Raw genomic sequence first — 115,343 nt, 5'->3', positions numbered from 1 at the left:
TGACACACAGCGATGGGGTGGTCCTCACTCGACGCACCGCCGAGTGGCCGCGTCCCGGCGGGCGCACGACGGCGCCCGACGGAATCGCGTCATGCACGAGCGTCATGCACGAGCCGCTCCTCGTCCGCGGAGCGCCGTGCGGCAGGATGGGGCCATGAGCGTAGTCAAGATCAACGTACTGACCGTCCCGGCCGAGCAGCGGGAGACACTGGAGAAGCGCTTCGCTTCCCGTGCCCATGCCGTGGAGAACTCCGACGGGTTCGAATGGTTCGAACTCCTCCGCCCCGTCGAAGGCACCGACAGCTACCTCGTCTACACGCGGTGGCGTGACGAGGAGTCCTTCCAGGCCTGGATGGAGGGCCCCATGAAGGCGGCCCATCAGGGCGGTGACGCGGGGAGTGGTGAGCGCCCCAAGCCGGCGGCGAGCGGGTCCACGCTGTGGTCGTTCGAGGTCGTGCAGCAGGCGGCGCCGACCGGCGCGTGACTGGACGCCGGGCAGCCGTCCGCGGGCGGCTGCCCGGCTACGGCCGTAAGGTCCCCACCGGTCCCGGCTGACCAGCCGGTTCGCCTGCTTCTCGGCGGCAGTCAGCGGCTTGTTCCGCGACGCCTGCGCTACCGCGCACCTCGATCGGCCGTGTCGCGGGAGACGGTCAGCGGGAGGTGAGGGGTGTTTCGGACTCAACGCGGGTGAGTTTTTCGGGGTTGCGGACGTAGTAGAGGCCGGTGGCGCGGGCGTTCTCCACGCTGAAGGCCAGCACGCCGTCGATCACGCCGTCCAGACGCAGGATGAGTCCGGGGTTGCCGTTGACCGTCGTGGGCTCACTGGTGAGGGTGCCGCCGGCCTTGTCGACACTGCCGGCCATGTAACGGATCACCTTGTCGGCGCCGACGACCGGCCGCAGGGCCGCCAGCCTGAGGCCGCCGCCGTCGCTGACAAAAACAACGTCCGGGGCGAGTACGTCGAGCAACCCCTGCAAGTCCCCCGTAACGAGCGCGCGCTGGAACGAATTCAACGCTTCCCGGGCTTCTTCCGGGGAAGCCGGTGTGCGCGGCCGGCGGGCGTCGACGTGTTGGCGGGCGCGGTAGGCGATCTGGCGTGCGGCGGAGGGACTCTTGTCGATGGCGGCCGCGATGTCGTCGTAGCCGATGTCGAAGACCTCGTGCAGCACGAAGACGGCGCGTTCGGTCGGTGAGAGGGTTTCGAGGATGAACATGAGTGCCAGCGACAGGTTCTCGGACAGTTCGACGTCCTCGGCCACGTCCGGCGCGGTGAGCAGGGGCTCGGGCAGCCAGGGGCCGACGTAGGCCTCCTTGCGCCGTTTGAGGGTGCGCAGCCGGTTGAGTGCTTGCCGGGTCGTGATCCGTACCAGGTAGGCGCGCTGGTCCCGCACCTGTGCCAGGTCGACCTTGACCCACCGCAGCCAGGCCTCCTGGAGGACGTCCTCGGCGTCCGCCGCCGATCCGAGCATCTCGTAGGCGACGGTGAACAGCAGGTCGCGGTGGGCGACGAAGGCCTCCGTCGCGGGGTCGGTGACGTGGTCGTTCATGTCGTGCGCTTCGCTCTCTCATGGTCGGCCCCGTGGGCCGGAAGCAGGCCGTGGAACATGTACCCGGTCTGATGACGGGGTCGTCGGCAGCAGCCTCCCCACTGATCAGGCCACGCGGGGTGGGCGGGCTGGTGGGAATGGCGCCCCGGCGCCCGGCCACGGCCTACGAGGCCGCGGCGTGTGCTTTGCGGCGTCAGGTGTTGGACGGCGTCGTGCGGTGTTGCGGCTGAGGCGATTCCAGGTGGTCGGTGCTGTCGCCGTGGGACGCGCGGGAACTGGCCTTGCGTGCCCCGGACACCAACTTGTTGAGGGTGAACCGGCAGGCGATCTCCTTGACGCCGGCACCGGGGCGCCCGCTGATGCGTAGCGCGTTCACCCTGTCGTTCGGGTAGGAGAACTGGGTGACGCCCTCGTTCCGACCGAGGCTGAGGCACTGCCCGGCGAAGAACATCCGGACGGGAGCGGGTGTTTTCCCCGCGATCCGGCGCAGGATCGTGGCGGCGGACTCGGGCATGCAGGGAGGGGCCGAGCACATTGCCGCAGACCAGGGTGACCTTGCGGCCCGCCTCCGCCAGCTCGGCGGCGGTCTCCAGGCCGGTCGGGCCGGCCCCGACCACGGTCACCGGAGCCGAGGCGGGCGTCGCATCCAGCGCCGACCGCAGTCGTTCCGCCCCCTCGAGGTCCGACACCCAATGAGCGAACTCCGCCGCTCCGGGCACGTCGGGGTCGGAGGCGCCGCTGCCCACCGCGTAGACGAGGTAGTCGTAGGAGACCGTGCCACCGCCCGCCAGCGACACCCGGCGCTCGGCAGCGTCGATCCGGGTCGCGGTGTCGACCACCAGCCGGACGTTCCCGCCCAGAACCTCACCGAAGCCCACGACCGCGTCATCGGAGCCGGTCACGAGCTGATGCAGGCGGATCCGCTCGACGAAATCGGGACGCGGATTGACCACGGTCACCGACACGCCATCGCGCCGAGCCAGGCTGTTGGCCGCCGTCACACCACCGTAGCCGCCGCCGACGACGACCACCTCGACGATCCCGTTCATCATGTCTCCCTCGCGTTGTGGACTCGGCATGGAGACACCAGCCGCGCACCCCGGATAACAGCCCACGGATGAGACGTAGCGCACATCGGACGCGGCGGAAACGCCACCCCTTCCGCCGCGAGTGGCGTAACGCGGCCCTGACGAGGTCGGGCAGGAGCCGGGCAGTCTCGCGGTAGCGGGCAAGTGGGGCCCAGCCCGCCGTATTCGGCCTGACACGGCTCGGTGGCGGCCGCGCCGGCCGTTCAGACCGGCGACGCAGGTGGGCGCAGGCTCGGTCGGCCCACTGCTTGCCGGCGACCTTGGCCGAAGCCGGCCGGGAAGTGACCGTGCTGAAACGTCGGTCGGACACGGAAGCGAAGACCAGCCGGGCGTTGATGGTGCGCGCCCGGACACTGGAACAACTGGACATTCGCCGGGTGGCAGAGCATCTCCGGACGACGGGTGGACGGCTGACGAGCATGGAGCTGATTCCTCTTGAAGTTGCTGGTCATGGGGCTGGTATGGGTTGGGTATGGGCTGCTGGTGCTGGTCTCCCGGGAGGGGAGCGGCAGTTCCCGTACACCTGGTCGGCGTCGATCCGCGGTGTGTGGCGCCCGTCGGCGGTGAGGGTTCCGCTGACGCGGACCCCGCGCCGGACGGCGAAGTCGATGGCGAGCAGGCCGACTTCCGGTCCGACAGGCATGCCCTGGACCGGATCGTCTTGCTGCGGGGCAGCGCGGGCGGCGAGGGTGGTGCCGCCGTCCAGCCGGGGAGGCAGGAGCACTCCTACGGGCCGGGGTACCCGCTCGGCGTGTCAGACACCGCCGTCTCAATCGGTGTGGGTTCGCTCGTAGTGGCGGGCGACCCGTGCGCGGTTGCCGCAGATGTTGCTGGTGCACCACTTGCGCCGCTTGTTCTCGGCGAGGAAGAGCATCGAACAGGCCGGGTTGGCACAGCGGCGCAGGAGCTGGAGCCGTTCACTGTCGGCGAGGAGCCCGACGGCCTCCGCGGCGATGGCGGCCAACGCGGCATTCCCGCCGTGTTCGGTGTGCCAGCGCCTCTCGCCTCGGGGGCCGTCGGCCGTCACGACCAGACGAGGACTCACGGGAGCCGCCGCGGCGGCGGCGTTGATGTCGTCCACCGAAGTGGGCCGCGCGGCGCGACCCTCGAGATGACTGTCCAGGACGTCGCGGATCGCCGCACGCAGCCGACGTACGGCCGCGGCGTCGGGTACGGGCCCTGGCGGCAGGCTTCCGGACTGCAGAGACCACCAGGTCGCGGAGGCCTCCCGGCTGCCGATGAGGTCTGTAGCCGGTTCGGTCACCGTCATCAGCGTGTCGGCCAGGTCCAGCGCGACGAGCGGCTCACCACCCATGGGGAACCCGGCCGACTGCAGCTCATCGATACCGACTCGAATGCTCACGACATCAGAGTACCCATTAGTCAGATGAATGGGTACCGGGAGTCGATCGGGCGAAGTGTCGATCGAGAAGTAAGGGGTTGACATGACACCGCATGCCCTTGTGAGAGTCTTCTAATGCTTCTACGCTCAATCTATCCATTAGCCGCAGGGGGGCATCGCGAGGAAGTCGAGATCACACCGCATCCACCAGGCACCCACAGAGGCGCCCGCGTTCAAAGAGGGGAACCGGCCATGGGACTGTCATGGCAGCAAGGACCGCTCTCCTCCACAGCACTCGGAAGGTTCCTCACCCCTGAGCCACCGCTGGAGCGACTGCTCTTCGCGGAGCGGCTCCGACGCCGGATGAGGGTGAGGTTCGGCGGGGAATGGATCGCGGACAGCGAGGACGTCGTCCTGCTGCACGAACCGGGGCGCTACCCCGTCGCCTACTTCCCGCTCTCGGCATTGCGTTCCGACGTTCTCGATGCGAGCCGGCGCACCACCCAGCACCGCGAGCTCGGCGAGACGTCTTGGTTCGCGGTGGACGTCAGGGGCCGTCGCACCGAACGTGCGGCGTGGCAGTTCACGGGGCTGCCCCCGTACGCCGGCGAGCTGGAGGGGCGTGTCGCCTTCGCCTGGAGGGCCATGGACGCCTTCTACGAGGAGGACGAACGGATCCTCGGGCACGCGGCGGACGCCTATCACCGCATCGACATCCGCGACACGTCCCGCACCCTGGAGGTGCGCTCGGGGGACAGGGTGATCGCGCGGACCATCCGGCCGCTGGTGCTCTACGAGTCCGGGTTCGCGCCGCGGTGGTACGTGCCGCGCGAGGACATCCAGGAGAAGGAACTGACGCCGGTGGAGGGTCAGACGTTCTGCCCCTACAAGGGGCTGGCCAGCTACTACGACATCGGCGAGGCCAAGAAGGCGGCATGGTCGTACCGCGAGGCCTACACCGAGGTCGGGCGCGTCGACGACATGGTCTGCTTCGAGCCCGACAAGGTCGAGGTCTACCTCGACGGTGAGCGGCTGCACCTCGAACCGGGACAGCAGGTGGTGCCTCACGGCGTCGACCGCGGCCTCGGAACCGACGAGGTCCTCTCCCGCTGAAGCGGCTTTGCGCGGTGAGACCGTGCCCTTGACCGGCATCAGCCTGGCGACGAGCCTCGCGGCGAGGGTCGCCCCTCACCGTGAGGCGTGATGTATCGACGGGGCGGACAGGCTCATTCCTCGCGTTCGTACTCCGCCCGGGCACGTTCGGCATCGAGATCTTCCTGTGCGGCGCGGTAGATGTCACCGGCCAGCTTCCGGGCCGCCTGAGGATCGGAAGTCGAGGAGACCGTCCGGATCCGGTCAGCCCATTTCTCCATGTTCTGCGGGATTTCGGGATTCTTACTCACACTACTTTTGTACCTTTTTATAGGCTTCTTCGCCTCCCGCACCGCACCAGGAGGATGAGATGGCGACCCTGCGCTCACTCAACGTGGGACGACCGAAGGACGTGCCCTGGCGCGGCAGGACGGTACACACGGGAGCGTGGAAACATCCCGTCGACGGCCCCCTGATGGTGCGCCGTCTCAACGTCGACGGAGACGGCCAGGGCGACCTTCAGGGGCACGGCGGGGAGCAGCGGGCAGTCCTCGTCTATCAGACGCAGTCCTACGCGTACTGGCGCAAGGTTCTCGAGCGCGACGATCTGGAGTTCGGCCCGTTCGGGGAGAACTTCACCCTCGACGGACTGGCGGACGACGAGGTGTGCATCGGCGACCGCTACCGCATCGGCGAAGCCGAGTTCGAGGTCACCCAGCCGCGCGTGACCTGTTACCGCGTCGGCATGCGGCTGAACGAACCGCGCATGGCTTCCCTGCTGGTCGCCCATCGCCGCCCCGGCTTCTACCTCCGCGTCATCACCGAGGGCCGGGTCCGGGCGGGAGACCGGATCACACGGACCCGCACCGGCAGAGGGTCGCTGACCGTCGCCGACACCGATGCCCTGCTCTACCTTCCGGACCCCGATCCGGCCAGACTGCGTGCCGCCCTGGCGATCGAGGCGCTCAGCCCCGGATGGCAGCAGTCCTTCCAGGAGATGAGCGGGCGGCTCGACCAGCCGCCCGGCCCCGCTCCCGCCGCGCCGGGCTGGACGGGCTCCAGACAGCTGCGCGTGACCCATGTCGTGCCCGAGACCCCCACGGTGCCCTCGTTCCACCTGCGGGCCGCGGACTCACAGGAGCTGCCCCTGGCCGCGCCCGGCCAGTACCTGACCGTACGGATCCCCGGAGACGGCCGACCCGGACTGGTGCGTTCCTATTCGCTGTCCTCCGCGCCCGATACCGCCGAGTACCGGATCAGCGTCAAACGCGAAGACCACGGCACGGCCAGCACCTGGCTCCATACGCATCTGCACCGAGGCGACGTCATCGAAGCAGCCGCCCCTCGCGGGACGTTCGTACTCGCCGATGAACACACACCCGTGGCGCTGTTCTCGGCCGGCATCGGCGTCACTCCCGTCCTGGCGATGCTGTACCGACTGGCCCTCGACCACAGCTCCCGCGCCGTGTGGTGGGTGCACACCGCACGGGACCCCGGCCAACAGCCCTTCGCGGAAGAGGCCCGGCAACTCCTCGCCCGCCTGCCCCAAGCCCGCGCCCTCATCTACTACACCGCCCCGGACCTCGAGATCGCCGAGGGGCCGGGCATCACACACGGACGCATGACCAGCGAAGGCATCCGAGAGCTGGGCATTCCCGCCGATGCGCACGCCTATCTATGTGGCCCCGAGGGCTTCATGTCGGCGGTGACGTCCGGGCTCCAGCTAACAGGGCTGAACGGTTCGAACATCCACACTGAAGTCTTCGGAGCGCTGGCAGCCATCAACCCCGGCATCACCCACACAGGTTCCGGACATCCTCACCAGCCGCCCGGCCCACGGGGCACCGGGCCCTCGGTCACCTTCACCCGCAGCGGCCTGTCAACCGGCTGGTCCGACCGGTACGCGACCCTTCTGGAGCTGGCGGAGGCATGCGATGTCCCCACGCGCTGGTCCTGCCGTACGGGGGTGTGCCACACCTGCGCCACTCCCCTGCTCACCGGTCAGGTCGAGTACACGACGCAGCCCCTGGAGGATCCCGCCCCGGGTGAAGCGCTGCCGTGCTGCAGCATCCCCACCACCGATGTCCTTCTGGATCTGTGAGGCACCCTCCTGAAGGTTCACCCAGCATCCGTGGACCCAACCCGACGCCCGAGAACGAAGCCCCCTCCGCGGGGCCCTGACCCTCGAACTCACCCGCTGGCAGTACCTCAACGGGGTCGCGGACGCGAGCCTCGTCAGCCCCGACACCTGGACCATCGACCAGGCGCTGCTCGACCGCCCCGGCAACGACGCCATCCAGCTCACGCTGTTCCGGAACTATCCGGCCAACGTCGCCCTCTACCCCCAACTGCAGCAGTAGTTCCGCGACAGCCAGGTACCGCTGTTGGCCGTGTGGGGCGCCAACGACGAGATCTTCGGCCCCGCCGGAGCCCGCGCGTTCCAGCGCGATCTGCCCGACGCCGAGATCCACCTCATCGAGTCCGGACGCTTCGCCCTGGAGAGCCACCTGGAGGAGATCGCCGGGTACATCCGCGACTTCCTCGCCCGCGTCACCGCCTGACACACGGCCTGCGTGTCGCCGACGCCGGTAAGAGCCCCTTCGTACCGAATACGGATCGATCGCCGAGGCGACCGCCGTGGGCCAAGTCGCCGCGCTTGAGCAGGCGTCGAGGTGACAGCCCCTCGCGAGGGTGGAGCCGAGACCCCTCGCAGGTTGCGGTTGTGCCACTTCGGCAACCCCCTTCACAGCAGCCGCACATGCCGTGCGAGGATGCGGCTCCCGGTATTCGAGTACCGGCGTAGAGGGGAACATCATTGAGATCAAGGAAACTGAGCCGTAAGCGGCGACGGGCGAGCATAGTCACGGCGGCCGCCGCCTCGGTCGTCGCCGGCGCGGCGCTGCTGCCCAACTGGACCGCGGGCGCGTCGAGTGTCGCCGATCCCGCCGTGGACGCGTCGACCAAAGCCACCTTCCAACGGCTGGCGGACGCGGTCTTCACCGACCGTACGGACGCCCTGGTCGACAGTGGCAAGGCCAAGCGGAACACCACTCTGTCGTCGCGGTTCTCCGGCGACGTGCGGGTGTCCTCCACGCTGTCGCGCGAAGAGAACTCCGCGCTGTCACAGCTGCGGGGCCGCAAGTCCCGCCTGGAGTCGCTCGGCGAGAGGTACAGCTCGGCCAACACGAGCGTCTCGCTGGACCGTACGCGGCTGAAAGGTCGTCACGCCACGGTCGACGTCACCGAGACCACGACGTTGACGTACGAGAAGGTCAAGGGCAACGAGCCGAAGACCACGGGCTTCCAGGCGCACCACGAGCTGACGTTCAAGGCCGACCGCACGGGCGACTGGCAACTGACCGGCGTCCGCGACACCGACGACGGCGTGGCGGTCAACCAGGTCGCCGCGACGACGTTCGCCGCGGCACCGAAAACCGCCGCCGACGACGCCCCGCCCACGGCGACCCGCTCCGTCACCACATTGCCGGCGCCGGCCAAGCCGAAGAACTTCTCGGCCTCCGGCTACGACTACAAGGCCATGGCGGCGTACGCGGCCAAGTACTGGAACAACTACAACCCGGCTTACCCGGACTTCAACGGGCATGGTGCCGGGGGCGACTGCACCAACTTCGTCAGCCAGTCCCTGAAAGCAGGCGGCTGGAAGCACGTCCCCGGCTACACGAACGACTTCCACAAGTGGTTCGGCACCTCCGACATCCAGTCGGACTCGTTCGTCGGCGTCAACGAGTTCTCGTGGTTCGCCCTGTCCTCCAAGCGGGTCACCAGCCTCGCCAACGTCTACCAGTTGGACGTGGGCGACGTGCTGCAAATGGACTTCAACAAGGACGGGTCCAAGGACCACAGCATGATCGTCACCTACCGCAGCCCGCAGGGCGTGCCGTACGTGACGTACCACTCCACCAACACCTACAACAGGTCGGTGGCGAGCATCATCGCGTCGTACCCGAACGCGGCGTACTACGCCTACCGCACCTGAGCGGTCCCCTCAGGGGGCGGGAGCCGGTCCCAGTGTCCGGCTCCCGTTCCTTTCGGGGCCCCCGTGACCCCGTAGGACACGATCCAGGACCGTGTCCTACGGGGTCAGAGACGCACCACCTCACTCATTCGGGACGGTGGCTTTCGGCTACGCTCGATCGCTCACGGGAACAATGCGATCCCGACGAGGATCAGCAGGATGATGCCGGCGACGAGCGCGACAGTCGCCCACGTCCCCCGACGCTTCAGCGGCGTCGCGGGCCCTCCTCCACGGGGCCGGTCCTCCGGCAGTGCAGCACCGGCCGGGCGCCCGCTCGCGTAGAACTCTTCGTCGGTCGGATAGACGTTGCGCGGATCATTGAGAGCGCGCGGATCGATCTCGTGTGGACTGGTCATGAGCACTCCTTACGCGGCGCTCATCAGGACCGGAGTTCCCGGCGGACGCCGGGCCTGCGCCAGGAGGCGGTGACTCGCCACCTACCCGACGCGCAGCCCTTCAGGAAGACGCCGTACAGGTAATCCGCCCTGCTCACCGCGCACTATCTGATCGTATACCCGCATTGCGCCGTCCATCAGATCCAGCGGGGATGGGACCGTGCCGTACACGTCCCCCGCGGGCACACCGCGTTCGATGAACCCGTCGAGATCATCGACGTTCGACCCGCCGCAATGCCACGGCACTCCCGGGTAGCTGCCCACATCAACCGTCCGACATCTGGCACCACCATTGCGAGAATACCACTCCAACCTACGAGAATTGCATTCTCGACCCCGGTGTGGGGGCGTCACTTCGTCACGGAGAACCGTGCCGGCCTCGTCTCGGCGGTGTCGATCCGGACCTCACCGCAGCAAGCACCGACCAGTTCGGCACCCTCGTCGACACGACGCACATTGAATCCGTCATCGCACCAGGCGGTCTCCGCGTCCATGAACTGCCCGACCTCCTGCGAACCGTTCAGGACAAGCTCACCGGATTCCTGGCCCTTGCCGGGCAGTGACTCTCCCAGCACGCTCCCTCTCTCGCCACTCCCCTGACCGCGAAGCTCAACGCGGACCTGTCCATCGGCGCACCGCGTCGACTACCTACTGGTCGCGGGCGATAGGGAGCGCCACCAGGTGACCCGAGCCCGGTCCGCTGTTCGCGGAGCCGGTACAACTCAGTGGCGGGAACAGGTCGTTCCCCTCCGACCACTTGGCGCTGACCGCGCGTATCTCCCATGCGTCAGGGGTGGGCAAGGCCCATGCGGCGGACACGGTCCTTCTCCTCCTGGTACCGGTCGAACGCGTCGCGGGCGTCGGAGACGAACGTCGTGTCGTGCATCGCAGCGCGCAGTTCAGCCGGGGTGAGCCAGGTGTGCCAGGCGATCTCCGAGGCATCCGGTACAACCGGCTGATCGATGACCACCTCGTGCAGACCGAGCCAGTACGGGCTGATCGCGCCCCTGCACAGGTACTTCAGGAGGAACCGCGCCGGTGCGTCGACCCCCAGTTCTTCGGCGAGTTCGCGAGAGGCGGCTGCCGGGTAGGACTCGCCCACGCCCACCCCACCTCCGACCAGCCAGTTGTACTGGCCGGGGAAGCGGGAAACACGGTCGGGGCGCCGGTGAACAAGGATCCGACCGTCAGGATCGCGACAGACTGTGGTGGCAACCCGGTGCAGCCACCTTCGGCGGATGGCCTCACCTCGATCCACCACCCCCAATACATGATCCTGCTCGTCCACTCGCTCCACCAGCTCTCCCATGGCGGTCACGCTGTCAGACGCCGATCGCCCCGTCGATACGCTCACGGAGAAGATCGGCGTCTGGTTCCGCCGACGACGAGAAACGCGGTGACGCGTCTTGAGCGGCGAGGGCCTGCCTGAACCATCGGCGTTCCACGTCGGCGAGACGCCGTAGGAGTCCGAGCAGCGAGAGCGTGGAGGGCTCGATGGAACGCCGGGCCAAATCCCCTTCCAGACCGGCGCACTTCAGTTCCAGCGTCGCCCGCCGTGCCGTGCGAAATCCGACGAGCATGCTGTCTCTCCTTCAGGCCTTGTCGGTGACAGTGGGACCGCGGTGAGGGTCGCTCTACGCGCCGGACGTCGCCGTCACCAGCTCTCTACATCCGGTATCTCGTCGCTGGGAGGGAGCACGCGTTACTCCGTGCGAGTGGTGCAACCTCCGGCAGCGTCGTAGCGTCGATAGAGGAGCCGACCGCCGCGAGGGGGCGGACCAGGCGCCGGGGCCCGTGGGTCGAAAGAGATTGCGACTGGGAGCCGACATGCCAAGACACACCATGAGGACTGCAGTCACGTTCTGTGCCGCCGTGTCACTCGCGGCAATCTCCGGAACAGCCTCCTCCGCCCCGGCCACGTCACCACTGTCCGCGCACCCCGTGGAGCGCAAGACCTGGCAGCCCGTGATCGTCGACTGCTTCTGGCGCCAGCAGATGCGCCCCACCGATTTCATCCTCGCGTGCGGTGACGGCAACAGCCGCCTCACCTCGCTCCACTGGTCACATTGGGGCACGGACTCCGCTGTGGCCACGGGCATCAACGAGGTGAACGACTGCAAGCCGTACTGCGCCGCGGGCAAATTCCACTCGTACGCGGTGACCGTGCTGCTCGACGACCCACAGCCCTGGAAGAAGCACCCTGACTTGCCGCACTACACCCAGATGAGCCTCATCTACGCCGACAACACGCCGGACGGATTCGCGCAAAAGGTCGACCTGCCACTGTGGAACTGAGCTCCGCGGCAAGAAGGCGGCATGCGAGCGGCATCAATCGCGGCCGACGGATTCCCGCGCGATGCGCTCCAGTCGGCTTCGGTGTTTCTCCCACCATGACGGATCGCCCGACGGCATGCCGTCGTTCCCTTCCCACATCCCGACGGCCCCGTCGATGGACTCCCGGAGAATGTCGGCGTGGCCCGCGTGCCGGTGGGTGTCGGCTATCACGCGCACCAGGACGTGGTGCAGCGTCACCTCTCTGCGGTCCTCGGGCCACCACGCCACGCGCCCGATCGCGTCGAGCGCCAGGGTCTCGATGGTGGTGTCCGAGTGCTTCCACGCCTGGCGATAGAGTCCGACGATCCGTTCGCGCGACTCGTCCGCGTCGGCCCACATGTCCGCGTTGAGCTCGGCGTCCGCCGCGAACCAGAGCGGCGGCTCGTCGAAGAACGGCCGCCCGAAGGTGTCGCCGAAGTACCCCAGTTCCACTCCGGCGACATGCTTGACCAGCCCCAACAGATTCGTTCCGGTCGGCGTCAGCGGACGGCGGATGTCGTACTCCGAAAGCCCGTCGAGCTTCCACAGCAGGGCGTCGCGGGCGGCCTGCAGATAGCGGAGAAGATCCGCCTTCTCTTTCGATTCGTTCATGTCCGGCAGTCTCCCAGCCACCACTGACAGTCCGGGCACGCAAAGGCCTGCCTGACGCACGAGCTCCCGTGGGTTCCCTCGAGTTCCGCTCAGGCGGCGGCATCTGCTCCTACCGCGCGCTCCATGCACACCAACTGCTCTCGCTCGTCCCACGACTCGGTCACGGTGAAACCGAGCCGTTCGTAGAGGGCGATGGCACCCGATCGCCACTTCCACACCGACAGCCGTACCGTGCTGACTCCGCTTTCCCCGGCATGTGCGAGAGCTGCACCGAGCAGATCGGACGCGATGCCGCGGCCCCGGAACGCGGGGTCCGTCCAGAGCCTCTTGATCTCCGACCGCCCGCCGACGGGAGCGGTCACCACGAGGCAGCCCACCGCCGTGTCCCCGCTCAGCGCCACCAGTACGACACCGTCGCCGAACGCGGCCCGCGGGCCCAGTATTTCCGCGCGGTAGCGCTCAGGCAGCCCACTCACATCGCTGACGGCCTCGCCCTTCTCGGCCTCGGTCCGCAGATGGTAGGCCGCCAACAACTCGGCCAGCCCCTCCTCGACGAAAGCTCCCTGACCTGGCCGGCGGACGACGACAGTGTCCCGTTGATCAGTCATGACGACAGCATCACACGACCACGGTCAGCCACCCCACGGTCCGTTGGTGCCCTGCACATCCTTCAGGCGCCCGCGCCGGCCGCGATGTCCAACGCCGCGATGTAGCCGAAGGTCATCGCCGGGCCGATCGTCGAACCCGCGCCCGCGTAGCTGTGGCCCATGACTGCCGCGCTGGCGTTTCCGGCGGCGTACAGACCGGGGATGACGGATCCGTCCGGCCGCAGTACGCGCGCCCTGGCATCCGTGCGCAGGCCGCCCTTCGTGCCCAGGTCACCCGGGACGATCTTGAAAGCGTAGAAGGGGGCGAGCCACAGAGGCGCGAGGCAGGAGTTGGGGAGGATCGCGGGGTCGGTGTAGTAGTGGTCGTAGGCGCTGTCGCCGCGGTGGAAGTCGCTGTCGTTGCCGTTCTGGGCAAGGGTGTTGAAACGGTTGACGGTGGTGCGGAGCGCGGCCGCAGGCATGCCGATCTGCCCGGCGAGGGCGTCGAGGGTCCATGCCTTGTGGGCGGCGCCGGACGTGTACCACGCGTCGGGGAAGGTGAAGGTCGGCAGCACGTCCTTGAAGAGGTAGCGGTTGCGGTAGTTCTGGTCGACGATCAGCCAGGCCGGGATGTCGGGCGCGTTGGTGTCACGGTCGTACATGATGTGCACGACGTCGCTGTAGGGGGCCGCTTCGTTGACGAAGCGCGCGCCGGCGGCGTTGACGAGGAGCCCGCCGGGCAGGGTGCGTTCGGCGAGGCAGAAGTACGGCTGGTCGGGCAGCGGGATCGCCGGGCCCCACCATGCGTCGTCCATCAGGTCGAGCGCCGCGCCGGCCCGCTGCCCCGCCTGGATACCATCGCCGGTGTTTTCCTTGGCGCCGACCGTCCACTCGGTGCCGATGGGCTGTCGCTGGTACTGGTCGCGCATGGCCGCGTTGTGCTCGAAGCCGCCGGATCCGACGATCACCCCGTGCCGAGCTCTGATCAGGCCCGGGGTGCCGTTTCTGGTGACCACGGCTCCCGTGGCGGTGCCGTTCTCCACATACAGGTCGGACAGCGGGGTGTTCAGCCACACCGGAACCTGGGCCGCGAGCAGCCCGGCGCGCAGGCCGGCCGCCAGCGACTGCCCCATGGTGAGGGGCTTCTGGCCGAGGAGGGCCGCCTGGGTGCCGCGGGCCAGGCAGCTGGTGGCGACGGCCGCTCCCTTCACGCTGACCGCGGCGAGCGTGAGCCACTTGTAGTCGGAGCTGAAGACGACCATGCCGGTCGGGACGGTCATGTACGACGGGTTCAGGTGGGCGAGTTCGGCACCGAGGATGTTTCCGTCGAGCTGGTCGGGTTCGATGGAGCGGCCGCCGGGCAGCCCGCCGGGAAACTCGGGGTAGTAGTCGCTGTACCCCTCCATCCAGCGGAAACGGAGCGGGCTGTTCGCCATGACGAAGGAGATCATGGCGGGGCCGTGGCCGAGAAAGGCCTGTTGGCGTGCGGTGGAGACGTCGGGTCCGACGACCGCCGCGAGGTAGGTGGCGGCCTTGGCGGGGGTGTCCGGCACCCCCGCGGCAAGGATCACCGGGTTGTTCGGGATCCAGATGCCCGCGCCGGAGCGCGCCGCCGAGCCCCCGAACGTGGGCGCCTTCTCGACGACGACGCAGCTCAGTCCCTGTTTCGCGGCCGTCAGCGCGGCGGTCATCCCTGCCGCTCCGGAGCCGATCACCACGACGTCGTACGTGCCGAGCAGAGGCAGGCCGGCCGCGTCGGCGCCGCCTGGCAGGCCGGCAGCGAGCGCGAGCCCGGTTCCTGTCGCCACGCCGAGCACCTGGCGACGCGACAGGCCGGGTCCCGAGGTGGAAGCGGTCGAGTACGCAGAGGCGGCTTCGGTATGTCTCGCAGGGTCCGCGCTTGTGGACATGGCAGGGCGCTCCAGCCGGGCGAAGGAATGGGCGAGCGTGCTGTGCCCCGGGAAGCACGGGCCTGCGGCGTCCCGGTTCTGATGCGGAGTCAGGAATGTCGCGCGGTGGTCTTGTGAAGTCAAGGGGTAAGCCGGGAGGCGGGCGCGGCACGTTGTCCGTGGTCGCCAGCCATACTGGGGGCGGCGGGGAAGGAGAGGGCAGATGGATCTGTGATTCCACAACATGCGGAAGACGACCGGCACGGCGCATACGACCGTGACCGGTACAACGCGTACGACCAGCACGACACATACGACGTACTGGTGGTCGGCGGCAGTGGCGTGGACACCGTCGTCCGCGTCGATGCCCTGCCGGTCCCGTTCGCGGACTCCGTCCACGTCGGCCCGATCGAGGAGTGGCCCGGTCACACCGGGGGGAACGTCGCACTCGGCGCCCGTGCACTCGGCCTCAAGGCCGGGTTGCTCGACTGCATCGGTGACGACTGGATCGGCGCGCAGGTGCGCGAGCGGATGGCCAAGGGCGGTGTGGAGTTCGTCCCGCTGATCTCCGCCGCGGGAACGCGGCGCGCGGTCAACCTGGTGGACGCGTCAGGCCGGCGGATGTCCTTCTACGACGGACGCGACCCGGCGGATCTGCGGATGCCCCGGGACTTCTACCTGCCGCGGCTGCGGCGCGCCCGCCACGTCCACCTCTCCATCATGAATTTCGGGCGTTTCCTCTACGACGACATCGAGGACCTCGGCGTCCCCGTCTCCACCGATCTGCACGACTGGGACGGCCTCGCGGACCACCACCGGGAGTTCGCTCTCCGCTCCGACCTCGTCTTCTTCAGCGCGGCGTGCGCGGGCAAGGACACGCCCGCGCTGATGCGGGAGATCCTCCGCGCCGGGCGGGCCCGTACGGTGGTCGCCACGGCCGGCGCGGACGGCTCCTACGTCCTCACCAGGGACGGCGGCCCCGATCCCCAGCACATTCCGGCCGTCGTCCCGTCTGCGCCGGTGGTGGACTCCAACGGCGCGGGCGACGCCTACGTCTGTGGCTTCCTGTACGGCAGGCTCACCGGCCGGGACGTACACGAGTGCGCCCGGCTCGGGGCGGTCGCGGGCGCCCACGCCTGTACGGCACCGGGCTCGACCGCCCTCATCTCCCGGGAAGCGCTCCTGAGCCACCCGTGACCGGAAGCTGTCCCTGCTCGATGTCAGTGGCGGTTGCCATGATGGGTGGTGGAACGGAGAGCGCTTGATCAGGGGGGGCAGGAATGCGGGGGGACCGATCCTTATGTGAAGCATGGCGTCCGGTGAAGCGCGGCGTCCGGTGACACGGCGGCGATCGCTCGTCAGGCGGCGCGCCCGGCGGCCGAGCAGGCGCCAACAGCAGGCGGAAGCAAGGCTGTTGGCGTTGGTGGTGGCATCGGTCGCGGCCGTCGCGCTGGTGGTGGCGGTGATCCGATGGCTCGCGGACCACTGGTGGGTGGTCGTCGTCGCGGCGGTGCTCGTCGGACTCGCGGGCGCCGGTTGGCTGCGCCTGCGCCGGGACCGTGCGCACTGGCGAGAGGTGCAGGCGCGCGGGCTGCGGTATGCGATCGCGCAGTTGGACGCCTTGCAGCACCAGGAGTTCGAGCAGGCGATACGGGAGCTGATGCGCCGGGACGGCTGCCCGGACGCCGCCCGGGTCGGTGGGCGCGGTGATCTCGGCGCGGACGTGAAGGCGACGGATCCGTTCGGGCGGCGTTGGGTGATCCAGTGCAAACACCGTCGCGACGGGGAGCGCGGGTCCGCCGTGGGCACGCCGGACCTCCAGGTGCTCAACGGTACCGCCCGTCCCGTGCACCTGGCCGACGTGGCGGTCATGGTGACCAACGGGCGGATCACCGCCCCTGCCCGGGACTTCGCCGAGCAGCAGCGTCTGCAGCTCGTGGACCGCCGGTTGCTCGCCTGCTGGGCCGCCGGATCGCAGCCGCTGTGGGAGCTGCTGCGGGCGTTGCCGCCGCCCCGCGGACCGTCCGCTCCGGCCTGACCGGGACGGTCGCGACCCACCGCGCGACCGCCTCGCAAGACCACCTCACGCGACCGCCCCATGCGACCGCGCGGGGAACTCGTCGCCGACCGGATCCCGAGCACGGGAGGTCCTTGAACCGACCGTAACCTCATCGGTAGACGAACTGCTGCCCGAATCCGGCACAGTCGTGGTTGGTCTGGGCTAGATTCGTGAATCCTCGGCACCGCAGCCCCTCGGTGGGGCCATGTCGAGGAGAATTGTGGAGCGGCGATGCACGCGTTCGAAAATCCTTCACCGGCTGCGACAGTGATGCAGGGTGGACTCGCCGACAGTCTCTTCGAAACGGCTCGCCGCGAGCCGGACCTGCCACAGATCGCACGCCGCCTCGACGACGACCCCGGCACCTGGACGACGGTGACCGCGGCCGAGCTGTGGGATGAAGTGGTCGACCTGGCCCGGGGGTTGGTCGTGTCCGGCCTGCGCCCGGGGAACCGGGTGGCGGTCATGGCGCGTACGCGCTACGAGTGGACCGTACTCAGCTACGCGCTGTGGGCGGTGGGCGCCGAGGTCGTGCCCATCTACCCGGCCTCGTCGCACGAGCAGGTCGCCTGGATCCTCCAGGACGCGGGCTGTGTCGCCGTGGTCGTCGAGGACGAGCAGGGCATCATGACGGTCGGCTCGGCGTGCGCGTCACTCCCGTCGCTGCGCCACGTCTGGCAGTTGGACGCCGGAGCTCTGGCAGGGCTGGTCGAGCGGGGCCGGGCGATCTCGACGACGACGGTGGACTCGCTGCGCCGCATCGTGCTGCCCGACTCGACGGCGGTCATCGCCTACACCTCCGGTACGACGGGCCATCCCAAGGGCTGCGCCCTCACCCATCGCAACCTCGCGAGCCCCTGCGACACCCTTCTCGCGGGCTGGAGACACACGATCGCTCCCCCTGGTGAGCAGCCCGCCATCCTCGCCTTCCTGCCCTTCTCGCACGTGTACGGCATCATGGTTCAGGGGCTCTGTCTGCGAGGCCGCATCCTGCTGGGACACCAGCCCGATCTCAGCGAGGAGACGCTCTGCGCGGCGCTGCTCTCCTTCCGCCCCACCTACCTCTACGCCGTGCCGTTCGTCTTCGAGAGGATCTACAAGAACTTCCTGCGCACAGCGCAACAGGCCGGCCGTGGAGCCCTGTTCGAGCGTGCCGTCCAGACGGCGAAGGACTTCGCGGCGGCCACCGAACGCCAGCGGCTGGGCACCGGCCCCGGCCCCGGCTTCGACCTGCGCCTGCAGCACACCCTCTACGAGAAGACCGTCTACCGGAAGCTGCGAGCCTCCCTGGGGGGACGAGTGTGCGGCGCGGTGTCGGGCGGCTCCCCGCTCAACCGGGAACTCGCCCTCTTCTACGCGGGCATCGGGATCTTCGTCCACGACGGGTACGGGCTCACCGAGACAGCCGGCGGCGTCACGGCCCACCCGGCGGGGCGCGAGAAGTTCGGAACGGTCGGCCGCGCCCTGCCCGGTACGGAGATCCAGGTGGCCGAGGACGGGGAGATCCTGGTGTGGGGGCCCTCGGTATTCCAGGGCTACGTCAACGACCCCCCGTCCACGTACGCCGCGTTCCGGGACGGCTGGCTGGCCACGGGCGACATCGGCCACCTCGACGCCGAGGGCTATCTGGCCATCACCGGCCGCAAGAAGGACATCATCATCACAAGCGGTGGCAAGAGCGTGGCTCCCGCGGTCCTCGAAGAGCGGCTGCGCGTCCACCCCTTGATCCATCAGGCGGTCGTCGTGGGCGACAACCGGCCGTGTGTGGGCGCCCTCATCACCCTTGATCCCGACTTCCTCGCGCACTGGCGCGTGACCTGGTCCAAGGGGGACCCGTCGGCACGGGACGCGCGGGAGGAGAACGAGCTGCGGGAGGAGGTCAGACGCGCCGTCGCGGCGGCCAACAGCACCGTGTCCCGCTCGGAGTCCATCCGGGTGTTCCGTGTTGTCCCCGAACCCTTCGACCAGACCAACGGCCTGCTGACCCCGTCGATGAAGCTGCGCCGGGACGCCATCTCCCGGCGTTTCGCCGCCGAGATCGACGCGATGTACCAGACCTCGTCAAGAGTCCCGCGAGAGCACACGCCGAGCGAGCCGTCGATCTGGGACGATTCCGACAACGTATTCCGGTGAGGAAACTCCACATCGGCCACTTCCCGGGGTCGGGAAGTGGCCGAGTCATCAGCCTGGTCGGCGACGACGGCACCGCGCTGCTAGTGCAGGACTTCGTCTGGGACACCGGCACGCAGGTGCACGCGACCTACACCGTCGACCCCGGATACCTGGACAGCTGGAGCCTGACTTTCTGACCCCGGTGACCTCTCTGCGCCTCTTCCACTTCTTCCGCGGCGCGGGACATAGGTGCGTCCCGCGAGCGATCGCAGGGGCGTGACACGGATTCCGGCCCCCGGCATCCTGGTGGTGTTCATGTGACCACAGTGCTCCCAGGACGCCGGGGTAACCAGATCCCTCCTGTGAGGGGGAACGCGCATCCTGGTACCGCCACCACCACCCTGCGCAGGTCAGCGGTCCTCCTCCGCGTCAACCGGAGGGTTGGTGGCGGGCAGCCTCAGGGTGAAGACCGTTCCGGCGCCGAGTTCACTCGTCACCGCGACGGTACCGCCGTGGGCGGCCACGAGCTGGCGGACGATGGACAGGCCGAGCCCGCTGCCTCCAGTGCGCCGGCTACGGGACTTCTCGGCCCGCCAGAACCGGTCGAAGACGCTGGGGAGGTCCTGTTCGGCGATACCGCTGCCGGTGTCCGCCACTTCGAGTGCGACCTGCCCGTCGTCCTGCCGTCGCACGGAGAGCGTGATGGTGCCGTCGGCCGGGGTGTGCCGTATCGCGTTGGAGACCAGATTGCCGAGCGCCTGCCGCATCCGCACCGGGTCCGCGTCGAGCCACGGCGCCCCCTCCCCCGCGAACGAGGGCGCCGCGTCGACCGCCCTGCGCAGCTTGATGCCCACCGCCTCCGCCCCCACCCGGTGTGCCGCGGCGACCTGTTCGAGCAGCTCGTCGGCGCGGACGGCCTCGCGGTGCAAGGTGAGGGTGCCCGCGTCGGCCGCCGCGAGGTCCTGAAGGTCGTCGATGACCCGCTGGAGGAGCACCGCCTCCTCGTGCAGGGAGGCGAGCAGTTCCGGGTCGGGGTCGACGATGCCGTCACGGGTCACCTCCAGCCAGCCTCGGATATTGGTCAGCGGAGTACGCAGTTCATGCGCGATGTCGCTGACCATCGCCTTGCGCTGGGCCTCCATGCGTTCACGGCGCTCGGCCAGCTCGTTGAACGCCAGCGCCAGGATGCCCGTCTCGTCCCGGGTGGTCACGGGAACCCGTACGTGCTGCTCCGGCGGCTGCTGCGCGGCCAGCGTCAGTGCGCGCAGCGGTCGTACGAGCCTGGTGGCGACCAGCGCGGTCACGGCGACCGTAAGGGCGAGGACGAGGCCGGCGACTCCAACGATCTTGGCCTTGTTGCTGTTCGACATGTCGAAGTGCGGGACGGCGCTGTCCCCCGTGCCCAGGAACAGCTCGGCGACGGGAGCGACATCGGGGTCGAGCTGCTCGCGACGCGCGTCGGTGAGGCACTCGTCGCTCTTCGTCCCGGTCGCCGTAGGCAGCCCATGGGCCGTCCCTTCCCCCAGGTCGAACTGCGGCTGCGGAGTCAGGATCGAGAAGTGGAGGTAGACGGCCTGGGACGAGGGCCGGGCCACGTGCTTGCGCCGGAGGCACTCCTGGACGATGCGGGTCAGCTCGTCCTGGGCAGTCTGCTCGGTGGGCATGAGGATGTTGACCTGTCCGTCCTCGCACTCGGAGACCGCTTGGTCGTCCCTGACGGTTTTGCCCGTGTCCGTCAGAAGGGGTCGGCCGCTCGGCATCCAGCTGAGTGTGGTCTCGAAATGGTTGCGTCGGTAGCACGCCTGCCGTTTCTTCGCCAGCACGTCGAGGCGTGCGTGCTCCTTGGGCGTCAGCCGATACGGTCCCACCGCACGCGGGTCGATTCCGCTGAGCTGAGCCCCGGGTTCCGAGTCGGTGTCCGTGTGCAGGGGGTCGACGGTGGCGGCGGCCCCGGGCGGCAGCGCGGTGTGGGACTTCGCGGAGTCGGCGATCGGCTTACGGTCCGGCGTCGTCAGCGCGATCCGTCGCCCCATGGTGGCCGACAGCCGGCGCACGGTGTCCTGGACGCCCGACCAGCTCGGGTGGGTGGCGGCGTATCCGCTGAGCTGCCGGAGGATGTCCGTGTCGTCGGCGAGGGCCTGCCCCTGTTCCTCCTGGATGGCGCGGGTCGTCGTCTGCACCGCGAGCCACGCCGTCGCCGCGACCGAGCAGAGGGCGATGAGCACCGAGGTGATGATCAGCCGTACGAGCAGCCTCTTGCGCAGCGGTATGCCGGAGCTCATCCGCGCTCACCGCTGAGCTTGTACCCGACGCCGAACACCGTCAGCAGCCGCGTAGGCCTGCGGGGATCCGCCTCGATCTTCTTGCGCAGGTTCATGATGTGCACGTCGATGGCCCGTTCGGTGGAGGCCCGGTCGATCCCCCGGGTGTGCTGGAGCAACTGCCGCCGGGAGAACACCCGCTCGGGTTCCGCGGTCATGGCGCGCAGGATCTCGTACTCGCCCGGCGTGCACTCCACGCGTGAGCCGTCGCAGCGCACCTCGTGCCGGACGGGATCGACGGTGATGCCGGCGGCGCGGATGACCTGTTCCTGTCCGGTGGCCGGGCGTCCGCTGCGCCGTAGGACCGTACGGATCCGGGCCATCAGTTCGCGCGGGCTGTAGGGCTTGGTCATGTAGTCGTCCGCGCCGAGTTCCAGGCCAAGCAGGACGTCGTCCTCGGTGGAGCGGGCGGTGAGCATGAGGACGGGGATGTCGTCGTCCCGGCGCAGCACCCGGCACACCCCGAACCCGTCGATCACGGGCAGCATCAGGTCGAGGACGACGAGGTCGGGCTTGTGCCGCCGTACCTCGTCGAGCGCGGCCCCTCCGTCATGGACCACGGTCGCGGTGTGTCCCTCCTGCAGCAGTGAGCGGCGTATCAGCTCCGCCTGCTTCTCGTCGTCTTCCGCGACCAGCACATATGCGCACACGCGGCCGATAGTAAGCGTCTGCGCTCGGGAAACAGGGAGGCGAGAGAGGCTTCCCACAGCCTGACAACTTTCTGATATCCGCCTGCGAAGCTCACGCATGCCACCTGACGCGACCGTTGTCCGAGGTGTGCACGGATCTTGACGCTCTCCCATCCGGGGCCGTAGCTTCCCGGAGGATTTAAACGATTCAAAAGCGTGGGCCCGAAGGGGTCCTGTTTGTGCTGCCCTCCGAGAGAGTGGACGAGATCCATGAGCAACGACACCCCGGACCGCCGTTCGGGACTCCCCCGCCGCACTCTCCTCTCGGTCGCCGTGGCCACGGCGGCGGTCGGCACACTCGACTGGAGCCTGCCCGCACCCGCGGGGGCCGCGACCGCGGCGGGGCTGCCGTTCGCGGCGCCCGGACGCGCGGTGCGGCCGAAGTTCCGCTGGTGGTGGCCGGACGGCCTGGTACAGCCCGACGAGATCAGACGGGAGATCGACCAGATCGCCGACGCCGGTTTCGGCGGGGCCGAGATAGCCGCGGTCCATCACAGCGTCACGGACCCCGCGGTTCTGGACACCGCGCGGCACGGCTGGGGCAGCGCGGCGTGGGTGACGGGAGTGGAGGCCGCTCTCGATCAGGCGGCCCGGCGCGGCCTCACCGTCGATCTGACGATCGGTCCGAGCTGGCCCGCGGCAGTCCCCGGCATCACGCCGGACAGCGAGGCGGCGGTCAAGGAACTCGCCTACGGAACGATCACGTTGACGGCGGGATCCACCTACTCCGGAGCCGTGCCGCCCCCGGTCCACGCCGCCGCGTCCGGTGTGACCCGGCAGCGGCTGCTCCTGGTCCAGGCCGCCCGGGTGAACACCGCGAACTCCACCCGCAAGGAGACGGGGCTCGACCTCGACTCGGTGATCGACCTCACCGACGCCGCCACCGACGGTGCCCTCACCTGGACCGTGCCCGACGACGGCAGCTGGGTGATCGTCTCCTACTGGGTACGCGGTTCCGGGCAGACCCCGGAGGGCGGCCCGCACACCGCCCCGGCCGCGTACGTGGTCGACCACTTCAGCGCGGCCGGCACGCGCGCGGTGACCGACTACTGGGAGGCGCACCTCCTCTCTCCCACCGTCCGGCGCCTGCTCAAGGTCTGCGGCGGGGCGCTCTTCGAGGACTCCATCGAGCTGGAGACCGACGGGCTCCAGTGGACGTCCGGCCTCCCCGACGCGTTCCTCGCCCACACCGGCCGCTCCCTGCTGCCGCTGCTGCCCGCCGTGATCCTGAACCACGGCAGCCAGGTCTTCGCATTCGAAGCCGCCATCACCCGGCAGATCCGGCACGACTTCTGGGAGACGGTGTCCGTCCTCTTCAACCGGCACCACGTGACGGCCCTACGCACCTGGGCCCACTCCCTCGGCCTCGAACTGCGATCCCAGCCCTACGGTCTGCAGACCGACGCGATCGCCTCGGCCGCACTCCTGGACATCCCCGAGGGCGAATCCCTCGGCTTCAAGAACCTCGACGACTACCGCTGTCTGGCGGGCGGCCGTGACATGGCCGGGCATACGGTGCTGTCCTGCGAGGCGGGCGCCTACGCCGGCGGGGCGTACAACACCACCTGGCAGAAGTTCCTGCGCACCATGGGCGGCGCCTATGCGGCGGGGGTCAACCAGACGGTCGTCCACGGCTTCTCCTACGCCGAGTTGCCGGGCGTGAACTGGCCCGGATACGCCGCCTTCACCCCGTACAAGGGGACCGTCGGCTACGGCGAGTCCTGGGGGCCGAGGCATCCGACCTGGCGGCACGTCGAGGATGTGTCGGGGTATCTGGGCCGGGTCCACCAGGTGTTGCGGACCGGCCGTCCGCGCGTCGACGTCGCGGTGTTCCGGCAGACGGGGTACACCGCCACCGGCATCGGCGCCTCCTGGTTCACCGCGACGGGCGTCCCCCTGGGCTGGACCCACCAGTTCCTCAGCGGGCCGCTGCTCGACCTGCCCGCCGCCACCGTGCGCCACGGGCGCCTCGCACCCGAAGGCCCGGCGTACAAGGCCCTGTTCGTCGAGGGCGACTTCTTCTACGGCTCCACGGTCACCCTGGCCCTGTCCGACGCCCGCGCCCTGCTGCGCCTCGCCCGCGCCGGACTGCCCGTCGTGCTGCTCGGCGCCTGGGACGCCGTCGTGCCGTCCGGCGTCCCCGACAGCGGCGAGAGCGACGAACTGCGTTCTGTCGTGGCTGAGTTGCTGGCCCTGCCGCTGGTCCGCCAGATCGCCGACAAGTCGGCCGTCCCCTCCGCTCTCGCCGACCTCGGGGTGGTGCCGGACGTCCGCTACGCGTCCTCCTCCACCCTGCTCAACGCCCACCGTGTGGCCGACGGCGTCGACTACTACTACCTGTGCAACGGCAAGCACGCCGAGACCGTCAAACCGCCGGTGGCCGCGATCGACCACGAGATTACCCTGCGCCGCACGACGGCGAGCGCCGTGCCCTATCTCCTCGACCCGTGGACCGGAAAGGCCGAGCGCCTCGCCTGCTACACCGAGGACGGCGACACCGTCACCGCTCGCGTCACCCTCCAGCCCGCCGAGCCCCTGATCCTGGCCCTCGGCCGCCCCGGCCTCTTCGGCGACCGCACCGGCAGCCGTCCGCACGCCGTCGACAGCGAGGCGGACGAGGTGCGCTTCACCGACGCGGGACTCGCCGTCCGGGCGGCCACGGCAGGCACGTACAGCACCGTCCTCTCCTCCGGCCGCACCGTGCGGACGACACTCAAGAGCGTCCTCGCGCCGATGGATCTCACCTCCTGGCAGCTGCGCGTGCAGGACTGGCGGCCGGGCGTCACGGCCTACCGCACCACCGTCGTCGACCACGACCTCACCCTCGACGCACTGCTGCCCTGGTCGCAGATCACCGAGCTCGCGGACGTCTCCGGAATCGGCCTCTACCGCACTACTGTCACCCTCGACAACGACTGGACTGGTGGCCACGGCGCCCGCCTGGAAATGGGCACCGTGACCGACACCTGCCGGGTCACCGTGAACGGCCACCGCCTCGACCCGGTCGACCAGATCCATCCGGTGGTGGACCTGGGCGGCCTGCTCCGGCGCGGGGTCAACGTCATCGAGGTCGAGGTCGCCACGCCGCTCTCCAACCGGCTGCGGGTCAGCGACCCCGCGGTCTACGGCGGTACGGCACGGCAGGCGTACGGGTTGCTCGGCCCGGTACGGCTGCTGCCGTACGGCGAGGCACGGCTCGACTGACGGACCGCGGCCCCGTCACTCGGGGCCGTCCTCCGCGTCAGTCCCGGTCGGCCGAGGGTTGGCCGACTCGGCCGCCTGTGTGCGCGGACTGGACGTAACCCTCGGGTGGCGGGGGAAGTTCCGCCACGCACTGCGCCGAACATGCGTTGACCAGCAGGGGCAGAACGTCCGTGGCCACCCGCAGCGAGATCCAGACCGGGTGGAGCCCGCCGAGCTCGACCGCTCGGTCACAGACGCTGCATGAGGAGAAGGAGATGACCGTCGTGCCCCAGCGGCCTGGGTCCAGGTCGCTGGTATCGAGTCCGGCGACCGAACTCTCGGCGGACCGAATCCGCCTCAGCAACCCCATCAGGGGGTGACGTAGTCGCCCCAGCCGAAAGTGGCGACGTAAGCCCGTCGAACGGCTTCCCCGCCGCGTCCGCCCCTGATGTGGACGACGGTCAGAACGAGGACGAACCAAGATGTGAGACAGGCTGCGATTACCAAAGTGCCGCGGGGCCCTGACAGGCTGGCGATGACCACCAGGACAATGATCGTCACGACCAGTCCGATGTGGCTAGCGTCGACATCCGTGCTGGACCTGCTGCCGCTCATCATGAGAGTCTCCCGCCGAAGATCACATCGTTGCGCGTCCCAGCAGACTACGGGGCTTCGTGGTGAGTAAATCGATCGCGCCCCGTGAGGTGGGCCGTTAACTTCCGCCTGAGCGCAGTGAGATACGCGACGCGACCACGAAGGGAACCTGGTATGGAGACTGAGAACACCCGGACCGACCGTTTGGGCTTACTGCTCGACCAGTTCGACCATGCCAGGGAAATGGCCCAGGTGCGACTGACCGGGCTCAGCGACGAGGAGTACCGATGGGAGCCTGTGCCCGGTTCCTGGTCGATCCGGCGGCGGGGCGAGGCGGTGACGCCCAGGGCGTTCGGGCCGGGCGAGTGGGTGCTCGACCTGGGCGCGGCGGACATCCCGGCGAGCGAGTACGCCGAGGTTGCCCGGCAGGCGGCTGACGGCATGACCGTCGCCGAGATCGCCGATGACTGGAGCGTGAGTGTCGAGCGGGTCGAGCAGGTCCTCGCCCACACCGGTACGCCGGAGCCTGACAAAACGCCGGTCACCACCATCGCCTGGCGGCTGGGCCACCTGCACTTCCACTTCGCGGGCCCATGGGAGTGGACCTTCGGCGAACGTCGGCAGGAGCCGAAACTGCTGGTCGACTTCACCCCCTCCGCCGCCTTGGCACTCGAGCGATTCTGGGCGGTGATCGACCGCTGGCGTGACAGCGTCGCCGCCGTCACCGACGAGCAGCTCGACACGGTCGGCTTCTCGCAGTACCCGTACGGCTCCGACCCCGACGACCCCTTCATCACCGTGCTGTCGGGGGCCAACCTCGAATTCATCCACCACATGGCCGAGATCGCGTTGCTCCGCGACCTGTGGCAGGCCCGCTTCACCAGTGGTGGGTAGGCCCGGACGCCGCGAGGGTGTTCCACGGCGGTTCCGATCCACTCGCCGGTGAGCGGTTCATAACCTGCGGCGTGAGTCTGCCGGTTGAGAGGTCAGTGCAGTGAAGAGCCCCTGGTAGATGGGTATTCAACCCGGAATTCCGTCGCCGCGAGCGCGGCACCCGATGACTCGGGCCGACCACCGGCCGCCAGGCCCTGTTCGCCGTGGCCCACCTACGCCGCGACCACACCTACGCGCTCAGCTCGCCGCCGGGTTCGACATCGGGTCACCACCGCCTGCCAATACATCATCAGCGAGGCCATCGACGTTCTCGCGGCCCTGGCGCCGACCTGCCAGGACGCGTCCGAGCGACCCGCGCGAAAGGGCGGGCCGGTGCCAGGTCATGGAGTACCCGCACCCCACCGGCCTGAGGATCTTCTCCCGGCCGGCCGGGTGCGGCTCTCGAACAGCGCCGCGCCTGAAAAGCCCGGAAACCACAGGCACACACAGAGTTCTGGAGACGCTGATCAGACGCTCGTAGGTGCCGTTGTCCGGCATGGGGACTCCTCGATGTCGGCGGTGCGGTGGGTGCGTTCGATGTTCTGTCCCCAGTACGTCCCGGTGACCATGAGCGCCGCCCCGAGGCCGGCAAGGACGGTGAACCCTTCGCCGCCCAGGCAGACGCCGACCACGACCGCCCAGACCGGTTCGGTGCCCAGCAGCAGACTGGCCCGGCTGGCAGAGCTGTTCTGCACCGCCCAGGTCTGCGCGAGGAAGGCGAACACGCTGCAGAACAGGGCGAGATACACGAGCTGGCCCCAGAGCGCGGCATCGACCCGGGTCAGCGTCGGCAGGGCACCCGCGGCGGGCACGACGAACAGCGCCGAGCCGACACCCGTCTGGACGGTCGTCAGCTGCAACGGCCGCACGACGCGCCCCTTCGTGAGCCGCCCCACGAGCGCGACATGCGCCGCGCGCACCACCGCCGCGGCGAGCATCAGCACGTCGCCGATTCGGGGAGTGTGGAAGCCGCTGCCGGACATGAGCAGCGCGACGGCCGCCAGGCACACACCCGTGGCGGCGAAGAAGCGCGGGGGCAGCCGTCCGCCGTCCGTCGTGCGGTCCAGCAGCGGGGTGAGCACGATCGTGAGGCTGATGATCAGGCCGGCGTTGGCCGCGCTGGTGTGCGCGACACCGTAGGTTTCCAGAACCAGCACAGCGGCCTGAGTGACCCCCAGCAAAGCCCCGACACGAACTTCGTCCGGCGTGTACCGCCCCTCCCGACGTCGGGTGGCGACGAGAGCGAGGCAGGCGATCGCGGAGATCGCGTACCGCGCGAACAGCACCACCAGAACCGGCAGGGCATGGGTGGCTGTCTTCGCGGCCAGATAGCTGGAGCCCCAGACGACGGCGACAAGGAGAAGCACTGCATCAGTGCGGCGGGTGGAGAACACGCCCCTACGCTGCACTGTTCCCACTCTGAAGCCAAGAACGATGTTCTTCACCGACCCTGAAGCATCACTACACTGAGCAGGTGAATGAACGGCAGTTGCAGATCTTGCGGGAACTCGGCGAGTCGGGAAGCGTCACCGCCACCGCCGAGGCGCTGCTGATGACGCCCTCGGCGATCTCCCAACAGCTACGGCTGCTGCAACGCTCGATCCCCGTTCCCCTGACCGAACGTGACGGCCGGCGGCTGGTACTCACCGATGCCGGGCAAGCCCTGGCCCGCGCCGCGATCGAGGTGGAGACCGCGATGGCCACGGCGCGGCACGCGATCGACGCATTCGTCGACCAGCCGGACGCGGGTGTATCGGTCGCGGCCTTCCACAGCGCGGCCTCCACGTTCTTCCCGCTCCTGCTGCTCGGCGGGGCCGGACCTGGACGTCCACGGCTCTCGCTCGCCGACGAGGACGTCCCGCAGGACCACTTTCCGCGACTGACCCGGGACTACGACCTCGTACTCGCCCACCACCTCGGCCAGGCGCCGCCCTGGCCGGACACGGTCACCGCCGCCACACTGCTGCGTGAACCGCTGGACATCGCCCTGCCGGTCGACCACCCCCTGACCGCCAAACGACGTCTGACCCCGCGAGACGTCGCGGACCAACCCTGGATCACCGTTCACGACGGGTTCCCGCTGATGGCCACCATCGACGCCATCGCGAGCGCCGCGAACCGGCGGCTCGACATCGTCCATCGCATCAACGAATTCGCGGTGGTCGCCGAAGCCGTCGCCGCCGGAGCCGGCCTGGCCCTGATGCCCCGCTGGACCACGCGTCCACACCCCGCACTGGTCCTCAGACCTCTCAGCGGCGTGCACACCCGACGCCACATCGATGTGCTCCATCGCCCCGAACGTGCCGCACGAAGAGCGGTACGAACGGTCCTCACCGAACTGCACCGTGCGGCCGCGACGATCCAGCGCCGGGACAGCAGCGCGCCTCGGACGTGAACGCGACGCGTGCGACGACGGGCACGCCGTCCTGGGTGGCGAAGCAGGTGACCGGATCGGTCAGGATTCGAGAAGCGCCGGTCAGAACGCCGCCGCTAGCGTGACGGCCACGGACATCGCGGTCCGGGCCCCGGCACGGGAAAACCAGACGTTACCCTCGGGGCTGGTCGGATCCAGCCAGGCGACGCCGACGGAGACCGTGCGGGCGGCCCCACCGAACAGATGGAGACACGATGAGCATGGCCACGAGGACGGACACGCAGTCGCCTGCGCCGCATGCTGCCGACAGCCACGATCTGATCCGCGTGCACGGCGCGCGCGAGAACAATCTCAAGGACGTCAGCATCGAGATCCCGAAGCGTCGGCTGACGGTGTTCACCGGTGTCTCCGGCTCGGGCAAGAGCTCGCTGGTGTTCAACACGATCGCCGCGGAGTCGCAGCGGCTGATCAACGAGACGTACAGCGCCTTCGTGCAGGGCTTCATGCCGACGCTGGCGCGGCCGGAGGTCGACGTCCTCGACGGGCTGACCACCGTGATCACCGTCGACCAGCAGCGGCTGGGCGCGGACCCCCGCTCCACGGTCGGCACCGCCACCGACGCCAACGCGATGCTGCGCATCCTCTTCAGCCGGCTCGGGAAGCCGCACATCGGCTCGCCCAAGGCGTTCTCCTTCAACGTCGCCTCGATCAGCGGGGCGGGTGCGGTCACCATGGAACGCGGCGGGCAGAAGGTGAAGGAGCGCCGCAGCTTCAGCATCACCGGCGGCATGTGTCCGCGCTGCGAAGGCCGCGGCACGGTCACCGATCTCGACCTCACCCAGCTCTACGACGACTCCAAGTCGCTCTCCGAAGGTGCGATCACCATCCCCGGCTACACGGGGGGCGGCTGGAACTCCCGGCTCTACAGCGAGTCGGGCTTCTTCGACGCGGACAAGCCGATCCGCAAGTTCACCAAGAAGGAGTTGCAGGACTTCCTCCACCGCGAGCCGACCAGGATGAAGATCGCGGGCATCAACATGACCTACGAGGGTCTGATCCCGCGGATCCAGAAGTCGATGCTCGCCAAGGACCGGGAGGGCATGCAGCCGCACATCCGGGAGTTCGTGGACCGGGCGGTCACCTTCACCACCTGCCCCGAGTGCGACGGCACCCGGCTCAACGAGGGGGCCCGGTCGTCGAAGATCAAGCGGATCAGCATCGCCGACGCCTGCGCGATGCAGATCAGCGACCTGGCCGAGTGGATCCGCGGTCTCGACGAGCCGTCGGTGGCGCCGCTGCTCACCGCGTTGCAGCAGACCCTCGACTCGTTCGTGGAGATCGGCCTCGGCTACCTCTCGCTCGACCGCCCGGCGGGCACACTGTCCGGCGGCGAGGCGCAGCGCGTCAAGATGATCCGCCACCTCGGCTCCTCGCTCACCGACGTAACCTACGTCTTCGACGAGCCCACCATCGGCCTGCACCCGCATGACATCCAGCGGATGAACGACCTGCTGCTGCGGCTGCGGGACAAGGGCAACACGGTGCTCGTCGTGGAGCACAAGCCGGAGACGATCGCGATCGCCGACCATGTCGTCGACCTCGGTCCCGGCGCCGGTACGGCGGGCGGCACCGTCTGCTTCGAGGGCACCGTCGAGGGGCTGCGGACCGGCGGCACCATCACCGGCCGCCACTTCGACGACCGGGCCGCCGTCAAAGAGACGGTGCGCAAGCCCACCGGCACCCTGGAGATCCGCGGTGCGTCGACGCACAACCTGCGGGGCGTCGACGTCGACATCCCGCTCGGGGTGCTCGCGGTCGTGACCGGCGTCGCCGGCTCCGGCAAGAGCTCGCTCGTGCACGGATCGATCCCGGCCGGCGAGGGCGTGGTGTCGGTCGACCAGGGTGCGATCCGTGGCTCCAGGCGGAGCAACCCGGCGACGTACACCGGACTGCTCGACCCGATCCGCAAGGCGTTCGCCAAGGCCAACGGCGTGAAGCCGGCGTTGTTCAGTGCCAACTCCGAGGGCGCCTGCCCCACCTGCAACGGCGCCGGCGTCATCTACACCGACCTGGCGATGATGGCCGGGGTCGCCACCACCTGTGAGGAGTGCGAGGGGAAGCGGTTCCAGGCTTCGGTCCTCGACTACCACCTCGGCGGCCGCGACATCAGTGAGGTGCTCGCGATGTCGGTGACCGAGGCCGAGGAGTTCTTCGGCGCTGGTGAGGCGCACACGCCGGCCGCTCACCGCGTCCTCACCCGACTCGCCGACGTCGGTCTCGGCTACCTCAGCCTCGGCCAGCCGCTCACCACACTGTCCGGCGGCGAGCGGCAGCGGCTCAAGCTGGCCACCCACATGGCGGAGAAAGGCGGGGGCCGATCCGTCTTCGTACTCGACGAGCCGACCGCCGGACTCCACCTCGCCGACGTCGAGCAGCTGCTCGACCTGCTCGACCGGCTCGTCGACGCGGGCAAGTCGGTCATCGTCGTGGAGCACCACCAGGCGGTCATGGCCCACGCCGACTGGATCATCGACCTCGGCCCCGGGGCCGGCCACGACGGCGGCCGGATCGTCTTCAAGGGCACCCCCGCCGACCTCGTCGCCGCCCGCTCCACCCTCACCGGCGAGCACCTCGCGACCTACGTCGGTACCTGAGTCCCCACTCGGCCGGATGAGGACCCCCGTGCGGGCTCCCGCGCCCCCGACCGACGGCGGCACTACCTTGGTCACCGTAAAGGTGCAATCACATGACGGCCGACCCCCTGGTGACGCGATGTGTTGGAGTGCGACGGCCGACCTGGCCGCCGGTGTCGGGATCGCCGCGGTCGGGGTGGCCTGCGTGGCGCGGGTGCGGCGATCCCGCGATCTGCCGCTGGCCGCGCTGCCGTTGGTCCTCGGGGCGCATCAGATCGTGGAGTCCGCGGTCTGGGACTCCGGCGGGGGTACGGGCCCCGCCACCGTCGCCTGGGCCGTCATCGCGCTGCCGCTGCTCGCGGTGTGGGTCCCGGCCGGTGCGATGTGCGCGGCGCCCCCGCACGCGCTGCGCAGGCTGACGGTCCCCCTGGCGGTCGGCGTCGCGACCGCCGCCGCACTCGCGTACGCCCTCGTGACTTGCCCCGTGCGGGCTGAGGTCCGCGGCCACACCCTCGGCTACGTCGTGCATCTGAACGATCCTGAACTGCTCGTCGCCGGCTATCTCCTGGCCACCGTCGGCTCCCTCCTGCTCTCCGGCGACCGTGGACTTGTCCTGCTCGGTGTGCTGATGGGCGCGGGCGCGCTGATCTGCTGGGTGCTGTGGGAGCTCGAGTTCGTGTCGACCTGGTGCGCGTTCGCCGCGGTGTGTTCGGTGGCGCTGCTCGTCTGGGTGCGTCGGCACCCGGTCGGGCCGAGCGCGGGGCGCTGAGGGCTCAAGGAACTTCACGTGGTCGACGACGCATCCGTCTCCGCGACCGCCCGGATTGTCAGGGGTGGGCGCGGAGACGGATGCCGCCGTAGAGCTAGGATCCGGCCCCGTCGGTCACGTCGGACACCGTCCACCGCTGGTTGGAGCCGGAGTTCGGTGTCCATATCGTGACGGCGGACCCGTCGGCGGTGGCCTGACCGCCCACCTCCAGGAGCCTCCCGGTCGCGGCGTTGACGAGGGTCCAGGTGCCGTCACCTGTCGTCGACATGATCCACTGCGTCGCCTCGTCACGAGGACCGGTGTCCGCCTCCAGGACCGGGGCGCCGTCGCGCACGGCCAGCCGCTTGCCCTCCACCGGGTTGGTGAACACGTACCGCTGCCGGTTGCCGGTGTGGCCGCTGATCTGTCGCAGCCGCCACCGCTGGCCGGTGACCGTGGCCGCGTCCGTACTCGCCGTCTTGATGACGAGCTTGCTGCCGTCGTCCGCGACGGTGAGCGCCTTGCCGCTCTGGACGCCGGTCAGGGAGTAGGTGTGCCCCTTCTTCAGCAGAGCGGCGTCCTTGGCCACGCCCGACACGCCCTTGACGACGAAGGAGGTCACGGACTGGGCGGGCACGGTGAAGGTGGCCTGCCGGCCGGTGACCGCGACGGAGGTCTGGCGTGCCAACTTGCCGTCGGCGCTGGTCACCACGGGAGTCACCGTCGCGCCTCGCGCGATGTGGCCGAACTTGGACAGGTCGATGGTGACCGTTCGCGGGCTGGTGGTGCTGTTGACGTGGACGATGGTCGCCCCGTTGCCGCTCTTGGAGACCGCGGCCGCGCTGGACGTGTCGTCGGTCTTGATCAGCCGGTCGCCCGGCTTGATGTAGTGGGTGAAGTTGCGGGCGGTGTCGAACTTCGTGTTCGTGTAGATGGGGCAGGTCGCGAGGGTGTCCGCGGACGTGCAGCTGAACGGGATCTGGACGCTGCCCCAGTTGCCGCCCTTGGCGGACTCGCCGCCGGGCTTCATGTTGTCGTAGTCCTCGACCGGCTGCCAGAACACCCAGGCCTTGGGCTCGAGTTCGCGCAGGTCGTTGACCATCTGCTGGGCCAGGCCCAGGCCCGGCCGCATGTCCGTGAAGCTCTGGCCGTCGCCCCAGTCGCCCTCGACCTCGCTCATCCACAGCGGCTTGTCCGCCGCCTTGGCCAGGTCGCGCACGCTGGTACGGCCACCCGTTCCGTAGGTGTGGACGTTCAACTGACCGACCAGGTCACGCACGTCCTGGGGGTACGTGTTCCAGTTCTGTGTGAAGAGGCTGGGGTTGGTCTCGTCCATCGCGGAGATCTTCGTGCCGGTCTTCGCCTTCTTGAGGGCGGGGGCCAGCGCGCGGATCACCTGCTGCTGGAGCTCGGGGCCGATGTGCGCGCCCTCCTGGCGGCCGCCGACCGGCTGCCCGTCCGCTCCCAGACGCGTACCCCAGTAGTTCGTGTTCGGCTCGTTGAACGGGTCGAGGGTGTCGACCTTGATGCCACTCGCCTTCTCCAGCCGCTTGGTCGCGCCCGCCAGGTAGGCGGCGAAGTCGTCGACGGAGTCGGCCTTGAGCTGGTCGGCGGAGGAGTTGAAGCCGCCGGAGACATAGCCGCTGGTGGTCATGAACCAGGGCGGCGAGTTGCTGAACGTCTCCCAGTGGGTGATGTCCTTCTTGATCCGGTCCACCCACCAGCGCTGTGTGGCGTCTGCGTTCGGGTTCCAGTCGGCCGCGTCGTCGGCGCTCCACCAGTCGGTGTCCGTACGGGTGGTGCCGTCCGGGGCCTTCCACCAACCCTCGACCGCGCCGCCGGCCCGGAGGTAGTTCTTGACGTCGGGGGCGTTGCCGCCGCCGATGTTGTAGCGGGCGATGTTCAGATTGAGGCCGTCGTCGCCGAAGAGGAGTTTGGCGAGCTTTTCGCGGATCGGCGCCGGGTAGTCGCCGGTGGCGTTGGCGAACCAGACAAGGCTGGTGCCCCAGCCCTCGAAGCTCTGCTCCTTGTACGAGGGATCCGGCCGGACGGTCACGGACGCGGCTGCCGACGGCGCGGTCTCCGCGCTCGTCGGCGGGGCGGTGACCAGGGCTGCCCCGGTGGCCAACGCGGTGCCTGCGATGGTTCCCAGAAGCCGTCTTGTGCGAGTACGGCGTGCCAACGTGTGCTCCCAACTCGTAGGTGGTCGCTGCGATGGACCGGCGTGCCCCCGGGTGGGGACACGCCGGCTCAACCCTCGAACGGGGGCCGTGCTCGCTGTTCGAGGGCCGTCAGAGGGCGGGCTGCCGCAGTACGGCGACATCCCGGGGCGAGAGGACGACGGTGCCGTCGTCGTCCGTACGGCCGACCAGCAGGTCTCCGGTGAGTCCGGTCAGCGGCACCGTCTCGTCGGTCCGGTTGACCAGGAACAGATAGCGGCTGTCCGCGCTCCGGCGCACGATCAGCTCGACGCTTCCCCGCGCGTCGTCCGGCAGCTCACTGTGCACACCGGCCGGGTCGAGCAGCTTCGGCAGCAGGGCGGTGAGACCGTCCGCGCCGAGCCGGGTGGAGACGTACGCGGCCGAGCCCTGGCCCGTCGGGCGCCGGGTGACGGCGGGGCGGTCGGCGTACGTGCCGCCACGGTAGTGGGCCAGCACCTCCACCGCAGGGTCGGTGACGCTGATCCGATCGGTCCACAGGGTGCCGGTGGCCGCACCGTCCACGCTGTCCAGGTCGACGTCGACCGTCTCGGCGTCGAGCAGCGGGCCGAACTCCTCGATGCGGATGCCGAGCAGCTCGCGCAGGGCGCCCGGGTAGCCGCCGAGCCAGATGTGGTCGTTCTCGTCGACGACGCCGGAGAAGTACGTGGTGACCAGGTGGCCGCCGTTCTCGGCGTACCGGGTGAGCTCCTTGGCCAGTGGGGCCGGCATGACGTGCAGGACCGGCGTGATCAGGACCTGGTAGCGGTCGAGTTCGGTCTGCGTGGTGACGACGTCGGCCCGGATGCCGAGGGCGAGCAGCGCGGAGTACCAGTCCAGCGCCTCCTGCCGGTAGCTGAGCTGGGCGGTGGGGTGGGAGTCCTGCTCGCTCGCCCACCACGAGTCCCAGTCGAAGACGATTCCGACCTGGGCCGGCTCACGCTCGGTCCCGGCGACCGGAGCGAGGGTCTTGAGGGTCTGTCCGAGGCCGGTCACCGCGCGAAAGACCTCGCTGTCGGCTCCGGCGTGCGGCACCATCGCCGAGTGGTACTTCTCGGCGCCGGCCGCCGACTGGCGCCACTGGAAGAAGCACACCGCGTCGGCGCCGTGGGCGACGTGCACCAGCGAGTCACGGGCGAGGTCGCCCGGCCGCTTGGCCACGTTGATCGGCTGCCAGTTCACGGCGCTGGTGGAGTGCTCCATCAGGAACCAGGGACGGCCACCGGCGATGCCGCTGACGAGGTTGGCGGAGAAGGACAGCTCGTCGCGGTCCTGCGGACCGGGCACCACGTAGTGGTCGTTGGAGACGAAGTCGATCTCGGCGGCCCAGTCCGCGTAGTTCATTCCCTTGGTGTTGCCCATCACCATGAAGTTGGTGGTGACCGGAACATCGGGCGTGAGCTCGCGCAGCACGTCCCGCTCCGCGCGCAGATGGTCCTTCAGCACGTCGGAGGAGAAGCGCTTGAAGTCCAGCTGCTGGGTGGGGTTCGGGTGGGAGGCGGCCAGCCGGGGCGGCAGGATCTGCTCCCAGTCGCTGTAGCGCTGGGACCAGAACGCCGTGCCCCAGGCGTGGTTGAGGGCGTCGAGGGTGGTGTAGCGGGCGCGCAGCCAGTCGCGGAAGGCGCGGGCGGCGTCGTCGGAGTAGTCGTAGACGTTGTGGCAGCCGAGCTCGTTGGAGACGTGCCAGGCGACCAGCGCGGGATGGTTCGCGTAGCGCTCGGCCATCTTCCGCACCAGGCGCAGCGCGTGCTCGCGAAAGACGGGCGAGGTGGGACGCCAGTGCTGGCGCGCCCCGGGCCACAGCGTCTCGCCGGAGGCGGTGACCGGAAGGATCTCCGGGTGGGCGGTGCTGAGCCAGGGCGGCGGGGAGGCGGTGGCGGTGGCCAGGTCGACCCCGATGCCTCCCGCGTGCAGCAGGTCCATGACCTCGTCGAGCCAGCCGAAGTCCCACTCGTTCTCGGCGGGCTGGATGCGGGCCCAGGAGAAGATCGCCACGGAGACGATGTTGACGCCCGCCTCCTGCATGAGCCGTATGTCCTCCTCCCACACCTCTCGCGTCCACTGCTCCGGGTTGTAGTCGGCGCCGTACGCGAGGCGGGGGGTGGCGTCACCGTCCGGCCCGTGCCGCAACTGGGACAGGAGGGTGGAGATCATGGTGGTCCTTCCGGTTACTGCACGGGGTGGCGCGAGGTACGTGGTTGCTTCCGGGCGGCCGCCGCCGAGCGCCTGCTGCTCAGCGGCGGCTCCCGAGGAGATGCCAGTTACTTCGAGACGGTGAAGCCCTGCTCGTTGCCGTACTTGACGGAGGCTTCCTGCCAGGACTTCAGGCCGTCGGCCAGCTTGGTCCCGGAGATGTAGGCCTTGCCGACGGTGTCGTTGAAGATCGAGTTGGCGTACTGCTGGAAGGGCAGGTACGACCAGTCGCTGGCGACGTTGGCGGCGGAGTCGGCGAAGATCTTGTTGGCTTCCTGGCCGCCGAAGTAGTCGAACTTGGTGTTCTGGAACTCGGTGGACTGGAGCTCCGCCTTGGTCGCCGGGAAGGCGCCCTGCTTGATGCGGGTCTGCACGCCGTCGCCGGAGTTGGCGTACTCGGCGAACGCGTAGGCGAGTTCCTTGTTCTTGCCCAGCGCGGGCAGGGCGAGGGAGCTGCCGCCGTTCTCCGCGCTCGCCTTGTCGCCCTTGGTCCACTGCGGCATCGGGGCCGCTCGCCAGTCACCGGAGGCGTTCGGCACGCCGGAGACGAAGTTGGCGGGCATCCAGGCGCCGGTGGTCAGGGTGGCGATGGTGCCGTCGCCGAGGCCCTTGTACCAGTCGTCGGTCCAGCCGTTGATGGGCGCGAGGAGCTTCTCGTCGATGAGCTTCTGCCAGGTGTCGGTGTACTTCTTGGCGCCCGCGTCCTCGAAGTTGACCGTCACCTTGGTGCCGTCGACCTTGTAGGGGTGCGAACCGGCCTGCCACAGCATGCTGGTGGTGAAGCCCGCGTCGCCGGCGTCGTTGGCGATGTACGCCTTGGGGTCGGCCTTGTGCAGCTTGCGGGCCGCGTCGACGTACTCGTCCCAGGTGGTCGGGACGGCGATCTTGTACTTGTCGAAGACCTTCTTGTTGTAGAACATCGCCATGGGGCCGGAGTCCATCGGCAGGCCGTAGACCTTGTCACCGTCGCTCACGGCGTTCCACGGACCCGGGGTGTACTTGGAGGCGAGCTTGTCGGCGCCGTAGGGGGCCAGGTCGCTGAGGCCCTTGGTGAGGGCGTACTGACTCAGCGCGAAGTACTCGACCTGCGCGACGTCGGGGACGCCCTTACCGGCCGCGATGGCGTTCGACAGAGCGGTGTAGTGCTTGTCACCGGACCGGTCGCTGACGAGGTTGATCTTGACCTTGGGGTACTTCTTCTGGAAGTCGGCGGCGACCGACTTCAGCGTGGGCTCCCAGGCCCAGACCGTGACCGAGCCGCCCTTCTTGAGGGCCGCCTGGATGTCCGTGGCGGACACCGCCTTCTGGCCGGAGCTGTCGTCGTCGGAGCCTCCGCAGGCGGTCGCCCCCAGGGCGAGGACGGAGAGGAGGGTCAAGCCGCGCAGCAGGCGGCCGGAGGTTCTGCGCATGGAGGTGCTTCCACTTCTTCGTGGGTGGGACTTCTTCATGGGTGGAACAGAGTGAGGGTGAAAGAGGTGAGGCTGCGGGGGGTGGGGGCCTGAGGTCGGGCTATTCCTTGACGCTTCCGGCGGCGAGCCCGGACTGCCAGTACTTCTGCAGCAGCAGGAACGCGGCGATCAGCGGCACGATGGTGAGCAGCGAACCGGTGATCACCAGGTTGAAGATCACGTCGCCGCCGATCGTCTGGGCCTGGGAGTTCCAGGCGTCCAGGCCCAGGGTCAGGGGGTACCACTTCGGATCCTTGAGCATGATCAGCGGCAGGAAGTAGTTGTTCCAGGTCGCGACCGTCGTGAACAGCAGCACGGTCACGGTGCCCGGGGCGAGCAGCGGCAGGGCCACCTGGAAGAAGGTGCGGATCTCGCCCGCTCCGTCGATGCGGGCGGCCTCCATCAGTTCGGTGGGGATGGCCTCGGAGGCGAAGACCCACATCAGATACAGACCGAAGGGCGACACGAGTGAGGGGATGATCACCGCCCACGGTGTGTCGGTCAGCCCCATCTTGCTGAACATCAGGAAGGTGGGTACCGCCAGGGCGGTACCGGGGACGGCCACGGCACCGATGACCACGGCGAAGACCGCGCGCTTTCCGGGGAACTTGAACTTCGCCAGCGCGTAGCCGCCCAGGATCGCCAGAAGGGTGGCGCCGCCGGCGCCGAGCACGACGTACAGCAGGGTGTTCAGCAGCCAGCGGACGAAGATGCCGTCGTGGTACGTGAACGTGTCGTGGATGTTGCTCCAGAGGGCGAACTTGTGGCTGAACCACAGTCCGGACGAGTTGGCGAGCCCTTCCTGGGTCTTGGTGGCGCTGATGACCAGCCACAGCAGGGGCACCACCGTGTAGACCAGGATCAAGCCGGTGAGCACGGTCAGCAGAATGCTGCGTTTGGGGCGCCTGGACGCGTTCTTGCGGGGGGTGCGCAGTCGGGGCCTGCCCTTGGAGCCGCCGCCGGCCTGGGGGGGTGCGGAGTGGGACCCGGTGGTGACGGGGCTGCTCGTGCTGCTCATTGGGTCACGCTCCCTTGCGCATGCCGCGGAGCTGCACGACATAGGCGATGACCATGGTGATCAGCCCCATGATGATGGCGACCGCCGCGGAGTAGTTGTGCTGCTGCCCGTTGAAGGACAGTGAGTACGTGTAGAAGTTCGGGGTGTAGTCCGTCGTGATGGCGTTGCGCGCCAGCGGGCGCAGGATGCTCGGCTCGTTGAACAGCTGGAAGCTGCCGATGATCGAGAAGATCGTCGCGATGACCAGGGCGCCGCGGATCGCGGGGAGCTTGATGGCCGTGATGACGCGGAACTGCCCGGCGCCGTCGATCTCCGCGGCCTCGTACAGCGAGGCCGGGATGACCCGCAGCGCGGAGTAGAAGATCAGCATGTTGTAGCCGACGAACTCCCAGGTGACGATGTTGCCGATCGACGCCAGGACCAGGTTCGCGGAGAGCGGGTCGGGCAGGGTGATGTCGAAGGCGCTGTTGATGTCGCCCACCAGGCCGAACCGGGTGCCGTACATGAAGCCCCACATCAGGGTGGCGACCACGGCGGGCACCGCGTACGGCAGGAAGATCGAGATCCGGAAGAAGTCCCGGCCGTACAGGCGGCCGCTGTCCAGAGCGAGTGCCACGAACAGGGCGATGCCGAGCATGATCGGCACCTGGATCACCAGGAACAGCGAGACCCGGCTCAGCGAGGACCAGAACTGGTCGTCCTTCAGTGCCTGCGTGTAGTTGTCCAGGCCGACGAAGGTGTTGCCGCCGATCAGCTGGTCGCGGAAGAGACTCAGATAGATCGAGTAGACGATGGGGGCCAGGAAGACAAGGGCAAAGACGGCCGCGAAGGGGCCGATGAACCCCCATCCCGTCCACGAACGGCGGTCCCGCTTCGCCGAAGGCCGGGCCGGCGGGCGCTTCGCAGCCACCGGCGGTTGTAGCGTCGTCATGTCGTTCCTCGCTCGTCCATCTCGGAACCGGCGTCTCAGCCGTCGCGATGTTTACGTAAACATGCCGTCCCTCTTCGCGTCCAGGGCTGTTATGTTTACGTAAACATCTGATGGCGGCATGTCTACACTGCGCCAATGTCGGTGGTCAAGGGTCGTCTGACGAAACTGCGACCCGGGTAACAAAGGAGACGGGTGGACACTGCGGACAGTGCCTCGACGGGGACGGAACGGTCCCGTGGGCGCAAGGGAAAACGGGCGGTGCGTCGCACGCAGACCGCGTCCATGGCGGATGTCGCACGCCTGGCCGGGGTGTCCTCGCAGACGGTCTCCCGTGTGTCCAATGGTTACGCGGGTGTGAACGAGGAGACCCGCGGGCAGGTGCTGGCGGCGATGAAGGAGCTGGGCTACCGGCCCAACAGCGCGGCCCGTGCTCTGAAGCGCGGCGAGTTCCGCACCATCGGCGTCATCACCTTCAACCTCTCCACCACGGGCAACATGCGCACCCTGGAGGCGATCGCCACCTCCGCGGCACAGGAGGGCTACGCCGTCACGCTGCTGCCGGTCGCCGTGCCCACCCAGGACGAGGTGCGCGGAGCCTTCTCCCGGCTCGGGGAACTCGCCGTCGACGCGGTCATCGCCATCATGGAGGTGCATCTGCTCGACGCGGCGACCATCTCCCTGCCCCCGCACGTCCAGGTCGTCGTCGCCGACTCGGACGCGGGCGACCGCTACGCCGTGGTCGACACCGACCAGGCCGGGGGAGCGCGGGCCGCCGTACGTCACCTCCTGGACCTCGGCCATGGCACGGTCTGGCATCTGGCCGGACCCGAGGAGTCCTTCGCGGCACAGCGCCGCACCGACGCCTGGCACGCCGCCCTCACCGAGGCGGGCCGCGTCCCGCCGCCCCTCGTGCGCGGCGACTGGTCGGCGGAGTCCGGCTACCGTGCGGGCCTGCGGCTCGCCGACGAGCGCGACTGTACGGCCGTGTTCGCCGCCAACGACCAGATGGCACTGGGGCTTCTGCGAGCCCTGCACGAACGCGGCCGGAAGATCCCCGACGACGTCAGCGTCATCGGCTTCGACGACGTCCCCGAGGCCGGCTCCTTCCTGCCGCCGCTGACCACGGTCCGCCAGGACTTCGACGAGGTGGGACGCCTGTGCGTCGAGGGCGTCCTGCGACGAATGCGCCACGGCGGACCGGAACACGGCACCACGCTCGTCCCCACGAAGCTGGTGGTGCGGGGGAGCACCGCTCCGCCGTCCGGGGATGCGTGAGGTTCCTCGCCGCGCCGCTGTGGCTGTCGGCGGCGCCGAAAAGGGACTGCAGTCTTCTGCCGGTGGGACGGAACAGATCGGTGGGGACAGAACAGATCGGCGGACCGCTCGGCGGGTGAGACCGCCATCGAGCGTGTGAGGGAGGCCTGGGCCGGCGCTGCGTGGCAGGTCGAATGGTGCTTCGGAAACAGTGAGGAGGCCGAGGGGTGATCCGTGGCCCGGCACCCATCTCGGCCGCCGCGCCACCCCGCGAGCGCGTCCGGCGGCCGTGACTCAGGCAGCCGACTGCCTGATCACGGCCCGGCGGGACTCTTCCCCCAGACGAAGACCTCGGTGCTCGGAAGGCGTTCGGAGAACCGGCCCGACGGGGACACCTCCCGCAGCAGACGACGCAGATCCGACTCGAAGGCGTCACGGCGCGCGCCGAACAGGTGCGGAGCCGAGAACGACATCGAGAACACCCCCGCGACGACGTCATCGTATGTGCGCTCGAGCGCCTGCCCGCCGGGAACGACACGACGCTGAGGGCCGGACAGTCCCGCTCGCGTGAACACCGCCGCCTCGCCGCCGGGCGTGCCCTGCGGCAGCACCCCGCGCCCGGCTCGTCGTACCGGTCCGAGGTAGTGCCTGACCAGCTCGTCCATCGCCGCACCGGGCACTGCCGGATACGGGAGACCGTCGACGGATCGACGCTCCGTCTTCAGGTCCGCGATGTGCACGAGCGCCCCGCCCGGCAGGAGCATGTCCCTGATGGTCGCCGCGACCAGGTCGCGATCCATCCAGTGGAAGGACTGACCGAAGGTCGCCACGGTGAACGTCCCCAGACCCGCGGGCAGCTCCTCGGCCCGGATCCGTACCCACCGCGATTTTCCGGTCACCCCCGCCTCGACGGCTCCGCGCGCGGCTTCGGAGATCATCCCGCTGTCCGGGTCCACACCGACGATCTCACCGAACAGGTGCGCCAGGCTCAGTGCCAGGGTGCCCGGTCCGCATCCCACGTCGATCAGGCGCCCCTGACCGTCCAGTTGCAGAACCTCGGCGAGCGCGTCCGCGAGGCCGGGGGCGTACGGGAGTCTTCCCCGCTGGTAGTAGGGGGCTGTTCCCGAGAACAACGTGTCGTCCCACTCCCAGCCGACGACCACCGCCATCCGCCACCCTTCACAGAAACCCAGGATTGCCCGACGACGGTCGCCGCACCCGGTCAAGATAGCGAACGCCCGGACTGCCGGAGGACCAGTCGCGTGCTCAGGACCGCGTGGTCGTCGCCGGTCACCGCCATCGCCCCCACCCCCACCATCAGATCTGGATGGTCGGGGCGGCGGGTGTCGACCGCGTGGGGGACGCGGTCGACACCCGGCACGAAGCTGCCGGCGTCACCAGTCGGTGGGCATCATGGCGGCGGGGTAGCGGCTGCCGGCCGAGCCGTGGGGGAGGATCTCGACGATGTGTCGCAGGTCGGCCGACGTGAGGTCGACCTCGGCGGCGCCCGCGTTCTCCTCCACCCGGGTCGCGCTGCGGGTGCCGGGGATCGGGACGATGTCCTCGCCCTGGGCGAGCAGCCAGGCGAGGGCGAGCTGGGCGACGGTGATGCCCTTCGCGGCGGCCAGGTCCTTCAGCTGCTGGATGGCGCGCAGGTTGTACGCGAAGTTCTCGCCCTGGAAGCGTTCGTCCCAGCGGCGCATGTCGTCCTCGGCGTACTCGGCGCCGGGCTTGACGGCGTTGGTGAGGAAGCCGCGGCCGAGCGGGGAGTAGGGCACGAAGCCGATGCCCAGCTCCCGTACCACAGGCAGGATCTTCTCCTCCACGTCGCGCTCGAAGATCGAGTACTCCGTCTGCAGGACCGAGCCCGGGGTGACGGCGTGGGCACGCCGGATGGTGTCCTCGCCCGCCTCGCTCAGCCCGAAGTACTTCACCTTGCCCTGCGCGATGAGCTCACCGACGGTTCCGGCGACCTCCTCGATCGGCACGTCCGGGTCGACACGGTGCTGGTAGAGGACATCGATCCGGTCGGTCTGGAGCAGCCGGAGGCTGTTCTCGGTGACCTTGCGGATGTTGTCGGGGCGGCTGTTGAGGCCGGAGCCGATGGGTTCCGAGCCGGCGCTCTCGCCTGTCAGCCTCGGACCAGTTTGGCGACGCCCTCACCCGCCTGCTCGGCCGCGGCGTACAGATCTCGGATCTCCTCCAGCCGACTGACCAGTACCTCCAGGTATCCCTGCGGGACGTCATGGTTTGGGAAGGTGCCGGCTATCGCGTTCGCCTGGTCGGCGACTGCCCGTTCCAAGTCGACGGAGGACAGGAAACGCACCGCGATCGGCACTTCGTCCGGCGGGAGGTAGAAACACGCGGTGCCGAGGTCGTCGTCGCCCAGCAGATCCCCCATCGTGATGGGGAGCGCGCTCACTTCCGCGGGGCCCTCCGCAAGCAGGATGCCCTCAAGGGTTTCCCAGTCCCGGCCGGGAGAACATTCCGCCTTCGCGTCGTCACCGGCCCGGGAGAACCGAGAAACGACCCATCCGAAACCTCTCTCCGCGTCTTTCGGAGGCATCCTTCGCAGTGTCATATCCATGACTGTCCCCTCCAATGAGCCCCGTGTCCGTGGTCCTCAACGGGAGTAGGCACTGTGTCAGTTCCCGTCCTCAGTCAAGGAACAGGCACCGCGGCGGCCAGGACGAGCAACGTCAGAACTGCGCGGCGGACGCGGCGGGTGACAGGGAGCCGGAACCGGGCGCGCCCGGACGGCGGGGCGGCGAGCCGCAGATCGGACAGGTCGACGGAGTCGGTCCGGGCTCGCAGGGCGTCGCGCAGCCGTTGTTGGAGGGGATCAGCACATTCATAACTCAGGGAGCCTGCTCGACAGCACCGCGACCGCGTACGAACTCATCGACCACGAACCGGAAGGCACTACCGAGGCGGTCAGCGCACTGCGCGGGCACCCGGTGTCCAAAGCCGCGAAGTGCCTCATACTGATGGTCAAGATCGACCGGCGGGTCACTCGCTACGTGCTCGCGGTCGTCCCCGGGGACCGGCGTGTGGACCTCAATGCCCTCCGCACGCTGTTCGCGGCCCGCTACGTCGGATTCTGAACGAGAAACCCCGCCTCCGGATTTTCGGAGGCGGGGCCATGTGGAGCGCCGGGCAGGCCTTGCACCTGCATTTCCCCGCAGGAAGCGGGGCGTCTTTCCTTGGACCACCAACGCACGTCGTACCGCCACGAGTTCCGGCAGAACGCTTGAGATCATCATAGCGCAGCCGTGGCGGCCGACGCGCCGCGAGGCCCTGGCGACGCTGAACGGACGTTCGGCTGACGTACGGTGACGGCGAGTGGTCTGCGGTCGACGTCGTAGGGGTGGGGAATGACCGAATTCCAGGACGAGTCGGTGCGTGCGCTGCCCGCCGCTTTGCGGGAGCACTCGGCTCGGCTGGGAGGCAAGACCGCCTACGCGGACGACCGTCGCGCCGTCACCTACCGGGAGTTGGAGGAGCGCACCGGCCGGCTGGCGGGACATCTCGCCCGGCTCGGGGTGCGGCGCGGGGAGCGGGTCGCGATCCATCTGGGCAACCGGGTGGAACTCGTGGAGACCTGCCTCGGGGTGCTGCGGGCCGGAGCGGTCGGCGTGCTGCTGAACCCCGGTGCGTCGGACGAGGAACTGGGGCATTTCCTCGACGACAGCGGCGCCGTCCTGGTGATCACCGAGGAGACACTCGCCACCCAGGTCGCCCGACTTGCGGCTGAGCGAACCGAGTTACGGACAGCCGTGGTCGGCCCGGGCGACCTGCCCGTCGGCGCGCTCGTCTTCGAGGACCTGGCCGGGACGGATCCCGGCGTGGCGCCCCGGGACGACCTCAGTCTCGACGATCCGGCGTGGATTCTCTACACCTCGGGCACGACCGGGGACAGCAAGGGCGTGGTCTCCACACAGCGTGCCGCCCTGTGGTCGGTGGCGGCGGCCTATGTGCGGGCGCACGAACTGCGGGAGGAGGACCACCTGTTGTGGCCCCTGCCCATGTTCCACGCCTACGCCCACTCGCTGTGCCTGCTGGGAGTGATCTCGGTCGGTGCGAGCGCGCGCCTCCTCGCTCCGGGTGCGAACGTCGCCGAGGCACTGGCCGCCGAACCCTTCACCGTGCTGGGCGGGGTGCCCGCCACCTACCGCCTCCTGCTGGAGTCGCTGCGGGAGACGGCGGCCCCCGTCTCTTCGGCGCTGCGCCTGTGTGTCACCGCGGGCGCGCCCTGTCCCCCTGAACTGAAGGCGGAGGTCGGCCGCGTCCTGGCCGCTCCCCTGCTCGACGGCTACGGTTCCACGGAGACCTGGAAGATCGCGGTCCAACGGCTCGACGGCCCCCGTGACGATGCCTCCAGCGGTCCCCCTCTGCCGGGGCTCGTGGTGCGCCTGACCGATCCGTCCACCGGTACCGAGGTCGCCGACGGGGCCGAAGGGGAGATCTGGCTCCGTAGCCCCGGAGTGATGACCGGGTATCACAACCGTCCCGAAGCCACCGCCAAGATGTTCACCGACGGCTGGTACCGCACCGGGGACCTGGGCCGGCTCGGCACGAACGGCCATCTCCATGTCACCGGCCGGGTCAAGGAACTCATCATCCGGGGCGGGGAGAACATCAACCCGTCCGAGGTCGAGCAGGTGCTGCTGGCCCGTCCCGACATCGCCGACGCCGCTGTCGTAGGCCGGCGGCACGACGTGCTGGGCGAGGTACCGGTCGCCTTCGTCGTCCCGGGACCGGACGGGGTCGACACTGCGCGGGCGCTCGCCGACTGCCGGGAGCGGCTGTCCGGGTTCAAGGTGCCGGACGAGATCTACCCGGCCGCTGCCATCCCCCGTACCCCGTCTGGCAAGATCGTCCGGTCCGCGCTCGCCGAGCAGTTGACGGAGCGGCTCGCCGCCGAACGCACGACCGCGTCCACGGCGCTGCGCGAGCGGCTCGCGGCCGCGTCCGACGCCGTACTGGAAGTGGTACTCGAGGAGACCGCCCGCGCGCTCGACGTCCCCGCGCAGTCCCTCGATCCCGAACTGCCCTTCATGGCCCAGGGACTCACCTCGCTCGGCGGTGTGCTGCTGCGTGACCGTCTGGGCACGGCCACCGGGCTCGAGCTGCCCGCGACACTGGTGTTCGACCATCCGACACCGGCGGCCGCGGCGGACCTGGTGCGCGAAGCGCTGCACTGCGACATTCGGCCCAGGCCCGCGCGCACGTCCGGCGGCGGGCCCCGCGTCGAGCCCAGGGAGCCCATCGCCGTCGTGGCCATGGCGTGCCGCTACCCGGGGGGCGTTGAGTCCCCGGAGGATCTGTGGCGGCTCGTCGCGGACGGCACCGACGCGACCTCGGACTTCCCCACCGACCGTGGCTGGGACACGGCCGCCTTGTACGATCCCGACCCCGACCGGCTGGGCACCTCCATCACCCGCAGGGGCGGCTTCCTGCGCCGGCCGGCCGACTTCGACGCGGCCTTCTTCAACATGTCGCCGCGCGAGGCCCTGGCCACCGATCCGCAGCAACGGCTGCTGCTGGAGACCGCCTGGGAGCTGCTGGAACGCGCGGGGCTCGACGCGTCGGGGCTGCGCGGCAGCGACACCGGTGTCTTCGTCGGCGTGATGCACGCCGACTACGGGCGCCGTCTCCTGAGTCGCGGCGGACACGAGCTGGAGGCTCATCTCGCCCTCGGCTCGGCGGGCAGCGTCGCCTCCGGGCGGATCGCGTACACGCTGGGGCTGCGCGGGCCCGCCGTGACCGTGGACACCGCGTGTTCGTCCTCGCTGGTGGCGATGCATTCGGCCCTACGGTCCCTGCGCGACGGCGAGTGCTCGCTGGCCGTCGCGGGCGGGGTCACGGTCATGGCCTCGCCCGGCCCGTTCGTCGCGTTCAGCAGGCTGCGCGGGCTGGCTCCGGACGGGCGCTGCAAACCCTTCTCCGCGGCGGCCGACGGCACCGCCTGGGGCGAGGGCGTGGGTCTGGTCCTGTTGGAGCGACTGTCCGACGCACGGCGCAACGGGCATCCGGTGCTGGCCGTACTGCGCGGCTCGGCCGTCAACTCCGACGGCGCGTCCAACGGGCTGACCGCCCCCAACGGGCCTGCGCAGCAACGGGTGATCCGTTCGGCGCTCGCCGACGCGGGGTTGTCCCCGGCGGATGTCGACGTGGTGGAGGCGCACGGCACGGGCACCGCGCTCGGCGATCCGATCGAGGCACGGGCACTCCTGGACACGTACGGACAGGGCCGGCCCGACGGGCGCCCACTGCGGCTGGGCTCGCTGAAGTCCAACCTCGGGCACACCCAGGCCGCGGCCGGCGTGGGCGGTGTCATCAAGACCGTACTGGCGATGCACCACGGACGGCTCCCTCGAACGTTGCACGCCGACGAGCCGTCGCCTCGGGTGGACTGGTCGTCGGGCGCCGTCCGGCTGCTGTCCCAGGAGGAGGAGTGGCGGCCCGTGGCCGGGCGTCCGCGACGGGCCGCGGTGTCGGCGTTCGGCATCGGCGGGACCAACGCGCACGTGATCCTGGAAGAGGCCGAGGCGAGCACGGTCGTCGAGGCGCCGTCCCGTCGCGGCGCGGCGGCACCACCGCTGCTGCTCTCCGCAGCGAGCCCGGCCGCTCTGCGGGCCCAGGCCGCACGGACCGCGGCCGCACTGCGGGAGCGTCCCGAACTCGCCCCGATCGACGTGGCGTTCACCCATGCCACCGCCCGGGTCGCGCTCCCCCACCGGGCCGCCGTCGCCGCCGACGACCGCGCGGGGACGCTGAGCGCCCTGGACGCGCTGGCGGCGACCACCGCGCCGCGCACGGCGTACTCCGCCGGCCGTTCGGCCCTGCTGTTCACCGGTCAGGGCGCCCAACGCCCAGGCATGGGAGGGGAGTTGTCCGAGGCCTTCCCGGTCTTCTCCGACACCTTCAACGCCTTGTGCGACCGCTTCGACGCGCACGTGGAACGCCCGTTGCGCTCGGTGCTCCGGCACGCCGACGAGAGCGCGCTGCTGGATCGCACGGACTTCGCCCAGGCGGCCCTGTTCGCGTTCGAGGTGTCCGTCTTCCGCCTGCTGGAGTCCTGGGGCGTACGGCCGGACTTCCTGGCCGGACATTCGATCGGGGAGCTGGCGGCGGCGCACGCCGCGGGCATCCTGTCCGAGCGGGACGCCGTCGAACTGGTGGCGGCCCGGGGTCGGTTGATGCGGGAACTGCCTGAGGGCGGCGCCATGGTGGCGCTCGACGCCACCGAGGCGGAGGTGATCCGTGAGCTGACCGACGGGACCGCGGTCGCGGCCGTGAACGGCCCGCGCGCGGTCGTGGTCTCCGGTGTGGAGGGGCCCGTCCTCGCGCTCGCTCAGCGCTTCGCCGAGCGCGGACGCCGTACCGTCCGGCTGCGGGTCAGCCACGCCTTCCACTCCGCGCTGATGGAGCCGATGCTCGCCGAATTCGGCCGTGTCGCAGGCGGATTGACGTACGGTCAGCCCCGCATCCCGGTGCTGTCCGGGTTGACGGGACGTCCTGCCGCCGCGGACGAGCTGCGGTCGGCCGAGTACTGGGTACGGCACGCCCGCGAGGCCGTACGGTTCGGGGACGCCGTGCGCTGGCTGGCGTACGACGGGCGGGTGACCGCGTTCGCCGAGATCGGGCCGGACGCGCACCTCACGGCCCAGGCCACGACGGGTCTGGCCGAGAGCGGCGAGGACCTGCTGTTCGCGGCCGCCGCCCGGCGGGGTGCCCCCGAGCCGCTGACGCTGTTCGACATGCTCGGTCAACTCCACGTCCACGGTGTGCCGGTGGACTGGCCCCGGGTGTACGCGGACAGCGGTGCCCGCCGGGTCGACCTGCCGACCTATCCCTTCCAGCGGCAGCGCTACTGGCTGTCCGAGACCGTCACCGACGCGGCAGCCGTTTCCGGTCATCCGCTGCTCACGCAGACGGTCACCGTGCCAGGGACGGAACGTGTCCTGTGCGGTGGCCGGCTGTCCGGCGCGGCCCAGCCGTGGCTGCGCGATCACGTCGTGGGCGGACACACCCTGGTGCCCGGGGCCGCGTTCGCCGACCTCGTGCTCCATGCGGGCGACGCGTGCGGTCTCGCCGTACTGGAGGATCTCGCCCTTCTGACGCCGCTGTTCCTCCCCGCCGCCGGCGACGAGCGGATCCAGGTCCAGGTGGCCCTGGGAGAGCCGGACGGCGCCGGACGGCGCACGGCGGACGTGTACGCGCGACCGGAGGAGTCCGGTGCGCTCGGCGCCTGGACGCACCATGCGACCGGTCGCCTCGGACCGGCGGTTCCAGGTGCCCTGGAGCGCCCGGCCTCGCTCGCCGCGTGGCCACCGCCGGATGCCACGCCCGTGGATCTCACCGGCGCCTACGAACGGCTGGCCGCCACCGGTCTCGCGTACGGACCGGCGTTCCGTGGCGTCACGGCCCTGTGGCGGCGTGGCAAGGAACTGTTCGCCGAGGTCGGCCCAGTGTCGCTCCCGGATGCCCGGCGTCACGCGCTCCACCCAGCGCTGCTGGATGCCGCCCTGCACGCGGGACTGCTTGCCGAGCCGCCCTCCGGACCGGCCCGGCTGCCGTTCGCCTGGCAGGGCCTGACACTGCGCGCGACCGGGGCCACGGCACTGCGCGTGCGCATCAGGAACACCGGCCCGGACACGGTCGGCCTCGACCTCGCCACGCCCTCGGGCGCGCCCGTGGCCCGGCTGGAATCGATGACGACACGACCGGTGCCGCAGGCGGGTGTCGCCCCGGTCGGAGAGCTGTACAGGCCGCGGTGGACCGGTGTTCCGGCTGTCGGCGAGGGACCCGCCGTCGCGGTGGGGGAACCCGACGACCTGGGGCTGGCCGCGTTCCTGCCGCAGAGGGACATGGCGTCCGGGTCCGCGGACGCTCCGGAGGTGGTCGTGGTGTCCTTGTCGGCCCGTGCCGACGAGGGGACCGACCCCGCCGTCGCGGCCCACGCGCTGACCGTACGGGCACTGGATCTGCTGCGTGCGCGGCTCGCCGGTTCCGGGCGGCTGGCCGTGGTCACGCGCGGCGCCGCCGATGTGACACCGGACCTGCCGGCCGCGACGGTCTGGGGGCTGCTGCGGACCGCGCAGGCCGAGTACCCCGGGCGCCTCACGCTCGTGGATGTGGACGGCCGGCCCGAGTCGCTACGGCTGCTTCCTGCCGCCCTCTCCACAGGCGAACCCCAACTGGCCATCCGGGAAGGACTGTTGAGTGTCCCCCGGCTGGCGGCCACGCCCGGGGGGGCGACGGACGGCTCCCTCGGCCGGGGCACCGTCCTGATCACCGGCGGCACCGGATCCCTGGGCGCGCTGCTGGCCCGGCATCTGGTCGATCGGCACGGGGTACGGCATCTCGTGCTCGCCAGTCGGCGCGGAGAGCGGGCGCCGGGGGCGCAGGCGCTGCGCGCTGAGCTCGAGGGAGCGGGGGCGCGGGTGGACCTGGTGGCCTGCGACACCGCCGAGCGAAGTCGGCTGGCCGCCCTCATCAAGGAGTTCGGGCCCGACCTCAGCGCCGTCGTGCACACGGCCGGGGTCCTGGACGACGGCGTGCTGGAGGCGATGACGTCCGAGCGGCTGACGGCCGTACTGCGGCCGAAGGCCGACGCTGCCTGGCATCTGCACGACCTCACGAAGGACCTGCCCCTGTCGCACTTCGTGCTGTTCTCCTCGGCCGCCGGGCTGCTCGGCAACCCCGGCCAGGCCAACTACGCGGCGGCGAACTCCTTCCTGGACGCCCTGGCCCGTCACCGCGCCGCTCTCGGCCTCCCCGCGCTGTCCCTGGTCTGGGGCCCTTGGGCCGACGACGACGGAATGGCGACGCGCGCGGGCCGGGTTCACGGCGGGGCGGTGCGTGCGGTCTCCCCGGAACAGGCCCTGGCACTGTTCGACGCCGCGCTCGGGTGCGGGGAGCCGGTCCTCGCACCGCTGCCGCTGGACCGCTCGCCGGGAGCGCTGCCGGCCGGGACACCCGTTCCGCCGCCGTTGCGCGGGCTGCTGCGCCCCGACCGGCGGACGGCCTCGCCCACGGGGGCGAACGGGGTACCGAGCGGGACGGCGGAGCCGGACGGCGTCGCCGGGGCCTGGCGGGACCGCCTTGCGGCGCTACCTCCGTCCGAGCGGGCGCCCGCACTGGTGGGCCTGGTCCGCGCCGAGGTCGCCGCGGTACTCGGTCATACCCAAGCCGACGCCGTCGACAGGGACTTCCCGGACCTGGGCCTCGACTCGCTGATGAGCGTCCTGCTGCGCAACCGGCTGAGCCTGCTGACCGGGATCCCGCTGGCGGCCACCGTCGCGTACGACTGGCCGACCGCGGAGCGGCTCGCGGATCACGTGTACGCCGAGCTCAGCGGCGTCCTGGCCGACGATGCCGCTGCCGCCGCGCCACCGGAGGGCGATCGGCGTCATGAACCCGCCCTCCGCCCCGCCTCCCCCGTGCAACCCGTGCAACCTGTGCAACCCATGCAACCCGTGCAACCCGTGCAACCCGCGGGCGCTGCCCAGCCCGAGTCAGCGCAGTCCGCCGGTCCGGCTTCCCCGGGGACCACCGTCCCGCCGGTTGAGCGCCGCCGCGGAACCGGCATGTCGCTGCCGACCCTCTATCGGCAGGTCTGCGAAACGGGCGACGTCGTCTCCGCCATGCACCTCCTGGTGAGCGCTTCCCTCGCCGCACCCACCTTCGGCCACGACGACGCCGCCCGGCACGCGATACCGCCGTGGCGACTGGCCTCCGGGGCGGGCGGTCCGGCTCTCGTCTGCGTTCCCGGCTTCGCCACCCACCTCGGTCGGCCCTGGTACGCGGGGCTCGCCCGCCGTTTCGACGGCGAGCGGGACGTCATCGAGCTGCGGCACCCCGGCGTCGACACCGGAGCCGCCGTGGCGCGAGACCTCGGGACCCTGGCCGAACTGCACGCCACGACCGTCCGGCGGTATCTCGGCGATCGCCCCTACGTCGTCGTGGGCCACTCCATGGGCGGTTCGGCCGCCCACGCGGTCACCGCCCGCCTGGCAGCCGACGGTGCGCCCCCGGCCGGACTCGTGCTGGTGGACTCGTACCACGTCACCCCCGATCGGGAGGCCGAGCCCTGGCTGCTCGCGATGCCCGCCCGGATGCCACTGGCCGTCGGCGAGCGGTTCGACACCGCGGTGGACGATCTGACGCTGCTGTCGCTGGGCGCGTACACCCGCATGTTCCGCGGCTGGCATCCTCGATCCACCCAGGTCCCCACGCTGTTGGTGCGCGCCACCGAGCCACTGCCGGACATGCCGGAGCGGTGGCGGTCGTCCTGGCCGCTCCCCCACGACACTGTGGACACCCCCGGCAGCCATCTCGGCGTGCTCGAGGAGAACGCCCCGACGACGTCCCGGGCCGTCCGCGACTGGATCGACGCACTCGCTCCGGCCCGAGGAAGGACCACATGAGCGCCGCGACGCGTTCGCCTGCCCGCGGAGGTATGCCCGAACGGACATGGGCCCTTGCCTCTGCTCCTCCTGAAGTCCGGCGGACGAAACGCTAGCGTCCCCTGGTGAGCATCAGTACACCCGAGTCGCCGCCCGAGTCCGGGGCCGGGCGTACTCGGCGCAGACGTCGTCCCGGTCCGTTCACGCTGCTGGCTCTGCCGGGGCTGACCGCCGTGCTGGGGGTCGCCGGATTCATGACGGCGACGGGCCGGTTGACCACGCTCCTGTCACCGACCCCCAGTACGAACAACGCGGTGGTCGCGGACGGCGCGGTCGCCGAGCATGTCGAGGAGGCCTATGTCCCTTGGCTGCGCGCGGCGGCCAAGACGTGCCCGGCCTTGAAACCGTCCGTCCTCGCGGCCCAGATCGAACAACGCTCCAGCTGGGAGACCGACTTCGCGACGCTCTCGGGCGAGACGGGGATCGCCGGGTTCACCGACGCGCAGTGGCGGACCTGGGGCAAGGACGAGGACGGCAACAAACGGTCCTCGCCGCGCGACCCGGTGGACGCCATCATGGCGCTCGCCCGCGAGGACTGCGCTCTCGCCGAGAAGGTCACTCGTCTCAGAGCCCATGGAACGGTCACCGGAGAGCTCCTCGACCTCACCCTCGCCGCCTACACGGTGGGCACGGACCCGGTGACCCGGGCGGGGCACGTCCCCACGAAGGCGCGGACGTACGTCACCGAGGTCAAGGCCCTGTTCCCCCGATACAAGACGTACGACCGGGTGGACACCGGTAGTTCCGGCAGCGGGACGGCGAAGGCGGTGCTGGCACCGCCGCTCACCTCCCTCGTGGTCACCTCACCCTTCGGCACCCGCCAACACCCCCTCACAGGAGTGACCAAGCTGCACACGGGCGTGGACTTCGCCGCGCCGCAAGGGGCCCCGATATCCGCCGCACGGCAGGGGCAGGTCGTGTTCGCGGCCATGACCAAGGCCTACGGCAACCGCATCGTGATCGATCACGGCACCGTCGGCGGAAGGCGGGTGGAGACGACGTACAACCACCTGTCGGTCCTTCAGGTCACCTCGGGCCAGAGCGTCGAGGCCGGAACCGTGATCGGGTTCGTCGGCTCGACCGGTCTGTCGACCGGTCCGCACCTCCACTTCGAGGTACTCGTCGACGGAACCTACACCGACCCGATGCCGTGGCTCGCCGTCGGCTCCTGACGGCCGACGGGAGCGGGGACGCACGACTGCCCCTGGGCGGGGGTGAGTTCAGGTGGCGGTGGCTTCGCGCTCGTGCTTCGTCAGCGGCGGGCCTTCCAGGGGCGGTGTCTTCCGGCCGAGGTAGACGAGCGCCAGCATGTCGGGCATGAGCAGTCGGGCGGGCGGTTTTTCCATGCTCATCACGTCCAGGAGGATGCGCAGGGCGTGGGGGTTGCGTGAGCCGGCGTCGACGGCTTTGTCGACGAAGGCGGCGAGGGTCCTCTCGAGCCGGGTGGGAGGCTGGTCGCTGGCGTCCGGGTAGAACACGTCCTGGCCCACGGCCAGGCTCCAGGCGTTCTCGACCGGCCGCGCCGCGGCTCTTTGGACACGCCGGGCGGTGCCGGGTGCGCCGAGGTCCTGTTGCCGCAGGACGCGGCGCAGGGCGATCACGCTCTGGGCGGCGGCGCTCAGCCCGTGGCCGTAGACGGGGTTGTAGCCGGCGACGGCGTCCCCGAGTACGGCGAAGCCATCGGGCCAGCGGGTGGCCTTCTCGTAGTATCTCCGCTTGTTGGCGGTACTACGAGTGGTGATGACGTCGGTCTCGGGTTCGGCGTTCGCCAGCAGTTCGCCGATGACGGGGTGCGGCAGGCTCAGGGCGAAGGGCATGAACTCGTCGTTGTCGCTGCTGGGCTGCCCGCCACGGGATCCGCAGAGCGTCACGAGCCATCGGCCGCCCTCTATGGGGACGATGATGCCGCCGCGGCCGGGGATCCGACGGGGATCGGCCTGGACGTTGACGATGGGAAAACCGGCCCCGGCGCTGCCGGGTGCGCGGTAGATCCTGCTGGCGTAGCCGATACCGGCGTCGACCGTGCGCTCGTGAACCGGAGGAAGTCCGAGTTCCCCCAGCCAGACGGGGGCGCGGCTGGCACGACCGCTCGCGTCGATCACCAGGTCGGCCGTGATGGACGTTTCGGACTGGTCCGCGCGTACACGGACGCCGGTCACCCGGTCCCCGTCGCCCACCAGGGCGAGCAGTTCGGTCTGCTGGAGGAGGGTGATGCGGTGGTCCCGCAGGACCCTGGCGCGGATCACGGCGTCGAGGAGGTCACGGCTGCACAGGAGGCTCGTGTGGCGGGCCTGGGTGAACCTGCGGAACCACTGCCCCGAGGGGGCCTTGGACACGAGGTCGGTCATGATGCGCGGTGTGTGGGCGCCCTGGTCGACGAGTTCGCCGACGATACCGGGCAGAAGGTCATCGAGGGCTTTCACGCCGCCGGACCACAGCACATGGGCATGGCGGGCCTGCGGCAGTCCCTTGCGGGGGTGAGGGCCGTCGGGCAGCACATCGCGTTCGATGATCCGCACGTCTGCGAAGTCGGCGAGCACGGCTGCGGCGAGCATGCCCGTCATACCCCCTCCGATGACCACCGCGGTGCGGCGGGAGGCAGTTCTGGCAGACGACGACATAGGGTGCACTCTTTTCTGTTGCAGGGAGTGAACGGACGGCAGACCTTGCTCAACCGTCCGCCGCGGCGCGTCAGGCGCGACAGGTTTCACGTGAAGATGCCGACCGGCCGGGAATGGCCGATGAGCGTGTGCGCACCACTGCCCGCTTGTCCACGAGGACGATGTCGTGGTCCGGCATGTCGAGCCACAGTCCCGTGGCGCGTCGAACAGCGCGTCAGGAGCGGCGGGTACGGGGAGGCTCACTCCGTCGGCCAACCAGTCGATCAGGTTCCGCATCTCCTTGGCTCTGCCTGTGCGCACCGCTCTCCCCCGCGAACTTCAGCATGGGGCACCGTCGCACGGCGCCCGCCGATCCCACCCTGTCTGCACCCACCCGGCCGAAGGTACGCCCAACTCGGCCTGCAAATATGCCAAACCTGGTGCCTTGTCGGCCGCGCCAGGCTCTGCGGTGTGCAGCAAGCTGCGGGGGATCAAATGGCGATCAAGCGGGATACACACCCATCCGGACCTGGCGCGTCCGACGCGCTCTGGACCCGGTCCGGCCCGGTCACAGGACACCGTCCGGTGGCTGCGCCCGACGGAGGGCGCGGCCTGAACTTCCCGCCTCGGGCGGCATCGTGCCCGCGTACGACCGGGTGTCCTCACGATCGGCGCGTTTCGGTGTGCGGACTGTCCGTTCCTGAACTCTGCGCCCTCTGAGCGTTTCTGCGCTGCAGGATGGTGTCGATCCAGTCAGTCACCAACTGAAGCTCGTCTTCGGCCAATTGCGGTGCGCGCGGCCAACTCCCGCAGCCCGTGGGTGCTGCGCAGCCGAGCCATCGGATCGGCCGCCTGCCGCTCCAGGCCGTGCAGGATGGGCTGGAGCGCGTTGTCGAGAGAGGCCCGCGGTTCGGCGGAGAGCCAGCCGTTGGGCTGGCCGAAGAAGAACGTCTCGATGCCGGCCTGGGTGGATGCCAACGGGCCGCCGGAGCGGGCCGGGCGCCGCTCCGCCGTCCGCTGCGAGGCACTCTCCCGCGAGGGCGTCTGCTGAGAGGGCGTCTTACGGCGGCTGTTGACGAGGTTCGACAGGGATGCCCGAGAGGCCCCGTAGGAGGCGGCGATCTCGTCGTAGGAGTGCCGGGTCCCGTCGGGGCGCAGGCGTGTCTCGCGCAGGTGGACGATGCGGCGGATGATCCGGTCGGTGACGTCCTCGGCGGGGGGCTCCTCGCCGTCCAGGAGCATCCTGACGACGTCTTGAGGAACGCCGCTTTCGTTCGAGAGGTGTGCCACGTCGAGCACGTCGTCGCGGCTGCGCCCGTCGCCGACGAGGGAGCCGATACGACTGAGGGTCTCGGCGAGCGCCGGGCGCGTTTCTCTCACCGGCAGGTCTCCTGGTGTCGGACGGGGGGCGCGAACTGCTCGTCGGCTTCCGAGACCTTAGCGGTTGCCGAGCCCGGCCGACCAGAGCGGCAGATACTCCAATAGCCGTACGCGACTAGATCAGTTGACATGGATGGCCCGGGATTGCAGGATCACGACACGACGTGCGGACCGGCCGTCGTGCCACGGGTATGGGGGAGCTCGTGTGCGCTCCGGCGCGGGTCTCACGGAGTGTTCCGGGCTGCGGCGGTACACCATCACGGGGTGTGCGGCCGCGGCCCGGGCGGATTCCCGCCGACGTCGGCCGCATCGCGTGCCACTGACATCGACAGGCATTGACAGGCATTGACAGGCATTGCCCGGGCAGCAAGCGCTCTCTAGACTCCCGTGCAATGGACGCGGAAACCGCCCCCGACGACGCCTACTTCGACTACTGCCCCTGGGATTTCGCGGATCGCGCCTCCGCCGGGCAGCGGGCCGCGCAGGACGCGCACCAGCGGCAGCTGGCGGAATCAGGCGCGCGCCTCGGGCCGCGCTGTTACGTATCTCCGGCCGCCGGGATCTTCACCGACACACTGCGCCTCGGCGCGCGCTCCTACATCGCCGGGCATGCCTACGTCACCGGTGAGGTGACCGCGGGCGACGACTGCACGGTCAACCCGTATGCCACCGTCCGGGGCCGGATCACGCTCGGCGACGGGGTCCGGGTCGGCGCGCACAGTTCGCTGCTCGGCTTCAACCACGGCTTCGCCCCCGACCTGCCGGTGCACCGGCAGCCGCTCACCAGCAAGGGCATCACCGTCGGCGACGACGTGTGGATCGGCTCGCACGTCGTCGTCCTGGACGGGGTGACGATCGGCGACCACTGTGTGGTGGGCGCGGGTGCGGTCGTCACCAAGGATCTGGCGCCGTGGACGGTCGCGGCGGGCAACCCGGCCCGCCCGTTGCGCGATCGCCGCGCCCAGGCCGGACCACGGCGGGACCGAGTGGTCCCTGGCGATCTGCCGGGCGGCCTCTCGGGCAGCGTGCAAGGTGGCCTCGCGGGGGTCGCGTCAGGCGGCCTCCTGGGAGATCTGTCAGGTGGCCTCGCGGGTGACGCGTCAGGCGGCCTCCCGGATGACCTGTCAGACGGCTTGGGGGACGCCGTCGCCCGGTTCGCCGATCGGGCCCGGGCGCAGGCCGCCGATCTCATCGCCCGTTGCTGGAACCCCGACACCGGTCGCTATGTCGACCGGCCGGGCGCTCCCGTGACCGTCCGAGCGCACTGTGACGCCGTCGAGATCGCCGACCTGCTGCTGGGCTCGCCTCCGGAGCAGCTGGCCGCCGAGGAACACGCCGAGCGCCTACGGGCCCTGCAGGATCCCGGCAGTGGGCTGGTGCCCGAGTGCACACCGGACGGCGGTCCGGGGGTACTGCCCGACCCGGCCGCCGACGGCTGGATCGATGACGGCACCGCCGAGTACCACGTGCTGGCCGTCGGCTACGCCCTGGACCTGCTGGGCTCCCACCTCGCCCAACCGGTGCACGTGGTACGGCGCATGACGGCCAATCAGCTGCTCGCACGGCTGGACTCGCTGCCGTGGCGGACGCGCACCTGGTCCGCCGGTGCGTGGGTGGACTGCTGGGCGACAGGCGCCCATCGCAATCTGGAGCTCGGCGTCGAGGGCGGGGAACCGGGCACGCTGGAGGCGCTGTTCGGCTGGCTCACCACACGGGTGGACCCGTGGACGGGAATGTGGGGCGCGGCCGAGTCGCCCGTCGCGGGCCGGTTGCAGCTGGTCAACGGCTACTACCGGCTGACCCGGGGCTCCTACGCCCAGTTCGGGCTCGATGTGCCGTACGCGGAGCGGGTCGTGGACACCGTACTGGCCCATGGCCGCGATCAGCGCTGGTTCGCGACCGGCCGGGAGAACGCCTGCAACGTGCTGGACGTGGCGCATCCCCTGTGGCTCGCGGGACGGCGCAGCGGGCATCGGGAGGCCGAGGTACGGGCCTGGGCCGGGGAGCGGTTGACGCGGGCGCTGGGGCGGTGGCGGGACGGCGCAGGGTTCGGTTTTGGTCCGGCGGGCGAGGGCGGTGCGGGTCCGGGACGGGAGCCGGGGCTCCAGGGCACCGAGATGTGGCTCGCGATCGTATGGCTGCTGGCGGATCTGGTGGGGGTGGCGGACCGGCTCGGATATCGGCCGCGCGGCGTCCACCGCCCGGAGCCCGCCCGGTCTCCGGGGTTCGCGACGCCCGGGTAGGCCGCGCACCGCGCCCCGTCCTCCCGGTGGGCGTGCCCGTACGGTCAGGCCGCGCGGCGTGGCACCTACTGGCATGCTGCACCCATGCCGACGCCCATGCAGCCACCCTCGTCCGCCGAAGCCTCCGTCACCTCGGTCAACGGCCTGCGTATCCAGGCGCGTTCGGTCGGGCAGCGCATACGCGGTGCGGGGAGTGTCCTGCACGACGTGTCCCTCGACCTCGCGCCCGGGCGGCTCACGGTGATCGCCGGGAGCAGCGGGGCGGGCAAGACGATCCTGTTGCAGACGCTCGCCGGCCTGCGCGCGCCGACGGAAGGGACCGTCCTGCACGACGGGACCCAACCGGGTGCACCTGGGCCGGAGTTCGGATTCGTGCCGCAGGAGGACATCATCCACCGCGAGTTGCCGCTGCGCCGGACTCTGGTGTACGCGGCGGGTCTGCGCATGCCGCCGGGCACGACGCCCGAGGCCGTCGCCGCGAGCGTGGACCGGGTCCTGGAGGCTCTCGGTCTCTCCTCCCGGGCGGCGACGCCCGTGCGCGCGCTGAGCGGCGGGGAGCGCAAACGGGCCAGTATCGCCGCCGAGTTGCTCACCCGCCCCCGGGTTCTCTTCCTCGACGAGCCCACCTCCGGGCTCGATCCGGTGACCGGCGCCGCCCTGCTGCGGACCCTGCGTGCGCTGGCCGAGGACGGCACCACCGTCGTCCTGACCACCCACACCCTCGCCGACCTGCTCCGCGGCGACCAGGTGGTGTTCCTCTCCCCCGGCGGCGAGGTCGCGTACGCCGGTGAACCGGGGGCGCTGTGCGGGGCGTTCGGGGTGGGCACGGTCGAGGAGGTGTACGAGGCGGTGGCGGAAGGAGTACGGGTCGAGCGCGCGGATCCGTCGGCGGTGTATGCCACCGGCGTACCGTCAGATCTCCCGCCGGTACGACGAGTTGGTGCCGTGCGGCAATGGGCGCTGCTCACCCGTCGCGGTACCGCGCTGCTGCTGCACAACCGGCTCTCCGTCACCGTGCTCGCCGGTTCGCCGGTGATGATCGTGGCCATGTTCGCGGTGCTGTTCCGGGCGGGAGCATTCGATCGCGCGGCGCCGGACCCTGGATCGACCGCGATGATCATGTTCTGGATCGCGTTCGGGGCGTTCTTCTTCGGGCTGACGTACGGTCTGCTGCAGATCTGCACCGAGTTGCCCGTGCTGCGCCGGGAATGGCTGGCCGGGCTGCGGATCGGCCCCTACGTCGCGTCGAAGCTGACCACCATGCTGCCGGTGCTCGCGGTGGCCGACGTACTGCTGCTGGTCGTGCTGAGGGCGCTGGACCGGCTGCCGGCGGCCGGGTGGGGCACGTACGGTTCGCTGTTCGTCTCCAGCGTGCTGGCCTCGGCGGCGGCCCTCGCGCTGGGGCTGCTCGCCTCGGCCGCGGTGACGGAGCCGGGCCAGGCGACGCTGATGCTGCCGCTGCTGTGCTTCCCGCAGGTGCTGTTCTCGGGGGCGTTCGTACCGGTGCCGCGGATGACCGGCGCCGGGGAGGCGATCAGCTGGGCCATGACCAACCGGTGGGCGTTCGAGGCACTCGGCAGCGGGGTCGGTCTGGAGTCGTTGTGGGGCACGGGCGCGTCGCCCCTGGGACCGCCGTTGCTGGACTCGTACGGGGACTCGTTCGGTCATCCGGCGAGCCGCGGCTGGTTGATCCTGGCGGGGTTCACCGTGCTGTTCCTGGCGGTGACGTGGGCGGTCCTGGTGCGCAAGTGCCGGCAGGGCGCGGTGCGGAGCCGGGCGGGACGCTGAGCGGCGGGCCCGGCGGCCCCTTCACGGGCCCTGCTCGACTGTCACCCCCGGCAGACCCTCAGCACCCCACCCGAGCCGCCAGACCTGCCACCCCCGGCACCCGGTCGCGGTAGGTCTGTGTCACGAACGTCAGGAACGTCTCGATGTCCCTCGGCTGGGACGACACGCCCAGGGAGATGCGGACGGCACCCGCCGAGGGCAGCTGCAGCAGGCTCAAGTACTCCTCCGTCGAACCGAGTTGCCTGCCCGCGGCCGAGCGCAGCCGGCGCAGCGGGAGAGCGAACGCCGCCTCGCCGGCACCCGGGTTGCAGAAACATCCGGTCCGCAGCGAGATGCCGCGCGCGGCGCTGTCACGGGTGACGACGCGTTCATCGACGATCCGGCCGTCCGCTCCCAGCAGGTTCAGCGCGACCGTGCCGCCCCGGGCCGCCCCGGCGTCCAGGGGGCCGTACACGCGGACCATCGGGGAACCGTCGCTGTGGCGCAACGTCCCTAGGCCGGCGAGCAGCCGGCCGGTGAGGGCGGCGACGTGGGCGTGCACCCGGTCCATGCCGAGGCGGTCGATCCACTCCAGCCCGGCGGTGACGTCCGGGACGGACAGGAAGTTCACCGTGCCGTCCTCGAAGGCCGCCTCGTCGTCCGCGAGGACGTGCCACTGCGCCTGGGCGCTGACCGCGTAGATCGTGCCACCGGAGAACCAGGGCCGGCGCAGCTTGGCGAGGGCCTCCCGGCGGGCGATCAGACTGCCGATGCCGGTGGGGTGGCCGAAGACCTTGTACCAGCTGACCACGGTGAAGTCCGGGTGGAAACGGCTGAGGTCGAGCGGGTTCGTCGGCACGAAGGCGGCCGCGTCGAGCAGGACGTCGTAGCCGTGCTCCTGCGCCCGCGCGATCCACTCCAGCGGATGCTGGACACCGGTGAAGTTGCTCTGGGCCGGGTAGGCCAGCAGCCCGCGCGGCCCTGGGCCGCCTCGCCGCCCCGGCAGGCCCGCCCCGCCCGGCCGGCCCAGGAGACCGGGGCCTCCCCTTCGGCTCAGGCGGCTCAGGTGGCGCCCGGCACCGCGTCCGCGCGCGCTGAGCGCCTCCCACAGCCGTTCCTCGTCGATCCGCAGGCCGGTCCCGCTCACCGGGACGTACGCTGTCGCGGCTCCCCTGGCTCGCGCGTACTCGCGCAGACCGTTGACCGAGTTGTGGTTGTCCAGCGACATCACCAGCCTGCTCCCGCGCGCGAACGGATACGCCTCGCCGACCAGGCGCAGCGCGCCCGTGGCATTGGGCGTGAAGATCACGGCGTACTCGGCGGGATCGGCGTCGAAGTGCCGGAGCACGGCACGGCGGGCCTCGGCGAGCAGGAGTCCCGAGGCACGGGAGGCCGGGCTCTCGGAGTGCGGGTTGCCGAATAACCCGGTGATGAGGCGTTCGGCACTGCCCGTGACGAGCGAGCGCGGCGGGAGCCCCGCGCCCGTGTGGTCGAGGTAGGTGTGGCCGCCCTCGTCGAGATAGCCGAAGTCGCGCGTCCGTAACCCGGCGAAGCCGTCGACGCCCCCTTCGTCTCCGGTGGTGCCTATGTGGCCGCTGCTCCGCGCCTTGTCCATGAGTCCCCTCCGCCCGGCCGGTCCTTCACCAACGCCCTGAAACCGGCCCTCCGTGAAGCTTCAACAAAGGTATCCGTACGGACCGGGCCCTCCCCTGTGCGACGGCGACGAACAGTGATTGGGTGGGCCAGGCCATGCCGTTCGAACCGCAGGAGAATCCCGCAGTCATGAGCAACGCTTACACGTACGAGTACAAGGTCGTCACCTTCCGGGAGTCACTCATCGGCGACGCGCTGGACAGCGACAAGCTGGAGAAGGTTCTGAACAAGCACGCCGGGGACGGCTGGGCGCTCAAGGCGATCACGTCCGCCGACGTCAAGGGCCGCATAGGCCCCGGCGCGGTGGAGGGGCTGCTCCTGACCTTTGAGCGACCCCTAGGATAGGTCCGTTTATGCCCGCTTATGCACCTGCATGGTGCGCGGGAGGCCGACGCGGGGGATGCTGGAACTGATGGGACAGCGGATCCGCAGGTGCTCCTGAGCCGTCGGAGGCCTTCCGGTGCGGAAGGCCTCCCCGGGCTGGGCGGGTGTCGGTCGCCGGGCGTATGCCACCGACACCCCGGAGTACTCGCGTCCAGCCGCTGCCGACCAGTGAGGTCAGGACGGTGCAGCGATGAAGAGCGACGGAACACTCGCCCGTGCGGTTGTCTCCAGCCACTCGGTGTTCGGAGCGCCCTGCTGGGTCAGCCTGGCCACACGCGATCTGCGGGCCGCGCAGGATTTCTACCACGCCGTACTGGGCTGGGAGTGGCACGCGGGCAAAATGGGCAGGAAGTACCGTTTCGCACGGGTCAACGGGGTGCCGGTCGCGGGAGTCTCGGCGATGTCCGACTTCGGACCGGGAATGGCCACGTGGACCCCGTATTTCGCGGTGGCGAGTGCGGACGAGACGGTGTCCCGCAGTCAGGAGCGCGGGGGTACGACGGCGGTGGGGCCGATCTCGTTCCCGCCGGGGCGGGCGGCGCTGCTGGCCGACCGGGACGGAGCGGTGTTCGGCATCTGGGAGGGCGAGCTGGTGGCCGGCTGGGAGGAGTGGCGCCGCGCGGCACCGGTCTTCGTACGGCTGCACACCCGCGACGCCTTCGACGCCGCCATCTTCTACGCGGAGGTCCTGGAGTGGGCCTCCTCCGCCCCCGGGTCCTGCGAGGTCCACTACGAGGACAACGAGGTCGTACTGCGCAGCCGGGGCGACGTCGTGGCCCGTATCCACTCCGGCGCCATCGGAGCGGCGCCCGACCCGACGATCCGGCCGCACTGGCAGATCCACTTCACCGTCGACGACGTGGAGGCCGCCGCCCGGGCCACGCGCGCCCATGGTGGCACGGCCCACCAGCAGGGCGTCGGCTCGACCGAGGCCATCCTGACCGACCCCGACGGAGCGCACTTCACCGTCACTTCCAAGGGCGCCGGATAACTCACCCGCCGGGTATCTGATCTCCCAGGACGCCGGACGGTTCACCGGCCCCTGGCCGCCAGCGCGTCCCCCAGCGCCGTGCGTTCGTAGAGGACGTACTGCCCCTGTCGGTGCGACACCAGCAGTCCGGCCTCGCGCAGCACCAAGAGGTGGGCCGAGACGGACGAGGGGGCCAGATCGTGTCGGTTCGCCAGGGTCGTGGTCGAGGCGGGGCCGTCGAGGCCGACAAGGACGGCGGCACGGTGGGGTCCGAGCAGCCGGGCCAGGACGGCGGGCGCCTCGGCGGGAGCGGCCCCGGCCTTCGGGCCACCCGCGCCCCGGGCCGGATAGATCACCGTCGGCTGCCAGGGCCGGGCGAAGCCGCTCACCACATCCGGCCGTACGAAGACACTGGGCATCAGCAGCACGCCCCGCCCGTCGGGCCCCTGCGCCTCCTTCAGGTCGGCGTACATGCGCAGGGTGAGGGTGTCGTCCACCCACTCGACCTCCGGATGCAGATCGCCGAAGAGCGCTTCGAGGCCGCCGTCCGCCAACTGCCGTGAGCGGTAGGCGATATCGGCCTCCAGAAGGGCCTGGTGGCGGGGCCAGTCCGGAGCGAGCAGCGCGTGCCAGGCCCGCTCGGTGAGGTCGGCGAGGCGTCGCACGGTGCCCGCCGGGTCCTCCAGCGCCTTACGGCCGTACGGCGTTGCGGCGGCGCCGGGTGTGCAGGCGAGCGAACGCGCCAGCTCCGTACGGGCCATGGCGGGGTCGGTGGCGCGCATCAGGGCCAGCTCCTCGTCGAAGGAGGCGTTCGGCGTCCGCGGCGGAGGGCCCAGGAAGTCCGGGGTGTAGCCGCCCTTGCGCGGGATGAACAGCCACAGCTCCGCCAGGTCCAGGCCCGCCAGGACGTCGCGGACGCGGCGCAGCCAGTCGCGGTGGAAGGCGTGCCGGTCCGGGCGCCGCAGCATGCGCAGCGCCTCGTGCGTCTGGCAGAGCGGGGACACCGCGAACCGGCAGCGCGTCAGATCGTCGGTGCCAAGGTGCAGGGTCAGCGGCAAAACGGCCTCCGGGGAACCTCCGTCGAGCCTGCGACGGGCTCACGGGGCTTTGGGCGAGCGATTCGGCTCCAGCCGAAAGAGTAGTGGGCCGCACGAGGACGCCGCACGCTGGCCCGTGGCCGCGTCCGGCCACCCCTCGCCCCCTCACCGCCCCTCAAACACACCGCTCGACAGACCGCCTCGACAAGCGCTTCAACAACACTTCGCAGAAAGGCTCGTGGATGGCGAGCGTACGTCTCACCGCCTGGCGCAGGGCCGCCGTCGTGGCCGCGCTCATGCTGGCCGCGTTCACCTTCAACACCACGGAGAATCTGCCCGTCGGGTTGCTCCCGCTCATCGCGGACGACCTGCGTGTGTCGCTCGCCTCCGTCGGACTGCTCGTCACCGGCTACGGCCTGACCGTGGCCGTCGTCTCGCTGCCCGTCACGCACGTGACCCGGTCGATCCCGCGCCGCCATGTGCTGTCGGGCCTGCTGGGACTGCTCGTGCTGGCCAGCTGGATGTCGGCCCTGGGCGGCCTGTCGTACGGATTCCTGCTCGCGGCACGGATCGCGACCGCGCTGGCCCAGGCGCTGTTCTGGGCGGTGATGGGCCCGGTCGCCGTGGGGTTGTACCCGCCCGAACGGCGCGGGCGGGTGATCGGGCTGCTGTCCGTCGGGGGCTCGCTCGCCACGGTGCTCGGGGTTCCGGCCGGTACCTGGCTGGGCGGGCACGGCGGCTGGCGGGCGCCCTTCCTGGTGCTCGGGGGGCTCGGCCTCGTCGCGCTCGTCGCCGTCGCCGTCCTGCTGCCGACCTCGCGTCCCGAGGAAGGGCACGCGGCGTACGGGACGACTCCCGACGCCCGCCGGTTCGCCGTGGTGCTGGCGACCACCGCGTTGTCGGTGACCGGCGCCTTCGCGGGATTCACGTACGTCGTCGCCTTCCTCGACGAGGTGAGCGGTTTCTCCAGGGATTCGGTGAGCGCCGTACTGCTGGCGTTCGGCGTGGCGGGCATCGCGGGCGTCTCGGCGGCCGGCCCGCTCCTCGACCGCTTCCCGCGCGGAACCCTGACGGTCCCCGTGGCGACCCAGGCGGTGGCCCTGCTCGGCCTCTACCTGGGCGGTGGGCGCAGCCAAGCTGCGGCCGTCGCCCTGCTGATGCTGCTGGGCGCCTCCGTGGGCCCCGTCTTCATGGCCACGCAGAGTCAGGTCCTCCAAGTCGCGCCCGGGCGAACGGAACTGGCCCTCGCCTCGAACTCGGCCGCCTTCAACGCGGGGGTCGCGGCGGGCGCGTTGACCGGGGGCGCCCTGCTCCACGTCGCCGGGGTGCGCGGGACGTTCCTGGTGGGCGGAGTGCTCACCCTCGGTGCCCTGGCCGTGCTGACCTGGCCCGCGACCGGCCGGTCGCGGACGAGGGCAGGCGGTCAGGACAGTGGTTCGGCGGTGGGCACCATCGGCGACTGGTAACCGCCGCTGGCCAGCATCCGCACTTCCCCCGCCGCGCTGATCTCGGCGCGGAGGATGCCGGTGGGGTCCGAGTACACCGGGTTCCCACCCGGCCCAAAGGAGTCGGTCCGCTCGACCACCACCTCGTCGGTGATGACGCCGACGCCTGATTCCTGATGGGTGAAGACCAACCGGTAGCGGTCCGGACTGTGCATGACGACCTCCCGTACCCGAGACACGTCAGAGATACATATGCGGTCATATCGACCCACCTCCATGATGCGGCCGGAACAGCCCGACAGCATCACTATCCGAGCGGCCCGCACCACGGGGTCCTGACCGGCCTCTGCCACACCACGTGATGCCCCTCGCCTCGGGGCGCCCGGCAGTGTAGACATAGGCACATGGTCCGACTCTTGGGTCGATCCCGGGCTCAGTCGACCCCTCGCCCAGGCGGTCCGCGCACGCGGCGCGGACCCGCGTCGGGATCGCGCTCCGCACTGGGCGGGCGCAGTGTCGCGGGCCAGGTGTTCGTGCTGCAAGTGGCGATCGTGCTGCTGCTGATCGTCTCCGCGGTGGTGGCGCTGGTGCTGCAGGTGCGGCACGACAGCACGCAGGAGGCCCGTAACCGTTCGCTGGCCGTCGCGGAGACGTTCGCCAACGCGCCCGGCACCCGCGAGGCGCTGAGCAGCCCCCACCCCACGCTCGAGCTGCAGCCGCGGGCCGAGGCCGCCCGCAAGCGGTCCCACATGGACTTCATCGTCGTGATGAACACCGACGGGATCCGCTACACCCACCCCAAACAGGACCGGATCGGAAAGAAGTTCGTCGGGAACATCGCGCCCGTGCTGGCCGGCCAGTCCATCACCGAGGAGATCAACGGGACCATCGGGCCGCTGGTGCAGGCCACGGTTCCCATCGAGGCGCCCGACGGCAAGGTCGTGGGCATGGTGTCGGCCGGTATCACGACCGCCAGCGTGGGCGGTGCGGCGAACCGGCAGCTGCCCCTCCTGCTGGGTGCCGCGGCCGCGGCGCTCGCCCTGGCCACCGCCGGGACGGCGCTCGTGAGCCGGCGCCTGATGCGCCAGACGCACGGCCTGGGCCCGTACGAGATGACCCGGATGTACGAGCACCACGACGCGGTGCTGCACGCCGTGCGGGAGGGAGTGATCATCGCCGGCGGCGAGGGACGGCTGCTGCTCGCCAACGACGAGGCCCAGCGCCTGCTCGATCTGCCCTCCGACGCCGAGGGCCGGCATGTCCTGGAACTCGGCCTCGAGGCGGACACCGCCGAGCTGCTGGCCTCGGGACGGGTGGCCACCGACGAGGTGCACCTGGTCGGGGACCGGCTGCTGGCCATCAACCAGCGGCCCACCGACCTCCAGGGCGGCCCGCCCGGCAGTGTCGCCACCCTGCGCGACTCGACCGAGCTGCGCGCGCTGTCCGGCCGGGCCGAGGTGGCCCGCGAGCGCCTCAAGCTCCTGTACGACATCGGGGTGGGCGTCGGTACCAGCCTGGACGTGACCCGCACCGCCGAGACGCTGGCGGAGGTGGCCGTTCCGCGGTTCGCGGACTTCACGACCGTGGACCTGGCGGACGCCGTTCTGAACGGGCAGGAGCCCGACGGGGTCACCGAGCTGCGCCGTACCGCGAGCAGCGGAATCCGCAAGGACGCCCCGCTCTACCCGGTGGGCGAGAAGATCCGCTTCATCGCCTCCACCCCCCAGGCCCGGAGCCTGCGCACGGGCGAGGCCGTCGTCGAGCCCGACCTCGAAGAGGCCCCCGGCTGGCTCGCCCAGGACCTGGAACGCACGACGCAGGTCGTGGACTACGGCATCCACTCGCTGATCACCGTGCCCCTGCGGGTGGGCCCCCTGGTGATGGGCGTCGTCAACTTCTGGCGCTCCCAGAAGCCCGAGCCCTTCGACGAGGAGGAGCTGGCCCTCGCCGAGGAACTGGTCGCCCGTGCCGCCGTCTCCATCGACAACGCGCGCCGCTACACGCGCGAGCACACCATGGCCGTGACGCTGCAGCGCAGTCTGCTGCCGCGCAACCTCCCCGAGCAGAGCGCCCTGGACATCGCCTACCGTTACCTTCCGGCGCAGGCGGGAGTGGGCGGGGACTGGTTCGACGTGCTGCCGCTGTCCGGCGCCCGGGTCGCGGTCGTCGTAGGCGATGTCGTCGGCCACGGACTGCACGCGGCGGCCACGATGGGACGCCTGCGAACCGCCGTCCACAACTTCTCCGCCCTGGACCTGCCGCCCGACGAGATCCTCGGGCTCCTCGACGAGCTGGTCGGCCGCATCGACCAGGACGAGGCGGCGGCGGACAGCAGCGCCGCGATCACCGGCGCCACCTGCCTGTACGCCGTCTACGACCCGACCTCCCAGCTCTGCACCGTCGCCCGGGCCGGCCATCCGCCCCCGGCGCTGGTCCGGCCCGACGGCAGCGTGGAGTTTCCCGACGTGCCCGCCGGGCCCCCGCTGGGGCTCGGGGGTCTGCCGTTCGAGACGGCGGAGCTCAAGCTGGAGGAGGGCAGCCGCCTGGTGCTCTACACCGACGGGCTCGTCGAGCACCGGGAACGGGACATCGACGAGGGACTCGAGCTCCTGCGCGCCGCCCTCGCGGGGACCGACCGGTCACCGGAGGACACCTGCCAGGCCGCCCTCGACGCCCTGCTCCCGGCCCGGCCGAGCGACGACATCGCCCTGATCGTCGCGGGCACCCGCGCGCTCGGCGGCGAGCACATCGCCGAGTGGGAGGTACCGTCCGAACCGGCGGCCGTCGCAGAGGTACGCGCCTCGGTCACCCGGCAGCTGGCGGAGTGGGACCTGGACGACATGGCGTTCACCACCGAGCTGATCCTCAGCGAACTGGTCACCAACGCGATCCGCTACGGGAGCGGCACCATCCAGGTCCGCGTGCTGCGTGACCGCAGTCTGATCTGCGAGGTCTCCGACAGCAGCAGCACCTCACCCCGCCTGCGGTACGCGGCCACCACGGACGAGGGCGGGCGCGGCCTGTTCCTCGTCGCCCAGCTCGCCGAGCGGTGGGGCACCCGCTACACCCAGGCCGGGAAGGTCATCTGGGCCGAACAACCGCTGTCCTGAGCGGCCCGCGGAAGGGCGCACGGCCTCGATCCGGTCCCCCGGCGCGACGAATTCCGTGGTTGCCGGTCCAATGGAGGGTGACGGGATATACCGGTACGACATGTGCCGTCGCGTCCACGGGGCCCTGCGGCGGTGCGACGGAGGTCCGCGATGCCCACTGCTTTCCGGCTGCTGCCCGCCCTCGCCCCCGACCATCGGGAACGACTGATGTCCCTGGCCCGGGAGGTCTCCTTCCCGGCGGACGGAAAGATCTTCGAGGCAGGGGGAACCGCGGACCGCTTCTGGGTGGTCCGCTCCGGAACGGTCTCCCTGTACCAAAAGGTCGTCGGGGAGCGACGCATTTCCGTGGCGACACTGGGTCCCGGCGATCTGCTCGGCTGGTCATGGCTGTTCCCGCCGCACCACTGGGACTTCGGCGCCGAGGCGTTCAGTCCTGTACGCGCGTACGAGTTCGATGCCGCGGAGGTGCGCACGCTCTGCGCGCAGGATCCGGCGCTGGAGTTGTCGCTGACCCGGACGATCGCCGCGATCCTCGCGCACCGGCTGGAGACGACCCGGGCGGCCCTGATCGAGCACTACGCGCGCCACGGCGGTGGCGGAGTGCACTGATGCGCGCGGCCGGGAGCCGGGCTGCGATAGGAATCTCACGTGAACCAGACTCCTGACCACAACGCCACTCCTGACGGCGAGGGGGCTCCCGGTCCCGACAGGGCTACCGGACCCCACGGTGCCCCCGGTCCCGACGGGGCGGCCGACTCCTTCGAGCTCCTGCCCGGTGCCCCCGACTCCCCCGTCATCCTGCACGTCCCGCACTCCTCGCGACGCATTCCGGCGCCGGTGCGCGCCGGCATCGCGCTCGACGACGCGGCGCTGGAGCGGGAGTTGAACCACATCACGGACGCGCACACCGCGGAGCTGGCCGCGGCCGCGGCGCGTGCGGCCGTGGTCACGCCGTGGCGGTTCGTGAACCGACTGTCCCGACTGGTGGTCGATCCCGAACGCTTTCCCGACGAACGGGAGGAGATGCTGTCCGTCGGGATGGGCGCCGTCTACACACGGACGACCCATCGCGCACCTCTGCGGTCCGCCGAAATCGACCCGCGACCACTGATCGACCGCTACTTCCACCCGTACGCGGCCGCCATGACGGCGGCGGTGGCGGACCGGCTCGCCGTCGCCGGGCGGGCGGTGATCGTCGACGTCCACTCGTATCCGGCGGCCCGGATGCCGTACGAACTGCACGGCGACGGTCCGCGACCGCAGGTCTGTCTGGGGACCGACTCCTTTCACACCCCACCCGAGCTGGTCGCCCTCGCGGAGAAGGCGTTCGCGAGCCTGAGCGGCGTCGCGATCGACAGTCCGTTCTCCGGCGCGTACGTCCCGCTGCGCTACTACGAGAGGGATCCGCGGGTCACCGCCCTGATGGTGGAGATCCGGCGGGACACGTACATGACCGAACCGGGAGGCCCCACGGGCCCGGGATTCTCGCGGCTCACCTCGGCGCTGACGGCTCTCGTCGACGCCATGGTCAGCGAGTGAAGCGCCAACAGGTCTGACCGAAGCGCTTGCCCCTGCCGCGAGTCCCGCGTCCCTGGTTTCCTCTCCCATGAAGTACTGACTCCGCGCGCGGACCCCCCTAGTAGGGCTTTGTTACGTACCCTGGTTGATCGTTCCGAGGTAGTCTCGTGATGTCCTGTCAGGTGTGACACCTGAGGAGATGGACGAGATCCGCCCCCGCTTGGAGGCGTTCGCAGCCGAGATGCTCGGCACGGTGAAACGCCGGGACCAGCGGGCCAAGGGCGAGCTGTACGTGCGTGGGCTGATGCTGGACGGCAAGCGCAAGTCGATGCAGCCGATGGCCGAGCGTCTGGGCGTGGACCACCAGCAGCTGCAGCAGTTCATCTCCTCCTCCACCTGGGACTACGTCGAGGTGCGGCGCCGGGTCTCGCGGTGGGCAGCGGCGCACATCACCCCGGAGGCGTATGCGATCGACGACACGGGCTTCCCAAAGGACGGGTACGACTCCCCTGGGGTGGCCCGGATGTACTGCGGCGCCTTGGGCAAGCGCGGAAACTGCCAGATAGCGGTCAGTGTCAACTTGGTCAGCGACCACGCCTCAGCGGCCGTCAACTGGCGGCTGTTCATCCCCGACAGCTGGGACGACGCCGCATCCGGGGACGACCCGCTGCTGGCCGAGGCGATCCGCCGACGCCGCCAGCGGGCGGGCATCCCCGACCAGGTCCGCCACAAGGAGAAGTGGCGCCAGGCGCTGGAGATGCTCGACGAGGTCCGCGGCCAGTGGGAACTGCCCGGTCTGCCGGTGGTCGCCGATGCCGGTTACGGCGATGCCACCGGCTTCCGCCTGGGCCTGACCGAACGCGGTCTCGCCTACGCGGTCGCCGTCAAAGGAACCACCACCGCCTACCCCGGTGAGGCGTTGCCCGAGCGTCCGCCCTACAGCGGCCGCGGCCGCCCGCCCCGGCCCGCCTACCCGATGCCGCACAGCACCCTGCGTGACCTCGTCCTGGCCGCCGGGCGGGGCGCCGCCCGCACCGTCACCTGGCGCCAGGGCACCAAGAGCGGTCCGCGCAACCCACGGGCCGACATGCGCTCGCGCTTCGTGGCCATGCGCGTGCGCCCGGCCAACCGCGACATCCCCCGTGACCTGGACGGCAGTCTGCCCGAGTGCTGGCTGCTGGCCGAATGGCCACCCGGCGCCGCCGAGCCCACCGACTACTGGCTCTCCACCCTGCCCGCCGGCACCCCGCTACGCGAACTCGTCCGTATCGCCAAGATCCGCTGGCGGGTCGAGCACGACTACCGTGAGCTCAAGGACGGCCTCGGCCTGGACCACTTCGAAGGCCGCAGCTACCTCGGCTGGCACCGGCACGTGACCCTGGCCGCCCTCGCCCAGGCCTTCTGCACCATGCTCCGCCTCGACCCAAAAGTCCCTGCGCCGGCCTGACCCTCTACGCGGTTCTGCGCGCGTTACAGAAGATCCTGGCCACCTGGACCGGCGCCTGCTCGATATGCGGCCACCCCGCCCCCACACCCGAACCCCACCACAGGACCTAACAAAGCCCTACTAGGGTCGGGATGAGCAATCGCTTGGCCACGAGCGGCGGCTGCGCGGGGTGGCGGGCGCGGACCTGACCAAGCCCGTCGCGGCCGTGCGGGAGCTGCGGCGGGCCGTCCAGGAGCTGGGCTTCGTGGCGCTCAGGATCGTGCCGTGGCTTGTGGCAGCTGCCGCCCACCGACAGGCTCTACTACCCGCTGTACACCGCCTGCGTCGAGCTGGGCATCCCGTTCTGCACCCAGGTCGGACACACCGGACCGCTGCGCCCCTCCGAGACGGGCCGGCCGATTCCGTACATCGACCAGGTCGCGCTGGACTTCCCCGAACTGACCATCGTCTGCGGGCACATCGGCTACCCGTGGACCACTGAGATGATCTCGGTGGCCGACAAGCACGCCAACGTCCACATCGACACCAGCGCCTACACCGCCCGCCGCTACCCGACCGAGCTGGTCGACTATCTGCGCGGGCGGGGACGGCGCAAGGTCCTCTTCGGCTCCAACTACCCCATGATCGCGCCGAGTCAGGCCCTCGAGCACCTTCCTGACCTGCGTCTCGACGAGGAGACGACCGAGCTGTTCCTGTCGGGCAACGCCCGCCGTGTCTTCCGCCTCGGGGATCATTCATAGATGCTGGGGTCAGATACACGCTCGACCCCGAGGTGAGGGCAGCCCGTCGATGGCTTTGCAGATCAGCGCCACCAACCCGGAGCACCCCGCGCTCCTGCTCGAACTGCCCTGGCAGCTGCCGCTGGAGGAGTGGCCGGAGCACTACCTGGTCCCCCTGCCGCGCGGCATCTCACGCCACGTGGTGCGCTACGCGCGCGCCGGAACCGAGGTCGTGGCCGTCAAGGAGCTCGCCGAGCGGCCCGCCCTGCGCGAGTACGAGCTGCTGCGCAGCCTGGACCGGCTCTCCATCCCCGCCGTGGACCCGCTGGCCGTGGTCACCGGGCGCACCGACGGCGAGGGCGGACCGCTGGAGCCCGTCCTCATCACCCGGCACCTCGGCGGCTCGATGCCGTACCGGTCGATGTTCGAGACGACCATGCGGCCCGCCACCATGCACCGCCTGATGGACGCGCTGGCCGTGCTGCTGGTGCGGCTGCATCTGGCGGGGTTCGCATGGGGCGACTGCTCGCTGTCGAACACGCTGTTCAGGCGCGACGCCGGAGCGTACGCGGCGTATCTCGTCGATGCCGAGACCGGGGAGCTGCACCCGCAACTGAGCAGTGGGCAGCGGGAGTACGACCTCGATCTCGCCCGTGTGAACATCAGTGGGGAGCTGCTGGACCTGGAGGCGTCCGGGGCCCTGCACCCCTCCGTCGACCCGATCGAGTTCGGCACGGAGATCTGCGCGCGCTACCAGAGCCTGTGGGAGGAGCTGACCCGCACGTCCGTCTACCCGGCGGGCAAGCACCACTACATCGACCGCCGGATCCGGCGCCTCAACGACCTCGGTTTCGATGTCGCCGAGATGCAGATCGCGCACTCCTCCAACGGGGACACGGTGACCTTCGTGCCCAAGGTCGTCGACGCGGGCCATCACCAGCGCCAACTGCTACGGCTGACCGGACTCGACGCCGAGGAGAACCAGGCACGCCGGCTCCTGAACGACCTGGAGAGCTGGATGGCCACCCAGGACGACTACGCGCCCGGCGACCCCCTGGCCGCCCGCCCGGAGGTCCTCGCCCACCGCTGGGTGCGGGACGTGTTCCGGCCGACCGTCCGGGCGGTGCCGCTGGACCTGCGCGGCTCCATGGACCCCGCGGAGATCTACCACGAGCTGCTCGAACACCGCTGGTACCTGTCCGAGCAGGCCCAGCACGACATCGGCCTGGACACCGCCGTGGAGGACTACGTCACCAACATTCTCCCCAAGACGCGGGAGTCCCTGCTGCCACCGGCCGAGGCCCCACCGGGCCCGCGTGAGCGACCTGCTCCGGACAGTTCCTGAGCGGCGGCGAGCGATCGTACTTACGATTGAGCGTGTACCGGCCGTGCGGCGTCGCCCGGCGTAGGCATCGGCCGGGACGACACTGATCCGCTCGGGGTGGGAGACGTATGGCACAGGCCGCCAGTACAGCGCGGACCGTCATTCTGACCGTGGATGACGATCCCGGGGTGTCGCGCGCCGTGGCGCGCGACCTCAGGCGCCGCTACGGCGAGTCGCACCGGATCGTGCGCGCGGAGTCCGGGGAGACCGCGCTGGACGCGCTCCGGGAGCTGAAGCTGCGGGGTGACCAGGTGGCGGTGATCCTCGCCGACTACCGGATGCCGCAGATGAACGGCATCGAGTTCCTTGAGCAGGCCCTCGACGTGTACCCGGGCGCGCGCCGGGTGCTGCTGACCGCGTACGCGGACACGAACGCGGCGATCGACGCGATCAACGTGATCGATCTGGACCACTATCTGCTCAAGCCGTGGGATCCGCCGGAGGAGAAGCTCTACCCGGTCCTCGACGATCTTCTGGACGCCTGGCGGACCAGCGACTACCGGCCCGTGCCGACCTGCAAGGTGGTCGGACACCGGTGGTCGGCGCGCTCGTCGGACGTACGGGAGTTCCTGGCCCGCAACCAGGTGCCCTACCGCTGGTACTCGTCCGACACGCCGGAAGGGCAGCGGCTGCTGTCCGCCGCCGGCCAGGACGGGGAGCGACTGCCGCTGGTGATCACACCGGACGGCACGCCACTGATCGAGCCCGCCGACCCGGATCTCGCGGCGAAGGTCGGGCTGGCCACGACGCCGACGTCGGAGTTCTACGACCTCGTCGTCATCGGCGGCGGTCCGGCCGGACTCGGAGCGGCAGTCTACGGGGCGTCCGAGGGGCTGCGGACCGTGCTCGTGGAGCGGTCGGCCACCGGCGGGCAGGCCGGGCAGAGCTCGCGCATCGAGAACTACCTCGGCTTCCCGGACGGGGTGTCCGGGGGCCAGCTCACCGACCGGGCGCGCCGGCAGGCGGCGAAGTTCGGCGCCGAGATCCTCACCGCGCGCGAGGTGACCGGCCTCGAGGTCACCGGAGCGTCCCGCACCATCCGCTTCTCGGACGGCTCGGCGATCTCCGCGCACGCGGTGATTCTGGCGACCGGCGTGTCGTACCGGCAGCTGGAGGCACCCGGCCTGGCGGATCTCACCGGATGCGGGGTCTTCTACGGTTCGGCGCTGACCGAGGCGGCCGCCTGCCAGGGCCACGACGTGTACATCGTGGGCGGGGCGAACTCGGCCGGGCAGGCTGCCATGTACCTGTCGCGGGGCGCCAAGTCGGTCACCCTCCTCGTACGCGGGACGTCGTTGGCCGCCTCGATGTCGCACTATCTGATCCAGCAGATCGAGGAAGCGCCCAACATCTCGGTGCGGACCGGCACGGTCGTGGACTCCGCGCATGGCTCGGACCATCTGGAGCAGCTCACCCTGCGGGACGTGACGAGCGGGCACACCGAACTCGTCGACGCGCAGTGGATGTTCGTGTTCATCGGCGCGGCCCCGCTCACCGACTGGCTGGAGGGAACGGTGGTGCGGGACGGATGCGGATTCATCCCGGCGGGGCCGGACATGACCCCCGACGGGCAGCCGCCCAAGGGCTGGGAGCTGGACCGGCCGCCCTACCACCTGGAGACCAACATTCCCGGCGTGTTCGTGGCCGGGGACGCGCGTGCGGAGTCCGCGAAGCGGGTCGCTTCCGCGGTCGGAGAGGGAGCCATGGCCGTCATGCTCGTCCACCGTTATCTGGAGCAGTCGTGAGCGGGCGGCCGATGCCGTGCGACATGGCGGAGCTCAGCACGCTGTTCCTCTTCGAGAAGCTGGACGCGGACCAGCTGGAGCGGCTGTGCAGGGAAGGCCGGGTCGAGGAGTTCGACCCCGGTCCCGTCTACACCGAGGGCGAGCCGGCCACCTGCTTCTTCGTGCTCCTCGAAGGCACTCTCGTGATGTCACGCCGCGTCGGCGGCGACGACGTGGAGACCACCCGCAGCTCCCAGCGCGGGGTGTACGCGGGGGCCACCCAGGCCTATGTGGGCGGCCCGGATCAGGCGCGCTACATGGGCTCCGTGCGCGTCACGGTGCCCTCCCGGTTCTTCATCCTGCCTGCCGAGACCTTCTCCTCGATCATGCGGGACTGGTTCCCCATGGCCGTACATCTGCTGGAAGGGCTGTTCTTCGGCACCCAGAACACCCAGCGGACCATCGGGCAGCGCGAACGACTGCTGGCACTCGGTTCGCTGTCGGCCGGGCTGACCCACGAGCTCAACAATCCGGCCGCGGCGGCGGTCCGGGCCACCTCCGCGCTGCGTGAGCGGGTCGCGAAGATGCGGCGGAAGCTCGGCGCGATCGCCGCGGGCCCGTTCGAGCGCGACACCCTGGAAACCCTCATGGAGATCCAGGAGCGGACCGCCGAGCAGGTCGCCAAGGCCACGCCGCTGAGCCCGCTGGAGGCCTCCGACCGGGAGGACGCGCTCGCCGACTGGATGGACGACCACGACATCACGGGCGGCTGGCAGATCGCGCCGACGTTCGTGCAGGCGGGGCTCGACACGGACTGGCTGGACCAGGTCGCGGCGGCCGTGGACGAGGAGACGCTCCAGGGCGCGGTCCACTGGCTGAACTACACCGTGGAGACCGAGCTCCTCATGAACGAGATCGAGGACTCCACGACCCGTATCTCGCGCCTCGTGGAGGCGGCCAAGCAGTACTCGCAGCTGGACCGGGCGCCCTATCAGGTCGTCGACGTCCACGAACTGCTGGGCAGCACGCTGATGATGCTCTCCGGGAAGATCGGCTCCGGCGTCAAGCTCGTCAAGGAGTTCGACCGTACGCTGCCCAAGATCCCCGCATATCCGGGCGAGTTGAACCAGGTGTGGACGAACCTCATCGACAACGCCGTCTCGGCGATGGACGGCGAGGGGACCCTGACCGTGCGCACCGCGCTCGATCACGACGATCTGCTCGTCGAGTTCCGCGACACCGGTCCCGGGGTACCGCCCGAGATCCGCGACCGCATCTTCGACCCGTTCTTCACCACCAAGCCGGTGGGTGAGGGCACCGGGCTCGGTCTGGACATCTCGTGGCGGATCGTCGTCAACAAGCACCACGGGAGTCTTCAGGTGCAGTCCGTCCCGGGCGACACTCGTTTCCTGGTCCGTCTTCCCCTGACCGCCGCGGACACCGAAATACCCGAGGAGCCTTCATGACCCATCCCGCCGGAATCGACCCGAGCGTCCCACCGAGCGGTACGGGGTGCGGGGACTGCGACGCCGTCGGCGGCTGGTGGTTCCATCTGCGTCGCTGTACGCAGTGCGGCCACATCGGCTGTTGCGACGATTCGCCCGCCAAGCACGCCACGGCGCACGCGCAGAGCACCGGCCATCCCATCATCCGCAGCTTCGAACCCGGCGAGGCCTGGTTCTGGAACTACGACACGTCCGAGATGTACGAGTCGGGCCCGGAACTCGCTCCCCCGGTGTGCCACCCCGAGGACCAGCCGGTACCGGGTCCTGCGGGGCGGGTACCGGCGAACTGGGTGGAAACGCTGCGCTGACTCGCCGCGCTGTCAGAGCACGGAGTTGCCGTACATCTCGCCGAGCGACTCGGCGAGGAGTTCGACGCGGGCGCCGTCGGGATCACGGAAGTAGAGCGAAGTACCGCTCTCCTCCTCGTAGTCGACCCCGGCGGCGCCGAGCCGTTCGCGCAGCCGCTGCCAGGTGGTGGGGTCGACCGAGATGGCCAGGTGGTGCAGTCCGCCGAGCACCTCGGCGTAGGGGCCGAGGTCGAGGCCGGGGAAGTCGAAGAAGGCCAGCAGATTGCCGTTGCCGACGTCGAAGAAGAAGTGGGTGGAACCCTTGTAGTCGCGGTTCTCGATCACCTCGGTGAGCGGGAACTCCAGGATGCCCTGGTAGAAGCGGACGGTCCGCTCGACGTCCGCGGAGAGCAGCGCCACGTGGTGCACTCCGCGCGCCGAACTGGCCGGCCGGTCCGAGGCCAGATGCGTGTCGCGGATGCGCGTACGTTCCGCCTCGATCGCCGCGAGGTCCAGGGGCTCAGGTGCACTCATGGGATACTCCGTCCGCCATTCAACCACTTTGTTCCCACTCTAGACCTCTCGGCCGTGCCTGGGCCACCGTTCGGAGTCGTCGGGGTCGCGGCTGATCGGTGAGCGGGCCCGGTTCGGTCAGACTCCGGCCGGTGGCGGTCACGCTTGATTGACGGTCCAAGAGGGGGCGGAACGGATGGGGTTGGTGCGCGCACTGCCGCCGTTGCCGAGGAGTCGGCCGGCCTGGGCGGAGGCGGCGCCGACCGTGCCGGACGTACGGTGGTCACCGGCGCGACCGGCGTCCCTGCCGCATCTGCGGGCACAGCCGCGGTTCGGCCTGGGCCGACGGGACGAGGCGCTGGTGTCGACCGGGAAGCGCGTGGCGGCGTACCACCGTCCGGCGCCCACGCGCCGGGAGCGGGCGTTGGTGCGCGTCTCCCTGGTGCGGGCGCGCGTGCTGGGCGAACTGGAGGAGCGCGCCGAGGAGTTGAGCACCCGCCGGGAGCGTGCGGGCGACCGAGCGCAGCGCCGCCGTCCGCCGGCGTGCCGCAACCCTAGCCTGCACGAGCCGGAACTCGCCCGCGTCCCGGCCTACTTGAGCCTGTGCCGACAGAGCGACGGCGACTTCGACGGCGCGGTCACCGTCGCCCGCGAGTCGGTGGCGCTCACCCGGCGCCTGGCCGAGTCCGACTGACCCACCTACCACGCCCTGACCGCCCGCCGCCTGCGAGTCCTCGGGCGCGCCCTCCGTCGTAGCGGCGACCACGCGATGGCCGTCGCCTGCCACGAGGAGTCGGAGTCGGTCCTGGAGGACGTGGCGGGAGGCGCCGAAGCAGCACCGCACGCGTCCGCCCTCGCGTCCACCCTCGCTGCCGCTCGGTCCGGCTTGGCCCGCTCACTCGACGGGGCGGCGCGGGCCCATCTGGCCGACGACCGCTCCGCCGAGGCGGTCGCCGCGCCGTCTTCCCTCCTCGCCCTCACCCGTCGCACCGACCAGACCGACGTCCACGCCAAAGTTCCATACCCTCTTCCGCTCGACCCCGCCCGGCATCAAGCAGGCCGCCCGCCTCGACGGCACCGGCCCTTGGCGCACCTTCTTCGCCATCACCGTCCCGATGAGCACACACGCTTGAGAGCCACCGATCGCCACTGAGAGCCATTGGGTAGTCCGGTGACGCCCTCGATGCCCGCCATCGAGCGCAGGATCGATCGACCGGCCTTCGGACCACCCGTGACCAGCGGAGCCCACCATCACCGCTCGGATAGCATGCTCGAACTCACAACGAGTGCCCTGATCGCCTGCCCTTCACCGGAAAACCGTGCTATCCGGCATAAAGGGTGACCTATTCAACCAACGTCTAGCAAATCGGCCAAACACTTGATACCTAGAGCATCGCGGGTGTTTTCGCGAATAAACTGGAGAAATACGTTCGCCGCGTGGCGTCAACCACGGGCGATGCTGTGGACCGCGGCAGGTGTGGCGACCCTCGGATTCCTCATCGCACTGGAGATCGCCGCTCGTCGCTACGGCCTACCGGGGCCGATCACCAACCAGGCACGAGAGGTGATATTCGCCCCCAAGTCGGGTTTCCTGCTGTACGCCGGTATGGCGTTGATGATGGTGGTGCTCACTTGGCGGCAACGGTTCATCGCAGCTGGGGTCGCGATCGGTATCGACGTCGCCATCTTTCTGGTGCGGTGGTCGGTCGACGCCGAGGTGACCACCGGCCACCCCTTCGGCAACGGCGCGTTGTGGGTGATTTTGGGCTGTGCCGTCATCGCCGTCACGCGCCGCACAGGCCGGGAACGTGTTCTGCTGCTCAAGGCTGTCGGGCTGGGCCTGCTGCTGGTGACCGGCCGCAAGACCGGCGACACCTGGCTACTCATCACGTCGAAGACCCGCCCGGCTGTGCTCGACCAGTACGTGGCAACCGCCGATCACGCGCTGGGCAACCCCTCGTGGGTGGTGGGCCGGATGGTCGCTGCCACCGGCCCGATCGGCGCCCATGTCCTCGACTACGTCTACGTTCAGCTGGCGATGGCCGCGGTCATCGTCGCGATGTACCAGCTACGTGACGTGGCGGTCGAGCGCCGCTTCCCGCGCCATCATCTGGTACGCACGTTTCTGGTCATCGGCCTCCTCGGGCCGGGCATCTACATGATCTTCCCGGTGGTCGGCCCGGTCTTCGCCTACGGCGCTGACGGCGGGCACTGGGCGGTGAGCAACATATGGCCGAACACGGCGCCGCCGATCATCACCCCGCACCACATGCCGTTCGACGAGATCACCCCACGCAACTGCATGCCCAGCCTGCACACAGCGTGGGCTACCGCGATCTTCATTCACTCCCGCAGGGGCCCACGAATTCTGCGATTCGCAGGTGCGTTCTGGCTGATAGCCACGCTCGGCGCAACACTGGGATTCGGCTACCACTACGGCTCGGATATCGTTGCCGGCGTGGTGTTCACGCTCACGATAGAGTCAGCGCTGCGCTCGCTCGACCGTGGCTGGGACAGGTCAGGAATCCAGCTGGTCACCTACAGTGCAACGGTCTTCGCCGCACTCTTGCTGTCCTATCGCTATCTGCCGATGGAGATGGCCGGACATCCGTGGGTGTTTGGACCACTTCTCATTCTGGCGATGACCTCGGTAATCCACCTCTACGTGCGGACCACCAGACTGTGGGATCCGAAGGCCGCACCAACGCGGCAACCGACACCGCAACCCGAACTGGTCTGAGTCACGTTGCTCGAACTGCTCGTCCCCGCGCGGTCTTCGTGCTGGTCAGTGCGTCCTTGGTCGGAGCACAGAATCAGCCGAAGGCCGCGCCCACGCCCGGCGATTCCCGATCCAGGCGGTCATGTAGAGGCCGTGTCCTCGCCGTCGAATCCGGTACCGCCGGCCAGTTGTTGACCAAACTGCCCGATGTCCATCGCGCGGAGCCCGGCGTGGCCGCCGTCGATCTGATCCGTCCTCCCCGGCACATACACCCAACCACTCCGCCGACGACACGTCAGAGACCAGGACCTCGAACACTCACTCGACTTGCTCTTCAACCCTTCGACCGCTGCAGGGCGATGAGCGTCTTCTCCCGGCGGACCGGCGCAACGTCCTCAAGCACGGACAGGTCCTAGGGCGACCCGAGTTGGGGGCGCGTAGACGGTACGGCTTGAATACGGTCATGGACTCCCCGATCTGGGCCTCGCTGTCGGCCGCCGAACGCTCCGTTGTGGACGGTCTGATCCAGCGGGACCACCGGATCGCGGCAGTCGCCCGCGTGCGTGAGGCGTTCCGAGCCGAATCCAGGCCGGGCCTGTATGAAACGCTCGATGTGGTGGCAGAGCGCTACCGGGAGCTGGGCCGACGGTTCGAGGGATATCCGACCCCGCCGCTGAACCTGGTGACGCTCACGGAGAAGATCCAGACGTTGCCCGGCCGGACGGTGGCCATCGAGGCGCTGTGGGACGGTGACACCGAGGGCTGGTGCGTGGACCTGATGGCGCTCACAGACGTCCCGGCTGCCGAGCACCGGCTCGCCACCATCCGGCACGGCAGTGACCTGCGACTGTTCAACGGCGAAGTCCCGCCATGGCCCGAAGCGCAGGAAGCGGAGACGGTCGGTCGTGCCCTGGCCGAGCAGTTCGACGTGCCGTTCCACTTCGCCAGCTCCGATCGGCCCGACGACGACGCCCCCCGCTGGAGGGCCACCTCGTGAGCAAAACTGCCACACAGCTCGACACCCTTGCTGCCGCGCTGGCGGACCCCGACTCCGACCTGGACCAGATCGCAGACCTGGAAGACGAACTGGTGGCCGCTCGAGACACAGGCCTGATCCCACGCCTGCAAAAGCACCTTGCCGCCGCGGTGGACGCCGGGAACTCGTACGGACGCCACGTGCTCTGCAACATTCTGGCCGCGACAGCCGGCTCCAAAGCCCTCCCCGAGCTGCTGCGGGCCTTCGCCCACGATCTGGGCGACGACCAGGACTCCCTGTCGGCGATACTGACCGACTTCGCTCACCAGGACCGCGCTTGTGCGCGCAGCATCGTCCTGCCATGGGCTGCGGGCCCCGACCCGGACCTGCGCAGGGCAGCGCTGTGGCTGCTCGGCTTCGTTCCCGAACCGAGCGACCTCGATCTCCTGGCCGGCGCCGTCCAAGATCCGGACGACAGAGTCCGCAGCGTGGCGGTGGGAACCATCGGCAGCCACACGAAGACCACACCCCAGGCCGTCGATCTGCTGACGGCCCTGCTCGTGGACCTCAGCCCCCAGGTACGAGTGAACGCCCTGTGCTCCCTCGGCTTCGCCCGACAGCCCAGGACCCTGTCGGCGATCCGCCGCCTCGCCAAGGACGACAGCGCGCGGGTACGGGCCTGGGTCGCCATCGCCCTGAGCCGGTTCCCAGGTCCTGAACCGGCGAGCTTGGCAGTCCTGGACGTGCTCGCTCGCGACTCAGACGCCTTTGTCCAACAGCAGGCTGTCGCTGCCCGAAAGAAGCTCACCGCCTGCGCCTGACCGACCCGGAAGCACCCGTGCGCGGTCAGGTCCTCATCCGCACCATGGCCCTCCCGGTGCACCGTGGTGATCTCCTCGCCGTCGAGTCCTACCCCGGGACGGCTGCGGAGCCGGTTCCGGTGGGCGCGGAAGCGACCGGCGTGGTGGAGGCCATCGGCCCGGGTACGCACGGGCACCGGGCGTCGAGGTCGGTGGCCGCGTGGCGGTCTTTCCCCTGCCGGGGGGATGGTCGCAGTGGATCCTGGCGGACGCCGAGATGATCGTCCCCGTGCCGGACGAGCTGCCGGACGAGGTCGCCGCGCAGATGCGGGTGAACCCACTCACCGCGGTGATGCTGCGGCGGCAGGCGCAGGAGCACCTGGCCTTCGGATACGACGGTGTTCTGGTGCAGACGGCCGCGGGCTCGTCGGTCGGGCGGCTGGTCACGGGTGTGTGCCAGTTCCACAACATGGGCCTGGTCAACGTCGTCCGCAGCGAGCGCGGCGCCGCCGAGATGCGCAAACGGTTCCCGGACGTCCCGGTCGTGGCGACAGAACATGCCGGCTGGGCCGACGAGGTCCGCAGGGCAGCCGGCGGCCGCCCGGTCAGTGTGGCCTTCGACCCGGTCGGCGGGAAGCTGACTGAAGGCCTTCTGGACCTGTTGGCGCCGGGCGGGAAACTGGTCAGCTACGGGGAGCTCGCCGAGGAGCCGATCTCGGTGCACGCGTCGACGCTGCTGCACAAGTCACTGACGCTGCGCGGCGCGACCCTGGGCCGGTGGCTGTACGAGGCCTCCCCCGAGAGGCGGGCATCCGACGTGGCTGCCGCGACGCAGATCGCGCTGACGCTCAAGGACCAGTTCGACGTGGCCGCCACGTACCCCCTCGGCGAGCTGGCCGATGCCGTGGAGCACGCGGTACGGCCCGGCAAGATCGGCTCCGTCCTCATCCGCCCTTGATGGCTGCCCCTACCCGGACGGCAAGATCGTGCGACAAACGACACGCGCCGACAACCGAGGCACAACGGCGAGGACCGCGCCGGACAGTCGACTGTCAGGCCTGGTCGGCGCCGGCCCGCTTGCGCGCACGATAGTTGCGCAGGTTGGCCGCGTTGCCGCAGACGTGGACGTCGTGCCAGACGCCACTGTTGTTGCGGGAGCGGTCGTAGAAGGCGGTCAGGCAGCGCGTGTTTCGGCAAGACTTCAGGCGGCGCAGCGTATCGGTGCACTGTGCCTCGTAGGCCTCGATGAGCGCGAGCGACGCAGCCTGCCGCCATCCCGTGCCCCGGGGCTCAGCGTAGATGGCCCCGTCTTCGTCGAGCCGCAGACCGGTGGGCAAGGTCATCAGCGAAGCCGCCGGGCCGGGCTCCGCCGCCGAGTCACCGGGCTGTCCGTGGAGGCTCTGGCCCAGGTCATGACGGAAGTCGCGGAGGCCCTGCAGGTCCTCGGCTGTCAGTTCGATGCCGGGTGCGGGCCGGTGGGTCGCGCCACTCCAGCTCTTCAATGCCTGGTCAAGCCAAGCACGGGCGCCCTCAACGGTCTCCAGAAGGTCGGGCTCCCGGGGCTTTCCGGCGGACAGTGTGTTGAGCAGGTCCTGCACGAAGGCCAGCCCGCCCGGGGCGGGCTCCAGGCCGTATCGGGCTGTCGCAGTCCAGGACATTCGCGGACCTCTTTCGATGACGGCAGCTACGGCAACATGCCCATAGCCTATTCACTTATTACGTTTGGAAGTGTAACTCTCCACATGACGAGGGCCAGCTTCCCGAAGTTCCAGGTGGGGTCCGGCCGGTTCGCCCACGCAGGCCGCGCTGCTTGGGCGAGTCCCGAACAGAAGCATCTGGACGTCGGATATGCACTCAGCTGACGCCTCCTCGCCCCGGGCGCCCCGACCACTGCGGGACCGGGCGGCCAGGCCCGGCCGCTCAGCCCTTGGCGGACCTCGCCGAGCCCCACAGTGCGCCCCGGTTGACCCGGCCGGGATGCAGTTCCAACATGCCTCGGTAAAGGTCGAGCGTGGTCGTGGTGCGCTCTGCGACCGCCTCGAAGTCGTGGATGTAGCGCCGGGTGTCGGCGATTGCCTTCGGGTCATCAGGACGGTCGGGGTTCTTGTGTCCCGCGACCACCGCTTCCGGCTCCAGCGCGGCGATGGTGTCGAGCGCGTCCAGCCAGGCTCGGCGGCCCTCCGCGGGTGATTCGGCGAGGTAGAGGCGCACATCGTTGTAGACGGCGTCTCCGGCCACGACCAAGCCGATCGACGGCACGTGCAGACAGGTGGTGTCATCGGTGTCCGTGTGTCCGAGTCCCACGACGACGAGGTCGTGACCCTCCAGCTCCAACCGATCACCGGCCAGCGGCTCCGCGGCCACGAGCCTGTCCGGGATCTGGCCGGGGAAGCGCTTGTCCCAGAACGACGCGACGAACTCCGGCGCCGTCTGCTTCTTCATCTGCTCCACCACCGCCGGCGTTGCCACTGCGCGCGCCCCCGGGAAGCGCTCAAGAAGGGTGCCCAGCCCGAACCAGTGGTCACCGTGCCCGTGCGTCACGAAGACCGTGGTGAGGTTCATGCCGCTCGCCGCAACCCAGTCGGCCAGCCGGTCGGCCTGCTCGGCAGTCATCAGCGCGTCGACCAGCACCGCGTCGCGCTCGCCCGTGATCAGTGTGGCCGTGATGGGCGACCACCCACATGTCGGTACCTGTGAATGCTGCCTGGCCTGTCGTACTTCTCCAGTCGAAAGTAACTCGACTCAACGACAGAGTCAATCAGCGTATGATTATGTCACTTGGGTCGTCGCTGTGCAGGCATTGAATTCCACTGCGCAAGCGGTCCGCCGCCGCAGGTACGTGACCGGACGACCGCGCGGGCCGCACGTCGCCCCCCAGGAAGGAGTCATCATGACCGCATCCGCGCCCAGCTCTCTGACGTACGAGACCTTCGTCTCGGACGGCACACCCCGGGCCGGCGAGGAACGTCTGCCGAACGGCGACCGGCTCGTTTCCTCACCGCTGACCTCGACGCTGATCTTCGGGGAAGAGGACGCCGTCCTGGTCGATCCGCCTTTCACCAGTGACCAGACCGAACAGGTCGGTGACTGGGTCGAGCGGTCCGGCAGGCGTCTGACCCACATCTACTCCACCCACGGGCACGGCGATCACTGGTTCGGCACCGCGGAACTCGTGAAGCGATTCCACGGCGTCACCGTCTACGCGACCCGCGACACCATCGAGGTCATGCGCCAGCAGGCCACCGACGGGCGTGAACAGATGTGGGACAAACGCTTTCCCGGCCTGATCCCCGACAGCCCGGTTCTGGCCCAGCCCATTCCCGCCGACGGCTTCCGGCTGGAGCGCAACCTCGTCCAGGCCGTCGAGGTCGGGCACACGGACACCGACCAGACGTCCGTTCTGCACGTACCGTCCATCGGTCTCGTAGTCGCCGGCGACGTCGCCTACAACGGGGTGCACCAGTACATCCTCGAAGGCGGCAATGGCGGCCTGCAGAAATGGCTTGCGGCCATCGATCGCGTCGCCGCGCTCGAGCCGCGCTCGGTCGTGGCCGGCCACAAGAACAAAGACCTGCCGGACGATCCCGCCATTCTCGACCGGACCCGGCAGTACCTGCTGGACGCCGTCCGACTGCTCGACGAAAACCCGACCGCCCGCGAGTTCTTCGACGGGATGACAGGGCTCTACCCGGATCTGCTCAACCCGGGTCCGGTGTGGTACGGAGCGGTCGGGCTCCTGGGAAAGTGACCGGGAGAAGCCGTCGTGGCGACAGCGCGGCGCCACGGGCGCCAGTCGCGACGTCCGAGGACCCGACGATCCTGGATTCGGTCGCCGACGACCCGGATGCACTCACGTTGTCGACGGCCCGTCTCCCCGGTGGCGCGGAACGTGTTCCGGAAACCCTGCGCCCGCCCCCGGCCTGATCGCCGCACCGCGGCGGGCCGCTCCACGGGCTCCGGAAGCACTCGCCCTGCTCAGGTGAGGCGGGCGCCCTCGATGCGGTTCTGGTGCAGGCGCAGATGCATGACGACCAGATCGAGCAGTGGAACGGTGAGCCCGAGCCGGTCGGCGCGCAGGACCAGGTCTCCGTAGATGTGCTCGGTCTCGGCACTGCGGTTGCCCGTCACATCGCGGTACAGGGACGAGGTGAGCGGCGAGCCCGCCTCGGTTACGGTCGCCAGCGTCTGCCGCAGGGCCGGTGCGGGCACGGGGTAGCCGGCCGCGGCGGCGACGGAGGCGCACTCGTCGACCACTTGCCGGGCGAACGCCGTCCCGCCGGGAACGGCCGCGACCTCGCCGACCGAGCCGCGCATGAGGCAGGTCACCGCGCCGAGGGCGGCGATGAAAACCCACTTGGCCCACATCTCCGCGTCGATGTCGTCGGACAGGCCGGTCGTGAACCCGGCACCACTGAGCGCGCGGTGCACCTCGTCCAGCCGCGCCGGGGCAGTGTTGCGCCGGGCTCCGTAGCACAGGTCCTGCAAGGGGGCGAGGCGGACGATGTCCCCTTGGGCGTCGAGGGTGGTCGCCACCTTCGACACACCGCCCAGGACGGCCTGGTCGCCGAAGCGTGCGGCCAGGACGTCGACGTGCCGGACCCCGTTGAGGAAGGGGACGACGAGGGAGTGCGGACCGACCGCGGCCGCCATGTCGTCGACGGCCTGCTCGAGCCCGGTGGCCTTGACCGCCAGCAGGACGACGTCATAGGGGGCGGCCAACTCCTCTCCGGGCGTCGCCACAGCAGGCGCCACCACACTTTCGCCAGAAGCAAACACGGTACAGCTATGTTCTAGCAAGCCCCCATCGCCGCGCGGAGAAGTGCCGTAATGTCCGCCTTGCGCGACATAGCCAATAGGCATACGCTTATTTCCAACGGGAGCTTGAGGTGCGGCGCCCCCTCTCCGGCGCCACCCATGAGCCGTTCTCCCGGCAGTGGTCGTACGGCGCGCAGCGCTGTTCCCATGCCGCGTCCCCACCGATGGAGGTCTGACGATGATCATTGACGCTGCGGAACTCGACGCCACCCACGCGTACAAACTGCTGATCGGAAGCATCATCCCGCGCGCCCTGGCCTGGGTCAGCACGGTGTCGACCGAGGGCGTGGCCAACCTCGCGCCCATCTCCTTCTTCACCGCCGTCGGCAGGAAGCCACCCATGGTCTCGATCACGCTGCAGCCGAAGTCGGACGGCGTCACGCTGAAGGACACCTTCATCAACATCCGTGACACCGGCGAGTTCGTCACCAACCTGGTGACGCTGCCACAGGCGGACGCCATGCATGGTTCGGCGTTCGGGTTCGAGCCGGACGTGGACGAGTTCGAGGCGCTCGGCCTGGACAAGGAGCCGTCCGAGGTGGTGCGCGCACCCCGGGTCAAGGATGCGCCGATCTCCTTCGAGTGCGTCGTCGACCGGATCATCCCCGTCGGCGACGACATGGTCGACCACGTGGTGTGGGGCCGGGTGGTGCGCTTCCACGTCCGGGACGACCTCTACCTGGAGCGGGGCCGGATCGACACCCCCGCCCTCCCGGCCGTGGGACGCCTGGCCGCCGAGTACACCCTGGTCGAGAACGTCTTCACCACCCCCCCTGGACAAGGAACTGCTCGAAGCCCGGCACGACCAGCGGATGCAGCGCCTGGACGGACGGCCCGCCGACTGGTCCCCGATCAACACCAAGGAATGGTCCCCCTCGGGCGAGGTCAGGGTCGCTCCCGGAAAGTGAGCACAGCAATGAGGACAGAGCGGATCCGAACGAGCGATGTACGGTTCCGGCGGCAGGGCGAGGGAGACTTCGCTGTGGTGTTCGTCCACGGCTTCCTCGACGACCAGTACGTCTGGGACAGCCTGATCGGCGAACTCACCACCTCCGGCGTCGAATGCGTCACCCTCGACCTGGCCGGGAGCGGAGACCGCACGCAGGCGAGCGGGCCGTTCACCTACGACCGGTTCGCCGACGAGGTGGGCGCCGTGGCCGAGGCCCTCGGCAAGCCCTTCGTGATCGTCGGGCAGAGCATGGGATCCGCGGTGGCCGAGCTGGTGGCCGCGCAGTACCCCGACCGGGCTCTCGGCCTGGTCCTGGTCACCCCGATCCCGCTGGCCGGCACCCGGCAGCCCGACGAGGTGATGGACACCTTCCGTTCCCTGGGCGGCGACGGCGACGCCCAGCGCGCGGTCAGGACGCAACTGTCGGCCGCACTGGCGGAGGCTGAGCTCGACCGGCTGGTGGTGAGCGGCACGCGGATCCGCCCCGAGACCGTACGGGACGCCGCCGACTGCTGGAACAACGGGCACCCGGCGGGCGAGCGGCCCAGCCGGTACACCGGCCCCGTGCTCATCGTGCGCGGCGAGGACGACGGCTTCGTCACCGCCGAGCTGGTCGCCCAGGGGGTCGCACCGCGGTTCGCCGCGCCCCAGACGGTCACGGTCGGCCAGGCCGGGCACTGGGCCCACCTGGAGCAGCCGGCCATCGTCGCGGGCCACCTCGACCGCTTCCTGGCCGGTGTGCTGCCCGCCGTGCCCGCGTCGGACTGGACCAACGCCTTCGAGGAGAAGTCGGCCAACGCGTTCAGTGAGGCGTTCGCCGCCGACGTGACGCTGAAGGCGAGCATCCTCACCCGCACGGTCGAGGGCCGCGACCAGGTCAAGAACGTGATGGCCGCGGCGAGCACGATCTACGACTCTCTCGTCTTCACCCAGGAGACCGTCAACGGGGAGCGCTCCTACCTGGAGTGGCAGGCCACCGCGTTCGGCGGCACACAGATCGACGGCGTGACGATCCTGACGAAGGACGCGGACGGACAGATCGTCCGGGCCGCCATCCACCACCGGCCGCTCGGCGCCGTCCACCGGTTCTCCGCCGAACTGGGCCGCAGGCTTGCGGGCGTACTCGACGCCGAGTACTTCCACCAGGGCTGAGCGCCCGTTTCCGTCATTCCGACCAAGGCCCGGCCCTGGTCGCACCGAGGAGGTTGTTCCATGGTCCAGCGCGAGGATGTCGCATTCGACGCCGACGGCGGGGTCACGCTGCGCGGCTGGCTCTTCCTTCCGGACGGTCCCGGCCCGCACCCGGCGATCACCATGGCCCACGGCTACGCCGGGGTCAGGGACCACGGCCTGGAGCCTTTCGCGCGGGCCTTCGCCGAGGCTGGGTTCGTCGTCCTGCTGCACGACCACCGCAACTTCGGGGCCAGCGACGGCCTTCCCCGGCAGGACATCGACCCCTGGCGGCAGATCGCCGACTGGCGCCGCGCCATCTCCTACCTGGAGAGCCGGCCCGAGACCGACGCCGGCCGGATCGGCCTGTGGGGCACCAGCTACGCCGGTGGCCACGCGATCGTGCTGGGCGCCACCGACCGCCGGCTGCGCGCCGTGGTCTCCCAGGTGCCGACCATCAGCGGCTTCGAGCAGGGGCGGCGCCGCATCGCGCCGGAAGCGGTCGCGAAGGTGGAGGCGGCCTTCGACGAGGACGAGCGCGCCCAGGCCCGTGGCGAGGCCCCCCGTACCCAGGCCGTCGTCGGCGACGACCCGGCCGTGCCCGCCTCCTACCGCGCGCGGGAAGCCATCGACTTCTACCTCCAGCCCGTACCGGAGGGCGTGTGGAGCAACGAGGTCACGGTCTGCTCCAACCGGCTGGCCCGCATGTACGAGCCCGGGACCTGGATCAGCCGGGTCTCCCCCACGCCGCTGCTCATGGTGATCGCCGGCAACGACACCGTGACCCTCACCGACACGGGGCTCGCGGCCTTCGAGCAGGCCCTGGAGCCCAAGCGGCTGCAGATGATCCCCGGCGGCCACTTCGACCTGTACACCACCGAGTTCGACCAGGCGAGCAGCGGCGCCCTCGACTGGTTCCGCCGGCACCTCTCCTGACCAGCGCCCCCGACAGAGTGCAAGGACGAACCATGCCCCATCTGACCTACTCCATCGACGACGGCCTCGCCACGCTGGTCCTGACCAACCCGCCGCAGAACCGCATCGACCCGCAGATGGCCATCGACCTCGCCGAAGCGCTGGAGGCGATCGGCCGCAGCGACGCCCGCGCGGTGCTGGTGCGCGCCGAAGGCCCGGACTTCAGCTTCGGCGGCGACATCGTCGACTGGCCGGATGCGGACGTACGCGAACTGCGGACCCTCTTCGAGCGCTACATGCAGCTCTTCAACCAGCTCGAACGGCTCCCGCTGCCGGTGATCGCCGCCGTCCACGGGCTGTGCTTCGGCGGCGGTCTGGAACTCGCGCTCCGCGCCGACGTGATCTTCGCCGGCGAGACGGCCCGCTTCGGCCACCCCGAGCAGACCCTGGGCATCGTCACCCTGCTCGGCGGGATCTACCGGGTCGCCGAGCGTGCGGACCGGGCACGCGCCGCGGAATGGGCACTCACCTCCGAGCAAGTGCCCGCCAGGGTTATGGCCGACGCCGGTGTCGTCAACCGGGTCGTCGCCGACGACACCCTGCTGGCCGAGGCGACCGCCTTCGCTCTCAAGGTGGCCAAGGGACCCACCCGTGCCTACGCCGCGCACAAGGCCCTGCTGCGCGCCTGGACCGTCGGCGGTGTCTCCGCCGCGGACGAGGCGATGTTCGACATCGCCATGCCGCTGTTCGAAACCGACGACGTCAACAAGGGCCTCGCCTCCGCCGTCAAGGCCTTCAAGGCGAAGCAGCCTCGGCCCGCCGTCGACTTCCAGGGCCACTGACCGGCCCCGGGCCCACCCACACCACCACAGCAAACCGCAGGACCCCTCCCCCAGGCATCAGGCCCCCTGCCGCCGGCACCCGCCGATGGATGGTGGGTGCCGGGTGCACGGCACCCGCCGTGACCGGCCCCCATGACCGGCACCGTGGCTCGGCAGTGCGGCCGCGCCACGGCCCGGGCCGCAGCCGGGCCGCAAGGCCCCCGGCCCACGGCGCACGACGTCGGCCCGCCGCCGCGGGCGCCTGCCTGCCCGTGCCGGCCGGCCGCGAGCAACCGCGCCGTCCCGTACGGCACCAGCCCGGGGGAAGGGACCTCCACCGCAGCCCTCGCGTTCGTCTGCCCGGGGCAGGCAGCCGCGACGCGCACGAAGGAACAGCAGTCATGAACGCAGAAAGCGCCACGTCAGCCGAGCACGGCGAAGCCACCGGCCGGGACAGCAAGCCGGTCTTCGCGCTGCACCGCCGCGGCAAGATGGCGATCACATCGACCGTGCCGCTGCGCGACAGCGACGACCTCTCCCTCACCTACACCCCCGGCGTCGCCGAGGCGTGCAGCGCGATCGCCGAGCAACCCGAACTCGTTCACGACTACACCTGGGCCTCCCACACCGTCGCGGTCCTCACCGACGGCTCCGCCGTGCTCGGCCTGGGCAACATCGGGCCGCAGGCCTCGCTGCCGGTCATGGAGGGCAAAGCGGTCCTGTTCAAGCAGTTCGGCGCCGTGGACGCGGTCCCCGTCGCACTGGCCACCACCGACGTGGACGAGATCGTGGAAACGGTGGCCCGCCTCGCCCCCTCCTTCGGCGGCATCAACCTCGAGGACATCTCCGCCCCCCGGTGCTTCGAGATCGAACGCAGGCTCCAGGAACGCCTCGACATCCCCGTCTTCCACGACGACCAGCACGGCACGGCCATCGTCACCCTCGCCGCCCTGCGCAACGCCGCCCGGCTCACCGGCCGCGACCTCGCCGACCTGCGCGCGGTCATCTCCGGCGCCGGCGCGGCCGGCGTCGCCATCGCCGAGATCCTCACAGAGGCAGGCATCGGGGACATCGCCGTCGCCGACCGGACCGGCATCATCCACCGAGGCCGCACCGACCTGACCGACGTCAAGCGCGACCTCGCGGAAAACACCAACCGGGCCAGACTCGCCGGCACCCTGCAGGACGCCCTCGCCGGCGCCGACGTCTTCATCGGCGTCTCCGGCGGCACGGTCCCCGAAACCGCCGTCGCCACCATGGCCAAGGGAGCGTTCATCTTCGCCATGGCCAATCCCACCCCGGAAATCCACCCCGACATCGCCCGCGGCTACGCGGCCGTCGTGGCCACCGGCCGCAGCGACTACCCCAACCAGATCAACAACGTTCTCGCCTTCCCCGGCATCTTCGCCGGGGCCCTCCGCGTCCGCGCCAGCCGCATCACCCCCGGCATGAAACTCGCCGCCGCCGATGCCCTCGCCTCCGTGGTCGCCGACGAGCTGCGTCCCGACCACATCATCCCCTCCCCCTTCGACCCACGAGTGGCCCCCGCGGTCGCCGAGGCCGTCGCCACCGCCGCCCGGCTCGAGGGAGTGACCCGGCGGTGAACCACCCAGCGGTCACCCCGAGCGGTCCCACGGTCGTCGATCACCCACCAGTCATGGAGAAACCCGGAGTGCATCCCCAGCCCCACCCCCCACATCACCGGCGCCGCCAGCCCATCCGCGTCTGGCTGCAGCCGTTCCTGATCAGCCTGGTCATCGTCTCCGCGTTCGTGAGCTGCTACGTCGGACTCATGCACGACCCCCAGCCCCACCAGATCCCCGTGGCGGTCACGGGCCCCCGGCTGGCGAACAAGGTCCAGCAGGCCCTGGGGGACTCGATCGACGTCCGGCGCGCCGACTCCACCACCGAGGCACGCGACGCACTGCGCCACCGCGACGTGGTGGCCGTACTCGGCAACGGCCCCCACGCCAAGGACCTGAAACTCGACGTCGCCAGCGCGAACGGCCTGTCCACGACCACCGCGGTCACCAAACTCGTCACCGCCTACGCACACGGCGCCGATCAACACCTCAGCGTCTCCGACATCGTGCCGCTCGCCCGATACGACGCCCGCGGCCTGGCCGGGTTCTACGTCTCCTTCGGAGTGACCCTCTCCGGATTCGCCCTCGCCCAGAGCGTCGTAGGACTCAGCAGCCTGCTCCACCTGCGGCACCGCTTCACCCTGATGGCCGTCTTCGCCGCGGCCTCGGGCCTTGTCGCGGCCGCCATCGCCGGCCCCATCCTCGACGCCGTCCCCGCACCGTATCTCCCACTCGCCTTCGTCCTGGCCCTGCTGGCCGCCGCTGCTGCCTTCACCACGAAGATGCTGGCCACCTACGTCGGCCCCCTCGGTATCCCCCTCGCCACCTTGCTGCTGCTGACCGTCGGCAACTCCACCAGCGGCGCAACCGTCGGCACCGACCTGATGCCCAGCGCAGCCCGGACCCTGTCGGCGCTGCTGCCCCCCGGCGCCGCCGTCCGCGCCATCGCCGACCTCAGCTACTTCCAGAGCTCCCACGTCCTCGCCCCGCTGGCGACACTCATCCTGTGGGCCGCGGGTTCCGCAGTCCTGCTGGCCTTCCGCACCACCAAACAACGCCCGGCGGCCCCCGTACCGCCCCAGGCCGCCCCGACCCCACACCGGGCCGGAGAAGACCGCCCCACACCACACCGGGCCACAACCGACGACACACCCACAACCCACTGGGCCGACACCGACGAAGGACACTCCGTACCAGGCAACGGCACCACACGGCACCCGGCGTTCACCGTGCCGCCGAAAGATCCCGACACGATCGCAGAAAGCTTCGTCTGACCGTGTCTGACCGATGTGACAACAGCCAGGAGAAGGCCACGGCACCACCAGCGCGCCCACCCGCCCCGGTCAGCTGCGGACACCCTGTCCGGCTGAACGCCTTCACGCGGTACTCGAGCCGTCAATCGGTGGTCAGCCCGGCCGTCACCGCTTTGAAGTCGCCATGCAGGCCGACGGCGAAGCTGCTGAGGCCGGGCAGATCGACCTCCGCGCCCTCGGTGATCGACTCCGGAAGGCGGATGCCGCTCAGGTGTCGTGAGCATCCTCGCGAATGAACTGGTCAGTCCCGCTGCGGACGCCGACTTGCAGGCCACACCGGATCCCATCACGGACGGTGGAGTGGCGGCCGCGAAAGGCGCGGGAGGTGATCTCCCGGCGGAGTGCGGAGATGTCGATCTCGGTGCACGCGTCGACGCTGCCGCACAAGTGGCTGACGCTGCGAGGCAAGAACATCTGCCGCCGGCAGTCGGAGTCCTCCGCCGAGAGGCGGGCATCCGGCGAGCCGACTGACGCCGTGGAGCACGCAGTACGGCCCGGCAAGGTCGGCACCGTCCTCGTCCGCCCTTGAGCAGCATCGGCTCTGCCCTGTCGGTCCGCTGTTCGGCGTCGGATTCTGTTGAGGTGGCTGAGTGGCGCCGGGCCCGGTCCTCGCTTCAACGCGGCGTCCCGAGCAAAGTCAGCGGCTGGCTGCCGCTCACGCTCCGGCCGCGCCTCCCGCTCCCTGCCGTCGCCCGATGTCTCGCCTCCGGTATTCCGTAGCACACACGGTCACGGAGACCACGTGCCGCACGTGATTCCTCATACCGAGGCATGAGTGCGAACCTGGAAACCGTCGAAACGTCTGACTCTTGTTCCGTCACAACACACTCTCCCTACCGGATCGGTCATCTCCTCGCCGGACCAGCCGCACCAAGAAGGTCAAACCCCACCCACCGACACTTCGGCCCGATGGTCAAAAACGAGAGGAAACCACATGCGAATCGCGATTCTGGACGACTATCAAGGCGTTGCGTTGGGTCTGGCCGACTGGGATTCGCTCCACGCCGAGGTACATGTCTTCACTGAAGCCTTCGAAAACGAGGGGGCGGTTGTGACGGCGCTCGCCGAGTACGAGGTAGTGGTGGCCATGCGAGAGCGGACTCCCTTCCGTCCTCAACCCTGAACAAATTGCCACGTCTGAAGTTGCTCGTCACCACCGGGCCAGTCAACGCGGCAATCGATCTGGATGCCGCACATCGTTTGGGTATCACCGTGTGCGGTACGGGATATTTCTCGTACCCGACGGTTGAACTCACCTGGGGGCTCATTCTTTCCGCGGCACGTTTGATCCCACAGCAGGTGGACTCCGTTCGCCGAGGTGGGTGGCAAGAGGGGCTGGGGGTGAGCCTCAGGGGGGCCACTCTGGGCATTCTGGGCCTCGGGCGATTGGGGACTGCGGTAGCGGAGATCGGGCGCGCTTTCGGCATGGAGACCATTGCCTGGAGCGAGAACCTGACACCCGCGGACGCACAGGCGAAGGGAGCGACATACGTTTCGCGAGACAAATTGTTCATGCGCTCCGATGTATTGAGCATTCACGTAGTACTCAGTGAGCGAACTCGGGTCTTCGAATTTAGTGGGGGTGCGGCGGTGACGGCCTGACGTTCAGTCACCGAGCGTGATGGGCCTGGGGTGTGGGTGGCCTGGACGCAAGGAGCCCGCGGGTCTTCGTGATCATGGTTGTTGTCTAGGCAACCGATCATGAAGAACCCACGGGCTTGAGCATCGACGATACCGGGACCAACGAGGCTGCGACGCGACTGCTTGGGCTGGAGGGGGTGAGTGTGACGCAGGTCAAGGACGACAAGGCAGGCGGATCGACGGTATACGTCGTGACGAACGAGGAGTCCGCGAGGGCCTGCCCCTCGTGCGGGGTTTTCTCCACCCGGCTGAAGGACTACCGCACCACCGCCCCCAGACACCTGTCCTGCGGCGGGCGCCCGGTGAGTATCCGGTGGCGCAAGGCACGCTGGCACTGCACCGAACTCGACTGCGACCGCCGCTCGTTCACCGAGTCCATAGGCCAGGTACCCGCGCGGATGCGTACGACCGGGGCGCTTCGGCGGGCGGCCGGGGCCGCGGTGTGTGACGGCGGGCGATCGGTGGTGCAGGCCGGCCGGGATCTGGGCCTGTCCTGGCCGATCGTGCAGCACTGCTTCGAGGACTACGCCGCGAAGGTCCTGCCCGAGGAGCCGCCGGTGACCGAGGCGATCGGGATCGACGAGACCCGGCGGGGTAAGCCGGTGTGGGAGCAGAACCCGGACACGGAGAAGTGGGAGCTGGTCGCGGACGCCTGGCACATCGGCTTCGTCGACGCGATCGGCGGGCGCGGCCTGTTCGGCCAGGTCGAGGGCCGCAACTCCGCCTCCGTCGCCGACTGGCTGACGGCCCGGCCCGCCGCCTGGCGCGAGCAGGTCCGCTACGTCGCCATCGACCTGTGCTCCACCTTCCGCGCCGCCGTCCACCGTGCCCTGCCGCACGCGGCGGTGGTCGTGGACTGCTTCCACATCGTGCAACTCGCCCAGCGCCACCTCGCCGACCTGCGCCGACGCCTCACCTGGAAACAGCACGGCCGCCGGGCCCGCAAGGGCGACAGCATCTACAGCGTCCGCAAGCTCCTGCGCCGCAACAAGGAAGACCTCACCGACGAACAACGCGAGCTCCTCAAGACCGAGTTGGAGTACATGGGGACCTACGGCCGACAGATCTATGCGGCCTGGCAGGGCAAGGAACTCCTGCGCGACCTCCTGGGCCTGACCGTCACCCGCAGGCACGTCACCCCCGACCACTCCGCGATCTCCACCGCCCGCCACCGCTTCTTCGCCCACGTCGCCGACCACGCTCACCTGCCCGAACTCGTCACCCTCGCCGAGACCATCGAGCAGTGGTGGGACGGCATCGAGACCTACCTGACCACCGGGATCACCAACGCCGCCTCGGAGGGCAACAACCGCCTCATCAAGCTCGAAGCGCGTAACGCCTTCGGCTTCCGCAACCGAGCGAACCAACGCCTCCGCTCACGCTGCGCAACCACCCGGCGAAGCCGACGGGAGGCACACCCCCACTAAATTCGAAGACCCGCGAACTCGAGGCCTCGTCGGCGAGCACGAACTGGGCCTCATGAAGTCGACGGCGATTTTGGTGAATACCTCGCGCGGGCCCGTGCTGGACGAGGCGGCGCTGCTCAGGGCATTGGACGAGAAGAGGATTGGTTCAGCGGCGCTGGATGTCTTCGATCGCGAACCACTGCCGGCCGATCACCCTCTGCGTTCACTGAGCAACGCTGTGATGACACCCCATATCGGCTACGTAAGTCGGGACCTGTATGAGGTCTTCTATCGGGACGCGGTCGAGGACATCGCCACATGGAATGCCGGAACCCCTGTTCGCATGCTGACTTGATGGTCCGCAACATGCCCCGGAAAGCGCCGTCACCTATTGAGGGAGGGCTCGACGAGGAGTGCCGGAGCAGCCTTTCCCTCCTCTCTGACGCTGCCTCGCGGGTCGCGTCTGCGCACGTGTCGCCGCAGTTGACTCCAATGGCCGTGCCGCAACCGATGGAGGTCTCAAATGATCATTGACGCTGCAGAACTCGACCCCACTCACGCGTACAAACTGCTGATCGGCAGCATCATTCCGCGCGCCGTGGCCTGGGTCAGCACGGTCTCCCCCGAGGGCGTCGCCAACCTCGCACCCGTCTCATTCTTCACCGCTGTCGGGCGGAAGCCGCCCATGGTCTCGCTGACACTGCAGCCGCATGCCGACGGGCAGACGCTGAAGGATACATACAACAACATCCGGGAGACTGGGGAATTCGTCACCAACCTGGCGACGCTGCCGCAGGCTGACGCCATGCACAGTTCGGCGTTCGAGTTCGACCCGGGTGTGGACGAGTTCGAGGCGCTCGGGCTGGAGAAGGAGCCGTCCGTGGTGGTGCGCGCACCCCGGGTCAAGGGGGCGCCGATCTCCTTCGAGTGCGTCGTCGACCGCATCATTCCGGTCGGGGACGACGGGGTCGATCACGTCGCGTGGGGCAGGGTGGTGCGGTTCCACATCAGGGACGACCTGTATCTGGAGCGCGGACGCGTCGACACCGCCGCGTTGCCGGCCGTCGGCCGACTCGCCGCCGAATACACCCTGGTCGACAACGTCTTCACCACACCGCTTGACGAGGAACTGCTCGCGGCGCGGCGCGGGCGCGATGGAGCGCCTGGACGCGAAGCCGACCGACTGGTCCCCGATCGACACCAAGGACTGGTCCCCCTCGGGCTCGACGTCCGCTCCCGGAAAGTGAGAGCGAGGACGAAGGCGGAGCGGATCGGGCACAGTGATGTGCGGTTCCTACGCCCGGGCGAAGGTGTACTCGCCGCAATGTTCGTCCACGGCCCCTGGATGACCAGTACGTCTGGGACGGCATAGTCTCTCGCCACGTTCGGCGTTGAATGCGCAGACTTGACCTGGCCGGCTGCGGCGATCGAACGGAGGCGAGCGGGCCAGAGGCCCTTGCCGACGAGATCACCGTCATCCACGTCGCCTCCTGCCAGACCTGCGGCGTCCCGCGCGTCCATGCCGAACTGCGGCGTCTGGGACAGCGCGTGAGCCGCAAGCCGGTCGGCGACATCCCGTTTCTCCCGACCGGCGAGAGCTGGCTCTGCCTCGCCCACTGGCTGAACCTGGACACCCACGAGGTCATCGACGCGCGGCCGATGGCCACAGGACGCGGCCGACTCCAGCCCGTCTGCCGCGACACGAGGCGACACGCAGGGGTCATCGAGGATGCGCACGTCAACACGCCGACAGCAGCTGCCACGAAGGCTGTCGCTGAGCGGCCGGGCAGTCCCAGTTCTTCAGACGGCACGTGTCCTGCGACGACGTGCTCGACAAGCCCTTCACGTCGCCGGCCCGCCACAGGTGTCAGAGCGGTGCGCAGGAAGGTCGCGTCGGCGACGCTGCCGACGTGGGTACGACAACATCTGGCAGGCAGTGCAGACCGATCAGGACGAACGGTGCGATGCCCGGACCATGTGTGTGGTCCGGGCACCGAAGGTGTACGGCCCTGCCTGCCCATCACAAGGTCGGCACCAGGCTCCGGCGCACTGATTGAACGCCGAGCTCAGGGATTGTCAGCGACCTCGACCTCGGCGACGTTGCCGGCAGCGGCCGCTTCGTCCTTCGCCATACCAAGGAAGCGCCGGATCGCTTCGACCGGCATATCGAGCCCCTCGGACGCGGACCGCTCGTCGCCGAACACCTGCACCGCCTCGGCGACAGCCACGGCCAGCTCGGCCTCCGCCTTGCGGACCTTCACCTCGGCCTTGTCCACGGTGTCGACCACCGACAACTGGCGGCGCTGCTTCTCCTGAAGTCTCTGTTTACGGGAAAGCGTCTTGTCAGAATTCTGCACAGTCACGACGAAGATCATAATCAGCCGCGTACGCACCTACGAAATCGGCAACCCACCTGATCTGCAGAGGCGTTCACGGCTGGAAGGACCAGCAGCACAGGCTCGTCAAACTGCGCTCAGGGCCGAGTCGAGGGCGTTCATCGCCGCGGCCGAGGAGGCCGGCCGACGCCGCCAACGCCTTCCTTCGATGCTGTCCGAACCCTGGCCGCCGCCGCAGTGCGCGACCCCCGGCAGCAGGAACAGCCGGGCGAAGGTCCTTGGTGGCGGCCGGGCCGCCCATCTGCTTCTCCACGGCCTGGTGGTAAGCCATGGCGGCGACGGAGGAGATGTTCGGGTCGGCAAGGCCCTGCCAGATGATCAACTTTCCGCCGGCCGCCTTGAACGCGGAGAGGTCGGGGTCGGTGGCATCCATCGTCCCCTCGTTCAGCTTCATCAGTTTCCGATAGGCGGCGGAGGTGAATTGGACCTCTCTCCAGGACAGTTCGGGGTGTGCCTCGGGGTAGAGCAGGTAGCGGACCCGTTCGTTGACGTTGGTCTGGTTCGTCGTCGAGCCGGTCGTGGTGGACGGGACGATGACACCCGCCCAGTTCAGCTCGTTGCGCCGCAACTGCCAGCCGGGGTCGAGCAGTTTTCCGTGCTCGTCGAGCGGACCCGAGTACAGCTCGCGCACTGTGGTGACCTGCGCGGACGTCAGGCAGAAGTCGGCGGTGGTGGAGGTCTGGCCGCCGGCGCACGCGATGCTGCCCGGATCCCAGGTGCAGGCGAGCGGGTCCTCGATGACTCCGTCGTCGCCGGCGTCGCATGCCTCCAGTACGACGGCGTGCAGCGGTTTGAGTTCGCCCGTGGTCAGCGTGGACCGTCTTCGCCGGCGAAGACGGCGTGGGCGTTCCAGGCGTGCTGGAAGGTGTGCGCGGTTCAGTTGTTGGCGGGGGCTCCGGCGACGATGCCGTCGAAGTGCGTCGGATACCGCTGGGCCTCGGTGAGGGCTTCATAACCGCCGTGCGAACAGCCGTCGTAGGAGGAGTGGGTGACGGACCGGCCGTAGAAGCGCTGGATGATGTCCTCGGCCACGACCGCGAGTTGGTGCTCGGACTTGTACCCGAAGTCGACCTTGAGGGTCGCGTCGGTGCCGAACAGGCCGGAACTCATGCTGGTTTCGTAGTGACCCTGGTTGTCCGCGGCCACGGCGAGGGCGCCGTCGGTCAGTAGGAGGCAGCCGGTGGCGGCGGGGGCGCTGCCCGAGGTGACCACGCCGCAGTTGCCGCCGCAGCCGACCAGGAGGTAACCGCCCTACCAGGTCGTCATCGGCAGACGCAGATCGAACTGGATCTGCGGCGCGATGAGCCCCTTCACCTCGCACGCGACCCAGTCGCCCAGGGTGTTGTCACCGGCGGCCACGACCAGGCGGGTTCCGTTGCCCGCACCGGTCATGGCAGCCCCGTAACTGGCGAAGTCCAGACGGCCGTTGCCGTCGAAGGCGACGTGCAGGTTATCCAAGGCGTACGAGGCGCCGTCGGCGACGAAGAAGCCGTTGAACGCCTCACCGGTGGACGTCAGGGTGGCGTCCTGGGCGTACGCGTGGGTGAGGCTGCCGCCGCGCACGCTCGACAGTACCGACTTCCCCTCGACCACACCGTCGGCGCCGACGTAGGCGCCCTGGCGCAGATGGAAAGTGGCGCCCGCGAAGGACTCCAGGTGCTCCGCAGCTGGGGTGAGAACGATGTCGCCGCGATAGGCGCCCGCCGCGATCACGGTTGTCCAGCCGTACGTGCCGTCCAGGACCGAGCCCGTCTCCACTCCGTCCACGGTCAGGGACAGGATCTGTCCTTCCGGAGCGGTGAGGACGGCGCCGTCCTCCACGACGAGTTCGTCGAGCCGGGTGATCTCGGTGACCTCCCAGGTCTCACCGGAGGCGACGGTCTTCGTCCGGTCCGGCGTACCGTCCGGTGTCGCCGCGTCGGCGGTGGTCGGCGCGAGCAGCGCGGGTGCCGCGGCGATGGCCCCTACCGCGAGCAGCGCGCGCACCCGCGACCGCATAGGCACTCCCCGTTCCCCACGGACCCGGTCCGCGTCCGGGGTGTTGAACCTGAGCATGGGCAACTCTCTTGTGCTGCACAGCTGTTGGTGCTGCGAGTGATCGAAGGTGTGGCTGGGAGTGAAGCAGTGCGCGGGGAGCCGTAGAAGCCCGCAGTCGCTGTGAATCGGTGCCGGGACCGCCCGGCGGCACGGCCAGGCCGCCCGAGCGCTGGGCCGTTTCGGATGGTTCCGCAGGTGACAGCGGTTTGCCGGTGAGGATCGGTCCCGAGTGCACCGTCCGCTGCGGACCATGGTGCTCGGGGATACGAGCCATGCCGCATCCAGGCACATGTCCTACCCGGTGAGCCCGTCCACTCCGTTGACCGCGATGGTCAGGCCGAGAACCGTCGCCACGCCCGCGGAGACCGCCGGGAGCCACCGCATCATCGGGCCGTGTCTTGGACGCCGGAAGCGTTCCAGACCCGTGCGGGCGCTCACCAGGATCAGACCCAGGCCGACGAGGACACCGGCGAGGCCAACGCTGAAGGCGACGATCATGGTCAGTCCGAGAGCCGTGCGGCCCAGTCCGATGGCCAGCATGAGGACGGTGAGCGCCTCGGGGCTTGGTCAACGCCAGCGGGACGGCCTGTTGGCCGGCCTCCAGTCCGAGCTTCGACGTCACGCGGCGGGCGTGCGCGGCCGTCTCATCGGCGTCGAGGGTTTCGTCGGTGTCGAGGAACTCAGACACCCACAGGCCAGGCCGACCCAAAAGACGCGCGGGCACAAAATCGACCATACATCCGATCCATTGCTCCAAATTTTCCTACACGGAGGCCGCTTGCCTTGCATCGAACCGCACACAACCAGTTGACACCGTCAAGCGGAGACTGCCAGGTTGACTCCATTCATCGGATGTCTTGGTCTTCCTGCGGGCGTGCCTGCGGCTTGACGGATCCCGGAGCGGTCATGAAGTGGATGGCGTCGACGTGCAAGATCCCGGACTGCAGGAACGGATGAGCCCGCCCGACCGCTTCCTCGTCGCGCTGGCCTCGCTCGGGCTGCTTGCCGCGCGTGCCGACGACAGACCTCTGCTGTGTCTGGTGGACGACGCCCACTGGCTCGACGAGGAGTCCGCCGTGGTACTCGCGTTCGTGGCTCGCCGCCTGTACGCCGACTCGGTCGCGATGGTGTTCGCGTCACGCGACCAGGCCGGCCGCATCGACCATCTGGCGGGACTGGCCGAGTTGACCGTCGCCGACCTCCGTCCTGAGGCAGCCGGCCAGCTGTTGGAATCGGTGGTCCCCGGTGTGCTCGATCCCTACGCCCGTGCACACATCGTCGCCTCCACGGAAGGAAACCCCCTCGCCTTGACCGAGGCGGCCCGGGAACTGAAAGCCCACGAACTCAGCGGTGAGGCACCCCTGCCCGATCCTGTCCCTCTCGGACGGGCGTTGGAACGGCTCTATTTGCGCGAAGTGCTGACATTGCCGGCTCAGACCCGGACTCTGCTGCTGGCCTCAGCCGCCGATCCGACGAGTGATCCGAACGTACTGTGGCGGGCCGGTCCGGCACTGGGTTTCGACGCGTCGGCTGCGGCAGCTGCCGAGGAGCAGAATCTGCTCTCGATCCGGGAGACGGTCAAGTTCCGCCATCCGCTTATTCGTTCGGCCGTGTATTACGGTGCCCCGCTGGCACAGCGTGCGCGGGTGCACGCGGCTTTGGCCGACGTTGAGGGAGGCCTCGGCGAGATCGACCTGCGCGCCTGGCATCTGGCGGCAGCGGCAACCGACCCCGACGAGGACATCGCGACGGAGCTGGAGCGTGCCGCGGAGCGCACTCGCGACCGTGGTGACTGGACCGGCACTTCGACGCTTCTGGCGCGAGGCGCGTCCTTGACGTCCGACCTGCCCACCCGGGCCCGTCGTCTGCTGGGGGCGGCGGAAGCCGCCGCCGTGGCCGGCTCGCCCGGGAGAGCGCAGGCCCTGCTGGATGAAGCGGCCGCCTACCGTGAGGACCGGGGTTACAACAGCTTGGTGCAGCGCGTTCAGGCGCGGATCCACAGGCTGACCGGCGCTCCGGCGGCCGCGACCTCCGCGCTGCTGACCGCGGCGCGGGAACTGGGCGCCGTAGACATACGTACGGCTCGGGACATGCTCGTCGAGGCACTCGTCCAGGCGCAGATCAGCGGCTCGCTCGCGCCGCAGAGTGCGTCGCGCCTGAACGTGGCCGAGACCGTGCGCTCCCTGCCGCTGCCCACCGGGATGCCGGTCACGACGGGTGACGTGGTGCTGGAGGCCGACACGGCGGTGCACCTCGAAGGGCTGGGCAGCGCCGGCCCACGGCTGCAACAGGCCATCGAGGCGGTACGGCGTGAGGAGTCGACCACTCCCGAACTGTTCCAGTGGCTGGCCGCGGCCTGCTCGCACGCGACCATGCTCGGTGACGACATCGCCCTGCACGACCTCGCGTGGCGGATGCAAGCGGAAGCCGGGCGCCAGGGCGCCGTCATCCCGATGGCCCTGGCCCTCAGCCACACGGCCTTGTCCGAGCTGATCGCCGGCCGCATCGCGGAGTCGGAGCGGCTGTTCGACCAGCGCGCCGCGCTGGAGGAGGCGCGAGGCTCCCAGCTGTACCTCGGCGCCCTGCTCATCGCCGCGTGGCGCGGCCGGTTCGAGGCGGCCCGCACACTGACCGAGGCTGTCCGGGAGCATGCCGCCCGCACCGGCCAGGGCTATCAGCTGGTCTTCTGCGACTATGCCCGTTGCATGGTCGAGCTGAGCCGGGGCCGGTATCTCGAGGCTTACCTCAGCCTGGAGGAGCACATCGGCGACACCTGCCAGGTCAAGTTCGCCGTGGTTGACATGGTGGAGGCCGCGATCCGCTGCGGTAAGAAGGACGAGGCGATGCTCCTGGTGGAGCGCCTGTCCCGGTTGGCCGACCGAACTCCTGTCCCGGGCTTGCTCGGCGACCTCGCCCGGGCTCAGGCGCTGACCATCGCAGATCCTTCGTCGACAGAAGCGCTGTACCTGCAGGCCATTGAGCATCACGAGGATGCCCGGGGGCCGTCACGAAGAGCACGCAGCCATCAGCTGTACGGGGAATGGCTGCGCCGCGAGCGAAGGGCCAAAGAGGCCCGTCACGAACTGCGGATCGCCTACGAGCTCTTCGACGCCATGGGTGCCGGTGGATACGCCGCCAGAACCGCGCAGGAGCTGGCGGCCGCCGGCGATCCGGTCGAGACCGGTGCGAGCACGTCGGGCAGCGGCGATGATCTGACTGCCCAGGAGGCGCGTGTCGCTCGCCTGGCAGCCGGCTGGGCCACGAACGCGGAGATCGCGGCCCAGCTCTTCCTCAGCGTGCATACAGTGGATTACCACCTGCGCAAGGTGTTCCGGAAACTCGACGTCCACTCCCGGCGCGAGCTGTCCGGCCAGCGGGATCGCATCATCTCGGCATAAGACGTGTCGCCGGTCAGCGGTTTGATGTCGCTGCGTCGAGAATGACCGGCGTTGGTGCCGCCCTGTCCGGAAGAGTCGGGGTACTTGCGGACCACCAGCTTGTCGGGGGTCAGCAGTGAGCCCGGGTACTTGTCCGCCGGTAGCACGGTCGCTGCGCTTTCGCCCTTGTCGAGAGCGGAAGCCGCAACGTAGACCAGGGCCTTGACGTTGTTGAGACCGGCGGCCTCGGTGATGACGGCGCCACCGTAGGAGTGGCCGACCAGGACGACAGGATCGTCGATGGTCTGCAGGAGCGAGTCATGGTGAGAGGAGTGTGACCACGTGCTCTGGAACACGCGTGATTAAGTCGGCTGCCGACTACGGACCGCACGGGATGCCGCGGGGTGCCCTTTGCCGGAGCGTGGTTCCGACGGCGTACGCCCGTGTAGGTGCGTCCGCCCACACTCTGGCCCGGGGGCCGCGCCGAAAGCCGAGGTCGCCGGAGGAACCGAGAGGAAGACGACCATGACGTCACCCGCATCGTCGGCCACCGTGGTGCTCGTGCACGGCGCGTTCGCGGACTCATCGAGCTGGTCCCGCGTGGTGTCCCGCCTGGACGCAGCGGGCGTGGCAGCCGCTGCGGGGCCTCACCGCCGACGGTGAGTACATCGCGAGCTTCGTCAGCCAGATCGACGGCCCTGTGCTGCTGGTCGGCCACTCCTATGGCGGCCCAGTGATCACCTATGCATCGGCCAAGGCGGAGAACGCCAAGGGGCTGGTCTTCGTCGCCTCCTTCGGTGTCGACCAGGGTGTGTCCACCCTCGGCTCGAACGAGGCCTTCCCGCCCGCCGAGCTGGACTGCTCCCTTCTGCCGCGCACCTTCCCGCGCGGCGCGGAGACCGGCACGGAGTTCTAACATCCAGCCGGAGCACTTCCACTCGGTGTTCTGTGCGGACCTGCCCGACGACGAGGCCGCCGTGCTCGCCGTCAGCCAACGCCCCGCCGCCGATGTGGCGTTCGGCGAACCCCTGGCGGTCGAGCCTGGCTGGAAGAGGCTGCCAAGCTGGTTCGTCGTCGCCGGCGCCGACCACGCGATCAACCCCGACGCCGAGCGCGCTGCGGCCAAGCGCATGGGATCGACCGTCACCGAGATCGCCGGCGGCTCGCACGCCATCGCGCTCTCCCACGCGGACGAAGTGGCTCAGATCATCGTCCGAGCACTCGGCGAGATCGGGTGACACCCGGCGCGCGGCTCCAAGGGTGAGAACCGGAAGCTGGAGGGTGGCACCATGCAGGACCTGCTCGCTCGGGCGATTCAAGCCCACGGCGGAGTCGAGCACTGGCGCACGCTCTCCAGATTCCGCGCCCGATCCCGCGTCCAAGGGGCGATCTGGGCGGTGAAAGGCAAACAGGGCGCGTTCGGAGAACTTGTCATAACCGGGGGTACACGTACACAACGCGTGACCATCGCTCCCTATCCCGAACCTGGGCTCTGCATCACGTGAGAACCACAGCGCCAGACCATCCAGCAGAACAACGGCGTCCTGGTGGCCGAGCAATCCCGTCCCCTGGCCCGGTTCGACTTACACACCCGGCAGACACCGTGGGACGACTTCCACGCCGGGTATTTCACGGCGGAAGTCCTCTGGAACTACCTCACCATCCCGTTCCACCTGCTGCGCGACGACATCCACACCGAGGAAGCAGAACCCTGGTACGAGGACGGAGCCACCTGGCCGGCCCTCCGCGTCACCTATCCGGAGACATTCGCCACCCCGTCGAAACAGCAGACCTTCTACTTCGACGAATCGGGCCTCCTACGGCGTACCGACTTCGGTTTCGAACTGCTCGGCCCGGGCCCGGCGGTGCACTATGCCTCGCTGCACCGACGTTTCGACGGGATCGTCATACCTACTCGGCACCGGGTCTACGTACGCAACCCGGACGGAACCCGGGCTCGCGAGTCCACCTCTCTCGCGATCGACGTCGAAGACGCTTACCTCACCTGACAGACAGGACCGGAAAGCAACAAGCAGATTCCTGGGCATCATGGTGTCGGTGAAGTTGATCCTCATGCAGAGCAAACGGCTCGTCCGGGCAATCCCGGCTCGGACCTGGCTGTTGGAGGAGATATGACCAACCTGCTTTCAGAGGTTCTCAAGGCCCATGGCGGCACGGAGCGGTGGGACCAGCTCACCACCGTGACTGCCACCATCGTCAGTGACGGAGAGCTCTTTGCGGTCAAGGGCCTGCCCCAGGACCTACAGCCGCGCCGGATGACTGTCGACATGCACAAGGAACACGCTTCGGTGCGCCCCTTCGGGGCTCCCGAACAGCGCTCAGACTTCACCCCCGATCGCATCGCGATCGAACGCGCCGACGGCACCGTCGTAGCCGAACGTTCCAATCCACGAGCGTCATTCCGGGGACACACCCTGGAAACGCCCTGGGATCCACTGGACCGCGCCTACTTCAACGGCTACGCCCTGTGGACGTACCTGACCACGCCGTTCTTCGCGATCATGAACGGCATGGGCGTAGAGGAGGCCGAACCGTGGAACGAGTCGTCAACTGAGCGATGGCGTCATCTGCGGGTCACTTTCCCGGACGACATCGCAAGCCACAGCACCGTGCAGAACTTCTACTTCGGGGACGACTATCTGCTCAGGCGTCACGACTACCACGTTGACATCGCTGGCGGCTTCGCGGCCGCGCAGTACGTCTACGACATCGACGAAGCAGACGGAATCAAGTTCCCCACCAGGCGTCGCGCGTATCTCCGCCGGTCCGACGGGCGTCCTGACCACGATCACCTCATGATCAGTATCGACCTGAGCGACGTCCACTTCTTCTGACAGCACCGGCCAAGCGGAGCCGTGCCGTGGCTGCCGCTCAGGCGCGGCTCGGGTGCGCGGTATAGCCCACGCCTCGTAGGCTTCTACAACACCCTTTAGAGCAGCTCAAGATGCGACGTGGCGGGCTGAGCCATAGGCTCGATCTGTGCCTTTTCCCAAGGCGACGTCGGCAAAGCCCGCTCGCAAGAGCGAGAGGCCAGCCCGCGCAAGGGGAGGCCCCATGAGGCCTCGCTCCATCCACCCACATTCAGGCACAACGCGGCCATGGCAGATCACACCCCGTCACATCGTCCCGGTCACCTGGTGGGGGTGATGGCGAGCCAGCTGGCTGCGGGTCGCGGTTGCCCGTCTCGGCCGAACTGCGCGCTTGCCCGTCCGGGGTGAGCCGGGATCCAGAAGCGACCGAAACGGAAGAGTTGATTGATCATGTCGACCAGCGACATCGCGCTGACCGCCCCGAACCAGTTCGTTGAGGGTGCCAACGGGGTCACCTACGCCTATCGGCGGTTCGGCACCGCCTCCCCCGGCGTGCCGCCGCTGGTGATGCTGCAGCACTTCCGCGGCAACCTGGACAACTGGGACCCGTTGCTGCTCGGCGCCCTCGCCTCCCACCGCGAGGTCATCCCGGTCGACAACGCCGGTGTCGGCCTGTCATCCGGAGCGGTGCCGCCCACCATCACCGGGATGGCCCGCGATGCCCTCACCTTCATCGAGGCGCTCGGGCTGCCCAGGATCGATCTGTTGCCCCGTCGCGGCAGTTGCTCGGGCAGGTGCTGTGGGATGCCGTTCCGGTGCTGTGCTCGCCCGGCATGGAGGAAGCCGGCAGGCAAGCAGCGGCCGAGGGCAGACCGACCGAGCTGGACATACGCACGTACACCGGCCGACGGCTGCATGTGCGACTGGCCCCGTTGTCGGACGGCCTGGCCCTGTGCATCACCGACATCAGCAGCGCCCGGCACCTGCAAGCCGACGAGGCCTCCGCCGAGGGCCCTGCCGTCGAACGCACCATGCGCATCGTGGAGCTGACCCGAGCCCTCGCCGGTGCGGTCACCGGACATGACGTGGCCGATGTGATGGCCACCCACATGGTGCCCCTGTTCGGCGCCAAAGATGTCAGCGTCTGGACTCACGAAAACGGCCGAGCGTTTCTGATGGGCAGTGCCGGCCCCAGGGAGGGTCTCCGCCGCTTCGAAGACGCCCGCATCGCAGAGTTTCCGGCGTCTACCCAAGCCTTCATCGAGGGCACTTTGGACTTCATCTCGTCCGCGGAGGAGTTCATCAGCCGCTTCCCGGCCGCTTGCCGACCTGCCCGCTGCGATCGGGGCCCAGGCATGGGCGATCCTGCCGCTGATCGCCTCCGGGCGCACCGTGGGTGCTTCCTGCGTCATCTACGAGCATCGGCACGCCTTCAGCCACGAGGAACGCACCCTGTTCACAGCCATGAGCGGCATGGTCGCCCAGGCCATGGAGCGCGCCCGGCTGTACGACGCCGAGCACCGCCGGGCCCAGGAACTCCAGCGCGGTTTGCTCCCGCGGTGCCTGCCGGCCCTGCCCGCTGTGACCGCCTCCGCCCGTTACCAGCCCGCCGGTGACGACACGGTTGCCGACGGCGACTGGTACGACGTCATCCCGCTGTCGGCCGAGCAGGTCGCCCTGGTCGTCGGAGACGTCATGGGGCACGGCGTGTCCGAGGCCGTCACCATGGGCCGACTGCGCACCGCGGGCCATACGCTCGCTGATCTCGAGCAGCCTCTGGACGAGCTTTTCTTCCATCTCAACGACATCGTCAGCGGCCTCGGGGACGGCTTTTACGCCACCTGCCTCTGCATCGTCTACGACCCGGTCAGCCGCATGTGCCAGGCCATCACTGCCGGCCATCCCCCGCCCGTCATCCTCCGGCCCGACGGAACCAGCTACTTCCCGGACCTGCCTGTCAACCCCCCGCTCGGCGCCGCCACCCCGCCCTTCGACACGGCCGAGTTCAGCATGCCCGACGGCGCAATCCCGCGCTCTACACCGACGGTCTCGTCGAATCCGGCGGACTGGACATCGCCGAGGGCATGGGCCGCCTCGCCCGCCACCTTCGCCCCGCCCACGTTCAGGTGACAGAGACCCTCGACGACCTGTGCGACCGCCTGATCACCACCCTGCTGCCCGACCAGCGCAGCCGCGATGACAGCGCGCTGCTCGTGGCCCGTACCCAGGCGCTGGCTCCGGAGAACGTCTCATGCCTGCAGCTGCAGGACGACCCCACAGCCGCCGGTCAGGCCCGCGCGCATGTCCGAGCCCAGCTCGCCGCCTGGAACCTGGATGAGCTGATCATGACTACCGAACTCGTCGCCAGCGAGCTCGTCGGCAATGTTGTCCGCCATGCGAGAGGGCCGATCACCCTGCGGCTGCTGCGCGGCCGAACCCTCATCTGCGAAGTCGCAGACGCCAGCCCCGCGATGCCCAGAATCCGTCGAGCGGCTGACACCGACGAGAACGGCCGCGGGCTCCAGCTGATCGCCGCTGTGACCAGCCGGTGGGGCGTGGTCGGACAGCGATCCGGCGACCAGCAGGGCCGCCAGCAGGCCGAGCGCGTAGGAAGCGAACGCGACCGTCAGCACCCAGGCGGGGAAGTGCCACTGCTGCTCGAAGACGACCAGCAGCGGGGTGGGCGCGCCCGCGGCGACGTACAGCGATGCGAAGACGGCAGCCGACCCGGCGAACGCAGCGGAAGGGGGAAGCAGCCTGTGGGAGCGGCCGGGCTCAGAGGCCGCCAGGCCGGGGCTGCGGTCATGCCTTGATTCGGTGAGGGACACCTCAGAGCCTCCTAAGGCCAAGTGTTGTGCATTAATTTCACTGTAGACCTGGAGGAGGGTTAATGCCAAGCGGTGTGCGTTATAGTGGGGTGCATGGTTGCAGAATCGTCCCCGCGGCGGCGCACCGGCGGCCGCAGCGCCGTGGTGCTCATGTCCATCAGGAAGGCCGTCGAGGAACTGATCGCCGAGCAGGGCAGTGACGCCGTCACCATCCCGATGGTCGCGGAGCGCGCGGGAGTGAATCACTCGAGCATCTACCGACGCTGGGGCGACGCACGGACCATGATCAACGACCTGGCGACCTACCGCCTCGACCCGGACCGCGGCCTTCCCGACACCGGAGACCTGCGTGCCGATCTGACCGCCTGGGCACAGGAACTGATCAGCCACTACAGCGTCCCGGTGAACGCCGCCCTCTTGCGCGGCGGGGCCGCCGCGGCGGGTGAGAGCGAGTCGGACTGCCTGCGCGACCGGCGGACAGAGGCAGCCGGCTTCGCCGCACGTCCCGGCAGCACTTTCAGCGGCGACGACGTCATCGACCGGCTGGTGGCCCCGATCATCTACCGGGTCATCTTCCTGCCCTGGACACTGTCCGAGGTGGATGCGCGCACATACGTCGACGAACTCTGCAACCGCTCCGCCTGATCCCCCGCCATGCAGAGCGGCGAAACCGGCCGACGCCGGGTGACGGTCAGACGGCCTGGCCGAGTGCCCGGAACTGGGCGTCGGACAACGTGACCTGCGCGGCCCGGGTGTTCACCTCCAGGTGGACCACGCGGGAGGTACCGGGAATGGGCAGCATCACCGGGGGAGCGCCGCAGCAGCCAGGCCAGGGCCAGCTGGGAGGGGCTCGCGCCGAGCTCCTTGGCGAGAGTGTCCAGTGGGCCGCCCGGGCGCGCCAGTTGGCCGGTGGCGATCGGGAACCATGGGATGAAGCCCAGGTTCTCCCGCTCGGCGTACTCCAGGACGTCCTCGGCACCGCGATCGGCCAGGTTGTACAGGTTCTGCACGGAGACGATGTCCGCGATCTTCCGGGCTTCCTTGATCTGCTCCACGGTCACCTCGGACAGGCCGATGTGGCGGATCTTGCCCTCCCGCTGCAGCAGGAGCAGCTCACCGACCTGGTCGGCCAGCGGGACCTTGGGGTCGATCCGGTGCAGCTGATAGAGGTCGATCCGCTCCACACCCAGGTGGCGCAGGCTCAGTTCGGTCTGCTGCCGCAGGTACTCGGGGCGGCCGAGCGCGCGCCAGTCACCCGGGCCCGAACGGGACAGCCCGCCCTTGGTGGCGATCACCAAGTCCTGGGGGTACGGATGCAGCGCCTTGCGGATGAGCTGCTCGCTGACGAACGGGCCGTAGGAATCCGCGGTGTCGATGAAGTTCACACCCAGCTCGGCGGCCCGGCGCAGCACCCGCACGGCCTCCTCGGGATCCTTCGGCTCCCCCCACACTCCGGGGCCCGTCAGCTGCATCGCACCGTAGCCGAGCCGATTGACGGGCAGGTCGCCGCCGAGGCGGTAGACCCCGGAGGCGTCGGCAGGGCGTGCGGATTCCTGTGCCATGGTCCGTACTCCCTCATTGAATGAACGCCCGGCGCGAGCGCTTGCGTGGCCGGCAGGCGAGGCGCGGCGGGCAGAGCGTCGACGCTGTTGAGTGCGGTGGGTCAGCAGTCAGCGCCGGCCGCTCCCGTGGCCCGGAGTCGGTGGCTTCTCGGGATGTGGCCACGTAAGGTGCGACCCTCCGTCACCTTGCCGATCACGGCATCCGGGCCATCCCGAACCTTAACGCACGGATATGCGCTTTAAGTTGGCCGAGAAGCCCACGACCCCGATCGTGCCGGCCTCCTTGTCCCGCAGGCGCCGGAATCGCGGAGTTGATGGGCCAGTTCGGCCGGAGTGTAGAGCGCATCGGCCGGTGAGCAGACGGCGCCGACGCTCAGCACGCCATGAAGACCGCGGGGTAGTCCGGGCAGCTGGGGGAGAAGATGACGGCCACGTCGTGGCGGCCCAGACCGCGCTCGGCCAGACCAGCCGCGACCCGGCCGATCGCGGCGGTCAACTGACCGTAGGTGTAGCCGCGATGGGAGGTGTCGATGACGGCAGGACGGTCGGTGTCATCGGTGCCGAGTTCGGCGAACAGGAACTCCGGCAGGCAGACCTCCGGGACGGCGATGTCCGGGTAGGGACTGCGGATGATCACCGATACTCCTTGGCTCTCGACAGTCAGCGTGCGGCAGGGGACGCGGGTCGGGGCTCCTTCGGCAGGCCGAGCACCAGCTCCCCGACGATGCCGCGTTGGATCTGGGAGGAGCCGGCGTAGATCGTGCCGGCGCGGGCGTTGAGGTAGACGCTGGTCCAGGACGCGGACGAGTTCGGCGCGCCGGGGTCGTCGGTGTGGAACCAGTTCGGCGAGGGCCGCCCGGTCGGCGTCAGCGCGTCCAGGCCGAGGACGTCCACGGCCAGCTCGGTGGCCCGCTGGTGGTACTCGCTCCAGAGCAGCTTGAACGCGGCGGCGACGGGGCCGGGTTCCTCTCCGGCGATCAGTGTGGCGGCGGTGCGCAGCCCATGGCAGCGCAGTTGCTCAACCTGGAGATGGCACCAGGCGATCCGGTGGCGGATGTCGGGGTCGCGGTGCAGCCCGCGCTCGCGAACCAGCTCGATCAGCCGGTCCAGCTCGTTGCGGAAGCGGATCGGTGCCTTGAGCGCGGTCGCGCCGCGCTCGAAGCCCAGCAGCGTCATCGCGACCGTCCAGCCGCGGTCGATCTCTCCCACGACCAGGCCGAGTTCGGTCGTCGCGTTGTCGAAGAAGATCTCGTTGAAGTCCGCCTCGCCGGTGAGGTTGCGGATCGGGCGGATGTCGATGCCGGGTTGGTCCAAGGGGACAAGGAGCATGCTGATGCCGCGGTGCGCCGGGGCGTCGGGATCGGTCCGGGCCAGGACGAACGCCCAGTTCGCCTTGTGCGCGCCGGAGGACCACAGCTTCTGCCCGTTCAGTACCCACTGATCGCCGTACGGTTCGGCCCGCAGGGAGAGCGAGGCCAGGTCCGAGCCGGCACCCGGCTCGGAGAAGCCCTGCGCGAAGACATACTCGCCGGAGACGATCCTCGGCAGAAACCGACGCAACAGGGCCGGGTCGCTCCAGCGCAGCATCGTGTTGCCCAGCATGGTGATGCCGAACTCGTCATTGTCCGAGCCGGATGGAATGCCGGCTGCGGTCAACTCCGCGATGACGACGACCAGTTCCTCCGGTCCGAGGCCCGCGCCGCCGTACTCCCGCGGCCATGCCGGGGCAACCCAGCCGCGCTCGGCGAGCGCGGCCCGCGTCTTCTCCTGGAACGTCTCGCGCTCGATCGGGCCGAGGGCGCCGATGCCCCGCCAGTCCGGCGGGACCAGGTCCGCCACGAATGCCCGCACCGAAGCGCGGAAGCGCTCGGCCCGCTCGCTGCCCCGCGGTTCCACCACAACCTCCTGGTGTCTTCGGTAAGCGAATGAGCAGAACAGTTGCGTAGATAGACTCACTAGTCAATGCTGGGCGCCGTGGATTTCCCCCGACGCGAGGAGGACCCCGATGCGCTTCGCGCCAACCGACGAACAGCTCGAACTGGGCCGAACCGCGGAGCGGTTGCTCGCCGCCCACGCCCGCAGGAACACCCTTCCTCCGCCTTGGGACGCCATCCCCCAGACCCTCAACCGTGAGCTATGGGCCTCGCTCGCCGAACTCGGGCTGCTCGGCCTGGGCGTGCCCGAGAGACTGGGCGGCTCGGGTGGCGATGTTGCCGACCTGTGTGTCCTGGCCGAGCGGGTTGGGTCGGCCCTGCCGACCCTCCCCTTCGCCGCCACCGCGACTGTCGCCGCAGTGCTGGCCGAGCACGCCGACAGTTCCGCCGCGCGGGCCGCGCTGGCCGGCGTCGTGGGCGGCTCCATCGTCGCCGTACCGGCCTGGGAGACCTTCCCTGCCGACATGGTGCCCGGCCGGCGGGCGGGCTCGCTGACGCTGAACGGTTCGACGGCGAACGGC

General features: G+C 69.7%; 100 protein-coding genes and 5 pseudogenes (2 of these 105 only partly in view). 63 read left to right on the top strand and 42 right to left on the bottom strand.

Annotated elements, in window-relative coordinates:
- On the top strand, positions 1 to 3 hold the final stretch of the coding sequence (locus OG819_RS33050; RefSeq protein ID WP_266652267.1) for a cytochrome c oxidase assembly protein. 975 nt of this gene lie to the left of the window's left edge; the window shows 3 of its 978 coding nt (coding positions 976-978); its start codon lies off the left edge, out of view; the stop codon is at positions 1 to 3.
- A gap of 151 nt (positions 4 to 154) precedes the next feature.
- The gene (locus OG819_RS33045) at positions 155 to 484 is read left to right on the top strand and encodes an antibiotic biosynthesis monooxygenase (protein WP_168514843.1); all 330 of its coding nucleotides are present in this window, start codon (positions 155 to 157) and stop codon (positions 482 to 484) included.
- Positions 485 to 650: 166 nt separating this feature from the next.
- On the opposite strand, the gene OG819_RS33040 is transcribed toward OG819_RS33045, so the two are convergent.
- From OG819_RS33040 to OG819_RS33030, 3 genes and pseudogenes are all read right to left on the bottom strand, one after another.
- Positions 651 to 1,547, bottom strand: a complete 897-nt coding sequence (locus OG819_RS33040; protein ID WP_266652265.1) for an RNA polymerase sigma-70 factor — start codon at positions 1,545 to 1,547, stop codon at positions 651 to 653.
- A 193-nt stretch (positions 1,548 to 1,740) separates the two neighbouring features.
- Positions 1,741 to 2,596 (bottom strand): annotated as a pseudogene (locus OG819_RS33035) (FAD-dependent oxidoreductase).
- An 808-nt stretch (positions 2,597 to 3,404) separates the two neighbouring features.
- Entirely contained in the window at positions 3,405 to 3,998 is a 594-nt protein-coding gene (locus tag OG819_RS33030) for a CGNR zinc finger domain-containing protein (protein WP_266652263.1), read from the bottom strand.
- 231 nt (positions 3,999 to 4,229) lie between these two features.
- Between OG819_RS33030 and OG819_RS33025 the strand changes: the two genes are divergently transcribed.
- Positions 4,230 to 5,090 (top strand): DUF427 domain-containing protein, encoded by an 861-nt coding sequence (locus OG819_RS33025; protein WP_266652261.1) that lies wholly within the window; start codon positions 4,230 to 4,232, stop codon positions 5,088 to 5,090.
- A 113-nt stretch (positions 5,091 to 5,203) separates the two neighbouring features.
- Here the strand turns inward: OG819_RS33025 and OG819_RS33020 are convergent, their stop codons facing one another.
- A complete protein-coding gene (locus OG819_RS33020) occupies positions 5,204 to 5,380 on the bottom strand; it encodes a hypothetical protein (protein ID WP_266638626.1) in 177 nt (58 codons plus the stop codon).
- A 59-nt stretch (positions 5,381 to 5,439) separates the two neighbouring features.
- Here OG819_RS33020 and OG819_RS33015 point away from each other — a divergent pair, with 59 nt between their 5' ends.
- From OG819_RS33015 to OG819_RS33005, 3 genes are all read left to right on the top strand, one after another.
- Positions 5,440 to 7,170 carry an MOSC and FAD-binding oxidoreductase domain-containing protein gene (locus OG819_RS33015; protein ID WP_266652259.1) on the top strand — a complete coding sequence of 577 codons (1,731 nt, stop codon included), beginning with the start codon at positions 5,440 to 5,442 and terminating at the stop codon, positions 7,168 to 7,170.
- 283 nt (positions 7,171 to 7,453) lie between these two features.
- Positions 7,454 to 7,630, top strand: coding sequence for a hypothetical protein (locus OG819_RS58690; protein ID WP_323139378.1), 177 nt, complete (start codon positions 7,454 to 7,456; stop codon positions 7,628 to 7,630).
- Between the two features lie 254 nt (positions 7,631 to 7,884).
- Positions 7,885 to 9,066 carry an amidase domain-containing protein gene (locus OG819_RS33005; protein ID WP_266652257.1) on the top strand — a complete coding sequence of 394 codons (1,182 nt, stop codon included), beginning with the start codon at positions 7,885 to 7,887 and terminating at the stop codon, positions 9,064 to 9,066.
- Positions 9,067 to 9,227: 161 nt separating this feature from the next.
- On the opposite strand, the gene OG819_RS33000 is transcribed toward OG819_RS33005, so the two are convergent.
- The 4 genes from OG819_RS33000 to OG819_RS32985 form a co-directional block, all read right to left on the bottom strand.
- On the bottom strand, positions 9,228 to 9,461 hold the full coding sequence (locus tag OG819_RS33000) for a hypothetical protein (RefSeq protein ID WP_266418610.1): 234 nt from the start codon (positions 9,459 to 9,461) through the stop codon (positions 9,228 to 9,230).
- 389 nt (positions 9,462 to 9,850) lie between these two features.
- Positions 9,851 to 10,075, bottom strand: a complete 225-nt coding sequence (locus OG819_RS32995; RefSeq protein WP_266652256.1) for a hypothetical protein — start codon at positions 10,073 to 10,075, stop codon at positions 9,851 to 9,853.
- A gap of 212 nt (positions 10,076 to 10,287) precedes the next feature.
- Positions 10,288 to 10,809, bottom strand: coding sequence for an NUDIX hydrolase (locus OG819_RS32990; protein WP_266638630.1), 522 nt, complete (start codon positions 10,807 to 10,809; stop codon positions 10,288 to 10,290).
- A 13-nt stretch (positions 10,810 to 10,822) separates the two neighbouring features.
- On the bottom strand, positions 10,823 to 11,080 hold the full coding sequence (locus OG819_RS32985; RefSeq protein WP_266638631.1) for a DUF664 domain-containing protein: 258 nt from the start codon (positions 11,078 to 11,080) through the stop codon (positions 10,823 to 10,825).
- Between the two features lie 247 nt (positions 11,081 to 11,327).
- Between OG819_RS32985 and OG819_RS32980 the strand changes: the two genes are divergently transcribed.
- Entirely contained in the window at positions 11,328 to 11,795 is a 468-nt protein-coding gene (locus OG819_RS32980) for a hypothetical protein (protein ID WP_266652254.1), read from the top strand.
- A 33-nt stretch (positions 11,796 to 11,828) separates the two neighbouring features.
- Here OG819_RS32980 and OG819_RS32975 read toward each other — a convergent pair whose 3' ends face one another.
- From OG819_RS32975 to kstD, 3 genes are all read right to left on the bottom strand, one after another.
- Positions 11,829 to 12,425 (bottom strand): DinB family protein, encoded by a 597-nt coding sequence (locus tag OG819_RS32975; RefSeq protein ID WP_266652252.1) that lies wholly within the window; start codon positions 12,423 to 12,425, stop codon positions 11,829 to 11,831.
- A gap of 89 nt (positions 12,426 to 12,514) precedes the next feature.
- On the bottom strand, positions 12,515 to 13,033 hold the full coding sequence (locus tag OG819_RS32970; protein ID WP_266652250.1) for a GNAT family N-acetyltransferase: 519 nt from the start codon (positions 13,031 to 13,033) through the stop codon (positions 12,515 to 12,517).
- A 62-nt stretch (positions 13,034 to 13,095) separates the two neighbouring features.
- Positions 13,096 to 14,829, bottom strand: a complete 1,734-nt coding sequence (gene kstD, locus OG819_RS32965) for a 3-oxosteroid 1-dehydrogenase (RefSeq protein WP_266652918.1) — start codon at positions 14,827 to 14,829, stop codon at positions 13,096 to 13,098.
- A gap of 393 nt (positions 14,830 to 15,222) precedes the next feature.
- Here kstD and OG819_RS32960 point away from each other — a divergent pair, with 393 nt between their 5' ends.
- The 4 genes from OG819_RS32960 (at position 15,223) to OG819_RS32945 (ending at position 19,269) form a co-directional block, all read left to right on the top strand.
- Positions 15,223 to 16,098 carry a carbohydrate kinase family protein gene (locus OG819_RS32960; RefSeq protein WP_266638783.1) on the top strand — a complete coding sequence of 292 codons (876 nt, stop codon included), beginning with the start codon at positions 15,223 to 15,225 and terminating at the stop codon, positions 16,096 to 16,098.
- Between the two features lie 229 nt (positions 16,099 to 16,327).
- The gene (locus OG819_RS32955) at positions 16,328 to 16,939 is read left to right on the top strand and encodes a restriction endonuclease (RefSeq protein WP_266638784.1); all 612 of its coding nucleotides are present in this window, start codon (positions 16,328 to 16,330) and stop codon (positions 16,937 to 16,939) included.
- 252 nt (positions 16,940 to 17,191) lie between these two features.
- Positions 17,192 to 19,093: an AMP-dependent synthetase/ligase gene (locus tag OG819_RS32950; RefSeq protein ID WP_266652248.1), complete on the top strand. Its 1,902-nt coding sequence runs from the start codon at positions 17,192 to 17,194 to the stop codon at positions 19,091 to 19,093.
- Entirely contained in the window at positions 19,090 to 19,269 is a 180-nt protein-coding gene (locus tag OG819_RS32945; RefSeq protein ID WP_266638636.1) for a hypothetical protein, read from the top strand. Before OG819_RS32950 ends, OG819_RS32945 begins: the two co-directional genes overlap by 4 nt.
- A 213-nt stretch (positions 19,270 to 19,482) precedes the next feature.
- Here the strand turns inward: OG819_RS32945 and OG819_RS32940 are convergent, their stop codons facing one another.
- On the bottom strand, positions 19,483 to 21,354 hold the full coding sequence (locus OG819_RS32940) for a HAMP domain-containing sensor histidine kinase (RefSeq protein ID WP_266652246.1): 1,872 nt from the start codon (positions 21,352 to 21,354) through the stop codon (positions 19,483 to 19,485).
- A complete protein-coding gene (locus OG819_RS32935) occupies positions 21,351 to 22,043 on the bottom strand; it encodes a response regulator transcription factor (protein WP_266652244.1) in 693 nt (230 codons plus the stop codon). The genes OG819_RS32940 and OG819_RS32935 overlap by 4 nt, the downstream gene beginning before the upstream one ends.
- 249 nt (positions 22,044 to 22,292) lie before the next feature.
- Here OG819_RS32935 and OG819_RS32930 point away from each other — a divergent pair, with 249 nt between their 5' ends.
- The gene (locus OG819_RS32930; protein WP_266652242.1) at positions 22,293 to 25,286 is read left to right on the top strand and encodes a glycosyl hydrolase; all 2,994 of its coding nucleotides are present in this window, start codon (positions 22,293 to 22,295) and stop codon (positions 25,284 to 25,286) included.
- A gap of 37 nt (positions 25,287 to 25,323) precedes the next feature.
- Here OG819_RS32930 and OG819_RS32925 read toward each other — a convergent pair whose 3' ends face one another.
- Positions 25,324 to 25,635, bottom strand: coding sequence for a hypothetical protein (locus OG819_RS32925; RefSeq protein ID WP_266638640.1), 312 nt, complete (start codon positions 25,633 to 25,635; stop codon positions 25,324 to 25,326).
- 398 nt (positions 25,636 to 26,033) lie between these two features.
- Between OG819_RS32925 and OG819_RS32920 the strand changes: the two genes are divergently transcribed.
- Complete coding sequence (locus tag OG819_RS32920; RefSeq protein ID WP_266652240.1) at positions 26,034 to 26,753, top strand: DinB family protein; 720 nt, start codon at positions 26,034 to 26,036, stop codon at positions 26,751 to 26,753.
- 237 nt (positions 26,754 to 26,990) lie between these two features.
- On the opposite strand, the gene OG819_RS32915 is transcribed toward OG819_RS32920, so the two are convergent.
- Both OG819_RS32915 and OG819_RS32910 read right to left on the bottom strand, forming a co-directional pair.
- On the bottom strand, positions 26,991 to 27,290 hold the full coding sequence (locus tag OG819_RS32915) for a hypothetical protein (protein ID WP_266652238.1): 300 nt from the start codon (positions 27,288 to 27,290) through the stop codon (positions 26,991 to 26,993).
- Positions 27,260 to 28,186, bottom strand: coding sequence for a DMT family transporter (locus OG819_RS32910; RefSeq protein WP_266652236.1), 927 nt, complete (start codon positions 28,184 to 28,186; stop codon positions 27,260 to 27,262). The genes OG819_RS32915 and OG819_RS32910 overlap by 31 nt, the downstream gene beginning before the upstream one ends.
- A gap of 80 nt (positions 28,187 to 28,266) precedes the next feature.
- Between OG819_RS32910 and OG819_RS32905 the strand changes: the two genes are divergently transcribed.
- The 3 genes from OG819_RS32905 to OG819_RS32895 all read left to right on the top strand — a co-directional run bounded on the left by OG819_RS32905 (position 28,267) and on the right by OG819_RS32895 (position 32,568).
- Positions 28,267 to 29,187, top strand: a complete 921-nt coding sequence (locus OG819_RS32905) for a LysR family transcriptional regulator (protein ID WP_266638644.1) — start codon at positions 28,267 to 28,269, stop codon at positions 29,185 to 29,187.
- Positions 29,188 to 29,420: 233 nt separating this feature from the next.
- The gene (locus OG819_RS32900; protein ID WP_266652234.1) at positions 29,421 to 31,820 is read left to right on the top strand and encodes an excinuclease ABC subunit UvrA; all 2,400 of its coding nucleotides are present in this window, start codon (positions 29,421 to 29,423) and stop codon (positions 31,818 to 31,820) included.
- Between the two features lie 118 nt (positions 31,821 to 31,938).
- Positions 31,939 to 32,568 (top strand): DUF6629 family protein, encoded by a 630-nt coding sequence (locus OG819_RS32895; RefSeq protein ID WP_266652232.1) that lies wholly within the window; start codon positions 31,939 to 31,941, stop codon positions 32,566 to 32,568.
- Positions 32,569 to 32,662: 94 nt separating this feature from the next.
- On the opposite strand, the gene OG819_RS32890 is transcribed toward OG819_RS32895, so the two are convergent.
- From OG819_RS32890 to OG819_RS32870, 5 genes are all read right to left on the bottom strand, one after another.
- Positions 32,663 to 34,729 (bottom strand): RICIN domain-containing protein, encoded by a 2,067-nt coding sequence (locus tag OG819_RS32890; protein ID WP_266652230.1) that lies wholly within the window; start codon positions 34,727 to 34,729, stop codon positions 32,663 to 32,665.
- A gap of 109 nt (positions 34,730 to 34,838) precedes the next feature.
- On the bottom strand, positions 34,839 to 36,899 hold the full coding sequence (locus tag OG819_RS32885) for a beta-galactosidase (protein WP_266638648.1): 2,061 nt from the start codon (positions 36,897 to 36,899) through the stop codon (positions 34,839 to 34,841).
- 107 nt (positions 36,900 to 37,006) lie between these two features.
- Positions 37,007 to 38,347 carry a sugar ABC transporter substrate-binding protein gene (locus tag OG819_RS32880; protein WP_266638649.1) on the bottom strand — a complete coding sequence of 447 codons (1,341 nt, stop codon included), beginning with the start codon at positions 38,345 to 38,347 and terminating at the stop codon, positions 37,007 to 37,009.
- Between the two features lie 100 nt (positions 38,348 to 38,447).
- Positions 38,448 to 39,404, bottom strand: a complete 957-nt coding sequence (locus OG819_RS32875) for a carbohydrate ABC transporter permease (protein WP_266652228.1) — start codon at positions 39,402 to 39,404, stop codon at positions 38,448 to 38,450.
- 4 nt (positions 39,405 to 39,408) lie between these two features.
- A complete protein-coding gene (locus tag OG819_RS32870; RefSeq protein WP_266579431.1) occupies positions 39,409 to 40,335 on the bottom strand; it encodes a carbohydrate ABC transporter permease in 927 nt (308 codons plus the stop codon).
- Positions 40,336 to 40,617: 282 nt separating this feature from the next.
- Between OG819_RS32870 and OG819_RS32865 the strand changes: the two genes are divergently transcribed.
- Positions 40,618 to 41,610, top strand: coding sequence for a LacI family DNA-binding transcriptional regulator (locus tag OG819_RS32865; protein WP_266652916.1), 993 nt, complete (start codon positions 40,618 to 40,620; stop codon positions 41,608 to 41,610).
- 293 nt (positions 41,611 to 41,903) lie between these two features.
- Here OG819_RS32865 and OG819_RS32860 read toward each other — a convergent pair whose 3' ends face one another.
- The 3 genes and pseudogenes from OG819_RS32860 to OG819_RS32850 all read right to left on the bottom strand — a co-directional run bounded on the left by OG819_RS32860 (position 41,904) and on the right by OG819_RS32850 (position 44,155).
- Positions 41,904 to 42,758, bottom strand: a complete 855-nt coding sequence (locus OG819_RS32860) for a class I SAM-dependent methyltransferase (protein WP_266652226.1) — start codon at positions 42,756 to 42,758, stop codon at positions 41,904 to 41,906.
- A 225-nt stretch (positions 42,759 to 42,983) separates the two neighbouring features.
- Positions 42,984 to 43,694, bottom strand: a pseudogene (locus tag OG819_RS32855) (aldo/keto reductase); the annotation flags it as partial.
- A gap of 26 nt (positions 43,695 to 43,720) precedes the next feature.
- Positions 43,721 to 44,155 (bottom strand): DUF1877 family protein, encoded by a 435-nt coding sequence (locus OG819_RS32850; protein ID WP_266652224.1) that lies wholly within the window; start codon positions 44,153 to 44,155, stop codon positions 43,721 to 43,723.
- A 283-nt stretch (positions 44,156 to 44,438) separates the two neighbouring features.
- On the opposite strand from OG819_RS32850, the pseudogene OG819_RS32845 reads away from it, so the two are divergent.
- The 3 genes and pseudogenes from OG819_RS32845 to OG819_RS32835 form a co-directional block, all read left to right on the top strand.
- Positions 44,439 to 44,690 (top strand): annotated as a pseudogene (locus OG819_RS32845) (YbaK/EbsC family protein); the annotation flags it as partial.
- A 273-nt stretch (positions 44,691 to 44,963) separates the two neighbouring features.
- Positions 44,964 to 53,024, top strand: a complete 8,061-nt coding sequence (locus OG819_RS32840) for a type I polyketide synthase (RefSeq protein WP_266652222.1) — start codon at positions 44,964 to 44,966, stop codon at positions 53,022 to 53,024.
- A gap of 104 nt (positions 53,025 to 53,128) precedes the next feature.
- On the top strand, positions 53,129 to 54,235 hold the full coding sequence (locus OG819_RS32835; RefSeq protein WP_266652220.1) for a M23 family metallopeptidase: 1,107 nt from the start codon (positions 53,129 to 53,131) through the stop codon (positions 54,233 to 54,235).
- Positions 54,236 to 54,283: 48 nt separating this feature from the next.
- Here the strand turns inward: OG819_RS32835 and OG819_RS32830 are convergent, their stop codons facing one another.
- The gene (locus OG819_RS32830; RefSeq protein ID WP_266638656.1) at positions 54,284 to 55,684 is read right to left on the bottom strand and encodes an NAD(P)/FAD-dependent oxidoreductase; all 1,401 of its coding nucleotides are present in this window, start codon (positions 55,682 to 55,684) and stop codon (positions 54,284 to 54,286) included.
- A gap of 732 nt (positions 55,685 to 56,416) precedes the next feature.
- Positions 56,417 to 57,043 carry a hypothetical protein gene (locus OG819_RS32825; protein ID WP_266652218.1) on the bottom strand — a complete coding sequence of 209 codons (627 nt, stop codon included), beginning with the start codon at positions 57,041 to 57,043 and terminating at the stop codon, positions 56,417 to 56,419.
- 392 nt (positions 57,044 to 57,435) lie between these two features.
- Here OG819_RS32825 and OG819_RS32820 point away from each other — a divergent pair, with 392 nt between their 5' ends.
- Positions 57,436 to 59,286: an acyltransferase gene (locus OG819_RS32820; RefSeq protein WP_266652216.1), complete on the top strand. Its 1,851-nt coding sequence runs from the start codon at positions 57,436 to 57,438 to the stop codon at positions 59,284 to 59,286.
- An 84-nt stretch (positions 59,287 to 59,370) separates the two neighbouring features.
- Complete coding sequence (locus OG819_RS32815; RefSeq protein WP_266638660.1) at positions 59,371 to 61,074, top strand: ATP-binding cassette domain-containing protein; 1,704 nt, start codon at positions 59,371 to 59,373, stop codon at positions 61,072 to 61,074.
- A gap of 58 nt (positions 61,075 to 61,132) precedes the next feature.
- Here the strand turns inward: OG819_RS32815 and OG819_RS32810 are convergent, their stop codons facing one another.
- Positions 61,133 to 62,668 (bottom strand): aminotransferase class V-fold PLP-dependent enzyme, encoded by a 1,536-nt coding sequence (locus OG819_RS32810; protein WP_266652214.1) that lies wholly within the window; start codon positions 62,666 to 62,668, stop codon positions 61,133 to 61,135.
- 167 nt (positions 62,669 to 62,835) lie between these two features.
- Between OG819_RS32810 and OG819_RS32805 the strand changes: the two genes are divergently transcribed.
- Entirely contained in the window at positions 62,836 to 63,051 is a 216-nt protein-coding gene (locus OG819_RS32805) for a DUF4177 domain-containing protein (protein ID WP_060898994.1), read from the top strand.
- 229 nt (positions 63,052 to 63,280) lie between these two features.
- Positions 63,281 to 64,081 (top strand): VOC family protein, encoded by an 801-nt coding sequence (locus OG819_RS32800; RefSeq protein WP_266638662.1) that lies wholly within the window; start codon positions 63,281 to 63,283, stop codon positions 64,079 to 64,081.
- A 41-nt stretch (positions 64,082 to 64,122) separates the two neighbouring features.
- Here the strand turns inward: OG819_RS32800 and OG819_RS32795 are convergent, their stop codons facing one another.
- Complete coding sequence (locus tag OG819_RS32795) at positions 64,123 to 65,118, bottom strand: DUF5937 family protein (RefSeq protein ID WP_266652212.1); 996 nt, start codon at positions 65,116 to 65,118, stop codon at positions 64,123 to 64,125.
- A gap of 221 nt (positions 65,119 to 65,339) precedes the next feature.
- On the opposite strand from OG819_RS32795, the gene OG819_RS32790 reads away from it, so the two are divergent.
- On the top strand, positions 65,340 to 66,563 hold the full coding sequence (locus OG819_RS32790; protein ID WP_266638664.1) for an MFS transporter: 1,224 nt from the start codon (positions 65,340 to 65,342) through the stop codon (positions 66,561 to 66,563).
- Here OG819_RS32790 and OG819_RS32785 read toward each other — a convergent pair.
- Positions 66,521 to 66,757 (bottom strand): DUF6296 family protein, encoded by a 237-nt coding sequence (locus OG819_RS32785; RefSeq protein ID WP_266652210.1) that lies wholly within the window; start codon positions 66,755 to 66,757, stop codon positions 66,521 to 66,523. The two genes, OG819_RS32790 and OG819_RS32785, sit on opposite strands and share 43 nt — an antisense overlap.
- Before the next feature lie 189 nt (positions 66,758 to 66,946).
- On the opposite strand from OG819_RS32785, the gene OG819_RS32780 reads away from it, so the two are divergent.
- From OG819_RS32780 to OG819_RS32740, 9 genes are all read left to right on the top strand, one after another.
- Positions 66,947 to 69,652: a SpoIIE family protein phosphatase gene (locus tag OG819_RS32780; protein WP_266652208.1), complete on the top strand. Its 2,706-nt coding sequence runs from the start codon at positions 66,947 to 66,949 to the stop codon at positions 69,650 to 69,652.
- Positions 69,653 to 69,802: 150 nt separating this feature from the next.
- Entirely contained in the window at positions 69,803 to 70,261 is a 459-nt protein-coding gene (locus OG819_RS32775) for a cyclic nucleotide-binding domain-containing protein (RefSeq protein WP_266652206.1), read from the top strand.
- A gap of 159 nt (positions 70,262 to 70,420) precedes the next feature.
- Positions 70,421 to 71,191 carry an N-formylglutamate amidohydrolase gene (locus tag OG819_RS32770; RefSeq protein ID WP_266652914.1) on the top strand — a complete coding sequence of 257 codons (771 nt, stop codon included), beginning with the start codon at positions 70,421 to 70,423 and terminating at the stop codon, positions 71,189 to 71,191.
- A gap of 178 nt (positions 71,192 to 71,369) precedes the next feature.
- On the top strand, positions 71,370 to 72,617 hold the full coding sequence (locus OG819_RS32765; protein WP_266652542.1) for an IS701 family transposase: 1,248 nt from the start codon (positions 71,370 to 71,372) through the stop codon (positions 72,615 to 72,617).
- Positions 72,618 to 72,886: 269 nt separating this feature from the next.
- A complete protein-coding gene (locus OG819_RS32760; RefSeq protein ID WP_266638667.1) occupies positions 72,887 to 73,357 on the top strand; it encodes an amidohydrolase family protein in 471 nt (156 codons plus the stop codon).
- Between the two features lie 49 nt (positions 73,358 to 73,406).
- Positions 73,407 to 74,681, top strand: coding sequence for a DUF4032 domain-containing protein (locus tag OG819_RS32755; RefSeq protein WP_266652204.1), 1,275 nt, complete (start codon positions 73,407 to 73,409; stop codon positions 74,679 to 74,681).
- 107 nt (positions 74,682 to 74,788) lie between these two features.
- On the top strand, positions 74,789 to 76,465 hold the full coding sequence (locus OG819_RS32750) for an FAD-dependent oxidoreductase (protein WP_266652202.1): 1,677 nt from the start codon (positions 74,789 to 74,791) through the stop codon (positions 76,463 to 76,465).
- Positions 76,462 to 77,910 carry an ATP-binding protein gene (locus OG819_RS32745; protein ID WP_266638669.1) on the top strand — a complete coding sequence of 483 codons (1,449 nt, stop codon included), beginning with the start codon at positions 76,462 to 76,464 and terminating at the stop codon, positions 77,908 to 77,910. Before OG819_RS32750 ends, OG819_RS32745 begins: the two co-directional genes overlap by 4 nt.
- Positions 77,907 to 78,257, top strand: coding sequence for a UBP-type zinc finger domain-containing protein (locus OG819_RS32740; RefSeq protein ID WP_266638670.1), 351 nt, complete (start codon positions 77,907 to 77,909; stop codon positions 78,255 to 78,257). Before OG819_RS32745 ends, OG819_RS32740 begins: the two co-directional genes overlap by 4 nt.
- Positions 78,258 to 78,269: 12 nt before the next feature.
- On the opposite strand, the gene OG819_RS32735 is transcribed toward OG819_RS32740, so the two are convergent.
- Entirely contained in the window at positions 78,270 to 78,770 is a 501-nt protein-coding gene (locus tag OG819_RS32735; protein WP_266418524.1) for a VOC family protein, read from the bottom strand.
- A gap of 175 nt (positions 78,771 to 78,945) precedes the next feature.
- On the opposite strand from OG819_RS32735, the gene OG819_RS32730 reads away from it, so the two are divergent.
- From OG819_RS32730 to OG819_RS32705, 6 genes are all read left to right on the top strand, one after another.
- Complete coding sequence (locus OG819_RS32730) at positions 78,946 to 79,443, top strand: hypothetical protein (RefSeq protein ID WP_266638671.1); 498 nt, start codon at positions 78,946 to 78,948, stop codon at positions 79,441 to 79,443.
- Positions 79,444 to 80,205: 762 nt separating this feature from the next.
- The gene (locus OG819_RS32725) at positions 80,206 to 81,489 is read left to right on the top strand and encodes a phosphatase PAP2 family protein (RefSeq protein WP_266638672.1); all 1,284 of its coding nucleotides are present in this window, start codon (positions 80,206 to 80,208) and stop codon (positions 81,487 to 81,489) included.
- 442 nt (positions 81,490 to 81,931) lie between these two features.
- Positions 81,932 to 82,465 carry a hypothetical protein gene (locus OG819_RS32720; RefSeq protein WP_266638673.1) on the top strand — a complete coding sequence of 178 codons (534 nt, stop codon included), beginning with the start codon at positions 81,932 to 81,934 and terminating at the stop codon, positions 82,463 to 82,465.
- A complete protein-coding gene (locus OG819_RS32715) occupies positions 82,462 to 83,265 on the top strand; it encodes a HEAT repeat domain-containing protein (protein WP_266638674.1) in 804 nt (267 codons plus the stop codon). The genes OG819_RS32720 and OG819_RS32715 overlap by 4 nt, the downstream gene beginning before the upstream one ends.
- Positions 83,266 to 83,309: 44 nt before the next feature.
- Positions 83,310 to 83,525, top strand: a complete 216-nt coding sequence (locus tag OG819_RS32710) for a hypothetical protein (RefSeq protein ID WP_266638787.1) — start codon at positions 83,310 to 83,312, stop codon at positions 83,523 to 83,525.
- On the top strand, positions 83,465 to 84,202 hold the full coding sequence (locus tag OG819_RS32705; RefSeq protein WP_266652200.1) for a zinc-binding dehydrogenase: 738 nt from the start codon (positions 83,465 to 83,467) through the stop codon (positions 84,200 to 84,202). The genes OG819_RS32710 and OG819_RS32705 overlap by 61 nt, the downstream gene beginning before the upstream one ends.
- A 94-nt stretch (positions 84,203 to 84,296) precedes the next feature.
- On the opposite strand, the gene OG819_RS32700 is transcribed toward OG819_RS32705, so the two are convergent.
- Together OG819_RS32700 and OG819_RS32695 are read right to left on the bottom strand one after the other, a co-directional pair.
- Entirely contained in the window at positions 84,297 to 84,902 is a 606-nt protein-coding gene (locus OG819_RS32700) for a CGNR zinc finger domain-containing protein (protein ID WP_266638676.1), read from the bottom strand.
- Between the two features lie 262 nt (positions 84,903 to 85,164).
- Complete coding sequence (locus OG819_RS32695) at positions 85,165 to 85,911, bottom strand: MBL fold metallo-hydrolase (RefSeq protein WP_266652912.1); 747 nt, start codon at positions 85,909 to 85,911, stop codon at positions 85,165 to 85,167.
- A 223-nt stretch (positions 85,912 to 86,134) separates the two neighbouring features.
- Between OG819_RS32695 and OG819_RS32690 the strand changes: the two genes are divergently transcribed.
- Positions 86,135 to 86,992 (top strand): MBL fold metallo-hydrolase, encoded by an 858-nt coding sequence (locus OG819_RS32690; RefSeq protein WP_266652198.1) that lies wholly within the window; start codon positions 86,135 to 86,137, stop codon positions 86,990 to 86,992.
- Positions 86,993 to 87,219: 227 nt separating this feature from the next.
- On the opposite strand, the gene OG819_RS32685 is transcribed toward OG819_RS32690, so the two are convergent.
- Positions 87,220 to 88,104 carry a 2-dehydropantoate 2-reductase gene (locus tag OG819_RS32685; protein ID WP_266652196.1) on the bottom strand — a complete coding sequence of 295 codons (885 nt, stop codon included), beginning with the start codon at positions 88,102 to 88,104 and terminating at the stop codon, positions 87,220 to 87,222.
- A 133-nt stretch (positions 88,105 to 88,237) separates the two neighbouring features.
- On the opposite strand from OG819_RS32685, the gene OG819_RS32680 reads away from it, so the two are divergent.
- The 11 genes and pseudogenes from OG819_RS32680 to OG819_RS32630 all read left to right on the top strand — a co-directional run bounded on the left by OG819_RS32680 (position 88,238) and on the right by OG819_RS32630 (position 99,229).
- Positions 88,238 to 90,160 carry an alpha/beta fold hydrolase gene (locus OG819_RS32680; RefSeq protein WP_266652194.1) on the top strand — a complete coding sequence of 641 codons (1,923 nt, stop codon included), beginning with the start codon at positions 88,238 to 88,240 and terminating at the stop codon, positions 90,158 to 90,160.
- A 60-nt stretch (positions 90,161 to 90,220) separates the two neighbouring features.
- Entirely contained in the window at positions 90,221 to 91,114 is an 894-nt protein-coding gene (locus tag OG819_RS32675) for an alpha/beta hydrolase (protein WP_266652192.1), read from the top strand.
- A gap of 32 nt (positions 91,115 to 91,146) precedes the next feature.
- Entirely contained in the window at positions 91,147 to 91,935 is a 789-nt protein-coding gene (locus tag OG819_RS32670; protein WP_266652190.1) for an enoyl-CoA hydratase/isomerase family protein, read from the top strand.
- A gap of 380 nt (positions 91,936 to 92,315) precedes the next feature.
- Positions 92,316 to 93,518, top strand: coding sequence for an NADP-dependent malic enzyme (locus OG819_RS32665; RefSeq protein ID WP_266652188.1), 1,203 nt, complete (start codon positions 92,316 to 92,318; stop codon positions 93,516 to 93,518).
- 53 nt (positions 93,519 to 93,571) lie between these two features.
- Positions 93,572 to 94,771, top strand: a complete 1,200-nt coding sequence (locus tag OG819_RS32660) for a hypothetical protein (protein ID WP_266652186.1) — start codon at positions 93,572 to 93,574, stop codon at positions 94,769 to 94,771.
- 388 nt (positions 94,772 to 95,159) lie between these two features.
- On the top strand, positions 95,160 to 95,339 hold the full coding sequence (locus tag OG819_RS32655; RefSeq protein ID WP_266652184.1) for a hypothetical protein: 180 nt from the start codon (positions 95,160 to 95,162) through the stop codon (positions 95,337 to 95,339).
- Positions 95,340 to 95,744: 405 nt separating this feature from the next.
- Positions 95,745 to 95,933 (top strand): hypothetical protein, encoded by a 189-nt coding sequence (locus OG819_RS32650; RefSeq protein WP_266652182.1) that lies wholly within the window; start codon positions 95,745 to 95,747, stop codon positions 95,931 to 95,933.
- 89 nt (positions 95,934 to 96,022) lie between these two features.
- Positions 96,023 to 96,412, top strand: a complete 390-nt coding sequence (locus OG819_RS32645; RefSeq protein WP_323139390.1) for an NAD(P)-dependent oxidoreductase — start codon at positions 96,023 to 96,025, stop codon at positions 96,410 to 96,412.
- Between the two features lie 116 nt (positions 96,413 to 96,528).
- Complete coding sequence (locus tag OG819_RS32640; protein WP_266647383.1) at positions 96,529 to 97,878, top strand: ISL3 family transposase; 1,350 nt, start codon at positions 96,529 to 96,531, stop codon at positions 97,876 to 97,878.
- Between the two features lie 19 nt (positions 97,879 to 97,897).
- A pseudogene (locus tag OG819_RS32635) lies at positions 97,898 to 98,212 on the top strand (NAD(P)-dependent oxidoreductase); the annotation flags it as partial.
- Between the two features lie 168 nt (positions 98,213 to 98,380).
- Complete coding sequence (locus OG819_RS32630) at positions 98,381 to 99,229, top strand: flavin reductase family protein (RefSeq protein WP_266652180.1); 849 nt, start codon at positions 98,381 to 98,383, stop codon at positions 99,227 to 99,229.
- A 694-nt stretch (positions 99,230 to 99,923) separates the two neighbouring features.
- Here OG819_RS32630 and OG819_RS32625 read toward each other — a convergent pair.
- The 5 genes from OG819_RS32625 to OG819_RS32605 form a co-directional block, all read right to left on the bottom strand.
- Complete coding sequence (locus OG819_RS32625; RefSeq protein WP_266638683.1) at positions 99,924 to 100,232, bottom strand: hypothetical protein; 309 nt, start codon at positions 100,230 to 100,232, stop codon at positions 99,924 to 99,926.
- A gap of 55 nt (positions 100,233 to 100,287) precedes the next feature.
- A complete protein-coding gene (locus OG819_RS32620; RefSeq protein WP_266638789.1) occupies positions 100,288 to 101,025 on the bottom strand; it encodes a tannase/feruloyl esterase family alpha/beta hydrolase in 738 nt (245 codons plus the stop codon).
- Positions 101,026 to 101,129: 104 nt separating this feature from the next.
- Complete coding sequence (locus tag OG819_RS32615) at positions 101,130 to 101,492, bottom strand: tannase/feruloyl esterase family alpha/beta hydrolase (protein ID WP_266652908.1); 363 nt, start codon at positions 101,490 to 101,492, stop codon at positions 101,130 to 101,132.
- Between the two features lie 12 nt (positions 101,493 to 101,504).
- Positions 101,505 to 102,308 (bottom strand): hypothetical protein, encoded by an 804-nt coding sequence (locus OG819_RS32610; RefSeq protein WP_266652178.1) that lies wholly within the window; start codon positions 102,306 to 102,308, stop codon positions 101,505 to 101,507.
- 276 nt (positions 102,309 to 102,584) lie between these two features.
- The gene (locus OG819_RS32605) at positions 102,585 to 102,830 is read right to left on the bottom strand and encodes a hypothetical protein (protein ID WP_266638685.1); all 246 of its coding nucleotides are present in this window, start codon (positions 102,828 to 102,830) and stop codon (positions 102,585 to 102,587) included.
- Positions 102,831 to 103,243: 413 nt separating this feature from the next.
- Here OG819_RS32605 and OG819_RS32600 point away from each other — a divergent pair, with 413 nt between their 5' ends.
- Positions 103,244 to 105,688, top strand: a complete 2,445-nt coding sequence (locus tag OG819_RS32600) for a LuxR C-terminal-related transcriptional regulator (protein WP_266652174.1) — start codon at positions 103,244 to 103,246, stop codon at positions 105,686 to 105,688.
- Here the strand turns inward: OG819_RS32600 and OG819_RS32595 are convergent.
- A complete protein-coding gene (locus tag OG819_RS32595) occupies positions 105,601 to 106,023 on the bottom strand; it encodes an alpha/beta hydrolase (RefSeq protein WP_266652172.1) in 423 nt (140 codons plus the stop codon). The two genes, OG819_RS32600 and OG819_RS32595, sit on opposite strands and share 88 nt — an antisense overlap.
- 169 nt (positions 106,024 to 106,192) lie before the next feature.
- On the opposite strand from OG819_RS32595, the gene OG819_RS32590 reads away from it, so the two are divergent.
- From OG819_RS32590 to OG819_RS32555, 9 genes are all read left to right on the top strand, one after another.
- Positions 106,193 to 106,330, top strand: coding sequence for a hypothetical protein (locus OG819_RS32590; RefSeq protein WP_266638687.1), 138 nt, complete (start codon positions 106,193 to 106,195; stop codon positions 106,328 to 106,330).
- A complete protein-coding gene (locus tag OG819_RS58685; protein ID WP_323139389.1) occupies positions 106,305 to 106,583 on the top strand; it encodes an alpha/beta fold hydrolase in 279 nt (92 codons plus the stop codon). Before OG819_RS32590 ends, OG819_RS58685 begins: the two co-directional genes overlap by 26 nt.
- Positions 106,465 to 106,905, top strand: a complete 441-nt coding sequence (locus OG819_RS32585) for an alpha/beta fold hydrolase (RefSeq protein WP_323139377.1) — start codon at positions 106,465 to 106,467, stop codon at positions 106,903 to 106,905. Before OG819_RS58685 ends, OG819_RS32585 begins: the two co-directional genes overlap by 119 nt.
- 309 nt (positions 106,906 to 107,214) lie before the next feature.
- Positions 107,215 to 107,676 carry a hypothetical protein gene (locus tag OG819_RS32580; protein WP_266652170.1) on the top strand — a complete coding sequence of 154 codons (462 nt, stop codon included), beginning with the start codon at positions 107,215 to 107,217 and terminating at the stop codon, positions 107,674 to 107,676.
- A gap of 123 nt (positions 107,677 to 107,799) precedes the next feature.
- Positions 107,800 to 108,522: a hypothetical protein gene (locus OG819_RS32575; protein WP_266652168.1), complete on the top strand. Its 723-nt coding sequence runs from the start codon at positions 107,800 to 107,802 to the stop codon at positions 108,520 to 108,522.
- 426 nt (positions 108,523 to 108,948) lie between these two features.
- Positions 108,949 to 109,548, top strand: a complete 600-nt coding sequence (locus OG819_RS32570; RefSeq protein ID WP_266652167.1) for an alpha/beta fold hydrolase — start codon at positions 108,949 to 108,951, stop codon at positions 109,546 to 109,548.
- Positions 109,549 to 109,680: 132 nt separating this feature from the next.
- On the top strand, positions 109,681 to 110,628 hold the full coding sequence (locus OG819_RS32565; RefSeq protein ID WP_323138088.1) for a GAF domain-containing SpoIIE family protein phosphatase: 948 nt from the start codon (positions 109,681 to 109,683) through the stop codon (positions 110,626 to 110,628).
- Complete coding sequence (locus OG819_RS32560; RefSeq protein ID WP_266652165.1) at positions 110,583 to 111,311, top strand: ATP-binding protein; 729 nt, start codon at positions 110,583 to 110,585, stop codon at positions 111,309 to 111,311. Before OG819_RS32565 ends, OG819_RS32560 begins: the two co-directional genes overlap by 46 nt.
- A 108-nt stretch (positions 111,312 to 111,419) precedes the next feature.
- A complete protein-coding gene (locus OG819_RS32555; RefSeq protein ID WP_266418431.1) occupies positions 111,420 to 111,971 on the top strand; it encodes a TetR/AcrR family transcriptional regulator in 552 nt (183 codons plus the stop codon).
- 46 nt (positions 111,972 to 112,017) lie between these two features.
- Here the strand turns inward: OG819_RS32555 and OG819_RS32550 are convergent.
- The 3 genes and pseudogenes from OG819_RS32550 to OG819_RS32540 form a co-directional block, all read right to left on the bottom strand.
- A pseudogene (locus tag OG819_RS32550) lies at positions 112,018 to 112,888 on the bottom strand (aldo/keto reductase).
- Between the two features lie 373 nt (positions 112,889 to 113,261).
- Positions 113,262 to 113,525 (bottom strand): AMP-binding protein, encoded by a 264-nt coding sequence (locus OG819_RS32545; RefSeq protein WP_266638694.1) that lies wholly within the window; start codon positions 113,523 to 113,525, stop codon positions 113,262 to 113,264.
- A 23-nt stretch (positions 113,526 to 113,548) separates the two neighbouring features.
- Entirely contained in the window at positions 113,549 to 114,784 is a 1,236-nt protein-coding gene (locus OG819_RS32540; protein WP_266652163.1) for an acyl-CoA dehydrogenase family protein, read from the bottom strand.
- Between the two features lie 109 nt (positions 114,785 to 114,893).
- Between OG819_RS32540 and OG819_RS32535 the strand changes: the two genes are divergently transcribed.
- Positions 114,894 to 115,343 carry the start of an acyl-CoA dehydrogenase family protein gene (locus OG819_RS32535; RefSeq protein WP_266652161.1) on the top strand. 657 nt of this gene lie beyond the right edge of the window, so 450 of the gene's 1,107 nt are visible here — the first part of the coding sequence; its start codon is at positions 114,894 to 114,896; its stop codon lies beyond the right edge, outside the window.

Origin of the sequence: Streptomyces sp. NBC_01549, from assembly GCF_026339955.1 — a bacterium.
Taxonomy (GTDB): Bacteria; Actinomycetota; Actinomycetes; order Streptomycetales; family Streptomycetaceae; genus Streptomyces.
The sequence above is the reverse complement of the archived record's forward strand: the minus strand, read 5'-3'. Positions and strand labels throughout refer to the sequence as shown.

Coding starts and splice junctions, on each gene's coding strand:
- OG819_RS32755 (WP_266652204.1), top strand. CDS start 73,407: ATGGCTTTGCAGATCAGCGCCACCAACCCGGAGCACCCCGCGCTCCTG.
- OG819_RS32785 (WP_266652210.1), bottom strand. CDS start 66,757: ATGCACAGTCCGGACCGCTACCGGTTGGTCTTCACCCATCAGGAATCA.
- OG819_RS32815 (WP_266638660.1), top strand. CDS start 59,371: ATGCCGACGCCCATGCAGCCACCCTCGTCCGCCGAAGCCTCCGTCACC.
- OG819_RS32685 (WP_266652196.1), bottom strand. CDS start 88,104: ATGCCTATTGGCTATGTCGCGCAAGGCGGACATTACGGCACTTCTCCG.
- OG819_RS32665 (WP_266652188.1), top strand. CDS start 92,316: ATGAACGCAGAAAGCGCCACGTCAGCCGAGCACGGCGAAGCCACCGGC.
- OG819_RS32655 (WP_266652184.1), top strand. CDS start 95,160: ATGTCGATCTCGGTGCACGCGTCGACGCTGCCGCACAAGTGGCTGACG.
- OG819_RS32810 (WP_266652214.1), bottom strand. CDS start 62,668: ATGGACAAGGCGCGGAGCAGCGGCCACATAGGCACCACCGGAGACGAA.
- OG819_RS32870 (WP_266579431.1), bottom strand. CDS start 40,335: ATGACGACGCTACAACCGCCGGTGGCTGCGAAGCGCCCGCCGGCCCGG.
- OG819_RS32860 (WP_266652226.1), bottom strand. CDS start 42,758: ATGGCGGTGGTCGTCGGCTGGGAGTGGGACGACACGTTGTTCTCGGGA.
- OG819_RS32700 (WP_266638676.1), bottom strand. CDS start 84,902: ATGTCCTGGACTGCGACAGCCCGATACGGCCTGGAGCCCGCCCCGGGC.
- OG819_RS32735 (WP_266418524.1), bottom strand. CDS start 78,770: ATGAGTGCACCTGAGCCCCTGGACCTCGCGGCGATCGAGGCGGAACGT.
- OG819_RS32710 (WP_266638787.1), top strand. CDS start 83,310: ATGGCCCTCCCGGTGCACCGTGGTGATCTCCTCGCCGTCGAGTCCTAC.
- OG819_RS33000 (WP_266418610.1), bottom strand. CDS start 9,461: ATGACCAGTCCACACGAGATCGATCCGCGCGCTCTCAATGATCCGCGC.
- OG819_RS32630 (WP_266652180.1), top strand. CDS start 98,381: ATGATCATTGACGCTGCAGAACTCGACCCCACTCACGCGTACAAACTG.
- OG819_RS32720 (WP_266638673.1), top strand. CDS start 81,932: ATGGACTCCCCGATCTGGGCCTCGCTGTCGGCCGCCGAACGCTCCGTT.
- OG819_RS32690 (WP_266652198.1), top strand. CDS start 86,135: ATGACCGCATCCGCGCCCAGCTCTCTGACGTACGAGACCTTCGTCTCG.
- OG819_RS32975 (WP_266652252.1), bottom strand. CDS start 12,425: ATGAACGAATCGAAAGAGAAGGCGGATCTTCTCCGCTATCTGCAGGCC.
- OG819_RS32730 (WP_266638671.1), top strand. CDS start 78,946: ATGGGGTTGGTGCGCGCACTGCCGCCGTTGCCGAGGAGTCGGCCGGCC.
- OG819_RS32970 (WP_266652250.1), bottom strand. CDS start 13,033: ATGACTGATCAACGGGACACTGTCGTCGTCCGCCGGCCAGGTCAGGGA.
- OG819_RS32670 (WP_266652190.1), top strand. CDS start 91,147: ATGCCCCATCTGACCTACTCCATCGACGACGGCCTCGCCACGCTGGTC.
- OG819_RS32915 (WP_266652238.1), bottom strand. CDS start 27,290: ATGCCGGACAACGGCACCTACGAGCGTCTGATCAGCGTCTCCAGAACT.
- OG819_RS32895 (WP_266652232.1), top strand. CDS start 31,939: ATGTGTTGGAGTGCGACGGCCGACCTGGCCGCCGGTGTCGGGATCGCC.
- OG819_RS33045 (WP_168514843.1), top strand. CDS start 155: ATGAGCGTAGTCAAGATCAACGTACTGACCGTCCCGGCCGAGCAGCGG.
- OG819_RS32600 (WP_266652174.1), top strand. CDS start 103,244: ATGAGCCCGCCCGACCGCTTCCTCGTCGCGCTGGCCTCGCTCGGGCTG.
- OG819_RS32840 (WP_266652222.1), top strand. CDS start 44,964: ATGACCGAATTCCAGGACGAGTCGGTGCGTGCGCTGCCCGCCGCTTTG.
- OG819_RS32880 (WP_266638649.1), bottom strand. CDS start 38,347: ATGCGCAGAACCTCCGGCCGCCTGCTGCGCGGCTTGACCCTCCTCTCC.
- OG819_RS32650 (WP_266652182.1), top strand. CDS start 95,745: ATGCGAATCGCGATTCTGGACGACTATCAAGGCGTTGCGTTGGGTCTG.
- OG819_RS32830 (WP_266638656.1), bottom strand. CDS start 55,684: ATGTCGTCGTCTGCCAGAACTGCCTCCCGCCGCACCGCGGTGGTCATC.
- OG819_RS32605 (WP_266638685.1), bottom strand. CDS start 102,830: ATGCTGGCCATCGGACTGGGCCGCACGGCTCTCGGACTGACCATGATC.
- OG819_RS32660 (WP_266652186.1), top strand. CDS start 93,572: ATGGAGAAACCCGGAGTGCATCCCCAGCCCCACCCCCCACATCACCGG.
- OG819_RS32750 (WP_266652202.1), top strand. CDS start 74,789: ATGGCACAGGCCGCCAGTACAGCGCGGACCGTCATTCTGACCGTGGAT.
- OG819_RS33040 (WP_266652265.1), bottom strand. CDS start 1,547: ATGAACGACCACGTCACCGACCCCGCGACGGAGGCCTTCGTCGCCCAC.
- OG819_RS32765 (WP_266652542.1), top strand. CDS start 71,370: ATGGACGAGATCCGCCCCCGCTTGGAGGCGTTCGCAGCCGAGATGCTC.
- OG819_RS33015 (WP_266652259.1), top strand. CDS start 5,440: ATGGCGACCCTGCGCTCACTCAACGTGGGACGACCGAAGGACGTGCCC.
- OG819_RS32900 (WP_266652234.1), top strand. CDS start 29,421: ATGAGCATGGCCACGAGGACGGACACGCAGTCGCCTGCGCCGCATGCT.
- OG819_RS32800 (WP_266638662.1), top strand. CDS start 63,281: ATGAAGAGCGACGGAACACTCGCCCGTGCGGTTGTCTCCAGCCACTCG.
- OG819_RS32875 (WP_266652228.1), bottom strand. CDS start 39,404: ATGAGCAGCACGAGCAGCCCCGTCACCACCGGGTCCCACTCCGCACCC.
- OG819_RS32990 (WP_266638630.1), bottom strand. CDS start 10,809: ATGGGAGAGCTGGTGGAGCGAGTGGACGAGCAGGATCATGTATTGGGG.
- OG819_RS32675 (WP_266652192.1), top strand. CDS start 90,221: ATGGTCCAGCGCGAGGATGTCGCATTCGACGCCGACGGCGGGGTCACG.
- OG819_RS32625 (WP_266638683.1), bottom strand. CDS start 100,232: ATGATCTTCGTCGTGACTGTGCAGAATTCTGACAAGACGCTTTCCCGT.
- OG819_RS32885 (WP_266638648.1), bottom strand. CDS start 36,899: ATGATCTCCACCCTCCTGTCCCAGTTGCGGCACGGGCCGGACGGTGAC.
- OG819_RS32725 (WP_266638672.1), top strand. CDS start 80,206: ATGCTGTGGACCGCGGCAGGTGTGGCGACCCTCGGATTCCTCATCGCA.
- OG819_RS32820 (WP_266652216.1), top strand. CDS start 57,436: ATGGACGCGGAAACCGCCCCCGACGACGCCTACTTCGACTACTGCCCC.
- OG819_RS32740 (WP_266638670.1), top strand. CDS start 77,907: ATGACCCATCCCGCCGGAATCGACCCGAGCGTCCCACCGAGCGGTACG.
- OG819_RS32920 (WP_266652240.1), top strand. CDS start 26,034: ATGGAGACTGAGAACACCCGGACCGACCGTTTGGGCTTACTGCTCGAC.
- OG819_RS32780 (WP_266652208.1), top strand. CDS start 66,947: ATGGTCCGACTCTTGGGTCGATCCCGGGCTCAGTCGACCCCTCGCCCA.
- OG819_RS32930 (WP_266652242.1), top strand. CDS start 22,293: ATGAGCAACGACACCCCGGACCGCCGTTCGGGACTCCCCCGCCGCACT.
- OG819_RS32805 (WP_060898994.1), top strand. CDS start 62,836: ATGAGCAACGCTTACACGTACGAGTACAAGGTCGTCACCTTCCGGGAG.
- OG819_RS32790 (WP_266638664.1), top strand. CDS start 65,340: ATGGCGAGCGTACGTCTCACCGCCTGGCGCAGGGCCGCCGTCGTGGCC.
- OG819_RS32925 (WP_266638640.1), bottom strand. CDS start 25,635: ATGGGGTTGCTGAGGCGGATTCGGTCCGCCGAGAGTTCGGTCGCCGGA.
- OG819_RS32985 (WP_266638631.1), bottom strand. CDS start 11,080: ATGCTCGTCGGATTTCGCACGGCACGGCGGGCGACGCTGGAACTGAAG.
- OG819_RS32560 (WP_266652165.1), top strand. CDS start 110,583: ATGGGCCGCCTCGCCCGCCACCTTCGCCCCGCCCACGTTCAGGTGACA.
- OG819_RS32555 (WP_266418431.1), top strand. CDS start 111,420: ATGGTTGCAGAATCGTCCCCGCGGCGGCGCACCGGCGGCCGCAGCGCC.
- OG819_RS32570 (WP_266652167.1), top strand. CDS start 108,949: ATGTCGACCAGCGACATCGCGCTGACCGCCCCGAACCAGTTCGTTGAG.
- OG819_RS32775 (WP_266652206.1), top strand. CDS start 69,803: ATGCCCACTGCTTTCCGGCTGCTGCCCGCCCTCGCCCCCGACCATCGG.
- OG819_RS32590 (WP_266638687.1), top strand. CDS start 106,193: ATGACGTCACCCGCATCGTCGGCCACCGTGGTGCTCGTGCACGGCGCG.
- OG819_RS32680 (WP_266652194.1), top strand. CDS start 88,238: ATGATCATTGACGCTGCGGAACTCGACGCCACCCACGCGTACAAACTG.
- OG819_RS32950 (WP_266652248.1), top strand. CDS start 17,192: ATGCACGCGTTCGAAAATCCTTCACCGGCTGCGACAGTGATGCAGGGT.
- OG819_RS32575 (WP_266652168.1), top strand. CDS start 107,800: ATGACCAACCTGCTTTCAGAGGTTCTCAAGGCCCATGGCGGCACGGAG.
- OG819_RS32850 (WP_266652224.1), bottom strand. CDS start 44,155: ATGCCTCCGAAAGACGCGGAGAGAGGTTTCGGATGGGTCGTTTCTCGG.
- OG819_RS32610 (WP_266652178.1), bottom strand. CDS start 102,308: ATGCTCAGGTTCAACACCCCGGACGCGGACCGGGTCCGTGGGGAACGG.
- OG819_RS33025 (WP_266652261.1), top strand. CDS start 4,230: ATGGGACTGTCATGGCAGCAAGGACCGCTCTCCTCCACAGCACTCGGA.
- OG819_RS32865 (WP_266652916.1), top strand. CDS start 40,618: ATGGCGGATGTCGCACGCCTGGCCGGGGTGTCCTCGCAGACGGTCTCC.
- OG819_RS32980 (WP_266652254.1), top strand. CDS start 11,328: ATGCCAAGACACACCATGAGGACTGCAGTCACGTTCTGTGCCGCCGTG.
- OG819_RS32940 (WP_266652246.1), bottom strand. CDS start 21,354: ATGAGCTCCGGCATACCGCTGCGCAAGAGGCTGCTCGTACGGCTGATC.